The 115,343-nt window shown below is 55.4% G+C and carries 99 protein-coding genes, 3 tRNA genes and 4 pseudogenes (2 of these 106 running past the window's edge); 40 read left to right on the plus strand and 66 right to left on the minus strand.

Annotated features, from left to right (window positions below; genetic code table 11):
* The 7 genes and pseudogenes from ACSEMK_RS05875 to mutS all read left to right on the plus strand — a co-directional run.
* Positions 1-398, plus strand: partial view of a heme ABC transporter ATP-binding protein gene (locus ACSEMK_RS05875; protein ID WP_430914631.1) — the 3' portion only. The gene continues 382 nt to the left of window position 1, outside the view; the window shows 398 of its 780 coding nt (coding positions 383-780); its start codon lies beyond the left edge, outside the window; it ends in the stop codon at positions 396-398.
* A gap of 180 nt (positions 399-578) precedes the next feature.
* Positions 579-680: pseudogene (locus ACSEMK_RS05880) on the plus strand (hypothetical protein); the annotation flags it as partial.
* Between the two features lie 72 nt (positions 681-752).
* Positions 753-1,235 (plus strand): Hcp family type VI secretion system effector, encoded by a 483-nt coding sequence (locus ACSEMK_RS05885; RefSeq protein WP_047044296.1) that lies wholly within the window; start codon positions 753-755, stop codon positions 1,233-1,235.
* 11 nt (positions 1,236-1,246) lie between these two features.
* On the plus strand, positions 1,247-1,696 hold the full coding sequence (locus tag ACSEMK_RS05890; RefSeq protein ID WP_072056492.1) for an STM2901 family protein: 450 nt from the start codon (positions 1,247-1,249) through the stop codon (positions 1,694-1,696).
* Complete coding sequence (locus ACSEMK_RS05895) at positions 1,681-2,028, plus strand: DUF1493 family protein (protein WP_430914632.1); 348 nt, start codon at positions 1,681-1,683, stop codon at positions 2,026-2,028. Before ACSEMK_RS05890 ends, ACSEMK_RS05895 begins: the two co-directional genes overlap by 16 nt.
* 105 nt (positions 2,029-2,133) lie before the next feature.
* A pseudogene (gene hmuV / locus ACSEMK_RS05900) lies at positions 2,134-2,241 on the plus strand (heme ABC transporter ATP-binding protein); the annotation flags it as partial.
* 180 nt (positions 2,242-2,421) lie between these two features.
* Positions 2,422-4,983 carry a DNA mismatch repair protein MutS gene (mutS, locus tag ACSEMK_RS05905; RefSeq protein ID WP_430914633.1) on the plus strand — a complete coding sequence of 854 codons (2,562 nt, stop codon included), beginning with the start codon at positions 2,422-2,424 and terminating at the stop codon, positions 4,981-4,983.
* Positions 4,984-5,039: 56 nt separating this feature from the next.
* Here the strand turns inward: mutS and ACSEMK_RS05910 are convergent, their stop codons facing one another.
* From ACSEMK_RS05910 to ACSEMK_RS05950, 9 genes are all read right to left on the minus strand, one after another.
* Positions 5,040-6,182 (minus strand): type 1 fimbrial protein, encoded by a 1,143-nt coding sequence (locus ACSEMK_RS05910; protein WP_411325241.1) that lies wholly within the window; start codon positions 6,180-6,182, stop codon positions 5,040-5,042.
* Between the two features lie 21 nt (positions 6,183-6,203).
* Positions 6,204-6,755, minus strand: a complete 552-nt coding sequence (locus ACSEMK_RS05915; RefSeq protein ID WP_411325240.1) for a fimbrial protein — start codon at positions 6,753-6,755, stop codon at positions 6,204-6,206.
* 23 nt (positions 6,756-6,778) lie between these two features.
* Positions 6,779-7,330, minus strand: coding sequence for a fimbrial protein (locus ACSEMK_RS05920; RefSeq protein WP_411325239.1), 552 nt, complete (start codon positions 7,328-7,330; stop codon positions 6,779-6,781).
* Positions 7,330-9,921 carry a fimbria/pilus outer membrane usher protein gene (locus tag ACSEMK_RS05925; RefSeq protein ID WP_430914634.1) on the minus strand — a complete coding sequence of 864 codons (2,592 nt, stop codon included), beginning with the start codon at positions 9,919-9,921 and terminating at the stop codon, positions 7,330-7,332. The genes ACSEMK_RS05920 and ACSEMK_RS05925 overlap by 1 nt, the downstream gene beginning before the upstream one ends.
* A 38-nt stretch (positions 9,922-9,959) precedes the next feature.
* Positions 9,960-10,646: a fimbria/pilus periplasmic chaperone gene (locus ACSEMK_RS05930; RefSeq protein WP_015703286.1), complete on the minus strand. Its 687-nt coding sequence runs from the start codon at positions 10,644-10,646 to the stop codon at positions 9,960-9,962.
* A 44-nt stretch (positions 10,647-10,690) separates the two neighbouring features.
* Entirely contained in the window at positions 10,691-11,227 is a 537-nt protein-coding gene (locus tag ACSEMK_RS05935; RefSeq protein WP_015703287.1) for a fimbrial protein, read from the minus strand.
* 414 nt (positions 11,228-11,641) lie between these two features.
* A complete protein-coding gene (locus tag ACSEMK_RS05940; RefSeq protein WP_087858570.1) occupies positions 11,642-11,878 on the minus strand; it encodes a non-oxidative hydroxyarylic acid decarboxylases subunit D in 237 nt (78 codons plus the stop codon).
* A 10-nt stretch (positions 11,879-11,888) separates the two neighbouring features.
* Positions 11,889-13,316: a non-oxidative hydroxyarylic acid decarboxylases subunit C gene (locus tag ACSEMK_RS05945; protein ID WP_045361374.1), complete on the minus strand. Its 1,428-nt coding sequence runs from the start codon at positions 13,314-13,316 to the stop codon at positions 11,889-11,891.
* 2 nt (positions 13,317-13,318) lie between these two features.
* Positions 13,319-13,909 (minus strand): non-oxidative hydroxyarylic acid decarboxylases subunit B, encoded by a 591-nt coding sequence (locus ACSEMK_RS05950; RefSeq protein WP_087858571.1) that lies wholly within the window; start codon positions 13,907-13,909, stop codon positions 13,319-13,321.
* A gap of 173 nt (positions 13,910-14,082) precedes the next feature.
* Between ACSEMK_RS05950 and ACSEMK_RS05955 the strand changes: the two genes are divergently transcribed.
* The gene (locus ACSEMK_RS05955; RefSeq protein WP_087858572.1) at positions 14,083-14,502 is read left to right on the plus strand and encodes a MarR family winged helix-turn-helix transcriptional regulator; all 420 of its coding nucleotides are present in this window, start codon (positions 14,083-14,085) and stop codon (positions 14,500-14,502) included.
* Here the strand turns inward: ACSEMK_RS05955 and ACSEMK_RS05960 are convergent.
* Entirely contained in the window at positions 14,499-15,386 is an 888-nt protein-coding gene (locus tag ACSEMK_RS05960; RefSeq protein WP_430914635.1) for a LysR family transcriptional regulator, read from the minus strand. The genes ACSEMK_RS05955 and ACSEMK_RS05960 overlap by 4 nt on opposite strands.
* A 122-nt stretch (positions 15,387-15,508) precedes the next feature.
* Between ACSEMK_RS05960 and ACSEMK_RS05965 the strand changes: the two genes are divergently transcribed.
* On the plus strand, positions 15,509-15,886 hold the full coding sequence (locus ACSEMK_RS05965; RefSeq protein ID WP_015703291.1) for a DUF4440 domain-containing protein: 378 nt from the start codon (positions 15,509-15,511) through the stop codon (positions 15,884-15,886).
* Positions 15,887-15,938: 52 nt separating this feature from the next.
* On the opposite strand, the gene rpoS is transcribed toward ACSEMK_RS05965, so the two are convergent.
* The 13 genes from rpoS to cysG form a co-directional block, all read right to left on the minus strand.
* The gene (gene rpoS, locus ACSEMK_RS05970) at positions 15,939-16,931 is read right to left on the minus strand and encodes an RNA polymerase sigma factor RpoS (RefSeq protein WP_015703292.1); all 993 of its coding nucleotides are present in this window, start codon (positions 16,929-16,931) and stop codon (positions 15,939-15,941) included.
* 157 nt (positions 16,932-17,088) lie between these two features.
* Complete coding sequence (nlpD, locus tag ACSEMK_RS05975; RefSeq protein WP_045361378.1) at positions 17,089-18,231, minus strand: murein hydrolase activator NlpD; 1,143 nt, start codon at positions 18,229-18,231, stop codon at positions 17,089-17,091.
* Positions 18,232-18,355: 124 nt separating this feature from the next.
* Complete coding sequence (locus ACSEMK_RS05980) at positions 18,356-18,982, minus strand: protein-L-isoaspartate(D-aspartate) O-methyltransferase (protein WP_087858575.1); 627 nt, start codon at positions 18,980-18,982, stop codon at positions 18,356-18,358.
* Entirely contained in the window at positions 18,976-19,737 is a 762-nt protein-coding gene (gene surE / locus ACSEMK_RS05985) for a 5'/3'-nucleotidase SurE (RefSeq protein ID WP_015369987.1), read from the minus strand. Before surE ends, ACSEMK_RS05980 begins: the two co-directional genes overlap by 7 nt.
* Positions 19,718-20,767 carry a tRNA pseudouridine(13) synthase TruD gene (truD, locus tag ACSEMK_RS05990; protein WP_213317173.1) on the minus strand — a complete coding sequence of 350 codons (1,050 nt, stop codon included), beginning with the start codon at positions 20,765-20,767 and terminating at the stop codon, positions 19,718-19,720. The genes surE and truD overlap by 20 nt, the downstream gene beginning before the upstream one ends.
* Entirely contained in the window at positions 20,764-21,243 is a 480-nt protein-coding gene (gene ispF, locus ACSEMK_RS05995; protein WP_308958021.1) for a 2-C-methyl-D-erythritol 2,4-cyclodiphosphate synthase, read from the minus strand. The genes truD and ispF overlap by 4 nt, the downstream gene beginning before the upstream one ends.
* Complete coding sequence (gene ispD, locus ACSEMK_RS06000) at positions 21,243-21,953, minus strand: 2-C-methyl-D-erythritol 4-phosphate cytidylyltransferase (protein ID WP_430914636.1); 711 nt, start codon at positions 21,951-21,953, stop codon at positions 21,243-21,245. Before ispD ends, ispF begins: the two co-directional genes overlap by 1 nt.
* 19 nt (positions 21,954-21,972) lie before the next feature.
* Positions 21,973-22,284, minus strand: a complete 312-nt coding sequence (ftsB, locus tag ACSEMK_RS06005) for a cell division protein FtsB (RefSeq protein WP_015369983.1) — start codon at positions 22,282-22,284, stop codon at positions 21,973-21,975.
* A 138-nt stretch (positions 22,285-22,422) separates the two neighbouring features.
* Positions 22,423-22,749 (minus strand): DUF3561 family protein, encoded by a 327-nt coding sequence (locus tag ACSEMK_RS06010; protein ID WP_047044281.1) that lies wholly within the window; start codon positions 22,747-22,749, stop codon positions 22,423-22,425.
* A 50-nt stretch (positions 22,750-22,799) separates the two neighbouring features.
* Positions 22,800-23,405, minus strand: coding sequence for an adenylyl-sulfate kinase (gene cysC, locus ACSEMK_RS06015; RefSeq protein WP_047044279.1), 606 nt, complete (start codon positions 23,403-23,405; stop codon positions 22,800-22,802).
* Positions 23,405-24,832 (minus strand): sulfate adenylyltransferase subunit CysN, encoded by a 1,428-nt coding sequence (cysN, locus tag ACSEMK_RS06020; RefSeq protein WP_430914638.1) that lies wholly within the window; start codon positions 24,830-24,832, stop codon positions 23,405-23,407. Before cysN ends, cysC begins: the two co-directional genes overlap by 1 nt.
* A 9-nt stretch (positions 24,833-24,841) precedes the next feature.
* Positions 24,842-25,750: a sulfate adenylyltransferase subunit CysD gene (gene cysD, locus ACSEMK_RS06025; protein ID WP_015369979.1), complete on the minus strand. Its 909-nt coding sequence runs from the start codon at positions 25,748-25,750 to the stop codon at positions 24,842-24,844.
* 9 nt (positions 25,751-25,759) lie between these two features.
* Positions 25,760-27,166, minus strand: a complete 1,407-nt coding sequence (gene cysG / locus ACSEMK_RS06030) for a siroheme synthase CysG (protein ID WP_162750123.1) — start codon at positions 27,164-27,166, stop codon at positions 25,760-25,762.
* Positions 27,167-27,412: 246 nt separating this feature from the next.
* Between cysG and ACSEMK_RS06035 the strand changes: the two genes are divergently transcribed.
* Positions 27,413-28,471, plus strand: a complete 1,059-nt coding sequence (locus tag ACSEMK_RS06035) for an aminopeptidase (protein WP_271032876.1) — start codon at positions 27,413-27,415, stop codon at positions 28,469-28,471.
* A gap of 37 nt (positions 28,472-28,508) precedes the next feature.
* Here ACSEMK_RS06035 and ACSEMK_RS06040 read toward each other — a convergent pair whose 3' ends face one another.
* The 3 genes from ACSEMK_RS06040 to ACSEMK_RS06050 all read right to left on the minus strand — a co-directional run bounded on the left by ACSEMK_RS06040 (position 28,509) and on the right by ACSEMK_RS06050 (position 29,738).
* Positions 28,509-28,724, minus strand: coding sequence for a hypothetical protein (locus tag ACSEMK_RS06040; RefSeq protein WP_087858581.1), 216 nt, complete (start codon positions 28,722-28,724; stop codon positions 28,509-28,511).
* Complete coding sequence (locus ACSEMK_RS06045; protein ID WP_271032875.1) at positions 28,721-28,933, minus strand: DUF4177 domain-containing protein; 213 nt, start codon at positions 28,931-28,933, stop codon at positions 28,721-28,723. Before ACSEMK_RS06045 ends, ACSEMK_RS06040 begins: the two co-directional genes overlap by 4 nt.
* Positions 28,934-29,567: 634 nt before the next feature.
* Positions 29,568-29,738 (minus strand): hypothetical protein, encoded by a 171-nt coding sequence (locus ACSEMK_RS06050; RefSeq protein WP_183269043.1) that lies wholly within the window; start codon positions 29,736-29,738, stop codon positions 29,568-29,570.
* Positions 29,739-30,793: 1,055 nt separating this feature from the next.
* Between ACSEMK_RS06050 and ecpA the strand changes: the two genes are divergently transcribed.
* The 7 genes and pseudogenes from ecpA (at position 30,794) to ACSEMK_RS06085 (ending at position 38,877) form a co-directional block, all read left to right on the plus strand.
* A complete protein-coding gene (gene ecpA, locus ACSEMK_RS06055; RefSeq protein ID WP_047044252.1) occupies positions 30,794-31,384 on the plus strand; it encodes a common pilus major fimbrillin subunit EcpA in 591 nt (196 codons plus the stop codon).
* Between the two features lie 58 nt (positions 31,385-31,442).
* A complete protein-coding gene (locus tag ACSEMK_RS06060; RefSeq protein ID WP_087858585.1) occupies positions 31,443-32,111 on the plus strand; it encodes a hypothetical protein in 669 nt (222 codons plus the stop codon).
* A 23-nt stretch (positions 32,112-32,134) separates the two neighbouring features.
* A complete protein-coding gene (locus ACSEMK_RS06065; RefSeq protein WP_430914639.1) occupies positions 32,135-34,672 on the plus strand; it encodes a CS1-pili formation C-terminal domain-containing protein in 2,538 nt (845 codons plus the stop codon).
* A gap of 16 nt (positions 34,673-34,688) precedes the next feature.
* A pseudogene (locus ACSEMK_RS06070) lies at positions 34,689-34,784 on the plus strand (hypothetical protein); the annotation flags it as partial.
* Positions 34,753-35,457, plus strand: coding sequence for a fimbria/pilus periplasmic chaperone (locus tag ACSEMK_RS06075; RefSeq protein WP_430914640.1), 705 nt, complete (start codon positions 34,753-34,755; stop codon positions 35,455-35,457). The pseudogene ACSEMK_RS06070 and the gene ACSEMK_RS06075, both read left to right, overlap by 32 nt.
* 37 nt (positions 35,458-35,494) lie before the next feature.
* Positions 35,495-37,204 (plus strand): hypothetical protein, encoded by a 1,710-nt coding sequence (locus ACSEMK_RS06080; protein ID WP_087858588.1) that lies wholly within the window; start codon positions 35,495-35,497, stop codon positions 37,202-37,204.
* A gap of 57 nt (positions 37,205-37,261) precedes the next feature.
* A pseudogene (locus ACSEMK_RS06085) lies at positions 37,262-38,877 on the plus strand (fimbrial adhesin EcpD).
* 40 nt (positions 38,878-38,917) lie between these two features.
* On the opposite strand, the gene cysH reads toward ACSEMK_RS06085, so the two are convergent.
* The 3 genes from cysH to cysJ all read right to left on the minus strand — a co-directional run bounded on the left by cysH (position 38,918) and on the right by cysJ (position 43,265).
* The gene (gene cysH, locus ACSEMK_RS06090; protein ID WP_032709016.1) at positions 38,918-39,652 is read right to left on the minus strand and encodes a phosphoadenosine phosphosulfate reductase; all 735 of its coding nucleotides are present in this window, start codon (positions 39,650-39,652) and stop codon (positions 38,918-38,920) included.
* 101 nt (positions 39,653-39,753) lie between these two features.
* Complete coding sequence (cysI, locus tag ACSEMK_RS06095) at positions 39,754-41,466, minus strand: assimilatory sulfite reductase (NADPH) hemoprotein subunit (RefSeq protein ID WP_271032870.1); 1,713 nt, start codon at positions 41,464-41,466, stop codon at positions 39,754-39,756.
* Entirely contained in the window at positions 41,466-43,265 is a 1,800-nt protein-coding gene (cysJ, locus tag ACSEMK_RS06100; RefSeq protein ID WP_113372945.1) for an NADPH-dependent assimilatory sulfite reductase flavoprotein subunit, read from the minus strand. The genes cysI and cysJ overlap by 1 nt, the downstream gene beginning before the upstream one ends.
* Positions 43,266-43,582: 317 nt before the next feature.
* Here cysJ and queD point away from each other — a divergent pair, with 317 nt between their 5' ends.
* Positions 43,583-43,948, plus strand: a complete 366-nt coding sequence (gene queD / locus ACSEMK_RS06105) for a 6-carboxytetrahydropterin synthase QueD (protein WP_015369973.1) — start codon at positions 43,583-43,585, stop codon at positions 43,946-43,948.
* Positions 43,949-44,015: 67 nt separating this feature from the next.
* On the opposite strand, the gene ACSEMK_RS06110 is transcribed toward queD, so the two are convergent.
* Together ACSEMK_RS06110 and queE are read right to left on the minus strand one after the other, a co-directional pair.
* Positions 44,016-44,804 carry an SDR family oxidoreductase gene (locus ACSEMK_RS06110; protein ID WP_087858593.1) on the minus strand — a complete coding sequence of 263 codons (789 nt, stop codon included), beginning with the start codon at positions 44,802-44,804 and terminating at the stop codon, positions 44,016-44,018.
* A gap of 190 nt (positions 44,805-44,994) precedes the next feature.
* Positions 44,995-45,666, minus strand: coding sequence for a 7-carboxy-7-deazaguanine synthase QueE (gene queE, locus ACSEMK_RS06115; RefSeq protein WP_087858621.1), 672 nt, complete (start codon positions 45,664-45,666; stop codon positions 44,995-44,997).
* Between the two features lie 514 nt (positions 45,667-46,180).
* Here queE and ACSEMK_RS06120 point away from each other — a divergent pair.
* Positions 46,181-47,290 (plus strand): SDR family oxidoreductase, encoded by a 1,110-nt coding sequence (locus tag ACSEMK_RS06120; RefSeq protein WP_113372946.1) that lies wholly within the window; start codon positions 46,181-46,183, stop codon positions 47,288-47,290.
* A 67-nt stretch (positions 47,291-47,357) separates the two neighbouring features.
* On the opposite strand, the gene eno is transcribed toward ACSEMK_RS06120, so the two are convergent.
* The 5 genes from eno to rlmD form a co-directional block, all read right to left on the minus strand.
* Positions 47,358-48,656, minus strand: a complete 1,299-nt coding sequence (eno, locus tag ACSEMK_RS06125) for a phosphopyruvate hydratase (RefSeq protein WP_015369968.1) — start codon at positions 48,654-48,656, stop codon at positions 47,358-47,360.
* Positions 48,657-48,736: 80 nt separating this feature from the next.
* Complete coding sequence (gene pyrG / locus ACSEMK_RS06130) at positions 48,737-50,374, minus strand: glutamine hydrolyzing CTP synthase (RefSeq protein WP_015703305.1); 1,638 nt, start codon at positions 50,372-50,374, stop codon at positions 48,737-48,739.
* Positions 50,375-50,653: 279 nt separating this feature from the next.
* Positions 50,654-51,445 (minus strand): nucleoside triphosphate pyrophosphohydrolase, encoded by a 792-nt coding sequence (gene mazG, locus ACSEMK_RS06135; protein ID WP_015703306.1) that lies wholly within the window; start codon positions 51,443-51,445, stop codon positions 50,654-50,656.
* A 112-nt stretch (positions 51,446-51,557) separates the two neighbouring features.
* Positions 51,558-53,795, minus strand: a complete 2,238-nt coding sequence (gene relA, locus ACSEMK_RS06140; RefSeq protein WP_047078980.1) for a GTP diphosphokinase — start codon at positions 53,793-53,795, stop codon at positions 51,558-51,560.
* Between the two features lie 121 nt (positions 53,796-53,916).
* Entirely contained in the window at positions 53,917-55,221 is a 1,305-nt protein-coding gene (rlmD, locus tag ACSEMK_RS06145; RefSeq protein WP_430914641.1) for a 23S rRNA (uracil(1939)-C(5))-methyltransferase RlmD, read from the minus strand.
* A 110-nt stretch (positions 55,222-55,331) separates the two neighbouring features.
* Between rlmD and barA the strand changes: the two genes are divergently transcribed.
* The gene (gene barA, locus ACSEMK_RS06150) at positions 55,332-58,082 is read left to right on the plus strand and encodes a two-component sensor histidine kinase BarA (RefSeq protein ID WP_430914642.1); all 2,751 of its coding nucleotides are present in this window, start codon (positions 55,332-55,334) and stop codon (positions 58,080-58,082) included.
* Between the two features lie 138 nt (positions 58,083-58,220).
* Here barA and ACSEMK_RS06155 read toward each other — a convergent pair whose 3' ends face one another.
* The 8 genes from ACSEMK_RS06155 to syd all read right to left on the minus strand — a co-directional run bounded on the left by ACSEMK_RS06155 (position 58,221) and on the right by syd (position 66,702).
* Complete coding sequence (locus ACSEMK_RS06155; protein WP_430914643.1) at positions 58,221-59,360, minus strand: glycerate kinase; 1,140 nt, start codon at positions 59,358-59,360, stop codon at positions 58,221-58,223.
* Between the two features lie 66 nt (positions 59,361-59,426).
* Positions 59,427-60,767, minus strand: a complete 1,341-nt coding sequence (gudD, locus tag ACSEMK_RS06160; RefSeq protein ID WP_087858598.1) for a glucarate dehydratase — start codon at positions 60,765-60,767, stop codon at positions 59,427-59,429.
* Between the two features lie 17 nt (positions 60,768-60,784).
* Positions 60,785-62,125 carry an enolase C-terminal domain-like protein gene (locus tag ACSEMK_RS06165; RefSeq protein WP_435336327.1) on the minus strand — a complete coding sequence of 447 codons (1,341 nt, stop codon included), beginning with the start codon at positions 62,123-62,125 and terminating at the stop codon, positions 60,785-60,787.
* A 2-nt stretch (positions 62,126-62,127) separates the two neighbouring features.
* Entirely contained in the window at positions 62,128-63,480 is a 1,353-nt protein-coding gene (locus ACSEMK_RS06170) for an MFS transporter (RefSeq protein ID WP_087858600.1), read from the minus strand.
* 472 nt (positions 63,481-63,952) lie between these two features.
* Entirely contained in the window at positions 63,953-64,396 is a 444-nt protein-coding gene (locus ACSEMK_RS06175) for a flavodoxin (RefSeq protein ID WP_087858601.1), read from the minus strand.
* A gap of 5 nt (positions 64,397-64,401) precedes the next feature.
* Positions 64,402-65,196 (minus strand): tRNA pseudouridine(65) synthase TruC, encoded by a 795-nt coding sequence (gene truC, locus ACSEMK_RS06180; protein ID WP_015703313.1) that lies wholly within the window; start codon positions 65,194-65,196, stop codon positions 64,402-64,404.
* Positions 65,196-65,525: a YqcC family protein gene (locus ACSEMK_RS06185; protein ID WP_113372950.1), complete on the minus strand. Its 330-nt coding sequence runs from the start codon at positions 65,523-65,525 to the stop codon at positions 65,196-65,198. The genes truC and ACSEMK_RS06185 overlap by 1 nt, the downstream gene beginning before the upstream one ends.
* Positions 65,526-66,156: 631 nt before the next feature.
* Positions 66,157-66,702 carry a SecY-interacting protein gene (gene syd / locus ACSEMK_RS06190; RefSeq protein WP_430914645.1) on the minus strand — a complete coding sequence of 182 codons (546 nt, stop codon included), beginning with the start codon at positions 66,700-66,702 and terminating at the stop codon, positions 66,157-66,159.
* Positions 66,703-66,770: 68 nt separating this feature from the next.
* Between syd and queF the strand changes: the two genes are divergently transcribed.
* From queF to xni, 5 genes are all read left to right on the plus strand, one after another.
* The gene (gene queF, locus ACSEMK_RS06195) at positions 66,771-67,616 is read left to right on the plus strand and encodes an NADPH-dependent 7-cyano-7-deazaguanine reductase QueF (protein ID WP_087858602.1); all 846 of its coding nucleotides are present in this window, start codon (positions 66,771-66,773) and stop codon (positions 67,614-67,616) included.
* Between the two features lie 112 nt (positions 67,617-67,728).
* On the plus strand, positions 67,729-69,096 hold the full coding sequence (gene ppnN / locus ACSEMK_RS06200) for a nucleotide 5'-monophosphate nucleosidase PpnN (RefSeq protein WP_045397613.1): 1,368 nt from the start codon (positions 67,729-67,731) through the stop codon (positions 69,094-69,096).
* A 493-nt stretch (positions 69,097-69,589) separates the two neighbouring features.
* The gene (locus ACSEMK_RS06205; protein ID WP_087858603.1) at positions 69,590-70,879 is read left to right on the plus strand and encodes an HAAAP family serine/threonine permease; all 1,290 of its coding nucleotides are present in this window, start codon (positions 69,590-69,592) and stop codon (positions 70,877-70,879) included.
* Between the two features lie 66 nt (positions 70,880-70,945).
* Entirely contained in the window at positions 70,946-72,313 is a 1,368-nt protein-coding gene (locus ACSEMK_RS06210; RefSeq protein WP_430914646.1) for an L-serine ammonia-lyase, read from the plus strand.
* Positions 72,314-72,465: 152 nt separating this feature from the next.
* Complete coding sequence (gene xni / locus ACSEMK_RS06215) at positions 72,466-73,224, plus strand: flap endonuclease Xni (RefSeq protein WP_045397621.1); 759 nt, start codon at positions 72,466-72,468, stop codon at positions 73,222-73,224.
* Positions 73,225-73,267: 43 nt separating this feature from the next.
* Here the strand turns inward: xni and rlmM are convergent, their stop codons facing one another.
* The 3 genes from rlmM to gcvA are packed head-to-tail and all read right to left on the minus strand — an operon-like array spanning position 73,268 to position 75,717.
* On the minus strand, positions 73,268-74,368 hold the full coding sequence (gene rlmM, locus ACSEMK_RS06220) for a 23S rRNA (cytidine(2498)-2'-O)-methyltransferase RlmM (protein WP_015369947.1): 1,101 nt from the start codon (positions 74,366-74,368) through the stop codon (positions 73,268-73,270).
* A complete protein-coding gene (locus ACSEMK_RS06225; protein ID WP_015369946.1) occupies positions 74,361-74,756 on the minus strand; it encodes a DUF423 domain-containing protein in 396 nt (131 codons plus the stop codon). The genes rlmM and ACSEMK_RS06225 overlap by 8 nt, the downstream gene beginning before the upstream one ends.
* Positions 74,757-74,799: 43 nt before the next feature.
* The gene (gene gcvA / locus ACSEMK_RS06230) at positions 74,800-75,717 is read right to left on the minus strand and encodes a glycine cleavage system transcriptional regulator GcvA (RefSeq protein ID WP_015369945.1); all 918 of its coding nucleotides are present in this window, start codon (positions 75,715-75,717) and stop codon (positions 74,800-74,802) included.
* A gap of 432 nt (positions 75,718-76,149) precedes the next feature.
* On the opposite strand from gcvA, the gene csdA reads away from it, so the two are divergent.
* Both csdA and csdE read left to right on the plus strand, forming a co-directional pair.
* Positions 76,150-77,355, plus strand: a complete 1,206-nt coding sequence (csdA, locus tag ACSEMK_RS06235; protein ID WP_430914647.1) for a cysteine desulfurase CsdA — start codon at positions 76,150-76,152, stop codon at positions 77,353-77,355.
* On the plus strand, positions 77,355-77,786 hold the full coding sequence (gene csdE / locus ACSEMK_RS06240) for a cysteine desulfurase sulfur acceptor subunit CsdE (RefSeq protein ID WP_430914648.1): 432 nt from the start codon (positions 77,355-77,357) through the stop codon (positions 77,784-77,786). The genes csdA and csdE overlap by 1 nt, the downstream gene beginning before the upstream one ends.
* Positions 77,787-77,864: 78 nt before the next feature.
* On the opposite strand, the gene tcdA is transcribed toward csdE, so the two are convergent.
* Together tcdA and mltA are read right to left on the minus strand one after the other, a co-directional pair.
* The gene (gene tcdA / locus ACSEMK_RS06245) at positions 77,865-78,674 is read right to left on the minus strand and encodes a tRNA cyclic N6-threonylcarbamoyladenosine(37) synthase TcdA (RefSeq protein WP_072382456.1); all 810 of its coding nucleotides are present in this window, start codon (positions 78,672-78,674) and stop codon (positions 77,865-77,867) included.
* A gap of 78 nt (positions 78,675-78,752) precedes the next feature.
* Positions 78,753-79,850, minus strand: a complete 1,098-nt coding sequence (mltA, locus tag ACSEMK_RS06250; protein WP_045377497.1) for a murein transglycosylase A — start codon at positions 79,848-79,850, stop codon at positions 78,753-78,755.
* A 212-nt stretch (positions 79,851-80,062) separates the two neighbouring features.
* Here mltA and ACSEMK_RS06255 point away from each other — a divergent pair.
* The 3 genes from ACSEMK_RS06255 to ACSEMK_RS06265 all read left to right on the plus strand — a co-directional run bounded on the left by ACSEMK_RS06255 (position 80,063) and on the right by ACSEMK_RS06265 (position 80,383).
* Positions 80,063-80,139: transfer RNA gene (locus ACSEMK_RS06255), tRNA-Met, on the plus strand.
* Positions 80,140-80,184: 45 nt separating this feature from the next.
* Positions 80,185-80,261: transfer RNA gene (locus ACSEMK_RS06260), tRNA-Met, on the plus strand.
* Positions 80,262-80,306: 45 nt separating this feature from the next.
* A tRNA-Met gene (locus ACSEMK_RS06265) sits at positions 80,307-80,383 on the plus strand.
* Positions 80,384-80,469: 86 nt separating this feature from the next.
* On the opposite strand, the gene amiC is transcribed toward ACSEMK_RS06265, so the two are convergent.
* Positions 80,470-81,720, minus strand: a complete 1,251-nt coding sequence (amiC, locus tag ACSEMK_RS06270; RefSeq protein ID WP_113372955.1) for an N-acetylmuramoyl-L-alanine amidase AmiC — start codon at positions 81,718-81,720, stop codon at positions 80,470-80,472.
* Positions 81,721-81,946: 226 nt separating this feature from the next.
* Here amiC and argA point away from each other — a divergent pair, with 226 nt between their 5' ends.
* The 3 genes from argA to ACSEMK_RS06285 all read left to right on the plus strand — a co-directional run bounded on the left by argA (position 81,947) and on the right by ACSEMK_RS06285 (position 84,935).
* Entirely contained in the window at positions 81,947-83,278 is a 1,332-nt protein-coding gene (gene argA / locus ACSEMK_RS06275; RefSeq protein ID WP_015369939.1) for an amino-acid N-acetyltransferase, read from the plus strand.
* Between the two features lie 604 nt (positions 83,279-83,882).
* Positions 83,883-84,203, plus strand: coding sequence for a hypothetical protein (locus ACSEMK_RS06280; protein ID WP_308958584.1), 321 nt, complete (start codon positions 83,883-83,885; stop codon positions 84,201-84,203).
* Between the two features lie 477 nt (positions 84,204-84,680).
* A complete protein-coding gene (locus ACSEMK_RS06285) occupies positions 84,681-84,935 on the plus strand; it encodes a hypothetical protein (RefSeq protein WP_411325219.1) in 255 nt (84 codons plus the stop codon).
* A 35-nt stretch (positions 84,936-84,970) separates the two neighbouring features.
* Here the strand turns inward: ACSEMK_RS06285 and recD are convergent, their stop codons facing one another.
* From recD to rppH, 12 genes are all read right to left on the minus strand, one after another.
* A complete protein-coding gene (gene recD / locus ACSEMK_RS06290) occupies positions 84,971-86,809 on the minus strand; it encodes an exodeoxyribonuclease V subunit alpha (RefSeq protein ID WP_308958585.1) in 1,839 nt (612 codons plus the stop codon).
* Positions 86,806-90,351 carry an exodeoxyribonuclease V subunit beta gene (gene recB / locus ACSEMK_RS06295; RefSeq protein WP_430914649.1) on the minus strand — a complete coding sequence of 1,182 codons (3,546 nt, stop codon included), beginning with the start codon at positions 90,349-90,351 and terminating at the stop codon, positions 86,806-86,808. Before recB ends, recD begins: the two co-directional genes overlap by 4 nt.
* The gene (gene ptrA, locus ACSEMK_RS06300; protein WP_430914650.1) at positions 90,348-93,233 is read right to left on the minus strand and encodes a pitrilysin; all 2,886 of its coding nucleotides are present in this window, start codon (positions 93,231-93,233) and stop codon (positions 90,348-90,350) included. The genes recB and ptrA overlap by 4 nt, the downstream gene beginning before the upstream one ends.
* Positions 93,234-93,397: 164 nt before the next feature.
* Positions 93,398-96,769 (minus strand): exodeoxyribonuclease V subunit gamma, encoded by a 3,372-nt coding sequence (gene recC, locus ACSEMK_RS06305; RefSeq protein ID WP_430914651.1) that lies wholly within the window; start codon positions 96,767-96,769, stop codon positions 93,398-93,400.
* Positions 96,770-96,781: 12 nt separating this feature from the next.
* A complete protein-coding gene (locus ACSEMK_RS06310) occupies positions 96,782-97,105 on the minus strand; it encodes a prepilin-type N-terminal cleavage/methylation domain-containing protein (protein ID WP_087858615.1) in 324 nt (107 codons plus the stop codon).
* Positions 97,090-97,497, minus strand: a complete 408-nt coding sequence (locus ACSEMK_RS06315; protein ID WP_430914652.1) for a DUF2509 family protein — start codon at positions 97,495-97,497, stop codon at positions 97,090-97,092. The genes ACSEMK_RS06310 and ACSEMK_RS06315 overlap by 16 nt, the downstream gene beginning before the upstream one ends.
* The gene (locus tag ACSEMK_RS06320) at positions 97,494-98,057 is read right to left on the minus strand and encodes a prepilin peptidase-dependent protein (protein WP_430914653.1); all 564 of its coding nucleotides are present in this window, start codon (positions 98,055-98,057) and stop codon (positions 97,494-97,496) included. Before ACSEMK_RS06320 ends, ACSEMK_RS06315 begins: the two co-directional genes overlap by 4 nt.
* Positions 98,048-98,512 (minus strand): prepilin peptidase-dependent protein, encoded by a 465-nt coding sequence (locus tag ACSEMK_RS06325; protein WP_430914654.1) that lies wholly within the window; start codon positions 98,510-98,512, stop codon positions 98,048-98,050. The genes ACSEMK_RS06320 and ACSEMK_RS06325 overlap by 10 nt, the downstream gene beginning before the upstream one ends.
* 186 nt (positions 98,513-98,698) lie before the next feature.
* Entirely contained in the window at positions 98,699-99,493 is a 795-nt protein-coding gene (thyA, locus tag ACSEMK_RS06330) for a thymidylate synthase (RefSeq protein WP_045373795.1), read from the minus strand.
* 6 nt (positions 99,494-99,499) lie between these two features.
* Entirely contained in the window at positions 99,500-100,375 is an 876-nt protein-coding gene (lgt, locus tag ACSEMK_RS06335) for a prolipoprotein diacylglyceryl transferase (RefSeq protein ID WP_087858619.1), read from the minus strand.
* Positions 100,376-100,995: 620 nt separating this feature from the next.
* Positions 100,996-103,242, minus strand: a complete 2,247-nt coding sequence (ptsP, locus tag ACSEMK_RS06340) for a phosphoenolpyruvate--protein phosphotransferase (protein ID WP_047078964.1) — start codon at positions 103,240-103,242, stop codon at positions 100,996-100,998.
* A gap of 12 nt (positions 103,243-103,254) precedes the next feature.
* Positions 103,255-103,785 (minus strand): RNA pyrophosphohydrolase, encoded by a 531-nt coding sequence (rppH, locus tag ACSEMK_RS06345; protein WP_015703328.1) that lies wholly within the window; start codon positions 103,783-103,785, stop codon positions 103,255-103,257.
* A 453-nt stretch (positions 103,786-104,238) separates the two neighbouring features.
* Here rppH and ACSEMK_RS06350 point away from each other — a divergent pair, with 453 nt between their 5' ends.
* The 5 genes from ACSEMK_RS06350 (at position 104,239) to ACSEMK_RS06370 (ending at position 107,576) form a co-directional block, all read left to right on the plus strand.
* Positions 104,239-104,403 (plus strand): hypothetical protein, encoded by a 165-nt coding sequence (locus tag ACSEMK_RS06350; RefSeq protein WP_323129964.1) that lies wholly within the window; start codon positions 104,239-104,241, stop codon positions 104,401-104,403.
* Positions 104,404-104,467: 64 nt separating this feature from the next.
* Complete coding sequence (gene mutH, locus ACSEMK_RS06355; RefSeq protein WP_101705384.1) at positions 104,468-105,163, plus strand: DNA mismatch repair endonuclease MutH; 696 nt, start codon at positions 104,468-104,470, stop codon at positions 105,161-105,163.
* Between the two features lie 63 nt (positions 105,164-105,226).
* A complete protein-coding gene (locus ACSEMK_RS06360; protein ID WP_045396707.1) occupies positions 105,227-105,940 on the plus strand; it encodes a TerC family protein in 714 nt (237 codons plus the stop codon).
* 123 nt (positions 105,941-106,063) lie between these two features.
* A complete protein-coding gene (locus ACSEMK_RS06365; protein WP_004867116.1) occupies positions 106,064-106,282 on the plus strand; it encodes a YgdI/YgdR family lipoprotein in 219 nt (72 codons plus the stop codon).
* Positions 106,283-106,535: 253 nt separating this feature from the next.
* Complete coding sequence (locus ACSEMK_RS06370) at positions 106,536-107,576, plus strand: NADP(H)-dependent aldo-keto reductase (RefSeq protein WP_213316470.1); 1,041 nt, start codon at positions 106,536-106,538, stop codon at positions 107,574-107,576.
* 84 nt (positions 107,577-107,660) lie between these two features.
* On the opposite strand, the gene lplT is transcribed toward ACSEMK_RS06370, so the two are convergent.
* Positions 107,661-108,854, minus strand: a complete 1,194-nt coding sequence (gene lplT / locus ACSEMK_RS06375; protein ID WP_113372966.1) for a lysophospholipid transporter LplT — start codon at positions 108,852-108,854, stop codon at positions 107,661-107,663.
* The gene (gene aas, locus ACSEMK_RS06380) at positions 108,847-111,006 is read right to left on the minus strand and encodes a bifunctional acyl-ACP--phospholipid O-acyltransferase/long-chain-fatty-acid--ACP ligase (protein ID WP_113372967.1); all 2,160 of its coding nucleotides are present in this window, start codon (positions 111,004-111,006) and stop codon (positions 108,847-108,849) included. The genes lplT and aas overlap by 8 nt, the downstream gene beginning before the upstream one ends.
* Before the next feature lie 621 nt (positions 111,007-111,627).
* Between aas and galR the strand changes: the two genes are divergently transcribed.
* The gene (galR, locus tag ACSEMK_RS06385) at positions 111,628-112,644 is read left to right on the plus strand and encodes an HTH-type transcriptional regulator GalR (protein ID WP_063416337.1); all 1,017 of its coding nucleotides are present in this window, start codon (positions 111,628-111,630) and stop codon (positions 112,642-112,644) included.
* Here galR and ACSEMK_RS06390 read toward each other — a convergent pair.
* Positions 112,605-113,084: a GNAT family N-acetyltransferase gene (locus ACSEMK_RS06390; RefSeq protein WP_430914655.1), complete on the minus strand. Its 480-nt coding sequence runs from the start codon at positions 113,082-113,084 to the stop codon at positions 112,605-112,607. The genes galR and ACSEMK_RS06390 overlap by 40 nt on opposite strands.
* A 197-nt stretch (positions 113,085-113,281) precedes the next feature.
* Here ACSEMK_RS06390 and ACSEMK_RS06395 point away from each other — a divergent pair, with 197 nt between their 5' ends.
* Positions 113,282-114,283 carry a LacI family DNA-binding transcriptional regulator gene (locus ACSEMK_RS06395; protein ID WP_162750124.1) on the plus strand — a complete coding sequence of 334 codons (1,002 nt, stop codon included), beginning with the start codon at positions 113,282-113,284 and terminating at the stop codon, positions 114,281-114,283.
* On the opposite strand, the gene lysA is transcribed toward ACSEMK_RS06395, so the two are convergent.
* On the minus strand, positions 114,276-115,343 hold the 3' portion of the coding sequence (lysA, locus tag ACSEMK_RS06400) for a diaminopimelate decarboxylase (RefSeq protein WP_430914656.1). Its footprint extends 195 nt past the window's final position; the window shows 1,068 of its 1,263 coding nt (coding positions 196-1,263); its start codon lies beyond the right edge, outside the window — the gene reads right to left on this strand; it ends in the stop codon at positions 114,276-114,278. The two genes, ACSEMK_RS06395 and lysA, sit on opposite strands and share 8 nt — an antisense overlap.

Raw genomic sequence — 115,343 nt, forward strand, 5'->3', positions numbered from 1 at the left:
GCGGCAGGCGCTATCCGTCGCTTTCCGGCGGCGAGCAGCAGCGGGTACAGCTGGCCCGCTGCCTCGCGCAACTGTGGCAAAACGGCGCGCCGCAGGGCTGGCTGTTTCTGGACGAACCTACCTCGGCGCTGGACCTCTATTACCAGCAACATCTGTTACGCCTGCTCAAGCGTCTGACCGCTACCGGCCAGCTACATGTCTGCGTGGTGCTGCACGATCTCAACCTCGCCGCCCTGTGGGCCGACCAGATTCTGCTGCTACACCAGGGACAGTTGGTGGCGCAGGGCACGCCGCATCAGGTTATCCAGCAGGATATCATTAGCCGCTGGTACGGCGCGGACGTGCGCCTCGGCCAGCATCCGGAAAAAGCGATTCCGCAGGTTTATCTGGCGCCCTGAACGTCACGCGCGGCCAGCTTAGCGATGGCCGCGCGTTCAAGAAGTGGAATCAGGATCGCTGCATCTACTTCGTCACTTTCCCTCAAATGCCTATCTCCGTTATCATGTCTTCCTCATGCGATAACGACGACAATAATAAAATCGCACTCTATTAAAAATCAGGGACCTGGATAACACCCTATGAGCACAATCGACAATTTAGACGCCCATACCCCGATGATGCAGCAGTACCATTTTTCAGTGATTAAATTGTTGAAACTGAGGAACAAAAAACCACACATTGGTTATTTACTCACCTTCACTCAATAGATAAACTATTTACAGGGATTTATAAAAACATAAGGAAATAAGGACATGGCTATTCCCGGTAATATGTGGCTCTATGACGATGGCGGAGCACTAATCAAAGGTGGCTGTGATGTTGCAGACAGGGAGTTCAGTATAGAGTTTAAAGGGTTTCACCATAATCTCTCCATTCCCACTGATAATTCCACTGGCAAACCTACTGGCACTCGTCAGCATTCTCCAATGATCATCGTTAAAGAATTCGACTATTCCAGCCCATACCTATACAAAGCAGTTGCTACTGGTCAAAACCTGAAATCTGCCGAAATCAAATGGTACAAAATCAACGATTCTGGTCAGGAAGTGGAATACTTCAATATGCTACTTGAAGGAGTTCGAATCGTATCAATCTCCCCTACGATGGCTTCCCCAGAGGACAAGAACAACAACCATCTTGAATCTGTGGAGCTAAGGTACGAGAAAATCACCTGGAAACATTGTGATGGAAACATAATTTTCACAGATGCCTGGAATGAACGACAAACAGCCTAACAGGTGATTGAATGGATACGACAGAAGAACTAAACGGAACCTACTTCTACCACGGACAATCGAACCTGTCAGCAGGTGAACTATTTGATGTGATTTTCCTTGAGCAATTTTGTGATGAACTTGGAATTGGCATTGAGTCAGGTGCTGCTATCCTCGCTGGGCAACCGTGGTTAAAAACCAGAACGAAACCGGGAGAGGCAATCAAAGGGACAAGTGTTATTTCCAGGTATGGGAGAATGCTTTTACGAAATGCACGAACTCCTTTTGGTATTAGAGTTCCAACACCAGTTGGTGTAAGAATGCGAAAAACAAATAATCTTGCCGCAGTCATAGCACGATATGTTCCGTGGTTAGGCTGGGTTGGTCTTGTGAATTCAATTTACCAAGTATCAAGGAAAACTCAGGCCAAATACAACCTCATAGCACGCCCTAAAGATCGTATACAATGGACATCCTTTTGATGGATACAATTCAACAAGAGGTATTAGCACTTTTCCGTGAAGAGATCCCCGGATATTTAGACAGCAATTGGAAAGAAATCCCTTTAGAACTTGATTCTGATTTATTTGAAGCTCCCGGTGATGACCTGCATGAAGCTTTGAATAAATTTGAAAAAAAATTTAATATAGATTTATCAGAAGTTAAATGGTCTTATTATTTTCCTTGGGAAAATACTCCACTGCTAACACGGTGGTTTAAATTAAAACGGGAAGATGTAGAACGAACTCGCAAACCTTTAACAATCAGAATGTTTTCCGAATCAGCGAAAGCTGGAAAGTGGCTTTATGACTGATAGAAATATAACATATTAATCAGAGGTGGATATGTAAGCATCCCAGCTTCAGTTCCATGCACTTTTTGAGTGTTCCGGTTTTTCAGCCATCAGCCGGTACTCTTCCCGCATCAGGTTATCCAGCAGGATATCATTAGCCGCTGGTACGGCGCGGACGTGCGCCTCGGCCAGCATCCGGAAAAAGCGATTCCGCAGGTTTATCTGGCGCCCTGAACGTCACGCGCGGCCAGCTTAGCGATGGCCGCGCGTTCGAGAAGTGGAATCAGGATCGCTGCGTCCACTTCGTCACTTTCCCTCAAATGCCTATCTCCGTTATCATGTCTTCCTCATGCGATAACGACGACAATAACAAAATCGCACTCCATTAAAAATCAGGGACCTGGATAACACCCTATGAGCACAATCGACAATTTAGACGCCCATACCCCGATGATGCAGCAGTACCTGAAGCTGAAGGCTCAGCATCCGGAGATCCTGCTGTTTTACCGGATGGGCGACTTTTACGAGCTGTTTTATGATGACGCCAAACGCGCCTCGCAGCTGCTCGATATCTCGCTGACCAAACGCGGCGCTTCCGCGGGCGAACCGATTCCCATGGCCGGCATCCCCCACCACGCGGTGGAAAACTATCTGGCTAAACTGGTGAATCAGGGCGAGTCGGTCGCGATTTGCGAACAGATTGGCGATCCGGCTACCACCAAAGGGCCGGTAGAACGCAAAGTGGTACGCATCGTCACGCCGGGCACCATCAGCGATGAAGCGCTGCTGCAGGAGCGTCAGGACAACCTGCTGGCCGCCATCTGGCAGGACAGCAAGGGCTTCGGCTACGCGACGCTGGATATCAGCTCCGGGCGCTTTCGCCTGAGCGAACCGGCCGACCGCGAGACCATGGCGGCGGAACTACAACGTACCAATCCGGCGGAACTGCTGTATGCGGAAGATTTTGCCGAATCTTCACTGATTGAAGGCCGCCGCGGCCTGCGCCGTCGCCCGCTATGGGAGTTCGAAATAGACACCGCGCGCCAGCAGCTCAACCTGCAGTTCGGCACCCGCGATCTGGTGGGCTTCGGCGTCGAAAACGCCCCGCGCGGGCTGTGCGCCGCCGGTTGCCTGTTGCAATACGTCAAAGATACCCAGCGCACCTCGCTGCCGCATATCCGCTCCATCACTATGGAACGCCAGCAGGACAGCATCATTATGGATGCCGCCACCCGTCGCAATCTGGAGATCACCCAGAATCTCGCCGGCGGCGTTGATAACACCCTTGCCTCGGTACTCGACTGCACGGTCACGCCGATGGGCAGCCGCATGCTCAAACGCTGGCTGCATATGCCGGTACGCGATACCGCGGTGCTGGGTGAACGCCAACAAACAATTGGCGCCTTACAGGAACGCTATACCGAGCTGCAGCCGGTGCTGCGTCAGGTCGGCGATCTCGAACGTATTCTGGCGCGTCTGGCGCTGCGTACCGCCCGCCCGCGCGATTTAGCCCGTATGCGTCATGCCTTCCAGCAGCTGCCGCTGCTGCGCGAGCTGCTGGCCGACGTTGACTGTCAGCCGGTGCAACAGCTGCGCGAGAAAATGGGCGAATTCGCCGAGCTACGCGAATTGCTGGAACGCGCGATCATCGACGCGCCGCCGGTACTGGTGCGTGACGGCGGCGTTATCGCTCCGGGTTATAATGAAGAGCTGGATGAGTGGCGAGCGCTGGCCGATGGCGCGACCGATTATCTCGACAAACTGGAAATCCGCGAACGTGAGCGCCTGGGCCTTGATACCCTGAAGGTCGGCTATAATGCCGTTCACGGTTACTACATCCAGATCAGCCGCGGCCAGAGCCAGCATGCGCCGATTCACTACGTGCGCCGCCAGACGCTGAAAAACGCCGAGCGCTACATTATTCCGGAACTGAAGGAATACGAAGATAAGGTCCTGACTTCAAAAGGCAAGGCGCTGGCGCTGGAAAAACAGCTCTATGACGACCTGTTCGAAAAGCTGCTGCCGCATCTGGCCGACTTACAAATCAGCGCCAGCGCGCTGGCCGAGCTGGACGTACTGGTGAACCTCGCGGAACGCGCGGAAACCCTCAACTACTGCTGCCCGACCTTTATCGATAAACCCGGCATTCGCATTACCGAAGGCCGTCACCCGGTAGTGGAACAGGTACTGAAAGAGCCGTTTATCGCCAACCCGCTGCAGCTGGCGCCGCAGCGCCGCATGCTGATCATCACCGGGCCCAACATGGGCGGTAAAAGTACCTATATGCGCCAGACCGCGCTGATTGCGCTGCTGGCCTATATCGGCAGCTACGTGCCGGCGCAGAAGGTAGAAATTGGCCCGATCGACCGCATCTTTACCCGCGTCGGCGCGGCGGATGACCTAGCGAGCGGCCGTTCCACCTTCATGGTGGAGATGACCGAAACCGCCAATATTCTGCACAACGCCACCGAACACAGCCTGGTGCTGATGGACGAGATCGGCCGCGGTACGTCTACCTACGACGGTCTGTCGCTGGCGTGGGCCTGCGCGGAGAATCTGGCAAATAAGATCAAAGCGTTGACCCTGTTCGCTACCCACTACTTCGAGCTCACCCAGTTGCCGGAAAAAATGGAAGGCGTGGCCAACGTGCACCTCGATGCGCTGGAGCACGGCGATACCATCGCCTTTATGCACAGCGTGCAGGACGGCGCGGCCAGCAAGAGCTATGGCCTGGCGGTCGCCGCGCTGGCAGGGGTGCCGAAAGAAGTGATCAAACGCGCGCGACAGAAACTGCGCGAGCTGGAGAGCATTTCGCCAAATGCCGCCGCCACGCAGGTTGATGGTACGCAGATGTCGCTGCTCTCCGCGCCGGAAGAGACCTCACCGGCGCTGGAAGCGCTGGAGAATCTTGACCCGGATTCACTGAGCCCGCGTCAGGCGCTGGAGTGGATTTACCGCCTGAAAAGCCTGGTGTAATTAGCCGCTAAATAGCAAAAAGCCTGGCGTCATCGTCAGGCTTTTTGTTTTTAGCATCAGTTATATTGCAGGGTGATCGTCCCGGTGGCATTGGCGGTACCGGGGGTAATGGTTTCCCCTATTTTATGGTAGTTAGCCCGGAAGGTCAGAGTTTCATTGGCGGAAGCGCCGCCAGGGTTGGTCGCGTCAGCATAGGTACTAGCCGTGCCGGTATCACCGGAAAAGGGAGTAGCGCCATCAGCGTCGGTCCCCGCAGACCAGGTTGAAGTGTCGCTGCGCTTTGAGTAAAAGATCGGTACCGTCTGGCCTGCGCTCATCAACACATAGAATCCGCCATTGGGAAGTTTTCTTTCCAGCTGTACCCCCACCCCCGTCGCCGTACTCCCGTCGCCATTATCGGATAGCGCAATAGTTGAGTTATCGCCGGACACCGTCGCCGCATTCATGGTCATCGAGACATTGGTTCCCGGCTCGCAGGTCAGATTGACGTTTTTTTCCGGACCGGAATAAACGTAGCCGGTACTATCAAATGCCGACACTTCGACATCCCCCATTGGGAAGTTGAGACTCGCCACATCCGCCGTACAGCCCATCGCATGTACTTCAACCGTGGTGGTCGACAGCGTCAGCGTGGAGGCGATGTCGCCATCACTGCTATCAATACTCTGCGTTTCGCGATAGTCGACCCGCGCCAGCGGGCTCGGTACGTTAAACGTGCCGCTGGTTATCGGCCCGCCGGTGGCGATAATTTGCACCCGATAAGCGGAATTGTTGAGGGTGTGGTCGGAGCCCGCCCCGGCATCGTGTTCCTGCCAGCTGTTATCGATCGCCCGTTCGTCATCAAACGGACCCGCCTGATTAATGGTATAGACGCGAATACCGAGCCCGGTGGCGGTTGAACCATTGGTCAACGGATAGACATTATCCTGCAGCGGGCTGGCGGTGGTTAACGCGCCGGCGTAGTGAAAGCCGACGTAATAGGTCCCCGCACAGTTCTTGATGGTTGTCGTGCCGCCGGACATATATCCGGAGTCATACAGGATCTCGCCCGGCGCATAATTTTTACTGGAGACCAGTAGCTGCTGCGGCATCGCAACATAAGATTGCGATGGCGTGTCGTCGATACGATGACAAACCGCCTGGGCCGCCAGCGGAAACAGCCCCAACAATAACAGGGTGGCATATAAAAATTTTAACACGTTGTTTGCCTTAAATCGGGGTTAGTTATAGGTCACGTTCAACGTGACCGCGGAGCTGAATTTACCCGCCGTTGGGGCGCCATGAGGGGTGTACATGCGGGCAATAAATTTCAATGCGCCCGCGCCATTTTCAATGGGTACCGGATAACTCACCCCATTGGCCAGCGCCACGTGGATAGCTGGATAATCGAACAACTGCAATCCAACATCGGTAGCGCCATCGGCATCAGGCGTCACCTGATTGGCATAAATGACCGAGCCATAGGTCGAGTCTTCGGAATAGGGTGTGCCGGTGAAAGTGACGGTGGCCTGGCTGATTTCAGCAGTACAGCTGTCAAAACTGATGGTGACTGGAACGTTGCCGGTGTTACCGCCGGCAACAGAAAAGTCTCCTTTATAGTATTTCCCCAGATCTACGGATTCAGGAGTGGTGACATTACAGGTCCCTGCGGCAATCCTGCCGTGAAAGGTAATATCACGTGTCTGCTGGAGATTATTATCCCGAGCCAGAGCTGGCATTGCGCTAACCAGCATCCCCGTTAAAAACAGAACAGCATATAAAAATTTTGACATCTCTCCTGCCTTTTATCAGGTAACTAGTTATAAACAACGTTCAGGGTGACGACGCTCTGGAACTCCCCGGTACCGGGGTTGTGGCCTGGGGTTGCCATTCTTGCGACAAAAATTATCTCACCGGCATGACTGTCTGACTCGAGAGTGACGTCATGACTCTGCCCGTTAGACATTTGCCAGTGATCCGCATCGGTTAATAATTCCAGTGCAACATCGGTTGCCCCGCCCCCCTCTGCCGTAATCCCGTTGGCAAAATAGAATGGCTGGGTTCCATCTACGGCACCGGTAAACGCTACCGTCGCTTTAGTCAGCGAGGGAGAACAGTTAGTGAAAGAGACGGTGAACGGGACATTGTCCGTGCTATCGCCCTCATTAGTAAAATCCGTTGGCAGATAGGTTCCCAGTTCAACGGTCGCGGGATAGCTAACATTACAGCTGCCTGCCACAATATTCCCCGTGACGCTGAAGTTAATGACATCCTGTGTGTTGTACGCCAGCGCAGACGGCAGCCCGGCAACGAAGAGCAGGCCCGTCGCCGCCATGCGTCGGACGGTAGCAAAATGAAAGCGTGACATCAGTGAGCCCCCGGGACGGGATGACATATCCCGTTGATAAACAGAATATCGGCCTGCGACTTCGCGCCCGCCAGTGAGTAGTCAACGGCACACTGTTTGTTCGCCCCGTCGCCCCACTTGACCATCAGTTGCCCTTTATCGGCGAGACCAACCAGGTACACTTCGCCACTGTCGCCGACGATGCTGCTGCGGGTGTCGTCCGAATCATCACTGGTTTGCGTGACTACCGCGCCGAACGGCACCGGCTTACCGTTGAAGATCAACGTCATCATCGCCTTCCGGCCAATCCAGGTGTTGTACTTCACGCGGACCACCGCGCCTTTGGTCGGCACCACGGTTTTGGCGACGTTATCAATGGCCGCAGTGGCATCGCTGGCCTCCACGGTATTGAGCGAAATCTGGTTACTGTGGTACGGACGCACGTACGGCACAATCGCATTACCAAAGTAGTCGGTATGGACGTTAGTCTGGCCATTGATCGGCACCCCGGAGACGCCCGGCGTTTCCACCAGCGCTACGCTGTCATTCAACTGACGGGCCAGGGTAATACCGCCGCTGTGAACCACCATTCCGCCGCGCAGGCTATAGTTCAGACGACGGCTGTAGTCGTCGTAGCTGTAACCGGCGGACACATCGGCATACGAGCTCTGGTAGCCGACGGTAACGTTGCCGTTGGTCGCTTCTGCATCGGCGTTATAGCCTTCCGATACCTGCCAGTTGAGCTGGTTTTGCTGCATTGCGGTGCCGGAAATACCGATGTTATGCGTGGTATCGCCGTGTTTGCTGCTGTTCATCGAGTAGTTAGCCGAAATCGACTGCGCCGCTTCACTATTTCTGAAGGCGCTGAACGGTACGCTAAAGTTAAGCGAGAAGACGTTATCGTCATCGTATTCATCAGAAACGTTGCCATAACCGCCATCAACGTTTTTCGTGTGCGCATAGTTCAGCGAGTACGATACCGGCCCCAGCGTGCTGCTGAAGCCGAGGTTCAGCGAGTCGGCGTGCTGGCTGTTCCAGTAGGAGGCGTCATACATGGTCAGGGATAACGTACCGAAAGGCAGCGTCTGCGAGATAGTCACGTCGAAACGGTTACGTTCGCGACCGTTATCGATGGCGCTGTTGCCCGGGTCCCAATCATTGAGGAAATCCTGGAACGACAGATAACCGCGGGTTGAGAATTTGTAGCCAGCCACCGCAATATCGGTGTTGGTCTGCTGCAGCGTCTTGCTGTAGCGCACGCGGTACGACTGGCCCCTATGGTGTTCCATCTGCCGTATATTGTCCGGCTGCGGGACATCCGCCCACGACTGTGAAATATCAAAAGAGAGCGCCCCGGCGCTGCCGAGGTTAAAACCGGTACCGGCAATCAGGTTGGAGTATTTGTCTTCCGCCTGAATATAGCCGCCATACAGCGTCACGCCTTTACCGACGCCCCAGGCCGCCGATCCCTGGACAAAGTTAAAGTCTTCCGCCCGCGAATCCGAGCCGTCCTGGCGGGTTTTACCCGCCACCAGGCCATACTGCACCTGTCCTTCGCGCTGTAGCACCGGCAATGTGGCGTAAGGGACGATGAAGCTACTTTGCGAACCATCAGACTCCTTGATCACCACTTTCAGGTCGCCGGAGCTACCGGTCGGGTACATATCGCTGAATTCGAATGGCCCCGGCGGCACCGTAGCCTTATAGATGCTGTGTCCGTTCTGGTACACCGTGACCTCGGCGTTGCTGCGGGCGATACCGCGGATCACCGGCGCGAAGCCCTGCATGCTGTCCGGCTTCATATCATTATCGGAATACATCTGTACCCCGGTAAAACCCACGCTATCGAACACGCCGCCACGGGTGGTGCCCTGCCCGAGAACCAGTTGGCTTTTCAGAGATTTAATATCGCGGGAAGCGTAGGTGTACACCGAATCCCACTCACTTTCGGATTCAGAGTGACTGTAGGTGGAATAGTTACGCAAACGCCACGCCCCCAGGTTCAGCCCCGGCTGTAGGCTGACGAACTGGTTGCTACTGTCCACGCCATTACGGTGGTGCAAATCCTGCTGACCAGAGACGCTGTAGTTAAGCAAACCGGCGGCAATACCTTCATCCCATCGCTCTGGCGAAACGTAGCCACGGGCGGTGTTGAGCAGGGCAACCTGCGGGATAGTGAGATCAAAGCGCTGATTCGCCAGATCCATTTTCTGTTCCAGACCCGGAATAGCCTGCAGGCTGGCGCACTCGCTGGCTTTGTCCTGTTCGCTAAAGTAGTTATCGACCCGCACATTCCAGGCTTTCAGCTCAGACACGCTCAGGCACGCTCCAACAACCTGCCCGGCGGTGGTGTTTTTGTCGTCCGACAGCTTGCGAAAGGAAATGGTTTTAGTATCCACCAGGCTACCGTTGATATAAATATCGACGTTATAGTCACCAGGCGGTACCTCATCTTTGGCAAACAGACTGAGATCCATCATTGGCCTCTCTGTACTATCCGTTTCCAAAAGACGAGGGTTAAAATGTTCCTGAGCATTGGTGCTGAAAGAACTGAAGGCAATACTGAGCCCCAGCCCTAAAGAAAGGACATAGGTATGCTTAACTTTTTCCATTATTACCCTGTATCCGTACGGGATACGTACCGTGCCGATTAATATGAAGAGACTTTGTCCTGACCTTTCACGCCGTAATCATTAATCAGCGACCAGGTCACTTTGCCGTGGGAGGGAATCTTCCCTTCGGAAATATTCAGCGTGGAGAACGGTGCGACAAAATATTGGCCGCTGAGCGCATGATTATTAATTTCTATGCGGGAGAAGTTCATATAAAACGGCGTCGGGTTATTGACCTGCACACCGCCGGCGGCCGGCTTCCATACCACTTTATTTGCACTGCTTTCCGGCGACTGGCCTTTGAGCGCAACCGGGCGATAGATCAGCTTAATTTTCGAATTGATGGCAATCTGCATGGTATTTTTGCCAGCAGAACTATCATCCGTAGCGGGAATACCTTTTACGTTTAGCCACAATAATGATTCGCGATCTTCCGGAACCGGCATCCCTGAACGAACAATACGGATCGACGCTTTTTTCCCGGCTTCGAGGCGAAACAGCGGCGGCGTAATAATCATAGTTTCTTTTTTCAGCGCGCTACCTTCGGCGGGACTGACCCAGGATTGCACAAGATTGGTAACTTTGTCCGAGTTTTCCACGGATAACGAGGCGGCCTGATGGGAGCCGTCAAAAATCACCCGCGTTCCGCCGGTAACGATACTGGCAGACGCATTCAGGCTGGCAACGGCGGCCACACAAAAAACAAAAGCTGCGATGGGTTTCATTATGCACTCACAAAAATATAAGGAGGGTTTCCCCTCCTTCAGGATTAGTTATAACGGACGTTATAGGTCACGACGGACTGAACCGTACCAGCAACAGCCTGATCAACAGCAATCATCGATGCGGTGTAGGTCTCGGTAGCAGAGCCAGAGTCCAGGGTAATAGGATCGTTGTCTGCATTGTTCTTCACGATGGTGCCATTAGAACCGCCTTGCTTCAGTTGAACGGCAACGTTTTGTGCAGCAGTGACGCCAACCCCACTGGCAGTATTCGCGAAGTACGAGTCATCACCAGCCACCGGGTCAACCGGCGCAGAGAAGACAATATTGACATTGGACGCAGTCGGGCACTGGTCCAGATTAAAAACGAACTGTTTCGGCGCGCCGAGGTCACCTTTTGCTACCAAATCAGTTGCTGCCACGCTGCCCAGTTCAACGGTTGCATCCGGAGTACCGCCATCAACAGTGATATTGCAACCCGTCTCCAGCACTTCACCGTTAAAGGTAATGGTGTTAGATGCCATCGCTGCCGCGCTCATGCCAAAAGTCAGAACCAGAGCTGCGCCGATTTTAGTAAGTTTCATTCTTTAATATCCCAATAAAAATAATAAACATCGCAATTATTAACGCTGTCATCATGACAATCGAAAAGCATTATCACCAAACGCCCATTAAATAATGCACGTTCAGTGATAATGCTTATTAACTCGCTTCGACAAAAATGGGCGTTAATATGTATTTCTAAATACTCGTTCGAGTCCATATTTAGACTACAAGATATTTACAGATTGATTCAAACTGGATGTATTTAATTAAAAACTTACGGAGGGTTGACTATTTGAAAAAACGACCAGGGAGAAGCAAAAATGAGTAATGATAGCTGACAAGATGTGAATTATAACCATTAATGATTACGTCATTAGTTATAATATAATTGAAAATACTTGTCACGCCCTTTAATTCTACATAAAAAGGCCCGGAATATCCGGGCCAGTCATTTAACGCTTATCTTCCGCCAACAGCGGTGGAATATGCGGTACCTGCGGCGCCTCATCAATATCTTTCTGCGTCATGCGAAACGCTTGCGGATAATGTTCGCGGCTGGTACGACGCAGCGGTTCGGTATTACGCCAGGTATAGAGGCAGTGCTGGCACTGATAAACGATCCATACCCCTTTTACCGGCGACGTCGCCATCACTTCAATCTGTTCATCAGCGCAACGTGGACAAATCATCTTCTTCTCCTTATTTACGGTTGGCCAACATGGCGGTCAGTTTTTCAGCCCAGGCTTTGGTTTCCGGTAAATCCTGCACCGGCTGGCTGTAGTGACCGCGAAGGTCCGGCGCAACCGGGGTGGTGGCGTCGATAATCAGTTTGTCGGTGATCCCCGCCGGGCTGGAACCAGGGTCGAGCTCCAGTACCGACATGTTCGGCAACTGCACCAGGTCGCCCGCCGGGTTGACCTTCGAGGAGAGTGCCCACATCACCTGCGGCAGGTTGAACGGGTCGACATCTTCATCAACCATAATGACCATTTTCACGTAACCGAGGCCATGCGGGGTAGTCATCGCCCGTAATCCCACCGCGCGGGCAAAACCGCCGTAGCGTTTTTTGGTGGAGATAATCGCCAGCAGGCCATGGGTGTACATGGCGTTGACCGCCTGCACTTCCGGGAACTCGGCTTTCAGCTGCTGGTACAGCGGCACGCAGGTCGCCGGGCCCATCAGATAGTCGATTTCGGTCCACGGCATTCCGAGATACAACGATTCAAAAATCGGTTTTGTGCGATAAGAGACTTTATCGATACGCACCACCGTCATATTGCGGCCACCTGAGTAGTGGCCGGTGAACTCGCCGAACGGCCCTTCAATTTCACGCTTGCGCCCTTCAATCACCCCTTCAAGGATCACTTCCGAGCCCCAGGGTACGTCAAAGCCGGTCAGCGGCGCGGTGGCGATGGGATACGGGCTTTCGCGCAGCGCGCCCGCCATCTCATATTCTGACTGGTCATATTTCAGCGGCGTGGCGCCCATCAGGGTAATAATCGGGTCGTTACCCAGAGTGATGGCAATGGGCAGATCCTCACCGCGCTCTTCCGCTTTATGCAGATGCAGCGCGATATCGTGCATCGGTACCGGCTGCAGGCCCAGCTTGCGCTTGCCTTTCACTTCCATCCGATAAATGCCGACGTTCTGTTTACCGAAGTTGTCCGGGTCAAGCGGATCGCGAGAAACCACGCAGGCTTTGTCGAGATAGAAACCACCGTCGCCATCGTTCAGGCGGAACAACGGCAGAATATCGAACAGGTTGATATCGTCGCCATCAACGGTGTTTTCCGCCCACGCTGGATTAGCGCGACGCTCCGGCGTTACCGGGAATTTATCCCAGCGGCGAATAAATTCATCAATCTGTTTTTTCACCGGCGTGTTTGGCGGCAGCCCCAGCGAAATCGCGTGGTTTTGCCAGGAACCGATGGTGTTCATGGCGACACGGGCATCGGTAAAGCCGCGAATGTTATCGAACCACAGCGCTGGCGCGCCGTCACCGATGCGCCCTGTGGCGTTAGCGGCAGCGGCGAGATCCGGCTCGGCATTCACCTCTTCGCTAATTTTTAGCAGTTGCCCCTGCTCATCCAGCGCCTGCAAAAAGCTGCGTAAATCATCAAAAGCCATGACTAATTCTCCTGTGATAAATTCTCGACCGCGCGCAGGCCGTTCCAGCGGCGCGCTTTGCGGTATTCGAGACCGAACTGATCCAACACCCGGGTCACGATATGGTTGGTAATATCCTCCACCGTTTCCGGGTGGTTGTAGTAGGCAGGCATCGGCGGCACCATCGCCACGCCCATGCGCGACAGCGCCAGCATGTTCTCCAGATGAATGGTGCTCAGCGGCATTTCACGCGGCACCAGAACCAGCTTGCGCCCCTCTTTCAGCACGACATCCGCCGCGCGGCCGACTAACCCTTCCGCATAGCCTGCGCGGATACCTGCCAGCGTTTTCATGCTGCACGGGATAACAATCATGCCGTCGGTACGAAACGATCCTGATGAGATGGTCGCGGCCTGATCCGCCGGACTATGGCAGAAGTCCGCCAGCGCGGCGACTTCACGAGCGCTATAGGGCGTTTCCAGCTCAATAGTGGTTTTTGCCCATTTCGACATCACCAGGTGCGTTTCCACATCCGGCATTTCGTTCAGCGCTTGCAACAGCGCGACGCCCAACGGCGCGCCGGTCGCCCCGGTCATCCCAATAATCAGTTTCATTCACTACCTCATACATTGTTCGTATACGAACCTTTGTATTAAAACTACGCTCATTTTTACGGGATCTCAATATCGTTCGCATACGATCCGCATCAATAATCAAAAAAATGAGATGTGAAAAGAAGCCGTAAATGCGGCTATCATAAAGGTGATATTTTTGTGACGGAGTGTTCATGGAGTTACGTAACGAGGCGTTCCACCTTCTGCGCCAGCTTTTTCAACAGCACACCGCGCGCTGGCAACATGAATTACCGGAACTGACCAAGCCGCAATACGCGGTGATGCGCTCGGTAGCCGAACATCCTGGTATCGAGCAGGTGACGCTTATCGAAGCGGCCGTCAGCACGAAAGCGACGCTGGCGGAGATGCTAAGCCGGATGGAAAAACGCGGGCTGGTGCGCCGCGAACACGATCCGACAGATAAACGTCGCCGCTTTGTCTATCTGACGAATGAAGGACAGGCGCTGCTCGCAAATTCCATGCCGCAGGGCAACCGTGTCGATGAAGAGTTTTTGAGCCGCCTTAACGAAGAGGAGCGCGCGCAGTTTTCCCGGCTGGTGCTGAAAATGATGGAAAGTAAAACCGCGGATTAAGCGGTTCGCTCGCGCAGAAAATCGATAAATGCCCGGACCTTGGTTGGCATATGCTGCGCGTCCGGGTAGACGGCGTATACCCCCTGAGAGGGAAAAATATACTCCGGCAATACCCGCACTAGCTCCTGCCGCGCGATGGCTTCAGCCACCAGCCACTCCGGGAGCAGCGCCACTCCGCTTCCCGCCAGCGCAAAGCCCATTAACGCTTGTGCGCTATCGGCTGAGATCCGCGGTGGTTGCGTAATTTCAAAAGCGATCGATTGCCCTTCGACGGTCAGGAGCTGCCAGCGTAGCGGGGTCGCTAAGCGCTCGTTAACAATCCACTCCGCCTGCGCCAGGTCGGCAAGCGTGCGCAGCGGATGTTTATCCAGCCAAACCGGCGAGGCCACGGGCACGATGGCGAAACGCGAAATCCGAGCCGCGTGATAGCGTGAATCGGCCAGGGTCCCGAGGCGGATCGCGACATCAAAACGTTCAGAGATCAAATCCGCGTGATACGACGATGAGACGTGGCGCACCCGCAGCGCCGGATGTCGACGAGCGAATTCCGCCAGCGCCGGGATGATCACCTGCGCGCCATATTCCGGGGTGGTGGTGATCCGCAGTTCACCACTTAACCCGGTGTGGCTGGCGCGCACCTCGTCCTGTAAATTCTCCGCGGCTTTCAGCAGCCCAACGCCGCGCTGGTAAAACACCGCCCCGGCTTCGGTGAGCGTTAACCGGCGCGTCGAACGCAGAAGCAACGTCACCCCCAGCTCACTCTCAAGCTGGCGAACGTTAAAACTGACCACCGCTTTGGTCTGCCCAAGCGCCGTCGCCGCGGCGGTAAAGCTCCCGGCATCAACAACGGCGACAAACATGGTAACGCGCTGCAGGTTTAGCATTTGAATAGGGCTTATTGTCAAAAATTATTAGACAGTATATCCCTGAAAAGCGCATTTATCCGCCCCTGACGCGCGGTTTACAGTAATCGCCTGCATTGCCTGCAGCTTAATCCGGAGAAAACATGAACCCATGGATCCAAGAAGTTATCGACGCCCACGTGATCATTGAACAATGGCTGGGCCGGAAAGAAGGTAGCGCACAAGCGCTGATGAGCCGTTTTGCACAAGAGTTTACAATGGTTCCTATCAGCGGCGCTAAGATGGATTACCCGACGGTAAGCGGCTTTTTCCATAGCGCTGGCGGCAGCCGCCCGGGATTAAGTATCGTGGTTGATAATGCGCAGGTGTTGAGCGAATGGCATGACGGCGGCGCGGTGCTGTACCGCGAAAGCCAGACCCTGCCGGAACAAGGCGAAGTCGTGCGCTGGTCCACGGCGATATTTCAACGCATTGAGGGAAAAATCCTCTGGCGTCACCTGCAAGAAACCCGTATCGGTTAATGCAAAGAAAAAGGCCCAATCGCTGGATTGGGCCTTTTTGAGAGAAAACGATTTATTCGCGGAATAGCGCTTCGATGTTTAGCCCCTGTCCCTGCAGGATCTCCCGCAGGCGGCGCAGGCCTTCCACCTGAATCTGACGCACGCGTTCGCGGGTCAGGCCGATTTCACGACCCACATCTTCAAGCGTTGCGGCTTCATATCCCAGCAGCCCGAAACGACGAGCCAGTACTTCGCGCTGTTTGGCGTTCAGTTCGAACAGCCATTTGACGATGCTTTGTTTCATATCATCGTCCTGCGTGGTGTCTTCCGGGCCGTTGTCTTTTTCATCGGCCAGAATATCCAGCAGCGCTTTTTCTGAATCACCGCCCAGCGGGGTATCCACTGAGGTAATGCGCTCGTTCAGACGCAGCATACGGCTAACGTCATCAACCGGTTTATCCAGCTGTTCGGCTATCTCTTCGGCGCTTGGCTCGTGGTCCAGCTTATGCGACAACTCGCGCGCGGTACGCAGATAAACGTTCAGCTCTTTCACAATATGGATAGGCAAACGAATGGTACGGGTTTGGTTCATAATCGCCCGTTCAATCGTTTGACGGATCCACCAGGTGGCGTAGGTTGAAAAACGGAACCCACGCTCCGGGTCAAACTTCTCAACTGCGCGGATCAGGCCGAGGTTACCTTCTTCAATCAGATCCAACAGCGCCAGACCACGATTGCTGTAACGACGAGCAATCTTCACCACCAGACGCAGGTTACTTTCAATCATGCGACGGCGTGAAGCAACATCTCCACGTAGTGCGCGACGGGCGAAATAGACTTCCTCTTCGGCCGTCAGCAGCGGGGAATAACCAATCTCACCAAGATACAGCTGTGTCGCATCGAGAACGCGTTGGGTGGCGCCTTGCGACAGCAGCTCTTCCTCAGCCAGATCGCTATCACTGGGTTCCTCTTCTACTAAGGCTTTCTCGTCGAAAACCTCCATTCCGTTCTCATCAAATTCCGCGTCTTCATTTAAATCATGAACTTTCAGCGTATTCTGACTCATAAAGGTGGCTCCTACCCGTGATCCCTGAGCAAAGCACCTTCCGCGACCCATCACTAAACGACGCCGGAGTTATCCTCTTTATACCTCCACTGAAGGAGGCATATCGCGACCGCCCTGGCGCCTTTCATGGTGTTACGCTTATCCGTACTTTGCCAAATTATCGCTGCGGTAAGTACTGCAGCGGGTTGACGGATTTCCCCTTGTAACGAATTTCAAAATGTAATCTTGTTGAGCTGGTTCCGGTGCTACCCATGGTAGCGATTTTCTGCCCCGCTTTGACTTCCTGTTGCTCCCGAACCAGCATGGTATCGTTATGAGCGTAGGCACTCAGGTAATCATCGTTGTGTTTGATGATAATAAGATTACCGTAACCGCGCAGTGCGTTACCGGCATAGACGACGCGCCCATCGGCGGTCGCGACAATAGCCTGTCCTTTACTGCCTGCAATGTCGATACCTTTATTGCCGCCTTCCGCGCCGCTAAAGTTCTCGATAACCTTGCCATCAGTCGGCCAGCGCCATGATGAGATCGGCGAACTGGTAGACGTACTGCTTGCAGTCGGTTGGGTTGTGCTAACGGTTGATGGCGCCGTAACCGGAGCGACCGTTGTTGTGGTCGTTGCTGGTTTATTATTCGGCAACATCTTAGTAGCACTCTGTTCACCTGAAGATTCAGAATACGTAATAGTCGGTTGTGACGCAACCACTGCGGTGGATTTTTGTGCAGAAGTTGTGGTGGCCGTCGCACCGCCGCTTGCCTGCGCGCTAGCCTGAGATACCGGGTTTTCGCCGGTGATCGGCTGGCCTGCGGAGTTGCCGACCTGCAGCACCTGGCCCACGTTCAGCGCGTACGGCGCCGGGACGTTGTTGCGTTCCGCAAGGTCGCGGAAATCGTTGCCGGTGACCCACGCGATATAGAACAGGGTATCGCCGCGCTTAACGGTATAGGTACTGCCGCCGGTATAGCTACCTTTCGGAATATCGCCATATTTACGGTTGTAAACAATCTTACCGTTCACCGTCTGCACCGGTTGTTGAGCCATCGGCTGAACCTGAGTCGGCTGGGTCTGAATTGGCTGGGTCTGCATCGGTTGAATCGGCTGAGCCGGAGGAACTTGCTGCGCGCCGGAGGATGGCGGTGTAATCAGCATCCCGGAATTGGTGCTGGAGGACGCAGCGCCGCTTGCCGAATTCACCGGCGCAGGCGGATTATTGGTATTTGTACACCCGGCCAGCCAGAGTGAAACCAGTGACAACGCCGCAATACGGCTTACGGTAAATTTTGGGCTTCCCGCGCTCATTTATCCCCCAGGAATATGTTAACTGCCAATATCTTGCTTACCGGGCAGCGCCCGGCCAGGACACTGAAAAATGTGTCCACCCTACGCCTAAATTTAGGCAAAAAAAACCTGGAATAATCCGGGTTCAGGCCAGTTCCCCTCTGACGAGCGGAACAAAGCGAACGGCCTCGACGGTATCGATGAAAAATTCGCCGCCGCGGCGACGGATCCGCTTCAGGTACTGATGTTCTTCACCTACCGGTAAAACCAGCACGCCGCCTTCATCAAGCTGCGCCATCAGCGCGGCCGGAATTTCCGGCGGCGCGGCGGTGACGATAATCGCGTCAAAAGGCGCGCGAGCCTGCCAACCCTGCCATCCATCGCCATGACGGGTTGAAACATTATGTAAATCAAGTTGTTTAAGACGCCGACGCGCCTGCCACTGCAGGCTCTTAATCCGCTCAACCGAGCAGACGTGGTGCACGAGGTGCGCCAGGATCGCCGTCTGATAGCCGGAGCCGGTGCCGATTTCCAGCACTTTTGAGTCCGGCGTCAGTTCCAGAAGCTCCGTCATCCGCGCCACCATATAGGGCTGCGAGATGGTTTGCCCCTGGCCAATCGGCAGCGCGGTGTTTTCCCACGCCTTATGTTCAAAGGCTTCATCAACGAATTTCTCGCGCGGAACCTGCGCGATTGCCTCGAGGACTCGCTCATCGACGATGCCCTGAGTACGTAGCTGATTCAACAAACTTTCAACACGTTTACTTACCATTGCGTATCAACCCCGACGCGTTCTAACCAATCGGTTACCACCTCATGTGCCTGATGAGCGGTTAAATCGACATGCAATGGCGTGACGGAAACATAGCCTTCATCCACCGCCGCAAAATCGGTTCCCGGCCCGGCATCGCGCTTATCGCCCGGCGGGCCGATCCAGTACAGCGTATTGCCGCGCGGATCTTTTTGCGGAATGACCTGGTCAGCCGGATGCCGGTTGCCGCAGCGGGTCACGCGAATGCCTTTGATTTGCTCGAGGGGAAGATCCGGCACGTTGATGTTGAGGATCCGCCCGGTACGCAGCGGCTCGCGGCTTAACGCGCGCAAAATCGTGCACGTCACTGCCGCCGCGGTATCGTAATGTTGATAGCCGTTCAGCGAAACGGCAAGGGCGGGAAAACCAAGATGGCGGCCTTCCATCGCCGCCGCGACGGTACCGGAATAAATGACGTCATCGCCAAGATTGGGGCCCGCGTTGATTCCTGAGACCACAATATCCGGGCGCGGACGCATCAGCGCGTTAACGCCAAGATAAACGCAGTCGGTCGGGGTGCCCATCTGGACGGCGATATCGCCATTTTCAAAGGTGAACGTGCGTAGAGAAGATTCCAGCGTGAGCGAATTTGAGGCGCCGCTGCGATTACGATCGGGTGCAACAACCTGGACCTCGGCAAATTCGCGTAAGGCCTTCGCCAGGGTTTGGATCCCCGGCGCGTGGATACCGTCATCGTTACTCAGCAATATTCGCATAGTCACCCGTTGTATTGATAAGTTCCCTTACCACGCTGGTGGCAAAACTTCCCGCTGGCAGCCAGAAGCGCAGTTCAACAGTGACATCATCCCACCAGTTCCAGCACAATTGCTGCGGATACAGCAGCATCGCCCGGCGCGCGGCTTCGACTTTTTCGCGCGCCAGCAGCGCCTGTAGCGACGTTTCTTCGGCTATCGCGGCTTGCTCGGCGGCCAGCGCGTCGCGTTGGCTGCCCCAGTCGCCGCAGCCCGGCAGCGCAGCGGTAATCATCAGCTCGCGGTTATCGACCCGCGCCTGCAATTCCGCCAACTCTTCGGTGGTTGCCACAAACCAGCTTCCGCGCCCCGCTAATTGTAGCGCATCGCCATCAACAACCTGATTAAATTCCGTTTTTTTTAATCTAATTGCAACTTGCTGATTAAACAACGCGCTGCGTGCCGCCGACAACCAAAAACTGCGTTTATTGCGATCGCGCACCGGCTCGCCGCTCTCGGCCCAGCGCAATGCGCCCTGCAGGTTACTGCCGCCGATACCGAAGCGCTGCGCGCCGAAATAGTTCGGCACGCCGGCGGCGGCTATCGCCTGCAAGCGCTTTTCGACATCGTCGCGATCGCTGATTTCCCGCAGGATCAGCGTGAACTGGTTGCCCTTCAGCGCGCCTAAACGCAGCTTACGCTTATGGCGGGCATACTCCAGCACCTGGCAGCCTTCGAGCTGAAATTTGCTCAGATCCGGCATCTCTTTGCCCGGCACGCGGGCGCACAGCCACTGTTCGGTGACCGCGTGCTTATCCTTTTGCCCGGCAAAGCTCACTTCGCGCGCATGGATTTTAAGGAATTTCGCCAGCGCGTCGGCAACGAAACGGGTGTTGCAGCCATTTTTCAGAATCCGCACCAGCACATGTTCGCCTTCGCCATCAGGGGCGAAACCGAGGTCTTCGACCACCAGAAAGTCTTCCGGATTGGCCTTCAGCCGCCCCAGGCTGAGCGGCTTGCCGTGCAGGTATGTTAAGTCATCAAAGGCGATCATTGCGCAGCCTTACGCAGCAGCGCCACCGCTTCACAGGCGATGCCTTCGCCACGGCCGGTGAAGCCAAGCTTCTCGGTGGTGGTCGCTTTCACATTGACGTCGTCCATATGGCAGCCGAGATCTTCGGCGATAAACACGCGCATCTGCGGGATATGTGGCAGCATTTTTGGCGCCTGGGCGATGATGGTGACGTCAACGTTGCCAAGGGTATATCCCTTAGTCTGAATCCGCCGCCACGCTTCACGCAGCAGTTCCCGGCTATCCGCGCCTTTAAAGGCCGGATCGGTATCCGGGAACAGTTTACCGATGTCGCCGAGCGCCGCGGCGCCTAGCAGCGCGTCGGTCAGCGCATGTAGCGCGACGTCGCCATCGGAATGGGCGAGCAGCCCTTTCTCATAAGGAATACGTACCCCGCCAATAATAATTGGCCCTTCACCGCCAAAAGCGTGTACGTCAAAACCATGTCCAATTCGCATTAAGCCTTCTCCTGGTGTCGGGAACGGGTAAGGTAAAATTCGGCCAGCGCCAGATCTTCCGGGCGCGTTACTTTAATATTATCAGCTCGTCCGGCGACCAATTCGGGATGGAAGCCGCAGTACTCCAGCGCCGACGCTTCATCGGTGATGGTCGCGCCTTCATCCAGCGCGCGCGTCAGGCAGTCAAATAGCAGTTCACGCGGGAAAAATTGCGGCGTCAGCGCATGCCATAAATCATTGCGTTCAACGGTATGGGCGATCGCGGTTTTGCCCGGTTCGGCACGCTTCATGGTATCGCGCACCGGCGCCGCCAGTATGCCGCCGACGCGGCTGGTTGCACTCAGCGCCAGCAGTCGCGAGAGATCGTCCTGATGCAGGCACGGCCGCGCGGCATCATGAACCAGCACCCATTGCGCATCCGCTAACGCTTTCAGCCCCGCCAGTACCGAATCGGCACGCTCGGCGCCGCCGTCAACGACGGTGACCTGCGGATGGTGGGCTAAGGGAAGTTGACTAAAGCGGATATCGCCGGGGCTAACGGCGATGACCACTCGCTGAACGCGCTCGTTCGCCAGCAGCGCGGCGACCGCATGTTCGAGAATCGTTTTGTTACCGATTGAGAGATATTGTTTCGGGCACTCCGTTTGCATACGGCGGCCAAAACCGGCTGCCGGCACCACGGCGCAAACGCCCGGAAAAGTGGCTGCCATATTGTCATCCTGGGCTTGTTTATCGATTATTCTGCGCAGAACCCTGATTGCGTTTTGATGCATCCGGCACCAGACGATAGAACGTTTCGCCCGGGCGGGTCATGCTGAGTTCATTGCGCGCGCGTTCCTCGATCGCCTCCTGACCGCCGTTGAGATCGTCAATTTCGGCGAAAAGCTGATCGTTGCGCGCTTTTAATTTGGCGTTAGTGGCCTGCTGAGCGGAGACATCGTCATTAACCCGGCTATAGTCGTGCAAACCATTTTTGCCAAACCACAGCGAGTACTGTAGCCAGACCAGCAAAGCTAATAATAGCAGCGTTAATTTACCCATCCTGCCCCCTGAAAAACGGCATCATCATCCCATAACTCGCCGGAGTACTCTACCCTGGCGCGCGGACGATGCCGCGTAACGCGGGGACTGTACCACATTTTTGCGATGGATACCCAGGCTTGATTCATCCCAAAAAGGCTATCCCAACAGCCAGAGGAACAGCAGACCAAACATCAGCCCGACGGTTAAAATCGTCGCGCAAACGCTGTAGATCAGCTTGCCGTCCAGTAATGAATGTAGCGCAATACCGACCACCACGGCGACCGGCATAATGGCAAGGAAGAAAGGCCAGGTATAGAGGAAGAAAAAGAGCGTATTACCGCCATACATGAGGAAGGGAATACCCAGCGCCAGCAGCCATGAAATAAAGCCCACGGCGGCGCCCGACAAAGACCAGGTGGTCTCGTCGCCGGCCGCCGGAGGCGGTTCTGAACGAATAATACTGAGGTTCTGGGTATTGCGCATATCGAATCCTGTTGACCGGGCGACCGGCACCCCTCGATGCCGTTGCCTTTTCAGGATCTGATAATATCGCTCTGTCGAAGCAGGTCTAATAGTTGGTGCACCAAATTTGTTACCAATTGTTCACCATCCAGATGAATTTCAGCGTTCTCCGGGGATTCATAGACCGAATCAATACCGGTAAAATTACGCAGCTCCCCTGCCCGCGCCTTCTTGTACAGTCCTTTCGGATCCCGCGTCTCACAAGTGGCCAGAGGAGTATCGACAAACACTTCGATAAAGCGTCCTTCCCCCAAACGCTCGCGCACCATCTGCCGTTCCGCTCGATGCGGAGATATAAACGCCGTCAATACAACCAGCCCGGCATCGACCATCAGCTTAGCCACTTCACCGACGCGGCGAATGTTCTCTTTGCGATCGTCGTCACTGAATCCCAGATCGCTACACAGCCCGTGGCGCACATTATCGCCGTCAAGCAAATAGGTGCTCACGCCAAGCTCGTGCAGCGCCTCTTCCAGCGCCCCGGCGACGGTGGATTTACCCGACCCCGAGAGGCCGGTAAACCACAGCACCACGCCGCGATGGCCATGATGCTGTTCGCGCTGCTCGCGGGTGACAGGATGCGCATGCCAGACGACGTTTTCGTCATGCCGGGCCATTACTTGCCTCCCAGCAGATCGCGCGCGTCCCAGTGCGGGAAGTGTTTACGAATCAATTGATTCAGTTCCAGCTCAAAGGCGCTGTACTGTGACGTCGGAGCCTGCGCCTGCAGGTGCGGTTCGTTGACCATTCCCGCGCCCACCGTCACGTTGCTCAGGCGATCGATAAAGATAAGCCCGCCGGTCACCGGATTGTCCTGATACGGATCGAGCACCAGCGGCTCGTCAAAGGTCAGCTCCACCAGCCCGATGCCGTTCAGCGGCAGGGTTTCGACTTCACGCTGGGTCAGATTATTGATGTCCACCTGATAGCGGATAGCGTCAACGCGGGCGCGGGTTTTCTTGCCAGCCACTTTAATGTCATAGCTCTGGCCCGGCGACAGCGCCTGTTCCGCCATCCACACGACGTCGATGCTGGCGCTTTGTACCGCAGGTAACGAGGCGGCGGCGTCAACCAGCAAATCGCCGCGGCTGATGTCGATTTCATCTTTCAGGACGATAGTGATCGCTTCCCCCGCTCCGGCCTGCGGCAGGTCGCCGTCAAAGGTGACAATACGCGCCACGTTCGACTCCACGCCCGACGGCAATACTTTCAGGCGCTGGCCAACGGTGACCGTACCGGAAGCGACGGTGCCGGAGAAGCCGCGGAAATCCAGGTTCGGACGGTTCACGTACTGCACCGGGAAGCGCAGCGGCTGGCTTTCAACCTCGCGCTGAATGTCAACGGTTTCCAGCACTTCCAGCAGCGTCGGGCCGCTGTACCACGGCATTTTATCGCTCTGGGTGGCGACGTTATCCCCTTCCAGCGCCGACAGCGGCACAAAACGGATATCAAGCTTGCCCGGCAGCTGTTCGGCGAAAGTCAGATAATCTTCACGAATTTCATTGAAGCGCGCTTCGCTGAACTCGACGAGATCCATTTTGTTCACCGCGACCACCAGGTGCTTAATCCCCAATAGCGTGGAGATAAAACTATGGCGGCGAGTCTGGTCGAGCACGCCTTTGCGGGCGTCAATCAGCAGGATCGCCAGATCGCAGGTGGACGCGCCGGTCGCCATATTACGGGTGTACTGCTCATGGCCCGGCGTGTCGGCAATGATAAATTTGCGTTTCTCAGTCGAGAAGTAGCGATAGGCGACATCAATGGTGATGCCCTGCTCGCGCTCGGCCTGCAGGCCATCCACCAGCAGCGCCAGATCCAGTTTCTCGCCCTGAGTACCGTGACGCTTGCTGTCATTGTGCAGGGAAGAGAGCTGATCTTCATAAATCTGGCGCGTATCGTGCAGCAGACGGCCAATCAAGGTGCTTTTGCCGTCATCGACGCTGCCGCAGGTCAGAAAACGCAGCAGGCTTTTGTACTGTTGCGCGTGCAGGTAAGCTTCTACGCCGCCTTCATTAGCAATTTGTTGTGCAATCGTAGTGTTCATGGCGGCTCCTTAGAAATAACCCTGACGTTTTTTCAGCTCCATGGAGCCTGCCTGGTCGCGGTCAATGACGCGCCCCTGACGTTCGCTGGTGGTGGATACCAGCATCTCTTCAATAATTTCCGGCAGCGTTTGCGCGTTGGACTCTACCGCGCCGGTCAGCGGCCAGCAGCCGAGGGTACGGAAGCGTACCATCTGCTTTTTGATCATCTCGCCCGGCTGCAGATCGATACGGTCGTCATCGATCATCATCAGCATGCCGTCGCGCTCCAGTACCGGGCGCTCTGCCGCCAGGTACAGCGGGACAATTTCAATATTTTCCAGGTAGATGTACTGCCAGATATCCAGCTCGGTCCAGTTAGAGAGCGGGAAGACGCGAATGCTTTCGCCTTTGTTAATCTGACCGTTGTAGTTGTGCCACAGCTCCGGACGCTGATTTTTCGGGTCCCAGCGGTGGAAACGATCGCGGAAGGAGTAAATTCGCTCTTTAGCGCGGGATTTCTCTTCATCGCGACGCGCGCCGCCGAATGCGGCATCAAAGCCATATTTGTTCAGCGCCTGCTTCAGGCCTTCGGTTTTCATGATATCGGTATGCTTGGCGCTGCCGTGAACGAACGGATTGATGCCCATCGCCACCCCTTCCGGGTTTTTATGCACCAACAGCTCACAGCCGTAGGCTTTGGCGGTACGGTCACGGAACTCGTACATCTCACGGAATTTCCAGCCGGTATCGACGTGCAGCAGCGGGAACGGCAGGGTTCCCGGATAAAACGCTTTGCGCGCCAGATGCAGCATTACGCTGGAATCTTTACCGATGGAGTACATCATCACCGGGTTAGAGAATTCGGCGGCCACCTCACGAATGATATGGATGCTTTCCGCCTCCAGTTGCCGCAGGTGAGTGAGTCGTTTTTGGTCCATAACCGTTCCTTAAGCCAGATTTACCACCGAAGAGTTAAACCCCTCGCTAGATGTTGTGTGTTGAAACCAGGCGAGCTGCTGATGCAGCTGTACCACTTCGCCCACCACCAGTAGCGCGGGCATTGGGGCATCTTTTGCCAGATGTTCGAGCTGTTGTAACGTGCCGGTCAGCGTCTGCTGATCCTCGCGGGTGCCGCGGGAAATCACCGCCACCGGGGTATTCGCGTCGCGGCCATGGGCGATCAGCTGAGCGCTGATGTCCGCCGCTTTCATGGTGCCCATATAAATCGCCAGCGTTTGTTGGCTCTTCGCCAGCAGCGCCCAGTCAAACGGCGCGCTGTCTGATTTATAGTGACCGGTGACAAAGACAGCGCTTTGCGCGTAATCGCGATGGGTCAGCGGGATACCGGCATAGGCCGTCGCGCCCGCCGCGGCGGTAACGCCTGGCACCACCTGGAACGGGATCCCGGCGGCGGCGGCGGCCTGCAGCTCTTCAGCGCCGCGCCCGAAGATAAACGGGTCGCCGCCCTTAAGGCGCACCACCGTTTTCCCCGCTTTGGCGGCCTCCACCAGCATCTGATTCGTTTCGTGCTGCGGCACAGAGTGCTCGCCCGCGCGCTTGCCAACGCAGATCATTTCGGCATCGCGTCGCACCAGTTCGCGCACGCTCTCGGTCACCAGGTGGTCATAAAACACCACGTCCGCCTGCTGAATCGCCTGCAGGCCGCGTAGCGTCAGCAGCCCGGCATCCCCCGGACCGGCGCCCACCAGAATAATTTCACCCACGCTGCGTTCCGGCCTGTCGAGTTCATCCTGTAGCGCACGTTCCGCCGCCGCATGGTTACCGGCCACCATCAGGCTGGCGAAGCGCCCGGTGAAAACGCGCTCCCAGAAGCGACGACGCGCCTCGGTGGTGGTCAGTCGGGTTTTCAGATGATGGCGCCAGTAGCTCGCCGTTTCGGCCAGCCGTCCAAGATTCGTGGGTAATAGCGCTTCGATTTTTTCACGCAGAATGCGCGACAGCACCGGCGCCTTGCCGCTGGAGGAGATAGCCACCAGCAGCGGCGATCTGTCGACAATAGAAGGAAAGACGAATGAGCACAGTTGCTGGTCATCCACCACGTTCACCAGGCGGTAGCGGGCGTTAGCCGCGGCAAACACCCGCTGGTTGAGTTCACGATCGTCGGTTGCGGCAATCACCAGAAATACGTCGTCCACCAGCTGTTCATCAAAGGCGGTTGCCCGCCAGCTGATTTGCTGACGTTCAACCTGTTCAGCGAGCTCTGGCGACAGGACGGCGGCGACCACCTGTACCTTCGCCTGCGCCCGCAGCAAGAATTTAATCTTGCGGACGGCAATTTCACCGCCGCCGATAACCAGCACGGGTCTCTCTTTCAACTCGGCAAACAGGGGCAAGTAATCCACGGCGCAACAACTCTCTTACATTCAGCAATAGAGGGACTATAGGGGGCGGCTTTGAGCAAATGAAATTACGAAATGGAATGAGTTGTGACGCAAAAGAATAACGAGCTGGAAATCTAAATATCAAAAAGTGCTTAACGCGCGAGTTTTCCGCTATTTAAGAGCAAATGAAATTGTTTAAGCGGCGTCACAGTTTCATACTAACGCGGTCGAAATGTTTCGCTCGTGTAAGGACCCATTATGTTTTCCGCGATGTGCCGTCGTCTGCTTCCGCTGACGCTTGGCGCAGGTTTTGTCTTCTCCGCCGCCCCGGCATTCAGCGCTCTGGGCGACACCGCAAATACTCAGGCCCGCCATATTGCCACCGTCTTCCCCGGAAGAATGACCGGTACGCCGGCCGAGATGCTTTCAGCCGATTATCTTCGCCAGCAGTTTGCCCAGATGGGTTATCAGAGCGACGTGCGTAACTTTAATACCCGCTACATCTATACCGACAGCAACCAACGTAAGAACTGGCACAACGCCACCGGCAGCACGGTTATCGCCGCGCATGAAGGCCAGTCTCGTCAGCAAATTATCATTATGGCGCACCTCGATACCTATGCGCCACAGAGCGATAAAGACGTAGAAAACAACCTCGGCGGCCTGACGCTGCAGGGGATCGACGATAACGCGATGGGGCTCGGGGTGCTGCTGGAACTGGCGGAACATTTAAAGAACGTCCCCACCCGTTACGGCATTCGCTTTATCGCCACCAGCGGCGAGGAAGAAGGCCGCCTGGGCGCGCAAAATTTGCTGAAACGCATGAGCGAGGCGGAAAAGAAAAACACGCTGCTGGTGATTAATCTCGACAACCTGGTGGTCGGCGATAAGCTCTATTTCAACAGCGGGCGCAGTACGCCGGCGTCGGTACGCAAGTTGACCCGCGATCGCGCGCTGGCTATCGCCCGGAGTCACGGCATCGCCGCGTTCACCAATCCCGGGCTGAATCCGGAGTTCCCGAAAGGTACCGGCTGCTGTAACGACGCCAGCGTTTTTGACAGCGCCGGGATCCCGGTGCTCTCCGTGGAAGCGACCAACTGGTCGCTCGGTAAGAAAGATGGCTATCAGCAGCGCAGTAAAACCCGCAGCTTCCCGCAGGGTACTAGCTGGCATGACGTACAACTGGATAACCAACAATATATCGACAAGGCGCTGCCGGGAAGGATCGAGCACCGCGGGCGCGATGTCGTAAATGTGATGCTGCCGCTGGTGAAAGAGCTGGCGAAGGCAGAACAAGGTAAAACAGGGAAATCCTGATTATTCTGATACCGGGGCCAAAGCATGGCCCCAGTGATTATTCATCAAGAAAGCTATTCTTTTTCAGACTCTGCTCTTCGTAGTATTCTCGCCGGGCTAAACCGGCAATCAAGATAACCACTTCAAGTACCGCCGCCGTCGCGGATATTTTCACGAAGGTAAGCGCTTCCATTGGCGTCAGCCATAGCTGGATAATCGCCAACAGCGCCCAGCCAGTCAGAATAATCAGGCTGGTAATAACGGTTTTTTTCATGCGTCTTTTTCAAGAATAACAACATAGGCTTCACGTTTGAAAAAGAGCATCATACGGCGGATGTCCTTTTCCATGGTCACGACACGCCAGCCCTCTTTCGCATTCTTGTTCAGGAAGTCAGAGAATTTTACCGGATTAACTTTAGATGCACCAAACAACATGCTACCCAACATACCTTCCTGATAAATAACAGTTTTATATTGCTTCACAGAGTTTTCCTTTATCCATTACAAATAATACACCAGATTCCATTCATATTGCATATAATACCTTTAAATAACTATTGAATCAGTAATTAATGCAATTTCGACATATTAAATGCATAAAAAGAAAAATAACAAGTTTTTTTACAATGTCGTTTAATATTATCAATTAGGTTTAACTATTTATTAAAGGAATGATTCTCCAGAGCTATATTATTTTTTTATTAGATACATAAGTTAAATAGAGAGTGAAATTGTGGGCGTAGATATATTGTGTAGGATTGCAACAGTAAGAATGGAGAATACGGTTCTGATTTTACCTTAGACTCATTGCAGACGGTTTATCTCCGACCCAATGACTGATATCCAGATCCAGTATCGCCTGCTGAAGCGGTGTAGGGTGCTCAATTAAAGGAAATATAGCCTTAATACCGCAGACGGCGGGAAGATGCTCACCTCCCGCTCGGTGATGGCGATTACCTTTCGCCAGCAGACCTGCAGCGGCATTGGTTGGCTGACTTGAGAGAAAAAACAGGTCGATGAGCTACTCCAGTCGGACAGCACGACCGTAGCGGGAATAAATCACGACAGCTGATTGAACCGTTCATTACCTTCATCGTCATCCCAGCACAACGGAATATTAATGCGCGGAAACAGCGCCTTCGACAGCCGCGGCAAGATTGTCATTGGTATAGAGTTGCTGGAAGGAACGGGCAAACTTTCCACAGTCATGCCAGCATAGCAGGTGATAATCGTCGCCTCCGCCAGCATCTCCCCGTCGGGTTTTCCCCCAGTGCTTATAAATTGACACGGCATATCCAGTGGTATAATAAAAATCGAATATGCAATTTACTCTTTTAAACCATTTAAAAGATGACCTCCCTCAATATAATTACTTATTATTCATACACATAAACAGCCATATAACATTCATAAAACCAATCAAACAGCCGTATCAACACAAATATCATGACCAGGAAAATAGACATTCTTATGAAAAATGATATGAATCAGTCTAAACATCAAACAATGAAAGCTCATTAATACAAAGATGATGTTATAGAAAAATATCGTCTCTAAATTCACAAAACTCAACAATTCAAACTTCAAAATTATAAATTAACATTTAGCAATATCACTTACAAAAGCATTCGCTCGGATTATCATTGACAATAAAAATCACCCGCCATCTTCGCCATCAACATACCCATAATAACTAATATGAGTTAAACACATTCTTCAAAAAAATGAGAGCAAAGCAAAGAAAACCATTCGACGTACTAAAGTGAATTTAGGAAAAACGAACAATATGTAAAATCAAAAAACTAACAAACACACGCACTCATTTGAAATAAAAAGAAATTTAACAATCTATAAAAAGAATAGAATTGAAGTTAATAAATAGAAATTCATATACTCCACCCCCTAATCATAACCGTGCATGATTGCATCACAATATTGATGAAGACACCACATTGACTTGTTCATGTTAAGCGAATACATTTTATCTCATCGGCAACACGCTATCTCAAAAAATAATAAGCCTTATTCTATTAAGCGTATAATTGATAACGTGACATTGCAGGTGTTTATAAAATTAATGGGTGCAATAAAATCAACACATATATTCATGTAACATAATTCATATACGCCAGTCGCAGGCAGCCCCATTACTTAAAAGGCCAATTAATAAAAGCCCGTTGATTTGATTATAGAAATTTAAAAACCCCTGGGATAAAGAACCATATAAAACATAGTCAGGATGGTTCTTTGAGTAATTAACTAGACCATTTGTATTACCGCGTATTAATGACTAATGCGTAATCTAGGGCTCCGGCCCTTAATTTTAAATCAGGATGAATTGTTATGAATAAAAAGGTTCTTGCTATAGCTCTGGTCGCTGCATTTGCAGGTATGGGTGTGGCTCAGGCAGCAACAAGCGTCACCGCACAGTCCGTTGCCACCTGGTCCGCAACCGCGAAAAAAGATACCACCAGCAAACTGGTTGTTACTCCGCTGGGAAGCCTGACTTTCCAGTATGCTGACGGCATCAAAGGCTTTAACACTCAGAAAGGTCTGTATGACGTCACCGTTGAAGGCGACACCACTGCAACTGGCTTCAAACTGACCTCCCGTCTGCTGACCAACACCCTGACTCAGCTGGATACTTCCGGTTCCACCCTGAGCGTGGGCATCGATTATAACGGCACCGCCATTGATAAGGCTTCCGATACCGTGATGATCGATACCGCGAACAACATTCTGGGCGGTAACCTGAGCGCCCTGTCCAACGGTTATAACACCGCGGGCCGTACCAGCGCACAGGATAGCTTCACCTTCTCCATCAATGGCGGCACCTCCGACGGTAAGACTGCTGTAACTGATTACAGCACCCTGCCGGAAGGTATCTGGAGCGGCGACGTTAGCGTGCAGTTCGACGCAACCTGGACCAGCTGATTTTTTTATATTGCATCAAGCAGGGGTCGCTCCCCTGCTTTTTCATGGATGAAATCATATGAAATATCGTCTTCTGGCAGTCTGTCTGTTTTTAAGCGGGATCGCTCCCGCCAGTGCGCTGGACGTGGGGGATATTTCCTCTTTTATGAACAGCGGCAGCAGTACGCTAAGTAAAGAAGTTAAGAATACGACCGATAGCGGTCGCCTGATTACGATTCAGCTTGAACGCCTCTCCTCCCCGCTGGAAGATGGCCGCGTGATCCCAATGTCATCGCGAGATGAAGTGCTACAAACTCCCGCCAGCCTGCTGATGCCGGCAAAGAGCAGCGAACAAATCCGCTTTTTCTATAAAGGCCCTGCCGATGACCAGGAGCGCTATTACCGCATCGTCTGGTTCGATCAGGCCCTGGGCGACGCGCAAAAAACCGGCGCCCGGCGCAATGCAGTAGCCACGGCTTCCGCCCGCATCGGCACCATTCTGGTCGTCGCGCCGCGCAAGGTGAACTTCCGCTATCAGTATAACAACGGCTTAATGACCAATACCGGTAACGCCACGTTGCGCATCCTGGCCTACGGCCCCTGCCTGAAGGCCGCCGACGGTAAGGAATGCAAAGAGAGCTATTTCCTGATGCCGGGCAAAGACCGTCGCTTCACCCGCGTAAATGTCGCAGATAAAAAAGGGCGAGTCGCGCTGTGGCAGGGCGAGCAGTTTGTACCGGTAAAATAGATTAATAACCATGGGATAGGGATATGTCCTCATTATGGAATCGTCATGGACGTCGTGTATTAATCACGTCCGGAATTGTCGTGTTTTCGTCTCCCTGTTTCGTTATGGCTGACGCAGAAAAAATATCGCAGATTGGCGGCGTTATTATTCCCCAAACGTTTCGCGTGGCGCTGCAAGACGGCATGAGCCTGCCGCTGTTTATTCACCTCGAAGGCAATAGTGGAACGCAGGACGACCAGCGCATCGGTAGCGCTTTTATCTGGCTGGATAACGGTAAGGTGCGCCTACGACAAATCCGTCTGGAAGATAAAGAGCAAAACGCCACCGTCAGCGATCAGATCAGGCAAACGCTGACGCAAATGGCGGATGAACCCTTTAACAAATCGCTGAGCATCCCGCTGTCCGCCGACGCTAAGCTTCAGTTCGACCTGCGCCGGCTACTGCTGCAGTTGGTGGTTAAAAAAGGGGCGCTTGGCACCGTGCTGCGCTCGCGTAGCGAAGATATCGGCCAGTCCAGCGTGGACGGCCTGAGCAGTAGCCTGACCTACAACCTCGGGGTCTATAACAACCAGATGAGCAGCGGCGGCGATAGCACCTCCAGCTATCTGTCATTGAACAACGTTATCGCATTGCGCGAACACCATCTGGTACTGGACGGTTCGATATACGGCGCCGGGACCAGCAATCAGAATCAGCAGTTGTATAAAGCAATGTACGAGCGAGATTTCGCTGGCCACCGTTTTGCCGGCGGTATGCTCGACACCTGGAATTTACAGTCGCTCGGCCCAATGACCGCCATTTCCGCGGGTAAAATATATGGCGCCTCCTGGGGGAACCAGGCCAGCTCTACGGTATTTGATAACAGTCAGTCGGTCACCCCGATCGTCGCCTTTTTATCCGCCGCCGGTGAAGTACACCTGAAGCGCGATGGACGACTGCTCAGCGTGCAGAACTTCGCGATGGGTAACCACGAAGTGGATACCCGCGGGCTGCCCTACGGGATCTACGATATTGAAGTTGAAGTCATCATTAACGGCCGCTCGGTCAGCAAACGCACGCAGCGAGTCAACAAATTGTTCTCCCGCGGGCGCGGCGCGGGCGCGCCGCTGGCCTGGCAGGTATGGGGCGGCAGCTTCCATATGGACCGCTGGTCGCAAAGCGGCAGAAAAACACAAGAGGCGAAAGATACCTGGCTGGCTGGCGTGTCTTCCTCCGGCGCCATCAGTACCTTAAGCTGGGCGGCAACAGGCTACGGTTACGACACCAGCGCGGTGGCCGAAGCGCGCTTTACCCTGCCGCTAACCAACTCCATTAACCTCAACTTGCAAAATATGGCGGCCAGCGACGGCTCATGGAGCGCCATCAGCAGCGTGAGCGCTACGCTGCCGGGCGGTTTCAGCTCCGTATGGGTTAACCAGGAGAAAACCTCGATTGGCGACACGCTGCGCCGTAGCGATGCCGATAACCGGGCCATTGGCGGCTCGTTAAACCTTGGTTCGCTGTGGTCGAAACTAGGTACTTTCAGCATCAGCTACAACGACGACCGAGAAAACAACAGCCACTACTACACCGCTGATTACTATCAGACTATTTATAGCGGCTCATTCGGCTCTCTGGGTCTGCGCGCCGGGATCCAGCGCTTTAACAACTCGGGAAGCAGCAGCAATAGCGGCAGCGATACCGGGAAATATATCGCCCTTGACCTGTCGCTGCCGCTAGGCAACTGGCTCAGCGCCGGTATGTCGCACCAGAACGGCTATTCAACGGCAAACCTCTCGGCGCGTAAGCGTTTTAAAGAAGGCCCAATTCGTACCATCGGCGCCAATATGTCGCGGGCGGTTTCCGGCAATACCGGCGATGACAAAACCCTCAGCGGCGGCGCCTATGCGCAGTTCGAAACCCGCTATGCCAACGGCACGCTGAACGTCAACAGCGGCGCCGATGGCTATGTTAATACCAACCTGAGCGCCAGCGGCAGCGTCGGCTGGCAGGGAAAACATATCGCCGCCAGCGGCCGCACCGACGGCAACGCCGGGGTGATTTTCCATACCGGTCTGGAGGATGACGGTCAGCTGAGCGCCAAGGTTAATGGCCGCATCGTGCAGCTCTCCGGCAATCGCAACTATCTGCCGCTGTCGCCATACAACCGTTATGAAGTGGAACTGCAGAACAGCAAAAACTCGCTGGACAGCTACGACATCGTGAGCGGACGTAAAAGCCGCCTGACGCTCTATCCGGGCAACGTGGCGGTGCTGGAGCCGGAAGTGAAGCAGATGGTCACGGTGTCCGGGCGCATCCGCGCCGAGGACGGCAGCCTGCTGGCGAATGCCCACATCAGCAACCATATCGGGCGTACCCGCACCGACGATAACGGTGAGTTTGTGATGGATGTTGATAAGAAATTCCCGGTCATCGACTTCAACTACGGCAAAGGACAGAGCTGCGAAGTGGCGCTGGATCTGAACCAGGCGCGCGGCGCGGTATGGGTTGGCGACGTGGTGTGCAGCGGCCTGCAAAGCTATGCGGGCGTGCAGGAAAAGGAAGATGGGCATGAAAGCTAATGGGTTGTTAGGGTTAATTTCGCAGAACACGCCGGATAACAGCGTGTGGTACGGCGACGTAAGCGCCTCAGGAGAAATTCATGTACAAACGACGTGGCGCGACAATAATTAGCCGCCTGCGGGCGGCAATTTGCCTGCTGGCGCTGGGTCTGCCGCTGGCCGCGCAGGCGATGTCGGTCGGTAATCTGACCTTCTCCCTCTCCCCGGAGGCGGCGTTTGCCGCCAAGCGGGTGCTGAACAACAACAAAAGCGCGCGCCTGTACCAGGTGTCGGTGAGCGCCATCGACCGCCCCGGCGGCAAAGAGGTGCGCTCCCGCCCGGCGGACGGCGAGCTGCTGTTCGCCCCGCGGCAAATAACCCTGCAGGCCGGAGAAGGCGAATATTTCAAATTTTACTACCACGGCCCGAAGGATAACCGCGAACGTTATTACCGGGTCATGTTCCGCGAAGTTCCCTCCTTTAACCACGTGGCGCGTAAGGCATCGGGAGCCGGCGTCAGCATGGAGCCGGTGGTGGTAATGGACACAATCCTGGTGGTGCGCCCGCGCGAAGCGAACTTCAAATGGACCCTCGACCGGGCGAGCGGCACCCTCAGCAATACCGGCAATACCTGGTTCAAGCTGCTGATTAAGCCGGGATGCAACACCACGGAAGAAGAAGGGGACGCATGGTATCTGCGCCCTGGCGATGTCGTCCGCCAGCAGGGGCTGCGCCAGCCGGGCAACCACTATATCGTCTATAACGAAAAATTTATCAAAATAACCGACGACTGCCCGCTGAAGTGAAATACCGGCGCGGTGATCGATATGGCAGGAGGCCAGTATGAAAATTAAAGGATTAGCAGGGTTAATGGCGCTGGTCGCGGCGCTGTACGCGGCGCAGGCGGGGGCGGCGACGAAAGTCACCAAAGGCGACATGTCCGGGAGCTTCGCGTTTATCGAAGACCAGATCGATAATACCTACTTTGTTACGAATATAGGTTCATCAGCACTGCCCATGATGTCCGGGGCCAACCGCTGGGTTGATCTTTCGTGGTGGGATAATGTACGAGATTACATGTATCAGAATACTCCTGGGTATATTTCAACACAAAATATAAGGATTTATCATGCTGGGATAAATAGTATGGCCGATTTATGGCTTGAAAACGCGCCGGTATCTTATGCGTTAACCGGGATCCCTTGCTCGTATATAGATAATATGTGCACCAGTGCCACAGGCAGGAATCCTGTTATTGTGACAACGGACACATCCGTAACCGATGCCCAGGGGGTGTACGGTCTCCTGCTTCCCTTTACCGGGATGGAGTATTTGAGCGGCAGTATCTCAGATGCTTTTTTTCAATATCTGCTTCAGATGGGCGCCGGCAGCAGCTTCTCAATGACCCTCAATGAATGCCTGACCGCCCAAACGGGTAGCAGTACATACGATGCAAGTACCGGCGCCCGCTGTAAAGACCAGAGTGATGCGACCTGGTACGCCACACGCCTCACTTATACCAAAGGCGTGCACCTGAGGTTACTTAACTCCGGCGCCCTTGATGAAGTCTACATCAACAGCGATGGCGTCCCGACCCCCGGTGAAGGCAATACTAACTGCAGAGTGCAAAATATTGGTAGCCTCTCCGGCCTCGCCTGCAGGATGGTGAACTACAGCTTCAACGGAACGGGTGGCTCCGCAATACGCGTTTACCCGGTGCTGAACAACTCCGCGTTGGTCTCGGCTGTTAAATCAGAGGATATGCAGTTCAGTCTGGACGGCAGTGCATGGAAACAGACATCGTTAACCCGCAACGCGAGCTCCGCCGCCAACTACTACCTTCTTGATGAGATGGCCTCCTCCAGCGCCATTTATGTGTTCTTTTCGGACAACTTCTTTAAACAGATGGTGGCATCCGGTCTCAGCGATACTAATAGCCAGGATATAATGTATTTTCGCCTCTACAACGATCGCGCATCCACTTTCTCACCAGATGCCGACCAGGCATATGAATTTTACACCTCCAATTCACTGGAGATAAAACCCCGCGAATTCAGCATCAATATCTCCTCTGAAGACTACAGCGACGCCCCAACGCGCGAAGGCTACGTTGGCCGTGATGAACCCTCGCTCGACTTTAACTATATCGTCACCACCAGCGGTAAGACCGCCGCCGACGAGGTGCTGATTAAAGCCACCGGCCCGACGCAGCAAATTAACGGCCGCGCCTACTGTATCTTCAGCGCCGACGACAGCACCATCAAGGTTCCCTTCCCGGCCACGCTCTCCTTCACCAAACAGGATGGCAGCATCAAGACCTATGACGCGGGCTGCGACGGCAGCTGGCGCGATATGACCGACGCGCTGTGGCTCACTTCGGCATGGACCGATATCTCCGGCGAACCCGGCGTCATGGATAAAGCCACGGTGAAATTTTCGATTCCCATGAATGATGATATTTCGCAGAAAACGCTGGATAACAACGAGTGGTACGGCGACGTCAGCGCCTCAGGAGAAATTCACGTTCAGGCCACGTGGCGCGATATTAATTAACCTCCGGGCTGATTCAGACCCGGAATCACGCTAAAAATTGGTAAACAGAGAATTACCATGAAAATAAACCACTGGGGCATTTTGGGGCTGGCCGGCGCGTTATTTCACGTCGCGCCATCGGCTATGGCTGATACGCAGCAAACGACGTTATTCGTTGAAAATAATATCGACAGTAGCTTTTTTATTACTTACACCGGTAGCGAAGTTGTTATTTCCGGCTCCAACCGCTGGGGCAGCATGCGTTTGCGCTCGGCAGGATATCAAACTTCCCTCGGATATATTTCAGACAACCAATATTTTGCTACACAAACCGAGGGAGATTTATGGCTGGATAATCCGCCAATTTCCTATCTGATGGCAGGACAAAGTTGTGATTCATATGGGCCGTCAGCCAGAAGCGGTTGTGATGAAAGCACCTCGACCCTACCCGGAGCTGTTGTGGAGAAGAACGGTATTTACGGTGCCAAAGTGGATACAAACCTCAGAGGGACCTTATCAGAGCTTTTTACCAGTATATGCAGCAAATGCCAACCGGCAGCAGCTTTTCAATGGTGATGTATACCTGTGCGACAAGCACAACCTACGACCCGACGAGCACCTGGCGCTGTTCCCGGGTAGCCCCTTTCTATAGCTCTGGCACTGTAACTATTACTAAAAGCGCTCACCTTACGCTTATTAACACCAATTCTGTTGATGAAGTCTTTATCAATAGCGATGGCGTACCCACGCCCGCCGAAGGAAATACCAACTGCAAATTGCAAACCGTAGGCGCCCATTCAGGATTGGCCTGCAAGATGGTCTCTTATAGTCTGGACGGCGGCGGCGGGGCGCAAAGCGTTCTGGTTTATCCGATGATCCTTAATAGTGCGCTGGCAGCGATTGTCCCTTCGCAGGGATCGTATGATATGCAGTTTAGTCTTGACGGCAGTACGTGGAAACCGGTGAGCAATTCGAGCGTACAGAGCTACACACTAGGGGAACTGACGTCGTCCAGCGCGATTTATTTCTTTTTTTCCGAAAGATTATTTAAAAAAATGGTGGAGTCAGGCATTACTGACACCGATAGCAAAGATTTGTTGAATTTACGCATCGAAAGGCCGAACGGCACTCCTACAATCAGTAGGATGTATGAATTTACCACGTCTAATTCACTGTTAATTAAGCCGCGCGATTTCAGTATTAGCATTACCGCTAAAGACTATAGCGACGCCCCTTCGCTTGCTGGTTACGTTGGCGAGGACGAACCCTCATTAGATTTTAACTACATTGTCACTACTACCGGTAAAACCGCCGCCGATGAGGTACTGATTAAAGCCACCGGCCCGACGCAGCAAATTAACGGCCGCGCCTACTGCATCTTCAGCGCCGACGACGGCAGCATTAAAGTGCCCTTCCCGGCTACGCTTTCCTTCAGCAAACAGGATGGCAGCATCAAGACCTATGACGCGGGCTGCGACGGCAGCTGGCGCGATATGACCGATGCGCTATGGATAACCTCAGCGTGGACCGATATCTCCGGCGAGGCAGGGACGATGGACAAAGCTACGGTGAAATTTTCTATTCCGATGAACGATGAAATTTCGCTGAAAACGCTGGATAACAATGAGTGGTACGGTGATGTCAGCGCTTCCGGAGAGATCTACGTTCAGGCCACGTGGCGCGATATAAATTAAGCCTTTGGCGGCTTTCGCCGCCAAGTCTGCCACATAACACTTAGCCTTCGTGTAATCCGCACTCGCGCTTGAGGCCAAAGAAGCGGGTCTCTTCTTCCGCCATACCGGGTTCCCATTTACGGGTGGTGTGAGTGTCACCGACGGACAAATACCCCTGCTCCCAGAGCGGGTGGTATTTCAGGCCGTGCTTTTGCAGATACTGATAAACCGTCCGGTTATCCCAGTCGATAATCGGCAGCAGCTTAAAGACGCCGCGCTGGATAGCCAGTACCGGTAAATGCGCCCGGCTGCCGGACTGCTCGCGGCGCAGGCCCGCGAACCAGGTGCGGGTATTGAGCTCCTTCAGCGCCCGGTTCATCGGCTCAACTTTGTTGATTTCATTGTACTTCTCAATGCCTTCAACGCCCTGCTCCCACAGTTTGCCGTAACGCGCTTCCTGCCAGGCGGCGCTTTCCGTCGCCCGGTAGACTTTAAGGTTCAGGTTGAGCTTCTCGGTTAATTCATCAATAAACTGATAGGTTTCCGGGAACAGATAGCCGGTATCGGTCAGGATCACCGGAATGTCCGGGCGCAGCTGGTTCACCAGATGCAGGCTGACCGCCGCCTGAATACCAAAGCTTGAAGAGAGCGCATAGTCGCCGGGCAGGTTTTCCAGCGCCCATGCCACGCGTTCTTCGGCGCTGAGTTTTTCCAGCTGAGTGTTAACTTCCGCCAGCGCCATGACGCGTTCTACTTTCGGTAGCTCATTCAGCGCGTTTAGATCGAGTTTGGACATAGATTCCTCACTGTGTGCCTTGCCTGATGGCGCTTCGCTTATCAGGCCTACGCGAACGGTAGGCCGGATAAGGCATTCATGCCGCTATCCGGCAATTCAGGTTATTCCCAGAAATCACGCGCCGGGTCGAGCACCGGACGAATGATGCCCGCACGCACCGTAAAGTCGCCGAAGCCTTCACCCGCTTCGCGCTCTTTCGCCCAGCGCCCAACCAGCTCATCGAGCGAGGCCAGGATCTCCGGCTCGGTGATATTTTCGCGATACATCCGTGGGATGCGCGTCCCGCTGCGGTTGCCGCCGATATGCAGGTTATAGCGGCCAGGCGCTTTACCCACCAGGCCAACTTCCGCCAGCATCGCGCGGCCGCAGCCGTTCGGGCAACCCGTGACGCGGGTTACAATATGCTCATCACCGACGCCGTGCTTACTCATCACCTCTTCGACCTTGTCGATAAATGACGGCAGGAAACGTTCGGCTTCGGCCATCGCTAACGGACAGGTCGGGAACGACACGCAGGCCATTGAGTTCTCACGCTGCGCCGTGACGGCATTCATCAGGCCATGATCGCGCGCCAGTTTCTCAATCCGCGCTTTCTGATCTTCCGGTACGCTGGCGATGATCAGGTTCTGGTTGGCGGTAATGCGGAATTCACCTTTGTGAATCTTCGCGATCTCCAGCAGGCCAGTTTTTAGCGGGCGGCTCGGATAATCCAGAATACGGCCGTTCTCAATAAACAGCGTCAGGTGCCAGTTATTATCGATACCCTTAACCCAGCCGATGCGGTCGCCGCGGCCGGTAAACTCGTACGGACGAATCGGTTCGAATTTGATCCCGGCACGACGCTCAACTTCCGCCTTGAAGGTCTCCACGCCGACGCGCTCAAGGGTATATTTGGTTTTCGCGTTTTTACGATCGGTACGATTACCCCAGTCGCGCTGGGTGGTCACGACCGCTTCCGCCACTGCCAGGGTATGCTCCAGCGGCAGATAGCCAAACTCGCTGGCGGTACGCGCATAGGTTTTCTTATTACCGTGCTCGATAGACAAACCGCCGCCCACCAGCAGGTTAAAGCCGACCAGCTTACCGTTTTCCGCAATCGCCACGAAGTTCATGTCATTGGCGTGCAGATCGATATCGTTCTGCGGCGGGATCACCACCGTCGTTTTGAATTTACGCGGCAGATAGGTCTGGCCGAGGATCGGTTCCTCGTCGGTAGTGGCGACCTTTTCCTGATCCAACCAGATCTCAGCATAGGCGCGGGTACGCGGTAACAGATGCTCAGAGATCTTCTTCGCCCACTCGTAGGCTTCGGCGTGCAGCTGCGACTCAAACGGGTTCGAGGTGCACAGCACGTTGCGGTTCATGTCGTTGGCGGTCGCCAGCGCGTCCAGCCCAACAGAGTGCAGCATCTGATGCACCGGCTTCACATTCTTCTTCAGAATACCGTGGAACTGGAAGGTCTGACGGTTAGTGAGGCGAATACTGCCGTAGATGGTGTTATCCGCCGCGAATTTATCAATCGCCTGCCACTGTTTGGTGGTGATAACGCCGCCCGGCAGACGGCAGCGCAGCAGCATCGCGTGGCGCGGCTCCAGTTTCTGCGCCGCGCGTTCCGCGCGAATATCGCGGTCGTCCTGCTGGTACATGCCGTGAAAGCGGATGAGCAGGAAGTTGTCGCCTTTAAAACCGCCGGTCAGGCCGTCATTTAAATCTTCCGCAATGGTGCCGCGCAGGTAGTTGCTCTCGATCTTCATACGCTCGGCGTCGGAGAGTTTACCTTCGACCACCAGCGGGCCAGGATGTTTTTCGCTCATTAGTAGACATCTCGCTGATAACGGCGCTCAACGCGCAGCTCACTTAAAAATTCGTCCGCCGCTTCGGCGTCCATCGCGCCGTATTCGGCAATCACTTCCAGTAACGCCTGCTCGACGTCTTTCGCCATTCGATTGGCATCGCCGCAGACATAAATATGGGCGCCGTCGTTAATCCAACGCCACACTTCAGCCCCCTGCTCGCGCAGTTTGTCCTGTACATAGACTTTTTGTTGTTGATCGCGAGACCAGGCCAGGTCGATTCGGCTCAGCACGCCCTCTTTGACGTAGCTCTGCCATTCCACCTGATAAAGGAAATCTTCCGTGAAGTGCGGATTGCCGAAGAACAACCAGTTCTTCCCTTCCGCCCCTTCCGCCGCGCGCTGCTGCATAAAGGCGCGGAACGGCGCGATACCGGTTCCAGGGCCAATCATGATAACCGGCGTTTGCGGGTTAGCAGGCAGACGGAAGTTGTCATTGTGTTCGATAAAGATGCGCACTTCGCCATCTTCTTCCACGCGGTCAGCGAGGAAGCTGGACGCACCGCCGGCGCGAGCACGGCCTTCAATGTCATAACGCACAACGCCAACGGTGACGTGGACTTCGTTTTCCGCTTCCGCCTGCGAAGAAGCAATCGAGTAGAGGCGCGGCGTTAGCGGGCGCAGCAGGCCGATTAAGGCTTCGGCATCCAACTGTGCCGGCGAGAAGCGCACCATATCGACGATAGGCGTCGTCGCGGCGTAGTGCTGCAACTGCGCTTTATCGCCGACCAGCGGCAGCAGCGTTTCGCTGCGGGTCAGGGTGGCATAGTTCTCAACAATATTGGCGGTGTTGACCGTCAGCTCGAAATGCCACTCCAGCGCTTGCGCCAGCGGCAGCGTTTTGCCTTCTACCGTGACCGGTTCATCACCCTTAAGCCACAGCAGCTCCACCAGCTCTTTGACCAGCGCCGGATCGTTCTGATACCACACGCCTAGCGCATCTCCCGGCTGATAACGCAGACCGGAATCACCCAGATCGATCTCGATATGACGGACATCTTTTTCCGAGTCGCGACCGGTTATTTTCTGATTCACAGCAAGCGTCGCCGTCAGCGGCGCTTCTTTGGTATACGGACTGGTATGAATTTCATTCACGGCGCCGCTGGTCGCAAGCTGGGCCGGCGCAGCCGTCGGCGCGCGCGCTTTCAGCACATCCACTACGCGAGCGCGCCATTCCGCCGCCGCGGCTTGATATTCAACGTCGGCGTCAACGCGATCGAGCAGACGTTCGCCGCCCAGTTCGGCCAGTTTGCTATCGAAATCTTTGCCGGACTGGCAGAAAAACTCATAGGAGGTATCGCCGAGACCAAACACCGCGAAGGCGGTGCCATCGAGCTTCGGCGCTTTCTTTGAAAACAGGAACTTATGCAATGCGACGGCTTCTTCCGGCGGCTCACCTTCACCCTGAGTCGACGTCACCACGACCAGCAGTTTTTCACCGGCGATTTGTTTGAATTTATAGTCGCCAGCGTTCACCAGTTTCACGTTCAGCTGCGCGGCCTGTAAATCGTCGCGCAGCGCTTCGGCAACCCGACGCGCGTTGCCGGTCTGCGAAGCGGAAATCAGGGTGATGGCCGGCGCTTCTACCGCCTGAACGGGCGCGCTTACCGCGGCGCCGGGCTGCTGATTCAGCATGCCCCAGAAGTAGCCGGACACCCAAGCCAGTTGGGTTGGCGTAAAGTCAGTCGTGGCCGCCTGTAGGCGCGCCAGTTGCTCCGGGTTTAGCGGCAGCAGATTGGAAGGTGGGGCCTGTGTCGTCATGCGTCGTTATGTTCCAGTAAGCAAAGCTGTTATTCACGCCCTGTCAGCGCGACAAAAACAGAAGAGATTGTAAGGTTAACGGCGGGCATACTAACAATTAAAGAAGGGATGGAAATATCAAATAACCAAATGGACTAACCTGTTTTAGTTATAGTTATTAACAACAAAAGCGATTAGTTAAATAATTGAAAAACAATAAATTAAATCATCAAAACACCACAAAAACGGCGATTTCGCGTTCAGGGCCGTTTTAGTTAATGCTAAAAAATGTACTTTCCGGTACCCTACGGCGGTTTTTTTCGTCCTGTTGAGAGTTAATGATGTCCACCACGCTGTTTAAAGATTTCACCTTCGAAGCCGCCCACCACCTGCCGCACGTACCGAAAGGCCACAAATGCGGTCGCCTGCATGGTCACTCTTTTATGGTGCGTCTGGAGATTACCGGTGAAGTCGATCCCCATACCGGGTGGATCATGGATTTCGCCGAGCTGAAAGCCGCGTTTAAACCGACCTATGATCGTTTAGACCACTATTACCTTAACGATATCCCAGGACTGGAGAACCCCACCAGCGAAGTGCTGGCCAAATGGATTTGGGATCAAATGAAACCGCTGGTTCCTCTGCTGAGCGCGGTAATGGTAAAAGAGACCTGCACCGCAGGCTGCGTCTATCGCGGCGAGTAATTCCCTGCCTTATCCGCCATCGGGCTGCTGCCATGGCGGTTTTCTATTTCATCCAACACCGTGTGAATCAGCGCACCAGATAGCCGCCATCCACCGCCAGAATATGACCGTTAACGTAATCCGAGGCCCGGCTGGCGAGGAAAACAACGGCGCCCATTAAATCCTGCGCTTCTCCCCAACGGCCTGCGGGTATATGCGCCAACACGCGTCTGTTTTCCTTTGGGATACTGCGGGTGATAGCGGTCATGGCGGTTTCATAATAGCCCGGCGCGATGCCGTTAACCTGAATATTATGCGGGCCCAGCTCATCGCAGTAGGCTTTGGTTAAGCCAGCCAGCGCATGCTTGGTGGCGGCATAGGCCGGCGACCAGCTGCCGCCGAGATAAGAAAACACCGAGCAGATATTAATAATCTTACCGCTTCGCCGCGGAACCATAATTTTCGCGGCTTCGTGGCTAAGCTCAAACGCTGCCGTCAGGTTAGTCTCGATCATCGGATCCCAGTCTGTGCGACCAAAGCGCAGCACCTTATTCAACTGGCAAATACCGGCATTATTCACCAAAACATCAACGGTACCGAAACGCTCGCAGCAGGCGGCGATAATACGCTGTGGCATACCGCCATCGGTGATATCCGCCAGCATGAATTCCATCTCAACGCCCTGCTGTTCGATAAGTTCTCGGGTTTGAGCGTGTTCTTCGCGCAGAGCAGGAATAAACAGATTCGCGCCGGCGGTCGCCAGGGCGACGGCAAAGGCCTGCCCCAGGCCGCTATTGCCGCCGGTAACGATAGCGGTTTTCCCTTTGAGCGAGAAGAAGTCCATAGAGAAGGCCGTGGGTGGATCAATTAGCTGCATGGTTAACTCGTTCCTTAAGTCAACGTATCAGCCGCCCGCCTCAGGCGGCTGAATTAACGCGCCAATGATAGCATTGCTGTCATTGGCGCGTATCTCAACACCATGCTGAAGTCGAGGGTTAAGATGAATTCATATATGAAGAAGAGAGCTGCCGGGCGGTGAGCACCCTACCCGGCAAAGAAAGCGGGGGTCAGGCGATGTTCAGATATTTATGCGTCTGCATGGATAACCGCCAGTTTCGGGCGATACAGGTCTCAATGCACAGCCGCGTGGCGTCTTCCTTTTGGCTAATCGGCTGTAATGCAATAATTCGCGGCTTTTCATCAGCCAGCGTTTCCAGCAGCTCATCAAGCGCTTCGATATCACGCACGCGGCCAACCGGATGCTTGATTTCATCAGCACGCTGCAGCGCCTGCGACAGCACATCGTAGCCGCCGCGCATGTTCACTTTTGGCGAAACCGTGACCCAGGTATTGTGGCTGCAGCGGACTTCATGGGTGCCGCTGGTTTCAATCTGACAGCTGAAACCATTTTGCTCAAGCAACTCTGTCAACGGCGTGAGATCGTGAATACAGGGCTCGCCGCCGGTAATCACGACATGTCGGGCGGTCCACCCCTGACGGCCAATGATCGCCAGCAGATCGTCGCTGGTCGCCGGGCCCCATTTATCGCTCTCTTTGGTTTTAGCGAGGATACTAAATAGAGACACTTCCCGATCGGCCAGCTTATCCCAGGTATGTTTGGTATCGCACCAGGCGCAACCAACCGGGCATCCCTGCAAACGAATAAAAATGGCAGGCACGCCGGTAAAGTAACCCTCGCCTTGCAAGGTCTGGAACATCTCGTTAATCGGGTACTGCATAGTCATCTCTGTTCAGGTGGTAAAAAGGTATTATCGCAGATTCAGGCGCTCAGGTCTTGTCCTCAGCTGCGCTTACCAGAGCCCATTGTCAGCCGGGTGCAAGCCCTCTTTTTATATTAGTTAGCAAACTATGAAATAAGCACAAAATGTATTTACGATACATTGAGTATTATTTTAGCATGCATCGCGTCCAGTCATTAAGCCGCGCATTGATAACTTTCTTGCGAAGTATCTTCTCGCGGATAAAGATGTAACAAAGAATGTTTTTCATGACCGTAACGGTCGTTATTTATTGCTGCTCAAACGAATAAAAAGAAACTATTAATCAAAGATGTACAAACCGATACATGAAACAATGAATCTTTTATCTACGCTCAGGGTCAAATTCAATTCACTTGATTTCCATAGCTTAAAATAAGCTTAAGAAACCGATTATTGCCGCCTGTTTTTATTTAATCTCCGTTTAATTTTCCGCGCCTAGAATCCAGTCGACCAACCATGAGAGACTGCATTCATGAATACATTATTAATTACAGGCGTTACCGGATTTCTGGGCGGAGCGGTATTAGAGAATATCCTTAATAATGAAAATGGGATTAATCTACTGCTCCTGGTGCGAGCCAATAACGATGAAGCGGCTCTGACCCGGGTGAAGGAAAACCTGCGTAAATTCAATATTGCAGAAGAGAAGCTGGCCGCATTAACCACCCGGCAGATCCTGCTCGGCGATTTGTCATCCCCGGAGGCATTTCTGGACGACCCCCGTCTGGAGCGGGTTACTCACGTTATCAACAGCGCTGCCGTTGCCTCATTTGGCAATAACCCGCTCATCTGGAAAGTAAATGTCGAAGGAACGTTCAAATTTGCTCAACGAATGTCCCGCGTGGCAGGACTACAGCGTTTTCTCCACGTCGGGACCGCTATGTCCTGTACCCCGGAGCCAGATTCACTGGTCGCAGAAAGCGCTGAATTCCGCGAGCACGCCGAGCATCTGGTGGAGTATACGCACTCCAAATCGACCATTGAGCGCCTGATGCAGGAGCAGTGTCCGACGTTGCCGTTAATCATCGCCCGCCCTTCTATCGTCGTTGGTCATACTCATCACGGCTGCCAGCCCTCCAGCAGCATTTTTTGGGTGTTCAGCATGGGGCTGATGCTGCAAAAATTCCTTTGTTCAATGGAAGACCGCGTTGACGTCATCCCGGTCGACTACTGTGCCGACGCGCTGCTGATGTTATTACAACGCCCGCTGGCGCGCGGTGAAGTGGTGCATATCTCCGCCGGTGAAGAGAATAGCGTCAAGTTTGCGGAAATCGATCGCGCGATGGCCTCGGCGCTAGAGCAAGCCCCGGTAGGCGACCGATACGCGCAGGTCAGCTATGAGACGCTGGTTAAAATGCGCCGCGAGTTGAAGGATATTTTTGGCCCGTGCAACGAGCGCTTAATGCTTAAAGCGATGCGCCTGTATGGCGCCTTTGCGACGCTTAACGTCCGCTTCAGCAATGATAAACTGCTCAGCATGGGCATGCCCAAACCGCCGCGTTTCACCGATTATATCGACCGCTGCGTACAAACCACCCGCGGGCTTTCTATCCCGCAGCAAATGGCCGTCGATTTTAAGTAAACACGATGCGCAGGTAAAAAAAATGCCAGTCCGCAGACTGGCATTTTTATTTCACAAAAAGTCAGGATTACGCCTGGCCTTTGATCTCTTTACGACCGTTGTACGGCGCTTTTTCACCCAGAGCTTCTTCGATACGAATCAGCTGGTTGTATTTAGCAACGCGGTCAGAACGGCTCATAGAACCAGTTTTGATCTGGCCTGCAGCGGTACCAACAGCCAGGTCAGCGATGGTAGCGTCTTCAGTTTCGCCAGAACGGTGAGAGATGACAGCGGTGTAGCCAGCGTCTTTCGCCATCTTGATTGCAGCCAGAGTTTCGGTCAGAGAACCGATCTGGTTGAATTTGATCAGGATGGAGTTAGCGATGCCTTTTTCGATGCCTTCTTTCAGGATCTTGGTGTTGGTTACGAAAAGATCGTCACCAACCAGCTGGATTTTGTCGCCCAGTACTTTGGTCTGGTATGCGAAACCGTCCCAGTCAGACTCGTCCAGACCATCTTCGATGGACACGATCGGGTACTGTTTGGTCAGTTCTTCCAGGAAGTGGGTGAATTCTTCAGAGGTGAAAGCTTTGTTGCCTTCGCCAGCCAGAACGTATTTACCGTCTTTGTAGAATTCAGAAGCTGCGCAGTCCATCGCCAGAGTGATGTCTTTGCCCAGTTCGTAGCCTGCTGCTTTAACCGCTTCAGCGATAACAGCCAGCGCTTCAGCGTTGGAACCCAGGTTCGGCGCGTAGCCGCCTTCGTCACCAACTGCAGTGTTCATGCCTTTGGACTTCAGAACTTTCGCCAGGTGATGGAACACTTCAGAACCCATACGTACGGCTTCTTTCAGAGTCGGCGCGCCAACCGGCTGAATCATGAATTCCTGGATGTCGACGTTGTTGTCAGCGTGCTCACCGCCGTTGATGATGTTCATCATCGGAACCGGCATAGAGTATTTGCCCGGAGTGCCGTTCAGTTCAGCAATGTGTTCGAACAGCGGCTGGCCTTTAGAAGCAGCTGCTGCTTTGGCGTTCGCCAGGGATACCGCCAGGATTGCGTTCGCACCGAAGTTGGATTTGTTTTCAGTACCGTCCAGGTCGATCATGATCTTATCGATGCCAGCTTGATCTTTAGCATCTTTACCCAGGACTGCCTGAGCGATCGGGCCGTTTACCGCAGCAACAGCTTTGGTTACGCCTTTACCCAGGAAACGGGATTTGTCGCCATCGCGCAGTTCCAGCGCTTCGCGGGAACCAGTAGAAGCACCTGACGGAGCAGCTGCCATACCGACGAAACCACCTTCCAGGTGTACTTCGGCTTCAACAGTCGGGTTACCACGGGAGTCGATGATTTCACGACCGATGACTTTAACGATTTTGGACATTAGGTTTTCCTCAGTACAAGTTAAACTAAAACTCCAGACAAACAATGCACCCAGTTGGGTGCATTGCCGTTCTAACTCTTTTACTTCGCCTGACGCTTCTGGTACTCGCTCGCGGCTTTCACAAAGCCTGCAAACAGCGGGTGGCCGTCACGCGGCGTCGAAGTAAACTCCGGGTGGAACTGGCAGGCCACAAACCACGGATGGTTCGGCACTTCGATGATCTCGACCAACTGATCATCCCCGGAACGGCCCGCAACGCGCAGGCCGGCAGCTTCAATCGGTTTCAACAACATGTTGTTGACTTCGTAGCGGTGACGATGGCGCTCGGTGATTGTCGGCTCGCCGTACAGCTGGCGAACCAGAGAATCATCACCCAGCTGGCACTGCTGCGCGCCAAGGCGCATGGTGCCGCCGAGGTCGCTCTTCTCGGAACGCACCTCAACGTTGCCTTCTTCGTCACGCCATTCGGTAATCAGCGCCACCACCGGGTACTTACAGTCTGGCACAAATTCCGTAGAGTTGGCGTTTTCCATGCCCGCTACGTTGCGCGCGAACTCAATCAGCGCAACCTGCATACCCAGGCAGATGCCCAGATATGGAATATTGTTCTCACGCGCATAGCGCGCGGTGGCGATCTTGCCTTCAACGCCGCGGTAGCCGAAGCCGCCCGGGATGAGGATCGCGTCCAAATCTTTGAGGATTTCGACGCCGCGCGTTTCAACATCCTGCGAATCAATAAGCTTGATGTTGACGGTCACGCGGTTTTTCAGACCACCGTGTTTCAGCGCTTCAATCACCGATTTGTAGGCATCCGGCAGTTCAATGTACTTACCGACCATACCAATAGTGACTTCGCCTGCCGGATTAGCTTCTTCATAGATTACCTGTTCCCATTCGGCCAGGTTTGCTTCCGGACAAGTTAAGCTGAATCGTTTACAAATATAATCGTCCAGCCCCTGAGATTTCAACAGGCCTGGAATTTTATAAATGGAATCGACGTCTTTCAGAGAAATCACAGCCTTTTCCGGGACGTTACAGAACAATGCAATTTTTGCACGTTCGTTGGCCGGAACCGCGCGATCGGAGCGGCAAATCAGGATATCAGGCTGAATACCGATGGAGAGCAGCTCTTTTACAGAGTGCTGAGTCGGTTTAGTTTTGACTTCACCCGCTGCCGCCATGTATGGCACCAGGGTCAAATGCATGAACAGGGTATGCTCACGGCCGATTTCTACCGCCATCTGGCGAATAGCTTCGAGGAACGGCAGGGATTCGATATCGCCTACGGTACCGCCGATTTCAACCAGCACCACGTCATGGCCTTCGCCGCCAGCCAGTACGCGCTCTTTGATGGCGTTGGTGATGTGCGGGATAACCTGTACGGTTGCGCCGAGATAGTCGCCACGGCGCTCTTTACGCAGAACGTCGGAGTAGATACGACCGGTAGTGAAGTTGTTGCGGCGAGTCATCTTGGTACGGATGAAACGCTCGTAGTGACCCAGGTCCAGATCGGTTTCAGCGCCGTCTTCAGTAACGAACACTTCCCCGTGCTGGATTGGGCTCATGGTGCCCGGATCGACGTTGATGTACGGATCCAGTTTCATGATAGTTACGTTGAGCCCACGGGCTTCAAGAATGGCTGCCAGGGAAGCTGCGGCAATGCCTTTACCCAGAGAGGATACGACCCCGCCGGTCACAAAAATATAGTTCGTTGTCATGCTGAACCTGAGAAGTTAGGGTAAAACGATGGAATAACCAGGACGGGAAAGTAGTATACCCGAACATGCGTGACGCCACAAACTTTCATTCTCCCCTCCTCTTCTTTCTACCAGCCGCACCTGCGTTGCGACTCGAACAACTCGAAGAGGCAGGCTACATGGTGTTTCAACAACATAACGGAATGAGAAAATAGCCGCTTTTGGCGAAATGTTTTTGACGTAAATCAAGCGCTTGTTATTTATAAAATCACACAAATAGCGCTTGATCACGAAAACTCGTTAGAGATCAGTTTCCTGGCGTTTTACTTCCTGCCACACTTCTTCCATGGTTTCGAGGTCAACGCCGGTCATTTCCAGGCCTCTGGCGGCGACAATACGCTCAACTTCGCGGAAGCGGCGCTCAAATTTGAGGTTCGCTTTCTGCAATGCGACCTCGGCTTTTACCCCTAAATGGCGGGATAAATTCACCGTGGCGAACAGCAGGTCGCCCACTTCTTCCTCGAGTTTAGCTTCATCAACCACCGCCTGCTGCGCTTCATGCATGACTTCATCTATCTCTTCATGCACTTTATCGAGCACCGGGCCAAGCGAGGTCCAGTCGAAGCCCACCGCCGAGCAGCGGCGCTGAATTTTATGCGCGCGCATCAGCGCCGGCAGGCTATGCGGAATATCATCCAGCGCCGAGTGTTGCGCCTTTTCCGCTCGCTCCGCGCTCTTGATCTGCTCCCAGCGCGCCAGCACTTCCGCACTGTTCCCGGCTGAAGCATCGCCAAAGATATGCGGATGACGCCGTTCCAGTTTGTCGCTGATGGCGGCGCAGATATCGTTGAAATCAAAACGCCCTTCTTCCTGCGCCATCTGCGCATAGAACACCACCTGGAATAACAGATCGCCAAGCTCGCCGCGCAGATCGTCAAAATCTTCGCGCGCAATGGCGTCCAGCACTTCATAGGTCTCTTCAAGGGTGTAAGGGGCAATCGTGGCAAAGGTCTGTTCTTTATCCCACGGGCAGCCGTTTTCCGGGTCGCGCAGGCGGCGCATGATGCCGAGCAAGCGGTCAATTTGAGTCATGTGACAATCCTGGAAATTTAAAAAAAAGGTAGGCCGGATAAAGCATTGATACCTTATCCGACGTTAAGAAATTGCCGGATGGCGGCTTCGCCTTATCCGGACTACGGACGAATTAACCGCCGTGCAGACGACGCGCGTCGATGACATCCGGCACCTGGTTCAGCTTGCCGAGCACCCGGCCCAACACCTGCAGGTTGTAGATTTCAATGGTCATATCGATGGTCGCCAGCTGCTGTTTGGTATCGCTGCGGCTGGCCACGCCCAGCACGTTCACCTTCTCGTTGGCAAGAATAGTGGTAATGTCGCGCAGCAGGCCGCTGCGGTCGTTGGCGACCACGCGCACCACCAGCGAATATCCCGCCGAATAGCTCTCGCCCCATACCGCATCAACGATACGTTCCGGCGCGTGAGACTGCAGCTCAGCCAGCTGATCGCAGTCGGCGCGGTGTACTGAAATCCCGCGCCCCTGGGTGATGAAGCCGACGATTTCGTCACCGGGAATCGGCTGGCAGCAGCGGGCGATGTGATGCATCAGATTGCCAACGCCCTCAACCACCACCCGGCCATTGTCTTTGCTGCGGTTCTGCGGGGTATAGGTTTTCTGCTGCAGCTGCTTCAGCGCGGCCGCATCCTGCTCGGCGGCGCTCGGTTTGTTGAACTGCGCCTGCAGGAAGTTGACCATCTGATTAAGGCGAATGTCCCCGCCGCCGATAGCCGCCAGCAGTTCATCCAGTTCATTAAAGTTGTAGCGCGGCAGCAGATGTTTCTCGGCATCTTTCAGGCTGATGCCCAGATGCTCGAGCTCATCGTCAAGGATCTGCCGCCCGGCGAGAATGTTCTTGTCGCGATCCTGTTTACGGAACCAGGCGTGAATTTTTGAGCGCCCGCGGCTGGTGGTTACATAGCCGAGGTTCGGGTTCAGCCAGTCGCGGCTTGGGTTCGGTTGCTTCTGGGTGATTATCTCAATCTGATCGCCCATCTGCAGCTGATAGGTGAACGGCACAATGCGTCCGCCGATTTTGGCGCCGATGCAGCGGTGCCCGACATCGCTATGAATATGGTAGGCAAAGTCGAGCGGAGTTGAGCCCGCCGGCAGGTCAACCACGTCACCCTTCGGCGTAAACACGTAGACCCGGTCGTCAAAGACCTGGCTGCGCACTTCGTCTAGCATTTCGCCGGAGTCGGCCATCTCTTCCTGCCAGGCGATCAGCTTACGCAGCCAGGCGATACGGTCTTCATGGCCGCGACCGCCGCTCGCCCCGGCGCTGGCGCCCTCTTTATACTTCCAGTGCGCCGCCACGCCGAGCTCGGCGTCTTCATGCATCTGTTTGGTGCGAATTTGGATCTCGACCGTTTTCCCGCCTGGCCCGAGCACCACGGTATGAATAGACTGGTAGCCGTTCGGCTTCGGGTTGGCGACGTAATCATCAAATTCGTCAGGCAGATGACGATAGTGAGTATGCACGATCCCCAGCGCCGCGTAGCAATCCTGTAAACGTTCGGCGACGATACGAACCGCGCGCACGTCAAACAGTTCATCAAAAGCGAGATGCTTCTTCTGCATTTTGCGCCAGATGCTATAGATATGCTTCGGACGTCCATACACCTCTGCTTTTACGCCTTCGGTTTTCATTTCTGAACGCAGATGGCCGACAAACTCATCGATGTAATGTTCGCGGTCGATACGGCGTTCGTGCAGCAACTTAGCAATGCGCTTGTATTCGGCTGGATGCAGATAACGGAAGCAATAGTCTTCCAGCTCCCACTTCAGTTGACCTATTCCTAAGCGGTTCGCCAGCGGCGCATAGATATTGGTACACTCTTTTGCGGCCAGTACGCGCTCATCTTCGGGTTCATCTTTTACCTCGCGCAGGTGAGCGATACGTTCCGCAAGCTTGATGACCACGCAGCGGAAATCATCGACCATCGCCAGCAGCATGCGGCGAATATTGTCGACCTGTTCTGAGGAGACGGTATCGGTGTGGGTGGCTTTGAGCTGGCGAATCGCCGCCATATCACGCACGCCGTGAATCAGGGTAACGACGGATTTGCCGACGCTCTCTTGCAGGACCTCTTCGCTGACAACATTGCCGTCCGCCAGCGGAAACAGTAAAGCGGCCCGCAAGGTATCGATATCCATATTGAGCATGGAGAGAATTTCTACCATCTCCACGCCACGCCATAACAGGAGATCTGCCTGCGGGTGTCCCTGCGTTGTTACGCGACAATAATCCCAGGTCTCGGCTAAGCGCTCACACGACTGCTGGCTGGAAATCCCCAGACTCGCGATCCATTTCTTCGGGTCAAACTCACCAGCTTTATTAAGATGTGCACTTCTTACCGCAACCATTGTCCTCTCCTTAAGGGACTCAGCCTACCGAAGTCAGCAAGCCATATTTTAAACCCGTCATCCTTCAGTCCACACCGCCATCAGGCATCTTCACTGTCGCCTCGATGCGGGCTGAACAATTTTATGTAAGCTCGCGTTCAAACAATACTATCGATTCCAGGTGCCCGGTGTGCGGGAACATGTCCAGCATCGCCAGACGTTGAATACGATATCCTGCCTGAAGCAACGCCTCACTATCGCGCGCCAGCGTCGCCGGGTTACATGAAACATAGACCACCCGCCGCGGAGCCAGCTTGATAATATGCGCCATCACGCCCGGCGCGCCGGCTCTTGCCGGGTCGAGCAGAATTTTATCAAAGCCATGCTTCGCCCAGGCCTGCCGGGTGACATCCTCTTCCAGGTTTTCATGAAAGAAAGTCACGTTCTGCAACCCATTGAGGGCGGCATTTTCTCGTCCCTTCGCCACCAGCGCGGGCACGCCTTCGACGCCCACCACGCTCGCCGCCGCTTTGGCCAACGGCAGGGTGAAATTGCCCATACCGCAAAACAGATCCAGAACGCGGTCCTGCGGCTGAATATCTAACCAGGCCAGCGCCGTACGCACCATCTTCTGGTTTACGCCATCGTTGACCTGGATAAAATCGCGCGGACTGAACACTAAGCGTAGTCCGTCTGACGTGTACCAGGGTTCATCGCCGCGAATATGTTCAAGTATCTCGCTTTGCGGAGCGAGGTACAGGGATAGACCGTGAGTTTGCGAAAAACGTTCCAGTTTTTCTTTATCCGCCGCCGTCAGCGCGGCGGTATGGCGTAAAACCATCAGCGGTCCATTGTCCGCCTGCACCAGTTCAACGTGGCCAAGTTGACGTTGTGATTGCAGGCTGGTTAAACACTCGCGCACCGCGGGTAACAACGCCTCAAGTTGGGGCACCAAAACAGGGCACTGCACCACATCGATGATTTCGCTGGAATTGGCCTTGCGAAAACCCATCTGCAGTTGTTGGGTCTTTGGCTGATAATTCAAGCTCAAACGCGCCCGACGACGGTAGCCCCAGGGTTCAGCGGCTATAATGTCGTCAACGTCACGTTTCATCAAGCGGGAGAGCGCGGCGCGCTTGCTTTGCTGCTGTAGTTCAATGCTCGCATGTTGCTGCTGACATCCGCCGCAGACGCTGAAATGCGGACAGCGCGGCGCGACGCGCTGTGGACTGTCGTTCAGGCGGCGTTTAACCTGAGCGCGGGCATACTGTTTTTTATCCTCTACCAGCACGACTTCCGCCTGCTCTTGCGGCAACAGGCCGGGGACAAACAGCGCCTTACCCTGATGACGGGCTACGCCCTGGCCAAAGGGATCAAGGTCATTTACCGTCACGGTTATGATCTGGCGCGTCGTCACACGCCGTTTTGCAGAGTAGAATTGCGCCATCGTAGAGGATTATCTCAAAAATATACTGACTCTATACATGAAATCATTCGGGCTACCAATGCAGAAGCCGTCTGAAGGTTGATATGTATATTCTCCCATAATGGAACCGCATGACCAACTACAGCCTACGTGCTCGCATGATGATTCTTATTCTGGCGCCGACCGTTTTGATTGGTTTGCTGCTCAGTATTTTCTTCGTTGCCCACCGCTATAACGACCTGCAGCGGCAGCTGGAAGATGCCGGCGCCAGTATTATTGAACCGCTGGCGGTATCCAGTGAGTACGGCATGAATTTGCAAAATCGCGAGGCGATCGGCCAACTTATCAGCGTGCTTCACCGCCGCCATTCCGATATTGTGCGGGCCATTTCCATTTATGATGCTAAAAACCGGCTGTTCGTTACCTCTAACTTCCAGCTCGATCCGCGAGAAATACAGCTCCCGCGCGGCGCGCCCTTCCCTCGCCGCCTGAGCGTCACCCGCCACGGCGACATCATGGTGCTGCGCACGCCTATTGTGTCAGAAAGCTATCTGCCCGATGAGTCGCCGGAAAGCGATGCTAAAATGCCGGGAAACATGCTTGGCTATGTGGCGCTGGAGCTCGACCTTAAATCTGTGCGCCTGCAGCAGTACAAAGAGATATTTATCTCAAGCGTCATGATGCTGTTTTGTATCGGCATTGCGCTGATTTTCGGCTGGCGCCTGATGCGCGACGTGACCGGGCCGATTCGTAATATGGTCAACACCGTTGACCGCATCCGCCGCGGCCAGTTGGATAGCCGCGTTGAAGGTTTTATGCTCGGCGAGTTGGATATGCTGAAAAACGGCATTAACTCAATGGCGATGTCGCTTGCGGCATACCACGAGGAGATGCAGCACAATGTCGATCAGGCGACTTCGGATCTGCGCGAAACGCTGGAGCAGATGGAGATTCAGAACGTCGAGCTGGATCTGGCGAAAAAGCGCGCCCAGGAGGCCGCGCGCATCAAGTCCGAGTTCCTTGCCAATATGTCGCACGAGCTACGAACCCCGCTTAACGGCGTCATTGGCTTTACCCGCCTGACGCTGAAAACCGATCTCAACGCTACCCAGCGCGACCACCTGACCACCATCGAACGTTCGGCGAATAATCTGCTGGCCATCATCAATGACGTGCTGGATTTCTCCAAGCTCGAAGCGGGCAAGCTGATTCTGGAAAGCATTCCTTTCCTGCTGCGCAATACCCTGGATGAAGTGGTGACCTTGCTGGCGCACTCGGCGCACGATAAAGGGCTTGAGCTCACTCTCAACATCAAAAATGATGTCCCGGATAATGTGATTGGCGATCCGCTGCGCCTGCAGCAGGTGATCACCAATCTGGTGGGTAACGCGATTAAATTCACCGAGCACGGCAATATTGATGTGCTGGTTGAACAGCGGGCGATAAGCAATTCCAGAGTACAAATTGAAGTACAGATCCATGATACCGGTATCGGCATTCCGGAACGCGATCAGTCGCGGTTGTTCCAGGCCTTCCGCCAGGCCGATGCCAGTATCTCGCGCCGCCACGGCGGCACCGGCCTGGGGCTGGTTATCACCCAGCGGCTGGTCAAAGAGATGGGCGGCGATATCTCATTCCATAGTCAGCCGAACCGCGGTTCCACCTTCTGGTTCCATATCAGTCTTGACCTGAATCCGAACGCCATTACTGACGGTTTCGATACCCATTGCCTGGCGGGCAAGAAGCTGGCCTACATTGAAGCCAATGCTACCGCCGCGCAAAGCACGATGGAACTGCTGGCGACCACGCCGCTGGAAGTGGTCTACAGCCCGACGCTATCAGCGCTGCCGGATGCGCACTACGATATTTTACTGGCCGGTATTCCGGTGTCGATGCGCGATCTCAGCAACCAGCGGGATAAGCTGGTCCGCGCCTGCTCGCTATCCGATACCCTGGTGCTAGGGCTACCGTGCCACGCGCAGGTTAGCGCCGAAGAGCTGAAAAGAAACGGTGTTACCGCCTGCCTGCTTAAACCATTGACCTCCACGCGGCTTTTCCCGGTGCTGATGGCCTCTTGCCGCGCGCAGCCGCCGGTGCCACAGCCCTATATCGATAGCGATAAACTGGCGATGACGGTAATGGCGGTAGATGATAACCCGGCCAACCTTAAGCTTATTGGCGCGCTGCTGGACGATCTGGTGCAGCATGTCATTCTGTGCGATAGCGGCCAGGATGCCGTAGAGCAGGCCAAACAGTCGCAGTTGGATCTCATTCTGATGGATATTCAAATGCCGGATATGGACGGCATTCGCGCCTGTGAATTGATCCGCCATCTCCCGCATCAGCAGCAGACCCCGGTGATCGCGGTGACCGCTCATGCCCTTGAGGGGCAGCGCGAGAAACTGCTGGCCGCCGGGATGAACGATTATCTGGCGAAGCCGATTGAAGAAGATAAGCTTAGCACCCTGCTGTTGCGCTATCAGCCCGGCATGCACGTCGCCGCCCCGCAAATCGCTGAACCGGTGGAGCCGGTTATCGATCATAACGTCACGCTCAACTGGCAGCTGGCGCTGCGTCAGGCGGCCATGAAACCAGACCTCGCTCGGGAGATGCTGCAGATGCTGCTCGCCTTTATGCCGGAGGTGCGCAATAAAGTTGAAGAACAGCTGGTTGGCGAGACGCCGGAAGGCCTGCTGGATTTAATCCATAAGCTGCACGGTAGCTGCAGCTACAGCGGCGTACCGCGGCTGAAAAAACTGTGCCATACCCTTGAAAGCCAGTTGCGCGCCGGTACCGCGCCGGAAGAGCTGGAGCCGGAACTGCTGGAACTGTTAGACGAGATGGATAACGTCGCCCGCGAAGCGTGCAAGATGGGAGTGTGATTCGGTGTTCCGGATCACGGCGCCACGGTCCGGTACTTGGTTGGTAGCCCCGGTAAGCGTAAGCGCCACCGGGGAGGGTTCCCGGATCGCGGCGCTACGCGCCTTATCCGGGCTACAAATACCACTGCGCCGGCCGGGTTACCGCCTACCGCCCATCTGCAATACCGCGGCCACGTTACGTGCCGTCATCCGCACGTTGGCGGCGGCGTTCGCCAGCGCCTCTTCCAGAGTACAGACGGTATACAACACGCTAAAGACCGCATCCAAACCATGCTGATGCACGACGCCAACATCGGCGGTCAGGCTGCCGGCAATCCCAATCACCGGCACGTTGAAGCGTTTCGCGACCTTCGCCACTCCCACCGGTACCTTGCCGTGAATGGTCTGGCTATCGATACGCCCTTCACCGGTAATCACCAAATCGGCATCAGCCACTAGCTCTGCCAACCCCAGCGCGTCGGTCACAATCTCAATACCCGGGCGCAGGTTGGCGCCGCAAAACGCATACAACGCCGCCCCCATACCACCCGCCGCGCCGCCCCCTTCCAGGCTCAGCACGTCGATATCCAAATCGCGGGCGATAGTCTGCGCAAAGTGTTGCAGGCCGTGGTCAAGACGCTCAATCATCGCCGCCGTCGCCCCTTTTTGCGGGCCAAACACCGCGCTTGCCCCCTGCGGGCCGGTTAACGGGTTGGTGACGTCGCAGGCGACATCAATCCGGCAATCCGCCAATCTCGGATCCAACTCGCTAAGATCGATCCGCGCCAGCGTCTCCAGCGCGCCGCCGCCAGGGGCAATTTGCTGTTGCCCAGCGGTCAACAATTTCGCCCCCAGCGCCTGTGCCATACCGGCGCCGCCGTCATTGGTCGCGCTACCGCCGATACCAATAATAATCTGCGAAACCCCTGCATCCAACGCATGACGAATCAGCTCGCCGGTTCCCCAGGAGGTGGTCAGTAGCGGATTACGTCGCGTGGGTGGCACGCTTTCCAGTCCGCTGGCCGCCGCCATTTCGATATAGGCGCAGCGCATATCGCCGGACAGGCCATAAAAGGCTTCGACCGGTTCGCCAAGCGGCCCGGTAACGCTGACCTGTACGATATGCCCTTGCGTCGCGGCAACCATCGCCTCAACGGTACCCTCACCGCCGTCGGCAACCGGGACTTTAACGTACTCCGCATAGGGATAAATCTCGCGAAACCCCGTTTCTATCGCGGTAGCGACATCCAGCGCACTCAGGCTCTCTTTGTAAGAATCCGGCGCGATCACTATCTTCATAAGTGTCCTTAATATGAATAACCCCGGCGACCGGCAGTTGCCGACCCCAACAGGGTCGGCGTTATCTTAGCGAACCATGCAAGGACGTTTGTTATCAAAGGTCCAGTTCGGGATTAAATATTGCATCGCCATGGCGTCATCACGAGCGCCCAGGCCATGTTTCTTATATAGCTCATTAGCCTGCATCACGCGGTCCATATCCAGCTCAACCCCCAAACCTGGCGCCGTCGGCACTTGCACCATACCGCCTTTGATTTCAAACGGTTGTTTGGTCAGACGCTGGTTGCCCTCCTGCCATATCCAGTGGGTATCGATAGCGGTAATTTTACCCGGCGCCGCCGCAGCCACATGGGTAAACATCGCCAACGACACGTCAAAGTGGTTATTGGAGTGCGAACCCCAGGTCAGACCAAATTCATGACACATTTGCGCCACGCGCACCGAGCCCTGCATAGTCCAGAAGTGCGGATCCGCCAGCGGAATATCCACCGATTGTAACGACAGCGTATGGCCCATCTGCCGCCAGTCGGTGGCGATCATGTTGGTCGCGGTCGGCAGCCCGGTCGCCCGACGGAATTCGGCCATCACTTCGCGGCCGGAGAAGCCTTGTTCAGCGCCGCAAGGATCTTCCGCATAGGCCAGCACGCCTTTCAGCTGTTTACCTATCTGGATGGCTTCATCAAGCAGCCAGGCGCCGTTCGGGTCGAGGGTCACGCGCGCATCAGGGAAACGCTTCGCCAGCGCGCTAATCGCTTCGGCTTCTTCAAAACCGGCCAACACCCCGCCCTTCAGTTTAAAATCATTGAAGCCATATTTTTCGTAAGCGGCTTCCGCCAGACGAACCACCGCCTCCGGCGTCATCGCCTCTTCATGACGAATACGGTACCAGTCGCACTGTTCATCCGGCTGGCTTTGATAATCCAGCGGCGTCGCGTGGCGGTTACCGACAAAGAACAGGTAGCCCAGCATTTCGACTTCGCTCCGCTGCTGGCCGTCGCCAAGCAGAGAAGCAACGTTCACGCCCAGATGCTGGCCCAGCAGATCCAGCAGCGCCGCTTCAATCCCGGTCACCACATGAATGGTGGTGCGCAGATCGAAAGTTTGCAGGCCGCGGCCGCCGGCATCACGGTCGGCAAACTGGTTACGCACGGCGTTCAGCACATTTTTGTACTCGCCCAGCGTCTTACCCACCACCAGCGGCGCGGCATCTTCCAGGGTCTGGCGGATCTTTTCGCCGCCGGGGATTTCGCCAACGCCGGTATGCCCGGAGTTATCTTTGATGATAACGATATTACGGGTGAAGTACGGCGCGTGCGCGCCGCTGAGGTTCATCAGCATGCTGTCATGCCCGGCAACCGGGATTACCTGCATGGCAGTCACAATTGGCGTTGAAGATGATGTAGTCATAGCGTAATCCTTTTTAATTAATGACGGCCGAAAACGGGGCGTTTACGGTCGAATGTCCAACCGGGAATCAGGTACTGCATCGGGCCTGCATCGTTACGCGCGCCGCCTGGCAGCGCCTTATAGGCCTCATGAGCTTTATGCACCTGTTCCCAGTCCAGCTCCACGCCGAGTCCCGGCGCGTCTGGCACGGCGATTTTGCCGTTGATAATCTGCAGCGGATTTTGCGTCAGACGCGAATCGCCCTCCTGCCAAATCCAATGGGTATCGATTGCGGTCGGATTGCCCGGCGCCGCGGCGCCGACGTGGGTAAACATCGCCAGCGAGATATCAAAGTGGTTATTCGAGTGACAGCCCCAGGTCAGCCCCCAGTCATCGCACAACTGCGCCACCCGCACCGCGCCGGAGAGCGTCCAGAAGTGCGGGTCCGCCAGCGGAATATCGACGGCGTTGAGCATGACCGCATGCCCCATCTCGCGCCAGTTGGTGGCTATCATGTTGGTCGCCACCGGCAGCCCAGTGGCGCGACGGAACTCGGCCATCACTTCCCGGCCGGAAAAGCCCTGTTCCGCGCCGCACGGATCTTCGGCATAGGTCAGGACATCCTGCAGACCTTTACACAGCGTAATCGCTTCATCCAGCAGCCAGGCGCCGTTCGGATCGACGGTAATGCGCGCGTCAGGGAAGCGTTTTTTCAACGCGCGGGCGGTATCGATCTCCTGCTCGCCAGGTAACACGCCGCCTTTTAGCTTAAAGTCTTTAAAACCGTAGCGATCCTGCGCCGCCTCCGCCAGTCGCACCACCGCGTCGCTATTCAGCGCCTGCTGGTGACGAAGACGGTACCATTCGTGGTCGCCCGGCGTCCGCGCAAGATAGCCCAGATCGGTTTTTTCGCGGTCACCGATATAGAACAGGTAGCCCAGCACGGTCACCGCATCACGCTGTTTGCCCGGCCCCAATAGTTCGCAGACCGGGACATTCAACACCTTGCCAAGCAGGTCGAGCAGCGCGGCTTCCAGCGCCGCCACCGCATTGACTTTCAATTCGAAGGTCCATGCCCCTTTGCCGAAGGTGTCGAAATCCGCCGCCTGATTGCCTTTATGTACCTGCTGTACGACGCGGTTGAGGCGAGCGACCTCCTGTCCAACCACCTGGGGGATGGCATCGACCAACGTCTGGTAGATGACTTCGCCGCCGGGCGCTTCGCCGACGCCGGTATGCCCGGCGTTATCGGTTAACACCACTATGTTGCGGGTAAACCAGGCGTTATGCGCGCCGCCGATATTCATCAGCATGCTGTCGTGCCCGGCGACAGGAATCACCTTCATTTCGGCAACGATTGGGCTGGATTGGGTATTCATGATTAACGCCCCGCAACCGGTTTAAGTTCGATACGTTTGATATCGCCAACCAGCACCAGGTAGCTGAGAACCGCCACCAGAGCGTGGATACCGACGTAAATCAGCGCGCCGTTGAAAGAGCCGGTGGTGCCGACGATATAGCCGATAGCGATAGGGGTGACGATGCCGGAAATATTGCCGAACATGTTGAACAGACCGCCTGAGAGGCCGCTAATCTCTTTCGGCGCGGTGTCCGCCATTACCGCCCAACCCAGCGCGCCAATGCCTTTACCGAAGAAGGCCATCGCCATAAAGCCGATGATCATCCATTCCACGTTGACGTAGTTACACATCAGCATGGTCATGGACAACAGCATACCAAGTACGATCGGCGTTTTACGCGCGATATTCAGCGAGCCGGTACGGCGCATCAACCAGTCGGAAATAATCCCGCCCAACACGCCGCCGACAAAGCCGCACACCGCCGGGATTGATGCGACAAAGCCCGCTTTGAGGATCGACATGCCGCGCGCCTGCACCAGATAAACCGGGAACCAGGTGATAAAGAAGTAGGTTAACGCGTTGATGCAGTACTGGCCGATATAGATCCCGACCATCATTCGCGAGCCGATCAGTTGCTTGATTTGGCCCATTTTGACGTTAAAGGGCACCTTCTGCGCACTGCTCTTTTGATCCATATTGATCAACGCGCCGCCTTCGGCGATGTAGTCCAGCTCTTTCTGGTTAACGCCTGGGTGGTTATTGGGATCGTGGATCACTTTCAGCCACACGAAGCTAATGACAATACCCAATCCGCCCATAAAGAAGAATACGTGCGACCAACCCACTTCATGGGTCAACCAACCCATAATCGGCGCGAAAATAACGGTGGCAAAATACTGCGCGGAGTTAAAAATCGATACCGCCGTCCCTCTCTCCTGCGCCGGGAACCAGGCGGCCACAATCCGGCTATTGCCAGGGAACGAGGGCGATTCGGCAAGGCCGACGAGGAAGCGCAGGGTAAACAGCGCGATGATAATGCCAAAACCGCTAAAGATATCGACGAAGCCCTGCAGCAGGGTAAACACGGACCAGATAAAGATGGACCAGAAATAGACGCGTTTAGAACCAAAGCGGTCAAGCAGCCAGCCGCCTGGGATCTGTCCGATCACATAGGCCCATGAAAACGCGGAGAAAACATAACCCATGCCAACAGGATCGAGGCCGATATCCCTGGCCATTTCAGAACCGGCAATCGACAACGTCGCGCGGTCGCCATAGTTAAAGGATGTGACGATAAACAGCATCACCACTATCCAATAGCGAGCATTGGTGCGCTTTTCAGCGGCGCTCGCAGCCTGACTTAATGAACTCATTGTTGTACTCCTGAATCATAGCGTTTAGCTACGTTCATTCTGAACAGCACAACCTGTAGGGTAATCAGAATGACGTGTTAGTGTTTTTTTCGTTATATCTGGCGTACTGCTTTTGTCACTGGCAGGAAAAGTATAAAAAGAGGCGTCGGCGGGCTCACCGTGCATATACACAGCTTTAGCGGGTGATACTGCGTTAGTTTGTGGCGTATGCCTAAGGTTGTGGGGAGTAGTTCACGGAAATGGAAAACCGTCGCCCGCTGATGGGTCGATGAACGACATTACCTTCAGAGTGTGAATCGGCTCTCTTGACGCCGGGGAAACGCAAAGAAAAAAGCCATAACGATGAAGTGGTTATCAGGCAGATGCCCGAAGCCGGGCGCGATGGAGAACGTTAAGATAACCCTGACCGTTTATCCGGCCACTGGCGGCTTAAGCGCGCCCTCTACGTAGGGAGAGGGCGTACTTAACATGATTACTCGAGCAGTTTAGCCCACGCTTCTACCCAAGGGTTGGAAACGCTTTCTGGTTCCGGATCTTCGCTGGCGTCGATGGTGAGCATCTCGCCAATACGACGCGCGCCCTGCTCCTGCAGCAGCGCATCAAAGGTTTTACCGCCGCCGCAGAAGTTAGCGTAGGTGCTATCGCCAAGCGCGATAATGCCGTAGCGCAGATGCGGCTGATACATATCTTTAATGCCTTCATACAGCGGAACGATGCTGTCCGGCAGATCGCCCTGCCCGGTGGTCGAGGTCACGACCAGCACGTATTTGCCGGTATAGGATTCCCAGTCTTTCACTTCCGGGTCCTCAAATACCGTCGCTTTATGCCCCAGCCCGCTCAGAATGGCTTCCGCCTCCTCGGCGACCAACAGCGAGTTTCCATACATCGTGCCGACAAAAATTCCGACTTCTGCCATAGTGATTATCTCCCTGGATTATCCGCGATACTCTCATCCTGACCGCTGTCGTCGGCAAACTCAACCCTTTCATTTAACGGGAGAAGCCCGCGCCAGCCAAACTGCGACAGCGCGCGCATCCAGACATCATCCAGACCCGCGCGAATCGTCAGCGGCTCGCCGGTAAACGGATGCGTTAATGACAGCTGACTGGCATGCAGCATCAGGCGATTACAGCCGAAATGTTCAGCGGCGCTGCGGTTTTGCCGTAGATCGCCATGTTTGCTGTCGCCGAGGATCGGATGGCGCAGATGGGCCAAATGACGACGCAGCTGATGTTTACGCCCGGTTTTCGGCTCCAGCTCCACCAGCCCGTAGCGGGTGGTCGGGTAACGGCCGGTGGCGACCGGCATTTCTACCGTCGCCAGTCCGCGATAGTGGGTCACCGCCGGCTGCGGGCCTTTATCTTCACGAGCGAATTTATCGGCGATTTTGTCCAGCTCTTCTACAAGCGGATAATCCAGCACCGCCTCTTCAGTCAACCAGCCGCGAACGATGGCGTGATAGCGTTTTTGCATCTGGTGTTGTTCAAACTGCTGCGCCAGCAGCCTGCCCGCTTCGCTCGATAATCCCATCAGCAGCACGCCGGAAGTCGGCCGGTCCAGACGATGAGCGGTGAAGACATGCTGGCCGATTTGATCGCGCACGGTCTGCATCACCACCACTTTCTCATCGCGATCCAGCCAGCTGCGGTGCACCAGCCAGCCGGAAGGCTTATTCACCGCCACCAGCCACTGGTCCTGATAAATAATTTCCAGCATCAGGCGTTTTCGTCCGCGAATAATGCATCCAGCAGCAGTAGTTCAGCCACGATAGCTTCGCGCGCCGGATGAGCTTTATCCAGCGCCATCTCGTAGTAGGGCGCGACGGCAAAGTTCTGCGGCAGCGGCATACCGCTGGCAATCAGTTGATGCATACGCGGGATCAGCACCCACTGTAGCCATTCCAGCGGCTCGAGCGTGTCCAGGCAAAACGGCTGCTCGCTGGCGAAAGCGCTGCTATCCGGCGCCTGTTCCTGCCAGTGGTTTGTTTCGCGCAGCAGCGCTTCAATGGCGTGCAGGCGATCGCGCACGCTAGCGTGAAGGGTCATGGGGAAACCTCGATGAATTGTAAACCGGGCGCAGGATAGCAAATCCGCGAGAGAAATAAAAAAAGGGAGCACTGTATAAACAGTGCTCCCGGTTCGTTTTGCAGCATTCCAGCTACATTGGTGCTCCCTGCTCGTCCTTGAAAACTTTTCCTGAGGTCTCCTGACCAAGTTCATCCATAAACTAGCGCATCCTGCTTCCACACCACCCCGATGTGAAATAACTTATCCCTAAGTGTGTCCAGATCTTCCTGATCCACCGTTCATCCTGAGCGGCTCTCGTTCTCCATCCTGGAGGTGTCCATTACGCAATCCTGCGTTATCCTTGCTTCATCCTGAAGCCTGTCCTTGCAACGCCATCCCGGCGGGTCCTGCAGAAGAGCCATCATCCTGATGTTCTCTTCATTTCGCGACTCCCTGTCGACGTACATAGGATCACTGATTCCGCCTCTTCTTACAAGACTTACTACGACAATCTCTTAAGATTAGTGGCCAAACTAAAAGACCACATAATTACCAAATCATTTTATAACAATAAGTTAGATGTAATCACTACGTAAAAAATTGCTGAAAATGATGACGATCTCTTACAGGTCTTGTAAGAGATCTCTCACAAACCACCAGGGTAAATGGATTACAGAAGGGGCTCAAGCTGATTCAGGAAACTCGCAAGCGAGTGAGAAAGGGTCTCTCTTTTTCGGGTTCCGAGCGTCTCTTTAATGACTTCGCCGCTCAGGTTGCAGACCGAAATAACCTCCAGTTCGCTATCCAGCGTGGCGATAAACAGCGTCGGCGATAGCTTGAGGCGTTTTTGCACCACCAGGTGACCAATAAGGTTTTCCTGCACTCGCTGGAAATCATCCGGGCTCCAGGCCTGCAGCAAAGTAAGGTTCTGTGCCGCGAAGCAGGCGTGCATATCGCCAGCGAACTGAGTGGTATAATAACTATGAATTGGCTGTTGTACCACAATCTCCAGCGCTCGTTCAACTCCATCGAGATGGTGTTCTAACGTAAACGGCTGCGGCTGCCAGAAAACGGCATCGTCTTCACTGGCGCTAATACAGGGAGATGGGATGCCATAAAGGTCTTCGCTGCGCGGCAGGCTGGCATAACGCTGCTGCCAGGCATCGCAGTAACGTTGGGTAAATGATTGCAGCGCTTCTATGGTCTGATGATCCACCGGTTTCTCTCTTCACGTTAGACAGGATACACTTGGCATATAGTGTACCCGCTTTACTATGGTGAAACATGTCTTCTTACGATAATCATCAGGCGCTGGCCGGCCTGACGCTCGGTAAATCAACGGATTACCGCGATACCTATGACGCTTCGTTGCTGCAGGGCGTGCCGCGCAGCCTGAACCGCGACCCGCTCGGCCTGCACGCTGATAATCTACCGTTCCACGGCGCCGATATCTGGACGCTGTACGAGCTGTCGTGGCTGAACGCCAAAGGCCTGCCGCAGGTCGCCGTCGGCTACGTAGAGCTGAGCGATACCACCGTCAATCTGGTGGAATCGAAAAGCTTCAAACTGTACCTGAACAGCTTCAACCAGACCCGCTTCGCCGACTGGGAGGAAGTCCAGGCGACGTTGACCCGCGATCTCAGCGCCTGCGCCCAGGGCGAGGTCAAGGTTTCGCTGTACCGACTCGATGAGCTGGAAGGGCAACCGGTCGCCCATCTGCATGGCGCCTGCATCGACGATCAGGATATCGAGATTGATAACTATCAGTTCAGCGCCGACTACCTGCAGGATGCTGCCAGCGGCAAAGTCGTCGAAGAGACGCTGGTCAGCCATCTGCTGAAATCGAATTGTCTGATCACCCACCAGCCGGACTGGGGCTCGGTACAGATTCAGTATCGCGGGCCGAAAATCGATCGCGAAAAACTGCTGCGCTATCTGGTGTCGTTCCGCCACCACAATGAGTTCCATGAACAGTGCGTCGAACGCATCTTTAATGATGTACTGCGTTTCTGCCGCCCGGAATCGCTTTCCGTGTACGCTCGCTACACCCGCCGCGGCGGCCTGGATATCAATCCGTGGCGCAGCAACGGTGAATTCGTGCCGGCAACCGGCCGTCTGGCGCGGCAATAAGCGAAATTTTTCACACTTTGCGTGCGTTAACGCGTACGCAAGGTTGTGGAAAGACTACGGCCAGGGCTATTGTAATCACAGGAAGACGATAATCGTCCTGTAAGGAGTTCACTTGATTACACACGTTAGCCCGCTTGGTTCAATGGATATGCTGTCACAGCTGGAAGTGGATATGCTTAAACGCACCGCCAGTAGTGACCTGTATCAACTCTTTCGCAACTGCTCGCTTGCTGTGCTCAACTCGGGGAGCCTGACCGATAACAGCAAGGAGCTACTGTCTCGTTTTGAAAACTTCGATATTAACGTGCTGCGCCGCGAACGCGGCGTGAAGCTGGAACTGATCAACCCGCCGGAAGACGCTTTCGTCGATGGCCGTATTATCCGTTCCCTGCAGGCCAACCTGTTTGCCGTGCTGCGCGATATCCTGTTCGTCTACGGGCAGATCCACAACACCGTCCGCTTCCCGAATCTCGATCTCGAAAGCTCAATTCACATCACCAACCTGGTGTTCTCTATTCTGCGCAACGCCCGCGCGCTGCACGTCGGCGAAGCGCCGAATATGATTGTCTGCTGGGGCGGCCACTCTATTAATGAAAATGAGTACCTGTACGCGCGCCGCGTCGGTACCCAGCTTGGCCTGCGCGAACTGAACATCTGCACCGGCTGCGGGCCAGGCGCCATGGAAGCGCCAATGAAAGGCGCCGCCGTCGGCCACGCCCAGCAGCGCTATAAAGACAGCCGCTTTATCGGCATGACCGAACCTTCCATTATCGCCGCTGAGCCGCCAAACCCGCTGGTCAACGAACTGATCATCATGCCGGATATCGAAAAGCGTCTCGAAGCGTTCGTACGCATCGCCCACGGTATTATCATCTTCCCGGGCGGCGTGGGTACTGCGGAAGAGCTGCTTTATCTGCTGGGCATCCTGATGCATCCGGATAACAAATCACAGGTGCTGCCGCTTATCCTCACCGGGCCAAAAGAGAGCGCCGACTACTTCCGCGTGCTGGACGAGTTCATCGTTCATACCCTCGGCGAATCGGCTCGCCGCCACTACCGCATTATTATCGACGATGCCGCGGAAGTGGCGCGCCAGATGAAAAAAGCGATGCCATTGGTCAAAGAGAGCCGCCGTGAAACCGATGACGCCTATAGCTTCAACTGGTCGATTCGTATTTCGCCGGACCTGCAGATGCCGTTTGAGCCAACGCACGACAATATGGCTAATCTCAAACTTTATCCGGACCAACCGGTGGAAGTGCTGGCCGCCGACCTGCGTCGCGCCTTCTCCGGTATTGTCGCCGGCAACGTGAAAGAAGTCGGTATTCAGGCCATCGAGAAATATGGCCCTTACAAGCTGCATGGCGATCCGGAAATGATGCGCCGCATGGACGATCTGCTGCAGGGCTTCGTTGCCCAGCACCGCATGAAGCTTCCGGGCGGCAGCGCCTACATTCCGTGCTACGAAATCTGCTCCTGATAACGTGATACCTCTCCCGGGCGGCGGTCGATACCCTGCCCGGGTACTCCCGCCCGCAATTTCCAGTTAATTAATTTTTCTAATTAATGATTCGTAGAGTTTCCACATAGCCAATCGTTTGCGTTTCCAAAAAGAGCAATAAAATTCACCATAAAAATAACATTATGGCGAAAAAACGTCGTTTACATCACTTTTTTGCAGCAAAAACCTCGTTATTTGGTAACAGAGCTTTTATCTCATGTGCTGCAAATGATAGCCTTCGCGCCACATTTATCTGGCTGATCACCATAAACAGACTGTTGGGCTAAAAACGTTCAGATTTAAAGTGGATTATTGCATTTGGGATCCCGATCACTGATGTATTTTCCATATAAATGTATCTTGCCGCCCAATTGTTACGGAGAAAATTTCTAAAAAACCGTAAAGCAACGAATTTCATATTATTTAATCGTTTTTATTTACTAGATTTTGTTGATTCCTCCAGGAGATACAGATGGAAACCACACAAACCAGCACTATCGTTTCGGGTGAAACCCGCAGCGGATGGCGCAAAACGGATACCATGTGGATGCTGGGCCTGTACGGCACGGCGATCGGCGCGGGCGTTTTGTTCCTGCCAATCAACGCCGGCGTCGGCGGTATGATCCCACTGATTATCATGGCTATTCTGGCCTTCCCGATGACCTTCTTCGCACACCGCGGTATGACCCGCTTCGTGCTTTCCGGTAAAAACCCGGGTGAAGACATCACCGAAGTGGTTGAAGAACACTTTGGCGTGGGTGCAGGTAAGCTGATTACTCTGCTCTACTTCTTCGCAATTTATCCGATTCTGCTGGTTTACAGCGTGGCTATCACCAACACCGTCGAAAGCTTCATGGCGCACCAGCTGCACATGACGCCGCCGCCGCGCGCCATTCTGTCCCTGATCCTGATTGTCGGCATGATGACCATCGTTCGTTTCGGCGAGCAGATGATCGTTAAAGCAATGAGCATCCTGGTATTCCCGTTCGTTATCGCGCTGATGATCCTGGCGCTGTATCTGATCCCACAGTGGAACGGCGCGGCGCTGGAAACCCTGTCGCTGAGCAGCGCGACAACAACCGGTAACGGTCTGCTGATGACCCTGTGGCTGGCGATCCCGGTGATGGTCTTCTCCTTTAACCACTCGCCGATCATCTCCTCCTTCGCGGTCGCGAAGCGTGAAGAGTACGGCGAAGGCGCTGAGAAGAAATGCTCCAGCATCCTGGCGCGCGCTCACATCATGATGGTGCTGACCGTTATGTTCTTCGTCTTCAGCTGCGTACTGAGCCTGTCTCCGGCAGACCTGGCGGCGGCGAAAGAGCAGAACATCTCGATTCTGTCTTACCTGGCGAACCACTTTAACGCACCGGTTATCGCCTGGATGGCGCCGATCATCGCGATGATCGCTATCACCAAATCCTTCCTCGGCCACTATCTGGGCGCTCGTGAAGGTTTCAACGGCATGGTGATTAAGTCTCTGCGCGGCAAAGGCAAAACCATCGAAATCAACAAACTGAACAAGCTGACCGCGCTGTTTATGCTGGTCACCACCTGGATTGTGGCCACGCTGAACCCGAGCATCCTCGGCATGATTGAGACCCTGGGCGGCCCGATTATTGCGATGATCCTGTTCCTGATGCCGATGTACGCTATCCAGAAAGTTCCGGCCATGCGCAAATACAGCGGCCACATCAGCAACGTCTTCGTTGTGATTATGGGCCTGATTGCCATCTCCGCGATTTTCTACTCTCTGTTCAGCTAATTCTCTTAAGACCTCCCCTCGCGCCGCTTAACGGCGGCGCGCTTTCCGACAGTACTGGAATACATCATGATCAGCGTATTCGATATTTTCAAAATCGGCATTGGCCCATCCAGCTCCCATACCGTTGGACCGATGAAAGCGGGCAAACAATTTACTGACGACCTGATTGAGCGCGGCCTGCTGGCTGACGTCAGCAAAGTCGTCGTTGACGTTTACGGCTCCCTGTCCCTGACCGGTAAAGGCCACCATACCGATATCGCCATTATCATGGGGCTGGCCGGCAATCTGCCGGATACCGTCGACATCGACGCGATCCCGGGCTTTATCCAGGACGTTAACACCCACGGCCGCCTGCTGCTGGCGAACGGCCAGCACGAAGTCGCGTTCCCTGTCGACCAGTGCATGAATTTCCATGCCGACAACCTGTCTCTGCATGAGAACGGCATGCGCATTACCGCGCTGGGCGGCGACAAGGTGCTCTACAGCCAGACCTACTACTCCATCGGCGGCGGCTTTATCGTCGATGAGGAGCACTTCGGCCTGACCACCGAAGCGCCGGTTGCCGTGCCTTATCCGTATAAAAACGCCGCCGACCTGCAGAAACACTGCAATGAAACCGGCCTGTCGCTCTCCGGTCTGATGATGCAGAACGAGCTGGCGCTGCACAGCAAAGAAGAGCTGGAACAGCACTTCACCGCGGTGTGGGAAGTGATGAGCGCCGGTATCGAGCGCGGCATCACTACGGAAGGCGTGCTCCCGGGCAAACTGCGCGTTCCGCGCCGCGCCGCCGCCCTGCGCCGTATGCTGGTGAGCCAGGACAATACCAACAGCGACCCGATGGCGGTCGTGGACTGGATCAACATGTTCGCGCTGGCGGTAAACGAAGAGAACGCCGCCGGCGGGCGTGTCGTCACGGCGCCAACTAACGGCGCCTGCGGTATCGTTCCGGCGGTACTGGCCTACTACGACAAGTTTATCCGCAAGGTGAACGCTAACTCTCTGGCCCGCTATATGCTGGTCGCCAGCGCCATTGGTTCGCTGTACAAGATGAACGCCTCTATCTCCGGCGCCGAAGTCGGCTGCCAGGGCGAAGTCGGCGTGGCCTGCTCGATGGCGGCGGCCGGTCTGGCGGAGCTGCTGGGCGCTAGCCCGGCCCAGGTGTGCATCGCCGCGGAAATCGGTATGGAACATAACCTCGGCCTGACCTGCGACCCGGTTGCCGGCCAGGTGCAGGTACCGTGCATCGAGCGTAACGCTATCGCGGCGGTCAAAGCGGTTAACGCCGCGCGTATGGCCCTGCGCCGTACCAGCGAACCGCGCGTGTGCCTCGATAAGGTTATCGAGACCATGTATGAAACGGGCAAAGATATGAACGCCAAGTACCGCGAAACCTCTCGCGGCGGCCTGGCGATGAAAATCGTCGCCTGCGATTAACGCCTCTGGCCCGGCACGCTTCGGTATGTCGGGCCAACTCTCCTCCAGCCCTGGCTCATTCTGCGAGCCTGCTTCCCGAACTTCGCTCTACCAATAGCCTCGCCTTGCCACCGATGTTACCCTTACTGCCTGAGAACAAAGGGAGGTATCTTGTGGCTGTTCATCTGTTAATTGTCGACGCGCTCAACCTGATCCGCCGTATTCATGCGGTACAGGGTTCACCCTGCGCGGATACCTGCCTGCACGCCCTGGAACAGCTTATCGTCCACAGCCAGCCGACGCACGCCGTGGCGGTGTTCGACGATGAAGACCGCGCCCACGGCTGGCGCCATCAGCGGCTGCCGGAATATAAAGCCGGGCGCGCGCCGATGCCGGAAACGCTGGAGGCGGAAATGCCGGCGCTGCGGGCGGCCTTCGAACAGCGCGGTATCCGCTGCTGGGCGCTGCCCGGCAGCGAAGCGGACGACCTGGCGGCCACGCTCGCCGTTAAAGTTGCCCAGGCCGGGCATCAGGCGACTATTGTCTCGACCGATAAAGGCTACTGTCAGCTGCTGTCGCCGACCATCCGCATCCGCGACTATTTCCAGAAACGCTGGCTGGATGCGCCGTTTATCGCCAATGAATTCGGCGTGACGCCGGAGCAACTGCCGGACTACTGGGGTCTGGCGGGGATTAGCAGTTCGAAAGTACCGGGCGTTGCCGGAATTGGGCCGAAAAGCGCGGCGCAGCTGTTAACGGATTATCAGGATTTAGAAGGCATCTACGCGCGGCTTGCGGATGTGCCGGAGAAGTGGCGTAAGAAACTTGAAGAGCATAAAGAGATGGCGTTTACCTGCCGGGAAATCGCCCGCCTGCAAACGGATTTACAGCTCGATGGCAACCTGCAACAGCTGCGTTTGCCATCCGCGTGATCCCCGGCCGCGCTGATGCGTGGCCGGGGCTGCTGAGCGCTAATTAGCGCTCGTCGCGGCGGCCGCCGACCGCCGCCCACAGGCGACGCACGTGTACGGTCACTTCTTCACGGTCGTGATACAGCTGACGGGCCTGAATCTGCGCGTTAATACCGTGCTCATCAAGCTGCGCCTGAATATAGGCCAGGTTTTGCGACACCTCTTCATAGCGCTTTTTCATCGGCAGCTTGAGGTTAAAAATGGTCTCGCGACACCAGCCGTTCACCAGCCACTGCGCCATTAACGCCGCCACCTTCGCCGGTTTCTCAACCATGTCGCACACCATCCACGAGATGTTGTTGCGGTTCGGACGATAGCGGAAGCCATCTTCACGCAGCCAGGTCACCTGTCCGGTATCCATCAGGCTCTGCGCCATCGGGCCGTTATCGACCGAAGAGACCCACATGTTGCGCTTCACCAGCTGATAGGTCCAGCCGCCCGGGCAGGCGCCGAGATCCACCGCGTACATGCCATTCGCCAGACGCTCGTCCCACTCATCCGCCGGAATGAAGACGTGAAATGCCTCTTCCAGCTTCAGCGTCGAACGGCTCGGCGCATCGGAAGGGAACTTCAGGCGCGGGATCCCCATATAAAACGGCGAGTTGTTATTGCTAAAGGAGTAGCCGGTATAGCAACAGCCGGGTGCGATAAAGAACACGTGCACCACCGGACGCTTCGGCGTTTCATAGTTAGTCAGCACGCCGGCTTCACGCAGCGCCGCGCGCAGTGGCACCGTGAACTTGCGGCAGAACTTCATCAGCTCTTTGCTTTCATTGGTATCCGCGACCTCAACGCGCAGATCGCCGCCCTTTTCCACCACGCCCTGCAGCATGCCGACGATCGGCGTGATGCGGTCTTCCGGCGGCAGGTCGCGCAGCAGTTCGCCAACGACGAACATCTGGCGCGCGAAAATCAGCGAGCTAAACGGTAGATCGCGCACCAGCTTCTCGCCATCGCCCTGTTGATAGCACTCAAAAATCACATAGCCGGAGTCGTCTTTGACCCGGGCAAAACCAAATACCTCAAGGCGGGCTGCCTTATCGGTAATTTCTGCTGCGCACTCTTTCTCAAACCCGGGGCGACAATAGAGGACAACCTTATTCATGAACAACGCCCTTACGTTTCAGACGAATTGCACCAATTAACATTAATACCCAACCGGCAAGGAAGCAGACGCCGCCAACCGGGGTAACGAACGCCCACAGGCGTAAATGCGACAGCGCCAGGCAATATAAGCTGCCGCTGAACAACACGGTTCCCAGCGCCAAAAACACGCTGCTCCAGTAAAACCAGATGCTTATCCGCCGCTGCATGGCGACAGACAGGCCTAAAATCGCCAGCGTATGAAACGCCTGATACTCAAGGCCGGTGTGGATCCAGGCCATTTCGGCCGCACCCAGCGATTTACTTAATACGTGTGCGCCAAAGGCGCCCAGAGCCACAAAGATAAAGCCGCTGATGGCGGCAAAAATCAGCATAAAACGGCTGGTCATGTTGATACCCTACAAAGTCAGTTAACGCCTGGTCATCAGGCCGTTATTGTTCGTAACGAAAGCGGAATTTTTCTTGTTCGCTCGCCGCCTTCGCTAAAATCCACTGGCGGAAAGCGGCTATTTTACCCAGTTCAGCCTGACTGTCATGACAAACAAGGTAAAACGCGTTCTTACTGACCAGAACATCATTAAACGGGCAGACCAAACGGCCTGCTTCAATTTCGGACTGGGCCATAACGTTATTGGCCAGTGCGACGCCTTGTCCATGGATTGCCGCCTGCAGCACCATCGCGCTGTGGCTGAATATCGGTCCCTGTTGCACATTGATATGATTTAGACCCAGTTGCCGGGTATAAGTTTGCCAGTCGCGGCGAGACGCATCATGTAACAGCGTATGTTGCGCCAGATCGGCAGGCGTTTTCAACGCTTTGTCACCGGTTAACAACAACGGCGAACAAACCGGCAGTAAATATTCGGCGTACAGTTTTTCAACACGTAGCCCCGGCCAGTTGCCGCGGCCATAGAAAATCGCCACGTCGACGTCGTCGGCCAGTTTGTCTTCCTGACGGTCCACCGCCTGGATCCGCACATCGATCCCCGGATAAGCTGAGTTAAAGCTTGAGAGTCGCGGCACCAGCCACTGAATGGCGAAACTGGGCAATAAACTAACAGTTAGCGCCCCTTTCGCGCTGCGCGCCTGCAGTTTACGCGTCGCTTCGGTGAGCTGCGAAAAAATCTCTTTAATATCCTGAAAATAGCTTTGCCCCTCTTCCGTTAACAGCAGCGAGCGATTGCGTCGACGAAACAGCTTCAGGCCCAGAAAGTCCTCTAGTGACTTGATTTGGTGACTTACTGCGGCCTGCGTCACAAAAAGCTCATCGGCTGCGCGAGTGAAGCTCAGATGACGTGCGGCTGCATCAAAAACACGTAATGCATTCAGAGGTGGTAATCGCTTCGACATGGTTATTCTGACTGAGATGTTAACGAGTTTTAACAAATAGGAAACAACAGTTAACCTATTAGTTTTTTTTATCTGAGCCATTATAAATTGTCCGTTGAGGTTCTACCAGCAAATACCTATAGTGGCGGCACTTCCTGAGCCGGAACGAAAAGCTTTTTTTGGAATGCGTGTTCCAACAAGCTTTTGGCTTACGGTTGTGATGTTGTGTTGTTGTGTTTGCAATTGGTCTGGGTTTGCAGACCATGGTAGCAAGGCTACCTTTTCACTTCCTGTACATTTACCCTGTCTGTCCATAGTGATTTAATGTAGCACCGCAATGCGCGGTGCTTTTTTTTGCCGAAAAATCACCGTTCTCCCCGCCTCCTCGCTATCACCAGCCTTGCCCTAATGGGGAATTTGCGCGACGATCGTGATATCGATATGAGGAATTCCATGAACGCATTCAATCCCGCCCATTTCCGCGCCCAGTTTCCAGCCCTGGCGGATGCCGGCGTCTACCTGGATAGCGCGGCGACGGCGCTAAAACCGCTGGCCGTGATCGATGCCAGCGACCAGTTTTATCGCCTGAGCGCCGGCAACGTCCACCGCAGCCAGTTTGCCGCCGCCCAGCATCTTACCGAGCGCTACGAGGCGGCGCGCGAACGCGTCGCCAACTGGCTTAACGCGCCTTCCGGCAAAGATATCGTCTGGACCCGCGGCACCACCGAAGCCATCAATATGGTCGCGCAGAGTTACGTGCGCCCGCGCCTGCATCCTGGCGATGAGATAATCGTCAGCGAAGCCGAACACCACGCCAACCTGGTACCGTGGCTGATGGTTGCCGAACAAACCGGCGCGCGGGTGGTCAAGCTGCCGCTGGGCGCCGATCGTCTGCCGAATGTCGCGCAACTCCCTTCGCTTATCTCTTCACGCAGCCGGGTGCTGGCGATTGGCCAGATGTCTAACGTCACCGGCGGCTGCCCCGACCTGCAGCGTGCCATTGCTCTCGCCCATCAGGCGGGAATGATAGTGATGGTTGACGGCGCGCAGGGCGCGGTGCACTTCCCGGCTGACGTGCAGGCGCTGGATATCGATTTTTATGCCTTCTCCGCCCACAAGCTGTATGGCCCAACGGGTATTGGCGCGCTGTATGGCAAAAGCGACCTGCTGGCGGAAATGTCGCCATGGCTCGGCGGCGGCAAAATGATTACTGAAGTCTCATTCGATGGTTTTAAAACCCAGCCCGCCCCCTGGCGGCTTGAAGCCGGGACGCCCAACGTCGCCGGCGTTATCGGCCTCAGCGCCGCGCTGGAATGGCTGCAGGAAATCGATCTTGCACAGGCGGAAAACTGGAGCCGTAGCCTGGCGACGCTTGCGGAAGACGAGCTGGCAAAGCGGCCCGGTTTTCGTTCGTTCCGCTGTCAGGATTCGAGCCTGCTGGCCTTTGATTTCAAGGGTGTACACCATAGCGATATGGTTACGCTGCTGGCGGAGTCCGGCATTGCGCTACGCGCCGGGCAACATTGCGCGCAGCCGCTACTGGCGGCATTAGGCGTCAGCGGTACGCTGCGCGCCTCATTCGCGCCGTACAATACGCAAGATGATGTCTATGCGCTGGTACACGCTATCGACCGCGCGCTGGAAATACTGGTGGATTAATGATGACTTCCCAACCTTTAAGCGCCGCGCTCAGCGAAGCGACGCTGCGCCAGACCTTCGCCCCGCTGACTCAGTGGGAAGATAAGTACCGCCAGTTGATTTTAGTGGGTAAGAAACTGCCGCCATTAACGGACGCCCAGCGGACGCAGGCGAAAGAGATTGCGGGCTGCGAAAACCGCGTCTGGCTGGGGTATCAGGTTGATGCCGAGGGCAAGATGCGCTTCTTTGGCGATAGCGAAGGGCGTATCGTGCGCGGCCTGCTGGCGGTGCTGTTAGCCGCCTGCGAAGGAAAAAGCGCCGCTGAGATTTTAGCGAAAGATCCGTTGGCGCTATTCGATGAGCTGGGTTTGCGCGGGCAGCTTAGCGCTTCACGCAGTCAGGGGCTGCAGGCGCTAAGCGACGCGGTGCTCGCCGCCGCCCGCGAGAACTAATTCAAACGCCGTCTCCCCGGCTTGCGCTACGCTGAGCCGGGCTACGGTTCTGCGCCGTCCGGGGAAACGCCTGCCGGGCTATTCCCCCTGACGCTGCGCTTTTGCCAACATCTTCTTCAACGCATGGGATACGGCGACAAAACCAAAGGTCGCCGTCACCATAGTCGCCGCGCCAAAACCGGAGGCGCAATCCATCCGCTTCGGCCCTTCCGCCGTGCTTTTCATTGCGCATACGCTGCCATCCGCCTGCGGATAAACCAACGCTTCGGTCGAGAAGACGCAATCGACGCCCAGCTTTCCTTTACTGTTCTTCACTACGCCGAACTGGCTTTTCAGCCGCTCACGCAGTTTCGCCGCCAGCGGATCCTGAATTGTTTTCGCCAAATCGGCGACCTGGATCTGCGTCGGATCAATTTGCCCGCCGGCTCCGCCGGTCGTGACCAATGGGACTTTATAACGCCGGCACCAGGCGATCAGCGCCGCTTTTGGCCTGACGCTATCGATAGCATCGATAACATAGCTAAAGCCCGCTCCGAGGTATTCCGCTACGTTCTCCGGCGTGATGAAATCATCGATAACCGTAACCCGGCACTCCGGGTTAATGAGACGTATACGCTCGGCCATCACTTCCGCTTTCGCCAGCCCAACGTTGCCGCCAAGGGCGTGGATTTGGCGATTGGTATTGGTGACGCAGACATCATCCATATCAATCAGCGTAATCGCGCCAATCCCGGTTCGCGCCAGCGCTTCCGCCGCCCATGAACCGACGCCGCCGATCCCGACCACGCAAACATGCGCCTCGGCAAAACACTGCAGCGCCTTTTCGCCATATAAACGCGCCGTGCCGCCAAACCGCTGGCGCCAGGCATCGCTGATTACTACAGACATAAAACCTCAGAATAAAGTGGAGACCCCGGACCGGCGCGTTGCGCGGATCCGGGTTAGAAACATACGGACGTTTAAACGTTAACCGCTAAAGACGCTACCGGCGCCTGGCGCGTTTTTCAGTACCCACACGCGGCCATAGTGGTTATACCAACCGGCGCGATGACCCGCATCCGGGCCGATGCCCTGGTAGATATCGAAGTGCTGGCCTTTAATCGCCCCGCCGACATCCAGCGCCACCATCAGGCGTAGCTCGTATTGACCGTTAAACTTACCGTTATTATCCAGCAGAGGCACCTCGGCCAGCAAGGTGGTTCCCGGCGGAATAATCGAACGGTCAGAGGCGACCGACGCGCGGCCAATCAACGGTACCGCGCTCGCTCCTTTCACCGGCGCGTAGGACTGCGGTTTAAAGAAGACGAAAGAGGGGTTCTGTTCCAGCAGCTCGCGGACTTCCGCTTCGCTATGCTTTTCGCCCCATTCACGGATCGCCTGCATCGACATATCTTCCCGCTTCACTTCGCCGCGGTCGATAAGCACTTTACCGATGCTACGGTAAGGCCAGCCGTTTTTCCCGGCGTAGCTGAAGAAATTAAGCGGCGAACCGTCGCCAAAGTCGATATAGCCGCTGCCCTGAACGTCCATGATGAAGTTATCCATCAGCGAGTTGCTGTAGGCCAGCACGTAGTTATCGCTTAGCGCTCCGGCATAAATGCTGGCGCGGGAAGGCAGTTTGCCGTTTTTCGGCGGCATACGGTAAATAGGATACTGGAACTCGCCCTGGCGAGTGTGGCGGGCCTGCACGACCGGGGTGTAGTAGCCGGTAAACTGCACGTTGCCGTAGTTATCGGCCCCCTGCATCTGCCAGGCATCAATACCAAACTGGCGTAACGTGCGGGTATCGCCGCCGGAACGCAGCCACTCCTGAATCGCGTTATAAACGCTGCTCTGGCTATTATAGAGACGCGGAGAGGCGCTACGAATCTGACCAACCTGCTGAGAGAAGTCACCGGCGTTAATCGGCGCGCCGACCGCATCAGGTTGGTTTACCAATGAAAACGGCTGGGTAAACTTGCCATCACTATATTGCTGACCGCGATCGGTCGGTTTCGAGGAACAGGCGGCGAGCATCGCCAGCATTGCCCCCGTCGCTACATATTTTGCCCAACGTCCTTTCATGGTATCTCTTCTTTATTGCTGCTAAGCCTTAGTGCGTGATGAAGATAACAAACCCATGCGGCTAATGAAATGCGCGAAAGCGCGCCGCAGCCCAAATTGTGTAAAAATCCGCCCGTCACTGTCTATTTCGCCGCCACTCCTTACAAAATTGACGATTTCTACGAAAAAAGGTTGCATCAGAACGCTAGCGGAGTATAGTGCGCTTCCACGGACGCGGGGTGGAGCAGCCTGGTAGCTCGTCGGGCTCATAACCCGAAGGTCGTCGGTTCAAATCCGGCCCCCGCAACCAATTAAAATCTGAAGTAAATCTACTCGATGGAAGAGTAGACGCGGACGCGGGGTGGAGCAGCCTGGTAGCTCGTCGGGCTCATAACCCGAAGGTCGTCGGTTCAAATCCGGCCCCCGCAACCAATTACAATCAGAAGCAAATTTACTCGATGGAAGAGTAAAGACGGACGCGGGGTGGAGCAGCCTGGTAGCTCGTCGGGCTCATAACCCGAAGGTCGTCGGTTCAAATCCGGCCCCCGCAACCAACACATTGAACACCCTAAAGGGTGTTTTTTTGTTTCTGCCATCCGTAAATACCGCTACAAAAAAAGCGCCCGAAGGCGCTATTTTTTTATCCGCGTCTGGCCAACGTCGCCCCATCGGCAAAGTAGGCTTTGATCCCCGCCAGAATCGACTCCGCCACTTCCTGCTGGAATTTCGCGGTCTTCAGTTTACGCTCTTCTTCGACGTTACTGATAAAGGCCGTTTCGACCAGAATCGAAGGGATATCCGGCGCCTTCAGCACCGCAAAGCCCGCCTGCTCCACCTGATTTTTATGCAGCTTATTAATATTGCCCATTTTTTGCAGCACCGCTTTACCAAATTTCAGGCTGTCGGCGATGGTCAATGACTGCACCATATCGAACATGGTGTGATCGACGTAACGATCGCCGCTCTTGCTGACGCCGCCGATTAAGTCCGAGGCGTTCTGCGTTTGCGCGAGGTATTTTGCGGCGGTACTGGTCGCGCCCTTGGTCGAGAGCGCGAACACCGAAGAGCCGCTCGGCTGACGGCTGGTAAAGGCGTCGGCGTGAATCGAAACGAACAGGTCGGCACGCTGCTTCTGCGCCTTGGCGACACGCACCTTCAATGGAATAAACACGTCTTCGTTACGGGTCATAAAGACCTTCATATTGCCTTCACGCTCAATGAGCGCGCGCAATCGACGGGCAATCTGCAGCACCACGTCTTTCTCACGAGTACGGTATTTACCAATCGCGCCGGAGTCTTCACCACCGTGGCCGGGATCGAGCATGATAACGATAGGACGATCGCGCCCGGCTTTCCCCGGCTGCGGCCCGCTCTCTGCCGGCGGTACCTGACGTTCCAGATCGCCTTTGTTGTAATCTTCCAGTAACGCCAGTAGCGGATCCTGCACATCGGTGGCCGTAGAGGGATAAAGGTCCATCACCAGACGCTCTTTAAAACCGGCGACCGGCGCCAGCGCAAACAGCTGCGGTTTGACGTTTTGTTTCAGTTCAAACACCATCCGCACGGTTTGCGGGTCGAACTGGCCCACGCGCGCGGATTTGATATACGGGTCGTCGTCGCGGATCTGCCCGCCCATCCCTTTCAGAACCGAATTCAGGTTAACGCCTTCAATATCAACCACCACTCGCTCAGGATTGCTTAACGCAAACTGCCGATATTTCAGTACATGATTGGATTCCACCGTGACGCGGGTGTAAGTCGACGACGGCCAGATACGCACCGCGACTACCTGCGCGGCGGCCAAACCGACCGGACTCACACTCATTAACCACATGGCGCCCGCCCCTTGTAAAAAACGACGGCGGCTTAATCCCGACTTGTATCCCGACATGCCACTCCCAAGCAAAAAAACGTGTTTGAAGCCAAAATGAACAGATTGACCAGAAACTTTAACCAAAGCCGCATAACCTGTCATCTATAAAAGGGTAAACAAACTTTGACACCCAAGGTTTTGTCACAATGTTTTCGCAAATTAGTGACAAATTAGGGGTTGCGCCACGAAGCAAAACAGAATAAAAATACACTTATTACGAATAATCATGCATTGAGGGTTTGTCATGGTGAAGGAGCGTCGCACTGAACTGGTCGAGGGATTCCGCCATTCTGTTCCCTATATAAACGCGCACCGGGGAAAAACGTTTGTCATCATGCTGGGCGGAGAAGCCATCGAGCACGATAACTTTTCCAGCATAGTCAATGACATTGGCTTATTGCACAGCCTCGGTATTCGCCTGGTGGTGGTCTATGGCGCCCGCCCGCAGATTGACGCCAATCTCGCGGAACATCACCACGAGCCGGTTTATCACAAGCAGACCCGCGTCACCGACGCCAAAACCCTTGAGCTGGTTAAGCAGGCCGCCGGTATGCTGCAGTTAGAAATTACCGCCCGCCTGTCGATGAGCCTCGGCAATACGCCCCTGCAGGGGGCGCATATCAACGTGGTGAGCGGCAATTTTATTATTGCTCAACCTCTTGGCGTCGATGATGGCGTGGATTACTGCCACAGCGGCCGTATTCGCCGCATCGATGAAGAAGCCATTCATCGCCAGCTGGACAGCGGCGCAATCGTGCTCATGGGCCCGGTCGCGGTATCCGTCACCGGCGAGAGCTTTAACCTCACATCGGAAGAGATTGCCACCCAGCTGGCGGTAAAGCTGAAAGCTGAAAAGATGATCGGCTTCTGCTCGTCGCAGGGGGTCTACGACCAGCATGGCGAGATCGTTTCCGAGCTGTTCCCTAACGAGGCGCAGGCGCGGGTAGAGGAGCTGGAAGCGGAAGAAGACTATAATTCCGGTACCGTACGCTTCCTGCGCGGGGCGGTGAAAGCCTGCCGCAGCGGCGTGCGCCGCTGCCATTTAATTAGCTATCAGGAAGATGGCGCGCTACTGCAGGAGCTGTTCTCACGTGACGGTATCGGTACGCAGATCGTCATGGAAAGCGCCGAGCAGATCCGCCGGGCAACCATTAACGATATCGGCGGCATCCTCGATCTTATCAGCCCGCTGGAGCAGCAAGGCATTCTGGTGCGTCGTTCGCGCGAACAATTGGAGATGGAGATAGATAAATTCACCATTATTCAGCGCGACAACACCACAATCGCCTGCGCCGCGCTCTATCCGTTCCCGGAAGAGAAAATCGGCGAAATGGCCTGCGTAGCGGTGCACCCGGATTACCGTAGTTCGTCACGCGGCGAGGTACTGCTGAGCCGTATCGCCGCCCAGGCGAAGCAGATGGGGCTCAGCAAGCTATTCGTGTTGACCACCCGCAGTATTCACTGGTTCCAGGAACGCGGCTTTACCCCGGTGGATATTGATTTGCTACCGGAGAGTAAAAAACAGATGTACAACTATCAGCGTCGTTCGAAGGTGTTGATGGCTGACCTCGGCTGACGGATACTCCCCCGGATAGCGGCTTGCGCCTTATCCGGGCTACCCGACTGCAAATAGGCATATCCCACGCCTTCAGAACAGTAATTTTGTTCTATCACCGCCACATCAGTGATACATTTCCAGCATCCGGGCTTTATTCCTGGTTTAATGTCGATGTATATCTTTATCACTGCATCAACGCTATGATCCCCCCTAACGAATGAAATCCCAGAACATTATTTATAAACATGATGGATAATGCCTAAATCTGATAATTGGATTACTAGTCGATCGCGGAAGGTTGTTTCCACCATTGCTATATATCCATGGTTAATAATATTGATAGTACATATTAATCAGAGTCTCACCCCCGACAATTTTACGGAAGATGGATTACATCTACTGGCTCTTATCACTTTATTATCGATTATTAACCTTACGCTTTCGCTTATCACTATCGGATGCATGAGTGTTTTTACATTGCTAAAACCGAGAAGGCTAAAAATCTATTTCTGCGCAATGAACACCATGTTACCGCTTTGGCTATATCTTTATACTTAACAGCAAATTACGATGTATTTCCGGTAAGAATAGTTAAAAAGCGCCATCAAGGACAGGTATAATTATGGAAAAGAAACCTAATTGGCTAGTCAGACATATAAAGAAAATAACTTTCACAGTATCAATTTACCCGTGGGTTATTATTATTGCATTAATTTTGGATTGCTATCAGCATCCCATAAGCGGTTATGCGGCGATAGGTGAAGTTGTGGCCATATTCTTTTTAAGCATAATTTTATCTGTTCTTAATTTAATTATATCATCAATCATTATCATCTCTGCCAAGAAATCAAAACCTCCGCTCACCAAAGGCTCGCCTACTTATTTTCTCGCCATGAATTCGATTTCAGCATCATGGATAATTCTTATGCTTTTATGGCAATAATAATCATAATGACTATAGCATTAACTCTTTAAAGTATAATAATACATAAGGATATATACTTATTATGGAAAAGAAAGGCAATTGGCTGGTCAGAAACATAGGATGCATTTCAACATTTATTGCATTGTATCCCTGGTTTTGCTTACTGCTGGTGCACTTAACGAATAATGGCGTTGCAGCATTTTTCGGCTATTTGAAGGTTAACTTTTTATCATCCATAGCCAACTTAATCATTTCAACAATCATCATTATTAATGCAAAACACTCAACACAACGGATAAGAAATAGTGCAATATCATATTTCTTTTACATGAATTCAATAGCGCCAGTCTGGATGATATTAATGTTTATAATATATTAAGCACATTCAAACAGAACAATATAGCTAATTATATTAGAGAACCACTCCAAAAGATAAAGGTTAACAATGAAAAAGAAAACCAACGTAATTACCAGAAACATAAAAAAATCACCACCGTGATTTCTATTTACCCTTGGATATTATTACTTTTAGCAATGATGAACAGTGGACCGGCCTATGCAGCCCTTGCCGCTGCCGCTATGGTTATTCTTTTATTTATCGTTTTATCCATCGTTAATCTTATTATTTCAGTGGTAATTATTGTTATTGCTGATATATCAACACCAAGTACTCCCAAAAGCTATGTAGCCTATTTCTTTGCCATGAACTCAGTCTCTTTACTCTGGCTATTACTTTTATTTGCTTACTAATCAGAGGTGAAGAGCGTATTCACGCCCTTCCCCCCCTACCCGTGTCCGGCGAAAATCTCCGCCAGGCCGCTGCGCCGTTCAGTCCGCGTCACGATGGCCTGCGCCAGTACCTGCTCGTCGGCGTAAAGCGACAGGCGCCGTTTGGCTCGGGTTATCGCGGTATAAACCAGCTCGCGGGTTACCAGCGGTACGCTACGAGAAGGTAAGATCAGCGCCGCATGATCGAACTCCGAGCCTTGCGACTTATGCACCGTCATTGCCCAGGCGGTATCATGTTCCGGCAAGCGGCTTGGCTGCACCGATTTAATACTGCCATCCGGCATCGGGAACCACACGCGAAGTTCGCCGTCCCGTTCCAGCGCAATACCGATATCGCCGTTAAACAGCCCCAGCGCGCTATCGTTGCGGGAAATCATCACCGGACGGCCATCGTACCAGCGTGAATGGCGCGGTAGCGTAATCGCCCGCTTACGGTGGAGCATCAGCTCCAGCTGTTCATTCACGCCGCTTACTCCATAAGGCCCTTCACGCAGCGCGCACAGCAGCTGAAACTCGCCAAAGGCGGCAATCATCTGTTCCGGCGCGGCCTGCTCGCGGCGAAGCTGCAGATAACGGCCGTAGCCCTCCTGCGCCGCCATCAGCATCGCTTCATACTCCTCGGTGGTACTGAGCGGCTGCAGAACGATATCCTCAAACGGCTGGCGTAACGTCGCTTTCACGTCCGCACGCGCACCGGCGTTGACCGCCCGCGCCAGGCTGCCGATACCGGAATGGCTGCCGAAGCGGTAGCTTTTTTGCAGCAGACACAGACTATCACGCAGCGCTCCGGCCATCTGCCCCTCGCCCGCCGGCACCGTTGCGCCAGTCAGCCGCGACAGCTCTTGCGCTCGCGCCGCGGTATAGCCGGACGTCGCCCAGGCACAGATATCGCCAAGCACCGCCCCGGCTTCCACGGAGGCAAGCTGATCGCGATCGCCGAGAAAGATCACCCGCCCGTGTTCCGGCAAAGCATCAATCAGGCGCGACATCATCGGTAAGTCGATCATAGACGCTTCATCGACCACCAGCACATCCAGATGCAGCGGATTACCGGCGTGGTAGCGCATGCGCTGGCTACCGGGCTGCGCGCCCAACAGGCGATGCAGCGTACTGGCATCGGCGGGAATCAGCGCTTTTTGCTCCTCGCTAAGCGGAAGTTTTCTTAACGCCGCCCCAAGGGATTCCGTCAGACGCGCTGCGGCTTTGCCGGTCGGCGCCGCCAGCCGAATTCGACAACGCGGCGTGTCGTTGATCTGAATCAGCGCCGCCAGCAGCTTCGCGACGGTAGTGGTTTTTCCCGTACCCGGGCCGCCGGAGATCACCGAAATGCGCCGGGTCAGCGCCACCGCCGCGGCGACTTTTTGCCAGTCGATATCGTCGGTTACCGGAAAGAGTTCATTCAGGGTTGCCGTTAGCCGCTCTTCATCGACCTCAAGCACCCGGTTCGTCTCATTAAAGAAGCGGGCGACGGTGAGTTCATTACGCCACATGCGGTTCAGGTACAGCCTGTCGCCGCATAAAATCATCGGCGTCGGTTCGTCGCCGCGGCTCACCGCTGACGAAGAAAGCAACAATTGAGGCCAGTCCTGCGGCTCTCCGGCCATCGCCAGCAACTGGTCACGGATCTCGCCGGCCTTGCCGCTTAGCGCTTCTTCAGCGTTGAGGCGCGACAGCGGCAGACAGACATGACCTTCTCCGGCATCCCGGCTCAGCAGCGCGGCGGCCAGCTTCACTGCCGGAGGGGCATCCTGCGCCACCATCAGCGCAAACTGAACGTCCAACGGCCGCAGCAGACGCTGCTCGGCGGCGGCCAGCAGCAGTTCATCCATAGTCATGAGTCCACCTCCAGGGTAACGCCGGCAAATAGCGCGTCGAGACCGTCAATCAGCGGCTGCGCCGGGCGGGTGGTGAAGATCCCCTGCCCGCCTTCCTGCCCATCCATGCCGCGTAAAAAAAGATAAATGACGCCGCCAAAGTGCCGCTCGTAGTGATAATCGGCAATACGGTGACGCAGATAACGGTGTAGCGCCAGGCTATACAGCTGGTACTGCAGATCATAGCGATGCAGGCGCATCGCCTGGATCATCGCCTGCTGGGTGTAGGCTTCGCGGTCTTCGCCCAGCCAGTTCGATTTGTAATCCAGCAGGTAATAGCGGCCATCGTGACGAAATACCAGATCGATAAACCCTTTCAGCATCCCGCGGACCTGGCGGAAATCGAGCGCCGGGGTATCAGCCGACAACGGATCATAGCGGCGGATCAGCGCATCCAACCGCAGCGGATCCAGCGGTTGTTCAATCGGTAGATAGAAGGCCATTTCCACCTGTTTATCCCGCGCGCCCAGCTGATTCAGAGCGATTTCCGCCCCCGGCAGGCGTGTTCTCAGCACGCCGTCCAGCCATTCGCTCAACACCGGCGCCCACTCTTCGCCAAAACCGTGCAACTGTAGTTTTTGCGCCATCCAGTCAACCGGTACCGGCTGGCTGAAATCGAGATCTTCAAACAGGCTATGCAGGAAAGTCCCCGGCGACGCGCCGCGCGGGAACTGATGAGGCGTGAGCTGCGGCTCTTCCGCCACCTCGCCAACACCCGCGGCGTCGATATCGAGCCGCGGCAGCAGGTCCTGACCGGCGCTGGAACCATGCTGCTGCAGGCCGGAATAACTGGTCACCCGCCAGTCGTCCATAACCTGACGTTCAAGCGTCCGCGCCGAAAGCGGCGGTAGCGCGTTTTCCGGCGCCTGCCACGGCGTCTGGTCCATGGTATCGGGAAGACATAGCGCAATATCATCGTTGCACAATGCCTGTAGCCGCGCGGTCAATCCCGCCGCGTCCATCGGCTCGCCGTCCTGCAGCAGGCGGCCGAGGGCGCTGTGATGAAAATCGCTGTTGCCAGGTTTGTCGCTACGACGGGTACTTAACGGCGCGATCCCGAGACTGCAGTGCCACACCGCGCGGGTCAGGGCGACGTACAACAGGCGTAAATCCTCCGCCAGGCGCTCAGCTTCCGCCAGCTCAAGGCTATTCTCCCCCTCTCCGAGGTCGAGTACCGCAGCAAAGGAATCGCGATCGTGGTAGAACGCCTGATCCTGTTTGCGAAAGCGCGCAATAAAGGGCAGCCAGACCAGCGAATATTCCAGTCCTTTTGATTTGTGGATGGTGACGATTTGCACCAGATGCTTATCGCTCTCCAGACGCATCTGCTGGCTGGAAGCATTGCTGTCCGGTTCGGCGATATGTTGCGTCAGCCAGCGCACCAGCGCATGCTCGCTCTCCAGCTGATTCGCTGCTTCTTGCAATAATTCGCTGATATGCAAAATATCGGTCAAACGGCGTTCGCCGCCGTGGGTCGCCAGCAGGTTTTCGGCAATATGACGCGCCCCCATCAGCGCGCGCAGCATCGGCATTACGCCGCGCTGGCGCCAGATCTGCCGGTATTCACTGAACTCCTCTACCAGCGCATCCCAGGCACGTTCATCCTGATTGAGGTTTTCGATATCCTGCGCGTTAAGGCCAAACATCGACGTTGCCAGCGCGCTGCGTAGCGTGTTTTCACGCTCTGGCGCCAGTACCGCCTGTAGAACCCACAGTAATTCCTGCGCTTCCGGGGTTTCAAAAACGCTGTCGCGGTTTGAGAGATAGACCGACGGGATCGACAAAAGCTGCAGCGCATCGCGAATGAGCGCCGCTTCGAGACGGTTACGCACCAGCACGGTGATATCGGAGGCGCGTACCGGCTCGGCTTTTTCGCCGCGCCACAGCAGCGCGCGTCCCTGCTGGCCGGCGCTGAGCCAGTCGCGGATCTGCGTCGCGCACAATTGCGCCATAAAAGACTGATAATCGCCAGAACCGACGGCTTCGCCAGGCATTAACCACATGTTCATCGCCGGGATCGGCTTCCCATCAATGGTAAAGCGCAACGTCTGATTTTTAGCGGCAGGCTTCACCGGCAAGAATGGGATCTCGCGGAACATGAATGGATTATCACTCAGGCCGAACAGGCGATTAACGCTCTGTACCATGCCCGGCGCCGAACGCCAGTTGGTATCCAGCGTATAGTGGGCAGCGACATCGCCGCGCGCTTTCATATAGGTAAAAATATCGGCGCCGCGGAAAGCGTAAATCGCCTGTTTCGGGTCGCCAATCAGCAGCAGGGCCGTATCCGGCTGACGGCGCCAGATGCGGCGGAAGATGCGATACTGCTGCGGGTCGGTATCCTGGAACTCATCGATCATCGCCACCGGGAAACGCTGACGAATAGCGCTGGCCAGCGCTTCGCCGCTGTCGCCGCGCAGCGCGTCGTCCAGGCGGCTGAGCATGTCGTCAAAGCCCAGTTCGCCTCGACGCCGTTTTTCGCGGGCGACCGCTTCGCGGATCTCCACCATCGCCCTGGCGATAACCAGATCGTTTAAGGTAAGCGGTGAGGCGAGCAGCGCTTCTACCGCGCTGAATAAGGGATGCAACGGTGGTTCGCCGCCGTCTTTGGTGCGCTCAATGAGGAACGGTTGCGAGAATTTTTCCAGCGCATCAGGCAACTGATAACTCAGCGTTTCTTCCTGCGCCCAGGCGCTTACCTTTTCGATCCACTTGCCCTGGTTGCCGCGGTTGAACTTGCGGCGATCGAGCCCTGAGCTTTCCAGCACGTTTTCAATTTCGCCCACCTGTTCTCGCCACTGCTGCTTCAGCGCATTGATACGTTCAAGGATTTGCTGATGGCGGCTTGCCAGCGTCTCTTCCGCGGGCGGCGGCGATTTTAGCTGCGGCGCTTCGCCCTGCAGCCAGCGGTCGATCGCCTTAAGCAGGTCACGCGGCCCTTTCCACTGTTCATGGATCACCGCGGCGATATCGCGCGGCAGCGGATAGCAGTGGCGACGCCAGAAGTCGGCGCAGGCCTGATAACGCAGGCGGGACTCGTCTTCGATCAGTTGCTGTTCAAACAACATGCCGGACTCGAAGGCGTTGAGGCTCAGCATTCGCTGACAGAAACCATGGATGGTAAAGACTGCCGCCTCGTCCATCTGGCGTTCCGCCAGCATCAGCGTTTGCGCCGCCTGGTTTTTATCGGCGATTTCCGCGAGCAAAGAGGCATAGAGCGGATCGCTGGCGCTTTCGCGCAGGCAGGCAATCCGTAGCTCGTGGATATTACTGCGAATACGCCCGCGCAGCTCTTCCGTCGCCGCTTCGGTAAAGGTAACTACCAGCAGCTCTTCCACGCTGACCGGCCGGGGGAAAGCGGATTCTCCCCCCAGCCCCAGCAGCAGCCGTAGATATAGCGCGGCGATGGTAAAGGTTTTTCCGGTGCCCGCGGAGGCTTCTATCAGCCGCTCGCCCGTCAGGGGCAAGCGGAGTGGGTCAAGAGACTCAGCGGTTTCGGTCATTCATTCTCTCGCATCAGGGGTAAGGATTTCTGCAATGCGCTGACGCTTTCCCATACTTTACCGCCTTCAGGGGCGGCGTATTCCGTCTTGCCGTTCTGGCTGCCGGAAACCTGGGATAACAGTGCCATGCCTTGCGGATCCACCACCGTCTGATGGAAGAAATCGGCAAGTTTTTGCGGCGTCAGCAGTTTAATCTGAGCCACTACTTTATCACGTGAATCGAAGCGCATATTACCGCGATCGAAATCTTTGCTCAGCTTTGATGCTTCTTCGCTCAACGTTTGCGGCGCCTGCAGCATCTGGCTAATCGCCGCCTGCTGGATCTGGGCAAACTCTTCCGGTTTCATCGCCCGCAGTTTGGTTTCCGCCGTCGGGAAGAAGGCCTGGAAGCGCTGCCAGAGGAAAGCCGGCTGTTTATCGCTGCTCTGTAGCAGGAAGCCCATCCCCCACTGGCGGCCAACATTCATTGAGAAGGCGAAGACCGCATAGCCGAGTTGTTCTTCAGTACGTAACTGGTTATAGAACCAGGGCTGAATAATCTGTCCTAACAACGAACTAGCGGCCATGCTGCTGTATTCATCGACGTTTGGCGGCGCGAAAACCGCCGCCAGCGCGGAGTCGGTGCTGCTGCCTGCTTTCTCAAACATCGCCAGCTGTTTGCTGTCGATCAGCACGTCTTTGTTGCGACACCACTCGTTGCCATCGGCGCCAAGCTGTTTTTGGATCTGGCGGGCCAGATCGGTGGACTGTCGGGCGCTCATGTTACCGACGACCAGCAGCTCCGGCCGCCCTCTTGCTTTCAGGTTATCGCGGTAGTTGATCACCTCTTTCAAGGTGATTGACGGCAGTAAATCGCGACGTGTTTTACGCTCGAAATAGGGTACCTGCGACAGCATCTGAATCGGCATAATCGCCTGGTCATAGGCTTTACCTTTGTCCGCCGAATCCATCATCTGGGCATACCAGGACTTCGCCTGCTCAAGCTGCTCTTCGGTCGGCGTATAGCTAAAGTAGCCGTCCAGCAGCGCGGTAAAGAGCTGCGGCAGGCGCTGGGTATAGCCATTGGCATTAACCATCAGACCGTTGTTGGCGCCGGTCGAGAAGCTTATCCCGCCTACCGCGGCCTGGTTGCTAAGCTGGTCGAGAGCAATTCCGGCCAGGTAATCATTCAACGCGAACATCACCTGTCGGCGCGCGCTGTCCATCGCCTGCGGGTTACGTAGCACCAGCGAGACATCGGCCTTCGGTTCACTGGCAAAGTACTGGCTTGGCGCGTACACCACGCGCAGCGTCGGCTCATCGACGATAAGCTCCGGATGCGGGTACGCCTTATCGCTCTTAATCAGCGTGAAATCATCCGGAATATACGGGTTCAGCGTCGGCAGCTGCAGCTTGATGGCCGCAGATTTTTGCTGCCAGTCGGTGAAGGTCTGGGGGCTAATTTTATCAACCTGGTAAGGCGCGTTGACGAAATAAGCGGTTTTGTTGTGCGGCTCATTCGGGCTGATGTACCAGATACGCGCATTTTGCGGCGTCATCATCGCCAGACGGTCTTTAATCGCCTGGGCATCATAGCGGTCGGCGATATTAACCACGTCCAGTACGTGCTCTACCGGCACGCGAATCATGGTATCGGCCAGCCACTCCACATAATCCATATCGCGGCTAATCGACGGATAGCGGAAATCGAGCTCCAGCACGTGGGCTAATTCATCAAAGTAGCGCTTATCAATACCCTGTGTACGCAGCAAATTCAGGTAGCTGAAGATAGCGGCGGTAACTTCATCGCGGTGCGCCAGGCCTTTATCGGTGAGGGTAGCGGAGATCGCCAGCACGCCGCTATTGCCGTTGACGGCCGGATCGGAATCCGCGCGAATCCCTTCCGCCAGCCCCTGCTTCTGCAGCCAGTCGGATAAGGTGCCAGGGCTGCGGTTGCCGATCATATAGGTCACCAGCTCATCGGTCTTGCTGCGAAACTGAGCGCTGTTGTTATCGATGCGGAATTCAACGCGCAGCACCTTACGCGGCATCGCCGGCACGTAGTGAATCACAATACCCTTCTGCGCATCGGTCACGACCGGTACGGTAATTTCCGGCTTACTGATGTCGTGATTTGGCACCCGTCCGTAGGTCGCGGCGGCAATGCTTGCCAACTCAGGCAGTGGCTTATTACTGTAGATGACCGCCTTCATCAGGTTTGCCGAGTACCAGCGGTCGCGGAAAGCGTGCAGCGCATCAAGCACCGGGCTACCAGGCTTGTCGCTCAGCGTATCGAGGTTACCGCCGGAGAATTGTGAAGCCGGGTGCGCAGGGTTGATGGTTTCGGCGCTCACCTGCGCCATGCGCATCCCGTCCCGGGTGCGCGCCATGGTCAATTCGGCGTTGACCGCGTTACGTTCGCGTTCGGCATATTTTTTATCCAGCAGCGGCGCAGCAATGGCATCGGCCAGCCGATCGACGGCGCCGTTGAGAGCATCGTTTTCCACTTCAAGGTAGAACGCGGTGCGATACGGCGCGGTGCTGGCATTATGGCTGCCGCCGTGCATTTTGAGGAATTCAGCAAGGCTGTCAGGCTGCGGATACTTCTGCGAGCCCATTAAGGTCATATGCTCGAGATAGTGCGCCAGCCCTTGATGATCGGCCGGATCCTGTAATGAGCCTACCGGCACCACCAGCGCCGACAGCGATTTTACCGCCTGCGGATCGGATACCAGCAGCACGACCATGCCGTTTTGCAGGCGAATGGCCTGATATTGACGGGGATCTTTTTCGCTTTTGCGGATGGTTTCCTGAATCGGTTGCCATCCGGTGTCTGCCTGACTTAACGGCGCCCAGAGGGCGACCACTACAACAAGAACTTTGAACCATAAACTGCGGGGCATTCACGGACCTCATCATTAACAAACTTCGCGCTGCATAGCGTCAGCGTGGATACCCATCATCAGGCAAAACGCCATCTTCAAGGTATTTACAACATCAGTCCGTGATTCGTTGCGCATAATAAATGAACAACCTTCTTTTGCGCAATTTTTATACTATTACAATTTTATTCGGACTGATGGAAACGAAATATCGGCAACAGATAACGCTGAGCCTGCGCGATAATCTCTTCATAGTACGCAGGCTCAAGAGTGCGCCACAGGCGCTGGTACCAGATATCGGCACCTTCGCCGCTCACCACCATATTACCTTCGTAGGCCTGAAGGAACTTACTGCGCGCTTTTTGTTGCGTTTCGTCATCCATTAACATGACATCCTTTTCCGCGTCATAACAGGCTTTTAGCCACGCGCCGCCGCTTTCCGGCAACAGCAGTAGCGGTTTTGACATCCCCTGCAGGTAGCCTTCTACCAGCTCATTCAGATACGCCTGCGCCTGCTCCGCCGCCAGCGGCGGGAAACGCCACTCGCCTTCCTTGCGCACGAACAAGCGGCTTTCGCCGAGACCGCCGCTAGCACAATAGACAAGATGTTCCAGCCAAAGTTGCACGCCCTGAGAGACGCTCAGCAGCGACGGCCGCCAGCGTAATAGCCCATCCGGCTGTACCTGCTGTAGCCAGCCGGTGAGATTGATACCGTTGCACTGTAGGTCAATCTCCATACTTTGCGCGGGCTGACGACTGGCGATAACCCGCTCAGCCAGGTTCTGCATTTCCTGACGCTGCGCCTCCCATGCCAGCTCGCCAAAGGCGCCAAAAGGAAGCTCACCCGCCGCACGAAAACGACAATACATCGCTGACGCATCCTGTTGTTCAATCAGCGTATTCAGCAACTGTTGGTTCAACTGGTAACGGCTTAGCCCTTCAAGCACGAAAGGCTCATCTTCGGGGATCTCGCTCTCTTCAGAGCGGAAATTCACCCGCAGACGCTGCTGGAAAAAAGCCCGCACCGGATGCTGCCAAAAGCGTAATAGTTGTTCAAACGGCAACGTGTCGATAGCAAGCGGCGCAAGCGGCTGGATAAATTCACTATGCGCCTCTCCCTGCTGGCTGGCGGCGGCCAGCCACTCTTTCGCATAGCTCTGTTCTTCATCCGGCAGATAATTGGCGGCATCGAAAGGCATACGCGTATGCAGATGGATAATGTGCTCTTTAACGCGCCGTTCGCTGGCATCGCAGTCCAGCGCTTCATCGCCTTCAAGGCAGTGGCTCTGACCGATATAGTCCGCCAGTTCCTGTACCAGCACCGAAGGATAGCGCTCGCTATTATCCTGAATTGAGCGGCCGATATAGCTGATGTATAGCTTCTGTTCGGCCGACATCAGCGCTTCCAGGAACAGGTAGCGGTCGTCGTCGCGACGGCTACGGTCGCCGCGCTGCGGTTTTTGGCTCATTAAATCGAAACCCAGCGGCGCGAGAGTACGCGGGTAGACGCCGTCGTTCATCCCCAGCAGGCAGACAACTTTGAAGGGAATAGAACGCATCGGCATCAGGGTGCAAATATTCACCGGACCGGCCAGGAAACGCTGGCTGATCCGCTGCTGATCGAGGCGCTGCGCCAGCTCATCACGCAGCAGCGCTAGCGGCACGGCAGCCCCGTACTGCGCATCCAGCCCCCCATCGATGATGGCTTGCCATTGCTGTTCAATCAGCGCCAGCGCCGCTTCGGTGTCGCTATCCGGCAGGAAGAAATCTGTGAGCAGATCGCGGCACACCGGCAGCCACTCTGTCAGTGGGCGATCCTGCGCCAGACCGCGGCGCCATAAATTGAGCTGCATCAGTAACGACGCGAGATTCCCCACCAGCTCGGCAATCAGTCCGCTGGATTCATCATAGGGCAGCACCGACTGCCACTCGCCCTGGCTGCTGTCCATCGCATACCCCAGCAGCATACGCGTTAACCCAAAACGCCAGGTATGCTGGCCGGTCGCCGGAAGATCCATTTCGCGCACGTTATCGTCATCCATGCCCCAACGTACACCGGATTCATTGACCCACTGGCGCAGGTAGCGCAACCCCTCTTCATTGATATTGAAGCGCGCCGCCAGCACCGGCACATCCAGCAGCGCCAGCACGTCTTCACTGGCGAAGCGGCTGTCAGGCAGAGAAAGCAACGTGATAAACGCCTGTAACGCCGGGTGCGATTCCCGCGCCCGTCGGTCGGAAATCGCCCACGGCAGCCAGCGTTCGCCGCGCGCTGCGCCGAATACCGCCTGAATATAGGGACTGTAGCTGTCGATATCGGCGACCATGACGATAATATCGCGCGGCGTCAGCGCCGGGTCTTCTTCCAGCATCGCCAGCAGGCGGTCATGCAGCACTTCCACTTCTCGTTGCGGACTATGGCAGACGTGGATAGCCAGGCTGCGGTCGTCAGTCGCCAGCGGACGCTTGCTCTTACTGCTGGCGAACTCTTGCGCGGTGCGCCCTGCCACCGCGGCGTTGCGCAGCTCCAGAATATCGGCCTGAAGGTTATGCAGCAGGTTATCGGGGGCGATATCGACAAAGGCGTCCAGCTCTTCATAGCGCTCCAGCCCGGCCAGCAGATAGATATAATCGCGCCCGAGCTTGCCCCACGAGGCCAGCAGCGGGTTGCCAACATCCTGCTCGCCATCATCATTAAACAACCCCGGCGCCTGTTCAGTGTCGCGGAACAGCGGCAGCTCGCGCGCCTCGCGGTGATGGCGGCGCTGGCGCGACATCAGTTTGGCAAGAAACGCCGGATCTTTAATATCGCCCCAGTAGTAGCGACAGGGGTTGGTGAAGAGTACATAGACATCGACATGCTTACCCAGCGCCTGCAGGGCCTGCAAATACACCGGCGGCAGCGCCGAGATGCCGCAGATAAAGACCCGCGACGGCAGCCCGGCTGGCGGCTGGTCAGCATTTTCCAACGCGCTGATAAAGCGCTGGTACAGATTGGCGCGGTGCCACAGCGGTTGCCCAAGCTCTGCGGTGTATTCGACTAACGCTTTCCACAGCGGCGCCTGCCACTGCTGAGCGTCGCCTAGCCCGTCCACCCGTTCATCGGCCTCCCAGCGCATCAGCCACTCCGGGCGATAGACCAGATACTGGTCATACAGGTCGGCCACCCGCGCGGCAAGCTGGAACAGCTTACGTTTGTCGCTATCATCGCTCAGATAGTGGCGCAGTAATGTGAAGGCTTCATCGTCGAGATACTGCGGTAGCAGGGTCATCAGCTTCCAGCTCATGCTCTGTTTACTGAAGGCGCTTTCGCCGGGAATATCGTCTAGCACGCGAACGAACATATCCCAGATAAAGCTGGCCGGCAGCGGAAACTCGATATTCGCCGCAATGCCGAAGCGCTTTGCCAGCGTCATCTGCAACCATTGCGCCATACCGGTACTTTGCACCAGCACCATTTCCGGCATGAAAGGGTCATCCAGCCGCTGGCGCTCGACGATAAACTCCATCAACGCTTCAAGCACATCCAGACGGTTTGAGTGGTACACCCTTAACATATTCGCTCCTGACTACTGATTTACCGGACAATGTAGCCGGTTCATCTGCACCCGCTTAGCGGCGGGCATGGTGATCGTTACCGTGATGCTGACACAACTTTGCCTGGATGTCTGCAAGCGGCTTATTTGCCCTTTCGCGGGCTGTGCCGGGGGAATGAGCTGGCTAAAGCGCCACGCTTCCCGCCACTGCTGGCGATAGGCGTTCAATTGAGCGGCGCCGCCGGCTAGCCCCCGATGATAACCGCCAAGCGCCGCGATGGTCATGATTAACAGCGCCATCGCTAATAATGTCTCCGCCAGGCTAAAACCGCGCTGGCGCGCTACGGCATCAGGCATAACGCACTCTCCTTTAACTGGCAAAAATCGCTCCAGCCATGCGCTAAATAGCGCAGCTCGCCCTGTTCAACCCACGCTGACTGCCACAGCTGTACTGTACCGCTGCCGGCGATAAGCAGCGCGCGGCCATCATTAAAAAGCCGCAGGCACGCTCGCAAGCGTTGGCTGTTCTCCTGTTGACACACCACAGCGCTTTGCAGCGGCCAGTTCACTCCTTTGCCCCACTGCAGCGCCGACTGCGCGGCGGCCGTATCGCGAATCGCCTGGGTTTCGGCGCTCACCTGCGCCAGCAGCGATCGCTGCTGCTGGTTCATTCCCTGCAGCAGCAGGCTGCCCAGCGCCAGTAATAGCAGCACCATCAGTAGCGATGAAACTCCGCGCTGGCGTTTCACAGGTTGAACCCCGTTACCCGATATTGCGCCTCGGTGGAAATACGCGAGTCCGATTGCGCCTGCCCCCCCAGGGTAACGATAAGTTCAGGAGAGAACCCGCTTATCGCCTGCCGCTCAACGTGAAAACTCGTTACCGTTATGGCTGCGGGATTGGTCATTTTCTCCCAATTTTTACCGCCGCAGTCAGTGACGCCGCGCCGCGTTTCCAGCGCCCCATCGCGCAGGCGAAAACCGGTAGAATCGGCATCGGCCTCCGGCGCCAGCTCCCAAATGCCGTTGCTGTTGCCATCCCAGCGAACAATAACGCACTGCCCGCCGTCGGCAATCACCAGCGCCTGACCATTACAGTGACCCGCGCAATATCCGGCGCGCTGCAAATGTTTGGCTAACGCATAGACCCGCTGCCATAGCTCATTTTCCAGCGCCTGCTGCTGCGTTTGGCGAAGAATCTGGCGCTGTAGCGCCGGAAGGAAACGAGCGGCTCCGAGCAGTAATACCGAGCCAATCGCCATAGCAATCAGCGTTTCAATGAGCGAAAAACCGCGCGCCGCTACTGGCATAATTCCTCCCCTTCCCGACACAGGCGTATGCGTCCCCAGTTAGAGACAACAATCCGCCACGCTTCGCCATCGCCTTGCAACAGGATATGTCCGGCCCAGGCGCTGTTGCGCAGGCCGTAAAAACCGATGCCTGCCGTCAAATGTTGCAGCGTAATTCCCGGCCATAGCGGCTGTAGGGTAAAAGGCGTTTTCGCGTGACAGTCAGCCTCCATCCCGCTTGCGCTCAGACACCAGCCGGCGGGCGATTGTCCGATGCTAATGACGCGGTCGCGGTTGTGCCAGTTGGCGTCATCGCGCAGCAGCACGAGATAATCGCGCACCTGGCAGGCGACCTGCCACAAGCGCTGTTGCTGTTGCCAGCGCTGCAAGCCGTACATACCGCTAGCGCTGAGGATGACCACCAGCATCATGGTGACCAGCATTTCAATTAGGGTGTAGCCATGCTGTCTGTTCATGGCGTCGAGTATGCGTTGCTCCGATCATCCATTCGAATAGTAAATCTACGGTTCGCGTCGCGGCTCGGGAAAAAATTCGCCAGTTGCAGGATATTGAGCGGCGTCAGGAATCAGGCTCGCAAAATTCTGCAAAGGGCATAAAAAAACCGGCGCTGCTGGCGCCGGTTTGTCATCACTACAGAGACGTTAAATCGCCACAGGCGCTTTAATTCCCGGATGCGGGTCATAACCTTCAATTTCGAAGTCTTCAAAACGGTAGTCGAAAATCGACGCCGGTTTGCGCTTAATGACCAGCTTCGGCAGCGGACGCGGTTCGCGGCTCAGCTGCAGGTTAGTCTGCTCCAGGTGATTGCTGTAGAGATGAGTGTCACCACCGGTCCAGACAAAATCGCCCACTTCCAGATCGCACTGCTGCGCCACCATATGCACCAGCAGCGCATAGCTGGCGATGTTGAACGGCAGGCCGAGGAACACGTCGCAGGAGCGCTGATACAGCTGGCAGGAGAGTTTGCCGTCGGCGACGTAGAACTGGAAGAACGCGTGGCACGGCGCCAGCGCCATTTTATCCAGCTCACCGACGTTCCATGCCGACACGATGATACGGCGGGAGTCCGGGTCATTTTTCAACTGTTCCATGACCGTACCGATCTGGTCGATATGGCGGCCGTCCGGCGCGGGCCAGGAACGCCACTGTTTGCCGTAAACCGGCCCCAGATCGCCATTCTCATCCGCCCACTCGTCCCAGATGGTGACGTTATTTTCGTGCAGATAGGCAATGTTGGTGTCGCCCTGCAGGAACCACAGCAGTTCATGGATGATGGAGCGTAAATGACAGCGCTTGGTAGTCACCAGCGGGAAGCCTTCCTGCAGGTTAAAACGCATCTGATGGCCGAAGATAGAGATGGTGCCAGTGCCGGTGCGGTCATTTTTTGGCGTGCCCTCAGCGAGCACTTTCTGCATCAAATCAAGATACTGTTTCATGGTTCCTCAAGAGTTTTGTTGCTGCGGACGGTGACGATAAGCCCAAACCATCATAATGATACCCGCAAGCACCATCGGGATCGAAAGAATCTGACCCATACTGATGTACTGCACCCAGCCGCCGGTAAACTGTGCGTCCGGCTGACGGAAGAATTCCACGATAATGCGGAACAGGCCGTAGCCAATCAGGAACAGACCGGAAACGGAACCGGTCGGGCGCGGTTTACGGATAAACAGGTTCAGGATCAGGAACAGCACCACGCCTTCCAGCGCCAGCTCATAAAGCTGCGAGGCGTGACGCGGCAGCGCGCCGTAGGTATCGAATAATGATTGCCATTCCGGGTGCGACGGCAGCAGCGCCAGGTCCTCAGCGCGCGAGCCCGGGAAAATCATCGCATAATGGAAGCTCGGGTCAACGCGGCCCCACAGTTCACCGTTGATAAAGTTGCCCAGACGCCCGGCGCCAAGGCCAAACGGGATCAGCGGCGCGATAAAATCGGAGACCTGGAAGAAGGTACGCTTGGTGCGTTTGGCGAAGATAATCATCACCAGAATCACGCCGATCAGGCCGCCGTGGAACGACATGCCGCCATCCCAGACGCGGAACAGATATAGCGGGTCGCTAAGGAAGACCGGCAGGTTGTAGAACATCACATAGCCGATACGGCCGCCGAGGAATACGCCGAGGAAGCCCGCGTAGAGCAGGTTTTCCACTTCATTTTTCGTCCAGCCGCTGCCCGGACGATTGGCCCGACGGGTGGCCAGCCACATCGCAAAGACGAAACCAACCAGGTACATTAAGCCGTACCAGTGGAGAGAGACCGGTCCAATGGAAAATATAACCGGATCGAACTCCGGAAAATGCAGGTAGCCACTATTCATCTGTCACCATAAAGACTTGTTATTCCGCCGAAAGTGGACAGCGGTGATGATCCGTGCCCGCTTAAAACGGGCACTCCGAAGGAGGCGAATGATAGCATAAGCGTGTAGTGCGATCCGCGCTGAACGTGTAAAAGATATGTATACGGATGCTAACAGCGTGCGGTTTTTCCCCGGGCTTGCTACGCGGTGCCGTTTTTTTGTCGGGTGGCAGCTAACGCCTTACCCGACCTACGGCCCGTGCCATTGCGAGCTTAAGATCTCTACCTTGTCCCCATGGCTACTGAAACTGCCGGTGTTGGTGGCCTCAAAATCGCTGAGACGTTCCCGGCAGGCCGGGGCAGCCCGCATGGATGCGGGCTGAGGGCCGTGACTTGCAGGGACGCTGCCTCGGCCCGACCCGAAGCCTGCCGGGATAAGTCGAAGGTACCACGAAGTGGCGATTTTGGCGGCCAGAGCCCGGGAGTACAGAGGGCGGCGGCGACTGGCCGCCCTTTGTGCGCTCCCTGCGCCATGATAGACATAACGCAGAAGAAATATCGGGAGCGCAATCTGCTCTGAAATAATAAAAACAACTGTTTTTCCCGGACCAAAAAAGTTGCAAACCGATAACAGCATCTACGTTACCGTCCGCCGCGGATCAGGCCGCCGAGACCGCGGCGCTCCATAAACGCCGCCACCTGGTGGCGCACTTCCGTGGTCATCTGCGCTTCCAGACTGCGCCGTGACAGCTCCTGCGCTTCTTCGATATCGATACGGCGCAGCAGATATTTCACGCGCGCGACCGAACGGCCGTTCATCGACAAATGGCGATAGCCGAGGCCCACCAGGATGGTGACGCACATCGGGTCGCCGGCCATTTCGCCGCACAAGCGCAGATCGATACCAAAACGCTCGGCGTCATGGGCAATCATCGCCAGCGCCCGCAATACCGCAGGGTGCAGGCAGTCGTACATATTGGCGACGCGGGTATTATTGCGGTCGACCGCGAGGATGTATTGCGTCAGGTCATTGGTGCCGACGGAGATAAAGTCGATGCGGTTTGCCAACTGCGGCAGCATAAAGACCATTGACGGCACTTCCAGCATCACCCCAAGGCGCGGGCGCGGAATCGCGTAACCAATCATCTCTTCGACTTCGCGACTGGCGCGCTCGATCAGGCGGCGGGCTTCGTCAACCTCTTCGAGGCTGGTGACCATCGGCAGCAGAATGCTGAGATTGCCGGTGGCGGCATTGGCGCGCAGCATGGCGCGCACCTGGATCAAGAAGATCTCCGGCTGATCGAGCGTAATACGGATCCCGCGCCAGCCAAGGCACGGGTTCTCTTCGCTAATCGGCATATACGGCAGTTGTTTATCGGCGCCGATATCCAGCGTTCGCAGGGTCACGGGCTTGCTGTTAAACATCTGCAGCATGCCCTGATACTGGGCGACCTGCTCCTCTTCGGAGGGGAAGCCGCTCTGTAACATAAACGGAATTTCGGTGCGGTAAAGCCCGATACCATCGATAAAGCTGCCGAGTTTCTCTTCATGCTCCGGGCTCAGGCCGGCGTTGAGCATCACTTTTACCCGTTCGCCGCTTTTCAGCTCGGAAGCGCGTTCAAGATCGTCTTCCGCCAGCCGGCTCAGCTCGTTCTCTTCGCTGATTAACCGCTGATACTCTTGTAGCAGCACCGGTTCGGGATCGACCAACAGATCGCCGCGATAGCCATCAACGATCAACGTATGGCCATGCAGCAGTGACGGCTGAATGTCGGCGCCCATTACCGTCGGGATGCCCAACGCACGCACCATGATAGCCGCGTGGGAGTTGGCCGCGCCGTCGCGCACCACCACCCCGACTAAGCGGTCCTGCGGCACTTCCGCAAGCGTGGTTGCCGACAGTTCATCGGCCACCAGAATAATGCGCTCAGGCCAGGTATTCGGCCCCTGGGTGGTGTCGTCGAGATGAAACAACAGCCGCTGCCCGAGAGTACGCAAATCCCCCGCCCGCTCTTTAAGGTAGCCATCACTGAGCGCGGCAAACTGCTCGGCAAATTTCTCAATGACTTTTTTCACTGCCCATTCAGCGACGGAGCCTTTGTCGACTTCATCGAATAGCTCACGGCGCAGGCGCGCATCGGATAACAGGTGCGAATAGAGGTCAAAAATAGCCGCCGTCTCTTTTTGCGCTCCGGCGGCGTAGCGCTTGCTGTAGCGACGAAACTCATTCGCCGCCTCTTCCAGCGCGCCGGTGAGACGTTCGCGCTCGGAAGCGGTATCCAGCGTCGAGGCCTCGTAGACCTGCTCCATCAACGGCAGGCTGGCATCCATCCAGCCTTCGGCAATCGCCACCCCGGATGATGCCGGCAGCGCGCGGATGCGGGTCTGGCGATACTGCCCAAACAGCGCATTTAACTGCGATTGGGAGAGAATAGCGGCCATCTGGGTGGCGAGGGTGACAAGGAAGGACTCTTCGCTTTCATCGAACTGGCGCAGCTCACGCTGCTGAACCACCAGCACGCCCAGCAGCTGACGCCGCTGGATAATCGGCACGCCAAGGAAGGCGCGGAAGCGTTCCTCCTTAACGGCTGGAATATACTTAAAGCTGGGATGTTTTTGCGCATCGGCCAGGTTGATAGGCTCGGCCAGACGCCCCACCAGCCCCACGAGACCTTCATCAAATGCGAGTGCGACTGTGCGCCCGCGAGGTTTTTTCAGCCCGCGCGTGGCCATCAGGTAATAGCAGCGTCGATCGTTGTCAGCCAGGTAAACCGAACAAACTTCCGTTTCCATCGCTTTACAGACATCCGTAACCAGGATATCCAGCGCCTCGTTTAAACGCGGCGCGCTGGCGACCTTCTCGACTATTTCTCGCAACCGAGTGAGCATAATGTGCGTGGCTTAACCTCTTTTACGTCGATAAGCAGGCGCGCTTTGCGGCTTGGGTGTGGTTTCAGCAAGCGACATCGTGACGCCCGCGAACTCTTTCATCACCCGGCGGTAAACGTCGCGCTTAAACGACACCACCTGACGAACCGGGTACCAGTAGCTTACCCATCGCCAGCCATCAAACTCAGGTGTACTGCTGGTTTGCATATTAATAGCCGTATCGCTGCCGACCAGTTGTAGAAGAAACCACTTCTGCTTCTGACCGATACAAACCGGCTTTGTGTCCCAACGCACCAAACGTTTAGGCAGCTTGTAACGCAGCCAGTTACGGGTCGAGGCCAGGATCCGCACATCTTTGCGGCTTAACCCAACCTCTTCGAACAATTCCCGATACATTGCCTGCTCGGCGGACTCGCCTGGATTAATGCCCCCTTGCGGGAACTGCCACGAGTGCTGACCATAACGCCGGGCCCACATCACCTGGCCCTGACGGTTACAAATTACAATGCCGACATTTGGGCGGTAGCCATCGTCATCAATCACCGGACTACCTCAAAATAAGCTTCAATGTGAATGATTGTTTCACACTCGTTGGAAACGGTAAACCACTCTCTGTGTGGCGTGATAACGAATAACATTTGAATAACTCACAGTAATCACCCGAGTTATAAACAGTGAACGCCATCCCCGGGCCATTTTATTCACTTTTTCTGTGGATAGAGTTGTGAAGAAGTACGGAATTAACCAGGGAAAACCCGGAGTAGTCCGAACGACGTAGAGATGGAACCATTTAATAATGACATACTATTCATTAAGTTATCATACTTCTCGCCGACAAATTACAGCATAACGTGATGATCATCACATATGCGATCCGGCAACTGATGAAAGATCGAACAATGCCGCTTTTATCCACAGATAAAGCACATTCGTCGGGCACATTTTGTCTAAAAATTCGATTTTCGTCGCACGTCAAGGCTGTAAATCGAACCAGTAGTGAGGCTTTTCCCCAGTTATCCCATTTTTCTGTGGATAACATGGTGTAAGATCCTGTTCATTGTCAGTGACCAGTTCTGGAAAACCCGTTTTCACTGTTTTCACAAACGGAAAAGTGGGATAAAAAACATATATAAATCATCACATTGGTATAGTTACCCATAAAAAGGTAAACTCTATCCACAACGCACAAAAATAGCGCTCATTTTTTGACCAGAGGTTTTCTATCATGCCAGCCATCGCTCCGCTTACCGCTCCGCCGCAAAGTCAGGAGCAACTTCTTGCTCAGGCCCAGCGGCTGGCGGGTTATTCGCTGGGTGAACTGGCGGCGCTGGCAGGGATCCCTATTCCTCGCGATCTGAAACGCGATAAGGGCTGGATTGGCATCCTGCTGGAGATTTGGCTGGGCGCCAGCGCCGGAAGCAAACCCGAGCAGGATTTCGCCGCCTTAGGCGTGGAGCTGAAAACCATTCCCATTGACCGTCAGGGCCGACCTCTGGAGACCACGTTTGTTTGCGTAGCGCCGCTAACCGGTAATAGCGGCGTGACCTGGGAAAGCAGCCACGTACGGCATAAGCTGCAACGCGTGCTGTGGATCCCGGTAGAAGGCGAGCGCGAAATCCCGCTGGCGGAACGCCGCGTCGGCGCGCCGCTGCTGTGGACGCCGGACGAGGAAGAAGATCGCCAGTTGCGTATGGACTGGGAGGAGTTGATGGATCTTATCGTGCTCGGCCAGGTTGAACGAATCACCGCCCGCCACGGCGAAGTACTGCAGCTGCGCCCAAAAGCGGCCAACAGCAAAGCGCTAACGGAAGCGATCGGCGCCCACGGCGAGCCGATCCTCACCCTACCGCGCGGCTTTTATCTGAAAAAAAACTTCACCGCCGCGCTGCTTGCGCGTCATTTTCTCTTAGGCCATGAATAATTTTTTGTTCTGCCATAACGCCTGCATATAATTACCACTTTATTTTTTGCAGGACTTTGAACAATGTTATTTGCATGGATAACCGATCCTAACGCCTGGCTGGCGCTCGGCACGCTGACGCTGCTGGAGATCGTTCTCGGGATCGATAATATTATTTTTCTCTCTCTGGTTGTCGCTAAGCTTCCCACCGCTCAACGCGCCCATGCGCGGCGTATCGGGCTAATGGGAGCCATGCTGATGCGTCTCGGCCTGCTGGCGTCTATCGCCTGGGTCGTTAAGCTCACCAACCCGCTCTTCACCGTATTCGGGCAGGAGATCTCGTTTCGCGACCTGATCCTGCTGCTCGGCGGCCTGTTCCTTATCTGGAAAGCGAGTAAAGAGATCCACGAATCTATTGAAGGCGAGGAAGAAGGTCTTAAAACCAACGTCCACTCCTTCTTTGGCGCCATCGTGCAGATCATGCTGCTGGATATCATCTTCAGCCTTGATTCAGTCATTACCGCCGTGGGTCTCTCCGATCATCTGTTCATTATGATGGCCGCGGTGGTGATTGCGGTTGGAGTGATGATGTTTGCCGCGCGTCCGATCGGCGACTTCGTTGACCGTCACCCGTCGGTCAAAATGTTGGCCTTGTCGTTTCTGATCCTGGTCGGCTTCACCTTGATGCTGGAGAGCTTCGATGTGCATGTCCCGAAAGGTTACATCTACTTCGCGATGTTCTTCTCCATTGCGGTCGAAACGCTCAACCTGATGCGCAATAAGAAAAACCCGCTGTAAGCCACAAAATTGCAGTCCGGAAGCGGGCTGCAATCCTTTTTAAGACTTTACTGCTTTTTATGTCTCACAAATCAGGCTATTAATATACTGGTACGAGGTGCGGCCATAAGAGAGGTAATGACGATGAAAAAATGGGCAGTATTGATTTCCGCCGTAGGACTGGCGTTCTCGGTTTCCGGTTGCAGCAGCGATTATGTCATGGCGACAAAAGATGGACGTATGATTCTTACCGACGGTAAACCGGCGGTTGACGATGACACCGGTTTGATAAGCTACGAAGATCAGCAAGGCAATAAAATGCAGATCAACCGCGACGACGTGTCACAAATTATTAAGCGTTAAGCTTTTTCGTCGGTTAACCGCATATTTTCCGACAACCACAGCCACAGAAAAGAGTCGGGATCCCCCTGCTATATCCCCAGGGCAGCCCCCTTCAGGATCTCCAGACCCGGCTTTTTTGATATTTTCCCTTTCTCTTTTTCTCTCCCTCTGCCATGTTGTTATTCCCATCAGCCTGCAAGCGCTTTGAAGTTTGTGGGGAGATAGTTTTGTCGGGAAACTCCTGACCTTGTTGATAAAAATAAGGAAGCCGGCTATGCAGTATCACCGTATCCCACACAGTTCTCTTGAAATCAGCACGCTGGGGCTGGGCACAATGACGTTTGGTGAACAAAATAGCGAGGCCGACGCTCATGAACAGCTCGACTACGCCGTAAGTCAGGGAATCAACCTGATTGATGTCGCCGAAATGTATCCTGTCCCGCCGCGCCCGGAAACCCAGGGTCTGACCGAAACCTACGTCGGCAACTGGCTGGCGAAACGCGGCAACCGCGAAAAGCTGATTATCGCCTCTAAAGTCAGCGGTCCGGCGCGCAATAACGACAGCAGCATTCGCCCGAATCACGCGCTGGATCGCAAAAACATTCGCGACGCGCTGCACGACAGCCTCAAACGTCTGCAAACCGATTATCTCGACCTCTATCAGGTACATTGGCCGCAGCGCCAGACCAACTGTTTCGGCAAGCTGGGCTATACCTGGAGCGACTCTGCGCCGGTGGTCACCCTGCTCGATACGCTGGAAGCCCTCACCGAATTCCAGCGCGCCGGTAAAATCCGCTATATCGGCGTCTCTAACGAAACCGCCTTTGGCGTCATGCGCTATCTGCATCTGGCCGATAAGCACGACCTGCCGCGCATCGTCACGATTCAAAACCCGTACAGCCTGCTTAACCGCAGCTACGAAGTGGGGCTGGCGGAAGTGAGCCAATATGAGGGCGTTGAGCTGCTGGCGTATTCATGCCTGGCGTTCGGTACGCTGACCGGTAAGTACCTTAACGGCGCGCAGCCGGCCGGCGCACGCAATACGCTATTTAGCCGCTTTACCCGCTACAGCGGCGAGCAGGCGCAGAAAGCGGTGGCCGCTTATGTGGACATTGCCAAACGCCACAATCTCGATCCGGCGCAAATGGCGCTGGCCTTTGTGCGTCGCCAGCCGTTTGTCGCCAGCACCCTGCTCGGGGCCACGACCATGGAGCAGCTCAAGACCAACGTCGAAAGTTTGCATCTTGAGCTGAGCGAAGAGGTGTTAGCGGAGATTGAGGCGGTGCATAAGGTGTATACCTACCCGGCGCCGTAAGAGGGTAAAAATCCCGGGTAGCGGCTAACGCCTTACCCGGGCTACCGGAGAGCAGACATTTGTGAATCCGTCCCTCTCCGGGGATTATTTACGCCGTCCCCACCACCACAGCGCAGCGATGGCTAGCGCAAAGACCGCGCCAAATCCTATCCCCACGCCAACCGGCGGGATCCCAACGCTGACCGCCAGCGAGTACAGCCCCAGCATGAGCAACATCGCCACGTTTTCACCGAGGTTCTGTACCGCAATGGCGTTACCTGCGCCAACGGTATGTTTCCCGCGCTCCTGCAGCAGCGCGTTCAGCGGTACGATAAAGAAGCCGCCACACACCCCAAGCAGTAGCAGTAGGCCAAATGCCGGTAGTAGCGACTGCTGTACCGCGAAGACGATCACCGCGACGCCAATCAATATCCCGGCGGGCATACAGCGCGAGACGGTTTCCAGCGTGACCAGCTTCGCCGCTGCGCCAGCGCCAACCACAATCCCGACGGCGACCATCGCATTGAGGTAGGTCGGCATCGCGTTACTGGTGATCCCAAGCGCCACCGGCACCCAAATCACCAGCAGGAAGCGCAGCGTCACCCCCGCCCCCCAGAACAAGCTGGTGCCCATCAATGAGAAACGCGTTTCACTATTACGCCACAACGTCTTACAGGCGCTGAAGAAGCTATGCGTCATCGGCCTGAAACGCCACGACTGCCCAGGACGAGCCGCCGGGAGTTTCGGGATCCACAGGTTAGCAACCACTGCGCCGCCATAAACCAGCGCACAAACGATAAGCGCCGCCAGCACGTGCCAGTCCGCAAGAATACCGCCCGCCATCGAGCCCAGCAGGATCGCCGCGATGGTCGACGACTCCATCAGTCCGTTAGCCTTCACTAACTTATCGCCGGTGGTCAGTTCGCCCAGAATACCGTATTTCGCCGGCGAATAGGCCGCCGCGCCAATACCCACCAGCGTATAGCCGATAAACGGATTGACGCCAAAGCAAATACACCCGGCGCCGAGCAGCTTCAGGCCATTAGCGACCATCATCACCCGGCCTTTGGCGAAGCTATCGGCAAATTGCCCGACAAACGGCGCAAAGAGAATGTAAGCGCCCACAAACAACATCTGCAATACCGGCTGACTCCACTCCGGATAGTAGAGCTGCTTCATCAATGCCAGGGTGGCGAACAGCAGCGCATTATCGCCGAAGGCCGACAGGAACTGGGCGCAGATCACCGCCATCATCCCTTTCGAGTACAGTGAAGCGTTAGTGTGCACTGACTCACTCATGTGTATGTTCCGCCTCTTCAACCATGCCTTTCAGGGTGACAAAGTCCGGCTTGCCGCTGCCCAGTACCGGCAGCTGTTTCAGCCAACGAATATCGCGCGGTACCGCCAGCTCCGGTACGCCGTGTTCACGCGCGTAGCGCAGCAGCTTTTCGCGATTGAGTTCATTATCGGTGGTAAACAGCACCAGCGCCTCGCCTTTGCTGGCGTCCTGCTTAATGGCCGTGGCGTGCATTTTGTCCGGCGAGACCGCCAAAGCGACCTGCTCGACCATCTCCAGCGAGACCATCTCGCCGGCGATTTTGGCGAATCGCTTGGCGCGACCCTGAATACGAACGTAGCCCTGCTCGTCAAAGACGACGATATCGCCGGTGTCGTACCAGCCGCTCTCCACTTCACCGTGCTGGTTTTCCGCCGTCGGCGCTTCCAGCACGCCGGGGTTTTCTACCCGCAGATAGCCTTTCATGATGTTTGGCCCTTTCAACTGCAGGCGGCCCCCCTGCTCGATGCCCGGCATCGCCAGCAATCGGGCATCCATCCCCGGAAGAATGCGCCCGACGGTACCGACTTTCGCCGCCATCGGAACGTTGATGGAGACCACCGGCGCACATTCGGTCACGCCGTAGCCTTCAAGGATGCGCAGGCCAAATTTGTCCTGCCACAGCTGTTTGGTGCTGTCCTGCAGTTTTTCCGCCCCTGCCACCACATAGCGCAGACGATAAAAATCATATGGGTTGGCAAAGCGGGCATAGTTGGCGAGGAAGGTTGAGGTGCCGAACAACACGGTACAGTTACGATCGTAGACCAGCTCCGGCACCACCCGATAGTGCAGCGGGCTTGGATAGAGGAACACTTCCGCGCCGGTGAATAGCGGCGTCAGCAGGCCGACCGTCAGGCCGAAGGAGTGGAACAGCGGCAGCGCCGACATAAAGCGATCGTTGGCGGTAAAATCGGCGATGGTTTTAATCTGTTCCACGTTAGCCAACAGGCTTTTATGGCTATGCACCACCCCTTTTGGGTTCCCCTCCGAGCCGGAGGTAAAGAGGATCATCGCCGCATCTTCCGGCTGCTGCTTGACCTGCGCCAGACGCGGCGCCAGCAGATGGCCAAATATCCACAGCTTGTCGGCGGTAGTGACATCGCCTTTCAGATCTTCCAGAAACACCCAGCGCACCTGAGTCAGCTGCTCCGGCAGGTGCCAGAGTTTGCCTTTATCGAGGAAGGTACGGGAAGTAAAAATGGTTTTGATTTCCGCGGCGGTAATCGCGCTGCTGAGTCCTTTGACGCCGGCGGTATAGTTCATCATTGCCGGGATACGCCCGCGGGCAATCGCGCCGAAAATCACCGCCGCGCTGATACCGGCGTTAGGCAGCATCAGGCCGATTTTCTCGCCCTGCGCACTGTATTTTTCCAGAATACGCGCGACGAACAGCGTTTTGGTCAACAGTTTCCGGTAGGTATCCGGCTGGAAATTAATATCTTCCACGCAGTTTTTACGCGCGCCAAAGCGGTCCTGCGCCGCCAGTAGCGACTCATACAGCGTTTCACGCGGGCGCACCGCCATGCGCGCTTCCATCATAATCTGGTGCAGCATTTCGCCGGCGATTTTTCGCCGATCGCGGGCGCGCGGCGCTTCCGGCATCGGCAGATGCGTCGGCGGCAGTAAATGGAGCTGAATACGCGGGAACAGGCGGCGTTTTACCAGCCCCTTAAGACGGCTGAACGGCGTAAGTTCGGCGCCTTCGATTCGCAGCGGCACAATGGTCGCTTTCGACTTCGCCGCCACAAACGCCGCGCCGTCGTAGATTTTCATCAGCGAACCGCTTACCGAAATACGCCCTTCCGGAAAGATAACCACCGGGCGCCCCTGCTCAATCAAGCGCACCAGATGCTTAATTGACATCGGCTTGGTGGGGTCCAGCGGAACAAAGTCGATAAGCGGCGTCAGCGCCCGCATAAACCAGCGCTGGCTAATCGAGGTATAGACCGCAAACACCGGCCGAACGGGCAGAAAGAGCGCCAGTAAAATACCGTCGAGAAATGAGACATGATTTGGCGTAATTAATACTTTTTCCTGATAGAGCGCCTGAGTGTCTCCGGTCAATCGTACCCGGTACAATCCTTTGAACAGTAATCGAAAAAATCCCAACAGCATAACGACTCCGCGTGGCTGATTTAGTATTCCGAGCAGGTTACATGAGAAGGCGGGGAAAAGCAGTGTGGGGGAAGAAAATTCAGAATAAAAAAAACCTGCGCATCCGCGCAGGTCGGTGCAAGATAATCAGTACGAAGTGCGTACTTAAGAAACTCACCAATCAATACCTCTGGGACCCTGATTGTCGCGTTTTTACCCGCGATCGCGCCAGCGCGAAAACGCAAGGGAATGAGCCTAAGTGCAACCAGGTATTACGATTTTCGCTATCTGTAACAGCATGAATAACAGGCAAAAAAAAACCTGCGCATCTGCGCAGGTTGGTGTAATTAAGTGGTCAACGTGACGTTGACTCCACCTATCAATACCTCTGGGATAGCCAGAGTATCAATGCAGCACTCAACGAAACCAGCGAACATTCGCAACAGCTAATCGCAAAGTGTAAGCAAAGATGAGAATTCTCTTTTCACCGTTGCATCCCACGCATTGTGCTGTGTAACTTTGTCACCGCTAATCCTTGTCTGCGTCACATTTGTATCAACCAGAATGGCCGTAGCCTTGAATCCGCTGCGCTTTCCCGTAACATAACTATCATGTAAACGCTTACCCTAAAAAAGGTCAGGTATGGCGACAATTAAGGATGTAGCCCGACTCGCAGGAGTCTCCGTCGCTACCGTCTCACGCGTTATCAACAACTCGCCAAAAGCGAGTGAAGCCTCTCGTCAGTCGGTAACGGCGGCGATGGAAACCCTGAACTACCACCCCAACGCCAACGCCCGCGCGCTGGCGCAGCAGTCAACGGAAACCATCGGTCTGGTGGTGGGCGACGTTTCCGATCCCTTCTTCGGCGCGATGGTTAAAGCCGTCGAGCAGGTGGCCTACAGCACCGGTAATTTTCTGCTTATCGGCAACGGCTATCACAATGTGCAAAAGGAACGTCAGGCAATTGAACAGCTGATCCGCCACCGCTGCGCGGCGCTGGTAGTGCACGCTAAAATGATCCCCGACGACGAGCTGGCGGGGCTGATGAAACAGATCCCCGGCATGGTGTTAATTAACCGCATCGTACCGGGTTTCGAACAGCGTAGCGTGGCGCTCGATGACCGCTACGGCGCCTGGCTGGCGACGCGCCATCTGATTCAGCAGGGCCACAGCCGCATTGGCTATATCTGCTCTAACCACGCGATTTCCGATGCCGAAGACCGGCTGCAAGGTTATTACGATGCCCTGAAAGAGAGCGGCCTGCCCGTCAATGACCGGCTGGTCACCTTCGCCGAGCCTGACGAAAGCGGCGGCGAGCTGGCGATGACCGAGCTATTAGGCCGCGGCAGAAACTTTACCGCCGTCGCCTGTTACAACGATTCAATGGCCGCAGGCGCAATGGGGGTGCTCAACGATAACGGTATCGAGGTGCCGCAGGAAATTTCGCTGATTGGCTTCGATGACGTGCTGATCTCGCGCTACGTGCGCCCGCGCCTGACCACCGTGCGTTATCCGATCGTCACCATGGCGACCCAGGCGGCGGAGTTGGCCCTGGCATTGGCGGAACAGCGCCCGGCGCCGGAAATCACTCACCTCTTCAGCCCGACGCTGGTGCGCCGTCACTCGGTGATAACGCCCGCGGAAAGTGACAAGTCGTAGCGGTACAAGCTCACGGCGGTGGCCGGGTAATCCAGGCCCTCGCCGATATAGCGCCAGCCAAAGCGTTCGTAAAAGTCGCGGCAGGCGGAATAGAGATAAAGCTGCGGATAACCGCACTGACGGGCATAGTCGATGACGTGCCGCTGCAGCTTCCCAGCCAGCCCCTGCCCGCGCGACGTTTCGGCGACAAACAGTGCCGCCATCCAGGGAAACAGATCCTGACGGCTGAGCAAATCGCAACGCCACAGCCCTACGGTCCCCAGCAGCGCCTCGCCTTCGGTGGCGATAAAGGTCAGCGGCAGCGCCCCCGGCGTTTGGCTATGTTCAACAATACTGCTAAAAAACGCCTGCGGTAAGGCATCGCCGGCAAAAGCCTGCCATAGCCACTCCGCCACCTGCTGCCCATGCTGCGGCGCGGCGTACAACGGTTGAATCTGCATTTTTTCCCCCCTGTGAATCGATGAATTCTAGCGCGCCGCGCCCGCCCGCGCATCAAGGGTCTGAAAATGCCTTCAACAGGATTTCCGCAAAAAGCGTGATCGCGATAGTCTTTGCCGTCGTCAGGTTCATATCCCTCTGAATGACTGTGATAAACTGCGCCCTATCACCGGTTATCAGGAATCGACGAATGGCAACAATGCTGGATGTCTCAATACGCGCAGGCGTCTCGAAAGCGACGGTTTCCCGCGTGTTGAACGGCACAGGTCAGGTAAAAGAGAGTACCCGTCAACAGGTCTTCAAAGCGATGGAAGAGCTGGGCTACCGGCCTAATTTTCTCGCCCGTTCGCTGGCGAATCGCACCAGCAACAGCATTGGCCTGGTGGTATCGACATTCGACGGTTTTTACTTTGGCCGCTTACTGCAGCAGGCCTCGCGTCAAACGGAAGCCTGGGGCAAGCAGCTTATCGTCACCGATGGCCACGATGCGCCCGAGCGGGAAGAAGAAGCGGTGCAAATGTTGGCCGACCGTCAGTGTGACGCCATCGTGCTCTACACCCGCCATATGAGCGAACAGAAAATCATGTCGCTTATCGAAACCATTGAAACGCCGCTGGTGGTGATCAATCGCGATGTTAGCCAGGCGCGGGAACGCTGCGTGTTCTTTGAACAGCAGGAAGCGGCGTTTCAGGCCGTCGACTATCTGATTTCCCAGGGGCATCGCGATATCGCCTGCCTGACCGTGCCGATGCATACCCCAACGGGTAAAGCGCGCCTGGCGGGCTACCGCAGCGCGCTGGAAAAACACGGAATTGCGTGGGAACCGGCGCGGGTCAAATACGGCGATTCAACGATGACCCGCGGTTATGAGCTGTGTCGGGAATTATTAGAAGAGAAAACGCCGTTTAGCGCGCTCTTCTCCTGTAACGATGATATGGCGTTGGGCGCCTCGAAAGCGCTATATCAGGCGGGGCTGCGCATTCCGCAGGACGTATCGCTCTTCGGCTTTGACGACGCTCCTAGCGCGAAGTGGCTGGAGCCGGGATTATCAACGGTTTATCTGCCGATCGACAATATGATTACCACCGCCATCGACCAGGCGATTAAGCTCGCCAACGCACAGCCGATCGAAACAATCCCGCCGTTCACCGGTACGCTGGTACTGCGTGAATCGGTGACGACGGGGCCATTCTTTAAATAAGCTCCAGCGCCAGCAGTTCTTCAATGGTCTGGCGACGGCGAATCAGGCGCGCGCTGCCGTTATCAAACAGCACTTCCGGTAGTAACGGGCGGCTGTTGTAGTTTGAAGACATCGATGCGCCGTAGGCGCCGGTATCGTGCAGCACCAGGTAATCCCCCGGCGAGACCGCCGGCAGCAGGCGAGTTTCCACTTTGCCGCCCTCCTGCTGGGTAAAGACGTCGCCGGATTCGCACAGCGGCCCCGCGACCACGGTTTCCAGCTGCGTCTCGCCGCTCAGGTCGCGCCCGTCCGCCGCCAGCGCGGTAATATGATGATAGCTGCCGTACATGGCCGGGCGCATCAGATCGTTAAAGCCGGCGTCGATCAGCACGAAGTGGCGGCTGCCCATCTCTTTCACGCTACGCACCTGTGATACCAGCACCCCGGATTCCGCCACCAGGAAACGCCCCGGTTCAATTTCCAGCTTCACCGGATGCCCCAGATGTTTGGCGATCTGCTCGCGCGCCGCATTCCACAGGCCAAAGTAGTGATCGGTATCGATCGCCTCTTCGCCTTCATGATACGGGATCGATAATCCGCCGCCAGCGGAGATCGCCTGCAGATCCTGACCAAACTCCACCACCTGGCGCACCATCGCGCCGCATACTTGCTCAAGGTGGCCGTAATCAACGCCGGAGCCGATATGCATATGGATGCCGACCAGCTGTAGCGAATGGCGGCGAATCACCTCCAGCGCCTGCGGCAGCTGGCTGAACCAGATACCGTGTTTGCTGTTTTCGCCGCCGGTATTGGTCTTCTGGCTGTGGCCGTGGCCAAATCCTGGATTGACCCGCAGCCAGACGCGGTGGCCCGGCGAGACTTCACCCAGTTGGCTAAGCATATCCACGGATCCGGCATTCACTGGGATCTGTAATGCTTTCACCCGCTCGAGGGTCGCGCGATCGATCAGATCGGCGGTAAAGACGATATCGTCCGGATGCTGCACGGGATCGTAACCTGCCGCCAGCGCGCGTTCGATCTCGCCAAGCGACACCGAATCCACCTTCACGCCCTGCTCGCG

It is taken from the genome of Klebsiella sp. K-3 (assembly GCF_051207495.1).
Classification (GTDB): Bacteria; Pseudomonadota; Gammaproteobacteria; order Enterobacterales; family Enterobacteriaceae; genus Klebsiella; species Klebsiella aerogenes.

Bases quoted from the DNA above. Each gene is read 5' to 3' on its own strand.
- truD (WP_213317173.1), bottom strand. From the start codon at position 20,767: ATGATCGCCTTTGATGACTTAACATACCTGCACGGCAAGCCGCTCAGC.
- ACSEMK_RS06060 (WP_087858585.1), top strand. From the start codon at position 31,443: ATGAAATATCGTCTTCTGGCAGTCTGTCTGTTTTTAAGCGGGATCGCT.
- gcvA (WP_015369945.1), bottom strand. From the start codon at position 75,717: ATGTCGAAGCGATTACCACCTCTGAATGCATTACGTGTTTTTGATGCA.
- ACSEMK_RS06185 (WP_113372950.1), bottom strand. From the start codon at position 65,525: ATGACCCTTCACGCTAGCGTGCGCGATCGCCTGCACGCCATTGAAGCG.
- cysD (WP_015369979.1), bottom strand. From the start codon at position 25,750: ATGGACCAAAAACGACTCACTCACCTGCGGCAACTGGAGGCGGAAAGC.
- ispD (WP_430914636.1), bottom strand. From the start codon at position 21,953: ATGGCAGCCACTTTTCCGGGCGTTTGCGCCGTGGTGCCGGCAGCCGGT.
- ACSEMK_RS05885 (WP_047044296.1), top strand. From the start codon at position 753: ATGGCTATTCCCGGTAATATGTGGCTCTATGACGATGGCGGAGCACTA.
- amiC (WP_113372955.1), bottom strand. From the start codon at position 81,720: ATGTCGGGATACAAGTCGGGATTAAGCCGCCGTCGTTTTTTACAAGGG.
- recC (WP_430914651.1), bottom strand. From the start codon at position 96,769: ATGTTAAGGGTGTACCACTCAAACCGTCTGGATGTGCTTGAAGCGTTG.
- gudD (WP_087858598.1), bottom strand. From the start codon at position 60,767: ATGACTACATCATCTTCAACGCCAATTGTGACTGCCATGCAGGTAATC.
- ACSEMK_RS05965 (WP_015703291.1), top strand. From the start codon at position 15,509: ATGAACCCATGGATCCAAGAAGTTATCGACGCCCACGTGATCATTGAA.
- ispF (WP_308958021.1), bottom strand. From the start codon at position 21,243: ATGCGAATTGGACATGGTTTTGACGTACACGCTTTTGGCGGTGAAGGG.
- ACSEMK_RS05980 (WP_087858575.1), bottom strand. From the start codon at position 18,982: ATGGTAAGTAAACGTGTTGAAAGTTTGTTGAATCAGCTACGTACTCAG.
- ACSEMK_RS05960 (WP_430914635.1), bottom strand. From the start codon at position 15,386: ATGCTAAACCTGCAGCGCGTTACCATGTTTGTCGCCGTTGTTGATGCC.
- mazG (WP_015703306.1), bottom strand. From the start codon at position 51,445: ATGACTCAAATTGACCGCTTGCTCGGCATCATGCGCCGCCTGCGCGAC.
- ACSEMK_RS05955 (WP_087858572.1), top strand. From the start codon at position 14,083: ATGGAGTTACGTAACGAGGCGTTCCACCTTCTGCGCCAGCTTTTTCAA.
- pyrG (WP_015703305.1), bottom strand. From the start codon at position 50,374: ATGACAACGAACTATATTTTTGTGACCGGCGGGGTCGTATCCTCTCTG.
- ACSEMK_RS06165 (WP_435336327.1), bottom strand. From the start codon at position 62,125: ATGAATACCCAATCCAGCCCAATCGTTGCCGAAATGAAGGTGATTCCT.
- ACSEMK_RS06010 (WP_047044281.1), bottom strand. From the start codon at position 22,749: ATGCGCAATACCCAGAACCTCAGTATTATTCGTTCAGAACCGCCTCCG.
- queE (WP_087858621.1), bottom strand. From the start codon at position 45,666: ATGCAGTACCCGATTAACGAGATGTTCCAGACCTTGCAAGGCGAGGGT.
- ACSEMK_RS05920 (WP_411325239.1), bottom strand. From the start codon at position 7,330: ATGTCACGCTTTCATTTTGCTACCGTCCGACGCATGGCGGCGACGGGC.
- ACSEMK_RS06035 (WP_271032876.1), top strand. From the start codon at position 27,413: ATGTTTTCCGCGATGTGCCGTCGTCTGCTTCCGCTGACGCTTGGCGCA.
- recD (WP_308958585.1), bottom strand. From the start codon at position 86,809: ATGACTATGGATGAACTGCTGCTGGCCGCCGCCGAGCAGCGTCTGCTG.
- cysJ (WP_113372945.1), bottom strand. From the start codon at position 43,265: ATGACGACACAGGCCCCACCTTCCAATCTGCTGCCGCTAAACCCGGAG.
- eno (WP_015369968.1), bottom strand. From the start codon at position 48,656: ATGTCCAAAATCGTTAAAGTCATCGGTCGTGAAATCATCGACTCCCGT.
- tcdA (WP_072382456.1), bottom strand. From the start codon at position 78,674: ATGTCTGTAGTAATCAGCGATGCCTGGCGCCAGCGGTTTGGCGGCACG.
- ACSEMK_RS06205 (WP_087858603.1), top strand. From the start codon at position 69,590: ATGGAAACCACACAAACCAGCACTATCGTTTCGGGTGAAACCCGCAGC.
- ACSEMK_RS05925 (WP_430914634.1), bottom strand. From the start codon at position 9,921: ATGGAAAAAGTTAAGCATACCTATGTCCTTTCTTTAGGGCTGGGGCTC.
- recB (WP_430914649.1), bottom strand. From the start codon at position 90,351: ATGACCGAAACCGCTGAGTCTCTTGACCCACTCCGCTTGCCCCTGACG.
- mutS (WP_430914633.1), top strand. From the start codon at position 2,422: ATGAGCACAATCGACAATTTAGACGCCCATACCCCGATGATGCAGCAG.
- ACSEMK_RS05915 (WP_411325240.1), bottom strand. From the start codon at position 6,755: ATGTCAAAATTTTTATATGCTGTTCTGTTTTTAACGGGGATGCTGGTT.
- ACSEMK_RS06110 (WP_087858593.1), bottom strand. From the start codon at position 44,804: ATGCAGCTAATTGATCCACCCACGGCCTTCTCTATGGACTTCTTCTCG.
- ACSEMK_RS06080 (WP_087858588.1), top strand. From the start codon at position 35,495: ATGAAAATTAAAGGATTAGCAGGGTTAATGGCGCTGGTCGCGGCGCTG.
- cysC (WP_047044279.1), bottom strand. From the start codon at position 23,405: ATGGCCCGGCATGACGAAAACGTCGTCTGGCATGCGCATCCTGTCACC.
- ACSEMK_RS06390 (WP_430914655.1), bottom strand. From the start codon at position 113,084: ATGCAGATTCAACCGTTGTACGCCGCGCCGCAGCATGGGCAGCAGGTG.
- argA (WP_015369939.1), top strand. From the start codon at position 81,947: ATGGTGAAGGAGCGTCGCACTGAACTGGTCGAGGGATTCCGCCATTCT.
- aas (WP_113372967.1), bottom strand. From the start codon at position 111,006: ATGCTGTTGGGATTTTTTCGATTACTGTTCAAAGGATTGTACCGGGTA.
- ACSEMK_RS06065 (WP_430914639.1), top strand. From the start codon at position 32,135: ATGTCCTCATTATGGAATCGTCATGGACGTCGTGTATTAATCACGTCC.
- ACSEMK_RS06310 (WP_087858615.1), bottom strand. From the start codon at position 97,105: ATGCCTGATGCCGTAGCGCGCCAGCGCGGTTTTAGCCTGGCGGAGACA.
- ACSEMK_RS06325 (WP_430914654.1), bottom strand. From the start codon at position 98,512: ATGAACAGACAGCATGGCTACACCCTAATTGAAATGCTGGTCACCATG.
- mltA (WP_045377497.1), bottom strand. From the start codon at position 79,850: ATGAAAGGACGTTGGGCAAAATATGTAGCGACGGGGGCAATGCTGGCG.
- lplT (WP_113372966.1), bottom strand. From the start codon at position 108,854: ATGAGTGAGTCAGTGCACACTAACGCTTCACTGTACTCGAAAGGGATG.
- csdE (WP_430914648.1), top strand. From the start codon at position 77,355: ATGATGACTTCCCAACCTTTAAGCGCCGCGCTCAGCGAAGCGACGCTG.
- ACSEMK_RS05890 (WP_072056492.1), top strand. From the start codon at position 1,247: ATGGATACGACAGAAGAACTAAACGGAACCTACTTCTACCACGGACAA.
- cysN (WP_430914638.1), bottom strand. From the start codon at position 24,832: ATGAACACTACGATTGCACAACAAATTGCTAATGAAGGCGGCGTAGAA.
- galR (WP_063416337.1), top strand. From the start codon at position 111,628: ATGGCGACAATTAAGGATGTAGCCCGACTCGCAGGAGTCTCCGTCGCT.
- cysH (WP_032709016.1), bottom strand. From the start codon at position 39,652: ATGTCCAAACTCGATCTAAACGCGCTGAATGAGCTACCGAAAGTAGAA.
- ACSEMK_RS06365 (WP_004867116.1), top strand. From the start codon at position 106,064: ATGAAAAAATGGGCAGTATTGATTTCCGCCGTAGGACTGGCGTTCTCG.
- lgt (WP_087858619.1), bottom strand. From the start codon at position 100,375: ATGAATAGTGGCTACCTGCATTTTCCGGAGTTCGATCCGGTTATATTT.
- surE (WP_015369987.1), bottom strand. From the start codon at position 19,737: ATGCGAATATTGCTGAGTAACGATGACGGTATCCACGCGCCGGGGATC.
- csdA (WP_430914647.1), top strand. From the start codon at position 76,150: ATGAACGCATTCAATCCCGCCCATTTCCGCGCCCAGTTTCCAGCCCTG.
- ACSEMK_RS05945 (WP_045361374.1), bottom strand. From the start codon at position 13,316: ATGGCTTTTGATGATTTACGCAGCTTTTTGCAGGCGCTGGATGAGCAG.
- queD (WP_015369973.1), top strand. From the start codon at position 43,583: ATGATGTCCACCACGCTGTTTAAAGATTTCACCTTCGAAGCCGCCCAC.
- rlmM (WP_015369947.1), bottom strand. From the start codon at position 74,368: ATGAATAAGGTTGTCCTCTATTGTCGCCCCGGGTTTGAGAAAGAGTGC.
- ACSEMK_RS06040 (WP_087858581.1), bottom strand. From the start codon at position 28,724: ATGAAAAAAACCGTTATTACCAGCCTGATTATTCTGACTGGCTGGGCG.
- ACSEMK_RS06360 (WP_045396707.1), top strand. From the start codon at position 105,227: ATGTTATTTGCATGGATAACCGATCCTAACGCCTGGCTGGCGCTCGGC.
- truC (WP_015703313.1), bottom strand. From the start codon at position 65,196: ATGCTGGAAATTATTTATCAGGACCAGTGGCTGGTGGCGGTGAATAAG.
- ACSEMK_RS06075 (WP_430914640.1), top strand. From the start codon at position 34,753: ATGTACAAACGACGTGGCGCGACAATAATTAGCCGCCTGCGGGCGGCA.
- ecpA (WP_047044252.1), top strand. From the start codon at position 30,794: ATGAATAAAAAGGTTCTTGCTATAGCTCTGGTCGCTGCATTTGCAGGT.
- thyA (WP_045373795.1), bottom strand. From the start codon at position 99,493: ATGAAACAGTATCTTGATTTGATGCAGAAAGTGCTCGCTGAGGGCACG.
- ACSEMK_RS06370 (WP_213316470.1), top strand. From the start codon at position 106,536: ATGCAGTATCACCGTATCCCACACAGTTCTCTTGAAATCAGCACGCTG.
- ACSEMK_RS05895 (WP_430914632.1), top strand. From the start codon at position 1,681: ATGGACATCCTTTTGATGGATACAATTCAACAAGAGGTATTAGCACTT.
- ptrA (WP_430914650.1), bottom strand. From the start codon at position 93,233: ATGCCCCGCAGTTTATGGTTCAAAGTTCTTGTTGTAGTGGTCGCCCTC.
- ACSEMK_RS06320 (WP_430914653.1), bottom strand. From the start codon at position 98,057: ATGCCAGTAGCGGCGCGCGGTTTTTCGCTCATTGAAACGCTGATTGCT.
- ACSEMK_RS06175 (WP_087858601.1), bottom strand. From the start codon at position 64,396: ATGGCAGAAGTCGGAATTTTTGTCGGCACGATGTATGGAAACTCGCTG.
- mutH (WP_101705384.1), top strand. From the start codon at position 104,468: ATGCCAGCCATCGCTCCGCTTACCGCTCCGCCGCAAAGTCAGGAGCAA.
- relA (WP_047078980.1), bottom strand. From the start codon at position 53,795: ATGGTTGCGGTAAGAAGTGCACATCTTAATAAAGCTGGTGAGTTTGAC.
- ACSEMK_RS05950 (WP_087858571.1), bottom strand. From the start codon at position 13,909: ATGAAACTGATTATTGGGATGACCGGGGCGACCGGCGCGCCGTTGGGC.
- cysI (WP_271032870.1), bottom strand. From the start codon at position 41,466: ATGAGCGAAAAACATCCTGGCCCGCTGGTGGTCGAAGGTAAACTCTCC.
- rlmD (WP_430914641.1), bottom strand. From the start codon at position 55,221: ATGGCGCAATTCTACTCTGCAAAACGGCGTGTGACGACGCGCCAGATC.
- ACSEMK_RS05935 (WP_015703287.1), bottom strand. From the start codon at position 11,227: ATGAAACTTACTAAAATCGGCGCAGCTCTGGTTCTGACTTTTGGCATG.
- queF (WP_087858602.1), top strand. From the start codon at position 66,771: ATGTCTTCTTACGATAATCATCAGGCGCTGGCCGGCCTGACGCTCGGT.
- ftsB (WP_015369983.1), bottom strand. From the start codon at position 22,284: ATGGGTAAATTAACGCTGCTATTATTAGCTTTGCTGGTCTGGCTACAG.
- rpoS (WP_015703292.1), bottom strand. From the start codon at position 16,931: ATGAGTCAGAATACGCTGAAAGTTCATGATTTAAATGAAGACGCGGAA.
- barA (WP_430914642.1), top strand. From the start codon at position 55,332: ATGACCAACTACAGCCTACGTGCTCGCATGATGATTCTTATTCTGGCG.
- ptsP (WP_047078964.1), bottom strand. From the start codon at position 103,242: ATGCTCACTCGGTTGCGAGAAATAGTCGAGAAGGTCGCCAGCGCGCCG.
- ACSEMK_RS06395 (WP_162750124.1), top strand. From the start codon at position 113,282: ATGCTGGATGTCTCAATACGCGCAGGCGTCTCGAAAGCGACGGTTTCC.
- ACSEMK_RS06120 (WP_113372946.1), top strand. From the start codon at position 46,181: ATGAATACATTATTAATTACAGGCGTTACCGGATTTCTGGGCGGAGCG.
- ACSEMK_RS05930 (WP_015703286.1), bottom strand. From the start codon at position 10,646: ATGAAACCCATCGCAGCTTTTGTTTTTTGTGTGGCCGCCGTTGCCAGC.
- ACSEMK_RS05940 (WP_087858570.1), bottom strand. From the start codon at position 11,878: ATGATTTGTCCACGTTGCGCTGATGAACAGATTGAAGTGATGGCGACG.
- ACSEMK_RS06225 (WP_015369946.1), bottom strand. From the start codon at position 74,756: ATGACCAGCCGTTTTATGCTGATTTTTGCCGCCATCAGCGGCTTTATC.
- nlpD (WP_045361378.1), bottom strand. From the start codon at position 18,231: ATGAGCGCGGGAAGCCCAAAATTTACCGTAAGCCGTATTGCGGCGTTG.
- ACSEMK_RS06210 (WP_430914646.1), top strand. From the start codon at position 70,946: ATGATCAGCGTATTCGATATTTTCAAAATCGGCATTGGCCCATCCAGC.
- ACSEMK_RS06170 (WP_087858600.1), bottom strand. From the start codon at position 63,480: ATGAGTTCATTAAGTCAGGCTGCGAGCGCCGCTGAAAAGCGCACCAAT.
- ACSEMK_RS06280 (WP_308958584.1), top strand. From the start codon at position 83,883: ATGGAAAAGAAACCTAATTGGCTAGTCAGACATATAAAGAAAATAACT.
- ACSEMK_RS06155 (WP_430914643.1), bottom strand. From the start codon at position 59,360: ATGAAGATAGTGATCGCGCCGGATTCTTACAAAGAGAGCCTGAGTGCG.